This window comes from Drouetiella sp. (assembly GCF_059504425.1).
Genome location: NZ_JCACIN010000025.1, coordinates 115,209 through 230,551 on the forward strand (window position 1 = coordinate 115,209; position 115,343 = coordinate 230,551).

Here is a 115,343-nt window from a genome sequence, read left to right on the forward strand (position 1 = left end):
ATTGAGGACTTGGTTACGGTTTGTCGGGAAATGTATGAGGCGATCAAAGAAACGGATTCCACCATCACTGTGGTTTCACCCAGTTTCCTTTATCCAGGGGGTGCTGCTCAGTCTGGAGATGCCGATCGCTACATTGATGACTACGTTCGTAGATTCGGGGAGTTAGGCGGTTTCAACTGGTGTGATGTGCTGGCTTTGCATTACTACTTGAGCGACGCAACGCTAGCCGTTACGCCTAAAGGCTCAATTCCAGATAATATCCTGATCATCAATAACTCAACCTGGAATGTCTACAAAATGTACGGTGACATTTGGATCACTGAAGCTGGAACTTTAGGGGGCGCAAACAATTACTACAGTGCCGATCGCGCCCTCTCTCAGACTATCCAGAACGCCTTATTTGCATTCATCAATGGCGCAAGCCAGTATGATTTCTACAATTGGGTTGACGACAGCATGTCTACCGACGTAGCGGCGCGGATGCAGTCTTCGACCAAGCTCAAATACGGCTGGGCGCAGCTCATGCACGACTTGGATGGGTTGAAGCTTGTTTCTCGTCACGGCAACAACTTTGATGATTTGCAAGTTGTTAAGCTCGTAAACAGTTCCGGACAGAATTCCTACTTGGCATGGACAAATGGAAAGCCCTTCGTCATGAACAGCAGCGCTTTGACAGGGGTTACGAAGATCAAAAAATTGAACGGCACTGTTACTATAATTAGTGACAATGCCGTTCCGGTGACTGCAATCCCTGTGTTGTTGACACCCTAGAAGTTGACACCCTAGAAATAGTTTGCAGCGTTGATTCCACCTAAATGACGATCGCCTGAGGCAAAGTCAGTTCCAGTGACATCTGCAACGATGTCTGAGATAGGATTAACTTTCAACACCAATCGGGATGGCGGGATTCGAACCCACGACCCCTTCGTCCCGAACGAAGTGCGCTACCAAGCTGCGCTACATCCCGTAATGACGTTCCTGACAAGTTTTCAATAAACTAGCGGAATGCCACTGAATTAGTCTAGCGGGTAATAGACGACTTTAGCAACTTTGGCTGAGGCTATAAAGTCTCGGCTGTTTCATGACTGAAATAATTGTTGAGAACAGCTTGCCGCCCTGCGATCGCATTGCCAGTGCCAATATAGACATCATGAGTAAGTAACGGCTATGGCTCTACTCTGATTTCATTCAGACTATGATTGCCAATTTGGAGAAAAGTCTGGGCGATACTCTAGCTGAAAAATGATTGGCGTTGTATTCGAATAGGGTAAAGACAGCTATGAAATAGCTCTGAATACGAAATGATTGGGGATGCATGCCAGAGCGATCGCCTTCGTTAAAGCGCCAATAGCTGTATCAAAGCTCAGGTAATTCAACGAGAAGCACTGTCTTAGAAGAACTTAGGCAAGCCGAATTTTGATAGAGTCGAAATTATGAAGATAGTAAGAATTAGTTGACGTTGTAAACTACAACACCTGGATTTTCTGGAAGCCTTTGATAAGTTGAAGCAGCTTAACTTACTAACACTCACTTGAGTATTCAAACTAAGCTGCTTTATGAAACAAGTGCTTCAGCAAACTATCAACCGATTAGGCTATCGAATTTCTAAAATTCGTCCCTCTATTGAGCTGTCTTATATTGATGTCTTGGATCTAGTTTTGCAGAACTACATGCAGCAGAAGCCAGATATTTTCTTTGTGCAAATTGGTGCTAATGACGGCAAAACTGCTGATCCTGTTACAGAGCTAATTCATAAGTATCGACTGCGTGGTCTACTGGTAGAACCTCAGCCTAATATATTCAAACAGTTGGTAAAACACTATAAAGATCATCCGCAGCTTGCTTTCGAGAACTCTTTAATTGCCGCACAAAATGGTACTGAAAATTTCTATGCTATCCGTGACGATGGACAATACAAGTTGCCGATGTGGTGTTATCAGATTGCTAGCTTAGATCGAGAGAAGATGCTGGAGTTATTGAGTAGTCAAAAACAAGATTTGCATCTACCTACTGATATTGAATCTTTGATTGAAACTATTCCCTTGCCGGCGCTGACCTTTCAGACACTGCTGGAAAAACATCATGTCAACCAGGTTGATTTACTGGTGATTGACACGATCGGCTACGACTTTGAGATCATTAAAATGATCCCATTTGATGCAATTAAACCTGCCATCATTAATTTTGAACATTCGCTGCTGTCTCTAGATGATCAAAAAGAATGTTTCGCATTTTTGGCAAAGTTAGGATACAGCTTAATTCAAGTTTCAGTGGATACGATCGCCTATCTCCATGCGCCAACCCGCAAGGCGTTCTACACCTTTTAGTTTTTAAGCAGCCCTAAGCCTTGAACCGAGGAATGGTCACATCCAGCTCAGTCACCTTACCGTTCTCGTCAATCGTACTCAAGGGAGGCAGCATTGCGGCAGCATTGCCCACCACCAGCGTCACAAGCTGATCGGGTTTGAGGTGACGTTGGGCGGCTTGCTGAACATCGGCGATCGTTGTGGTTTCGACGGCTTTTTGATAGCGAAAGATAAAGTCTGGCGGATAGCCATAATATTCGTAGCGCATGAACCGTCCCAGCGTTTGTGCAGGTGTGGCAAACCGGAAGATAAAGGCATTCAAAACAGACTCTTTAGCGTTGGTTAGTTCTGTCTCGGTAATGGGGCGATCGCGCACCTGCTCAATCTCCGCCAAGGTCGATTGGATGAAGGGCACGGTTGCCTCCGATCGCGTCTGCCCTCCAGCAACAAATGTCCCTGGAAAGTCAAATTCTGGCGACCAGAAGGCGTAGACACTGTAGGCTAGACCTTGGCGCGATCGGATACTGTTCACCAATCTGCCGCCCAAGCCATTCATTACCTCATTTAATACCGATAGCGCCGCATAGTCTGGGTCATCTAGCTTGCCGCCCAAGTGACCTATCTGAATACTGCTTTGAGTCAGCTGAGGTTGATCGACCAAGAACACGCCACCCAACTGTGCCTGAGCAGCAGAGGGGATAATCTGGGATACAAGGGTTTTATCTTCCCAGTCTTCTAGCTCAGCTTTGATCAGCGATCGCATTCTAACGCTATCAAAATCACCCACAATACCCAATAAGATATTGCTAGGCTGAAAGGATTGCTGATAGAAACTCATCACGTCATTGCGAGAAATCTTGTCTAGCGTGGCGTATTCTATGGTGCGAGCGTAGGGACTTTCGGCTCCATAGATCAACTTCTGAAACTCTCGTCCTGCAATTCCCTCAGGGTCATCGTTGCGACGGGCGATCGCTCCTTGAATTTGTGTTTTGGCTAGATCAATTTTCTCTTGAGGAAAAGCAGGCTGACGTAAAACTTCAGCAAACAACCCAAACACTGCTTCTAGATCTTCGCTCAGCGTTGTAAAACTCGCCGTTCCAGAAGTTGTGTCAATACCTGTCTCTATGGAAGCCGCTCGCTGCTCTAGAATCAGATTCAGCGCCTCTGCCGAATGGTCGCGCGTGCCACCGCTACGCATGACATTTCCCACAATGCCCGCTAGTCCAGTTTTATCGCTAGGTTCTAAGCGGTCGCCCGTACGCACCATCGCCGAGCCACCCACCAGCGGCAAATCATGATCCTCCAGCAAAAACACCTGAATGCCGTTGCTTAGGGTAAACCGCGTATAGTTCGGAATCTTAATTTCTGGGGCTGGGGGCAACTGCAAATCTGTGTAATGGCGGGGTGTTGCCAAAGCGGGCGATCGCCCCCAGCCCACCATTGCGATCGCCAACAGCACCATCAATCCATACTTCAACATCCGACCCAGCTTTCCACGACCCTGCATACAGTCAACTTCCAATTTTAATGACCTAGATAATCTGCAAATCTCAGAGGTATCGCTCTAACACCTGACTAGCAAACAACGTTACCCGTACCAATGCGCCCATTCGCTTTACCGTTGCTAAGCTGTGCCTTACCAACAGCCTTGGATTACCATAGCATTGTTGCAATACAGCCTAAGCCGCCATCCAACGCTGTGTAGATTAATTAGCGAGAGCATTGAGATTTATGGGCGCGATCGGATCAGGGATTCTCAGATGCCAGAGACTCACATCTGCTAAATTCCGTTAAATTCCGTGACTTTTGCCAATCACCCAATGTCGTCGAAAAAACCGCGATAGACTGGACTCCTCTATCTGCAAATAGATGGGGCGACCATGAGGACAAGTGCGCGGATTCCGGGTGTTTTGCCACTGATCCAGCAATGTCTGCATTTCCTCTAGGCTCAGCGGCGTACCGTTGCGAATGGCAGTACGACAGGCGATCGCCACCACTGCCGTGTCCAAATCTCCCCCCAAGCTCAGTTCCATCAAAGCCTCTGCACAGTCACTCCGCTGTGCCAAAGGCTCTGGGGCTAGCCGCACCGCCCAGAGTCGATCGCCAAAAGGTTCTACCGGAATCCCCAAGTGCTGAAGCTGCTCGATCTGCGCAGGCAAAAGCTGATTTAAGATCACCGGAGGCTCTAGCGGAACCAGCTGCCAGCGATCGCGCAATTGCTCATACAGCACCCGCTCATGGGCGATGTGTTGCTCGATCAGCCACATGCCTTCAGGATGCTCTGCCAAGATATACATCTGGTGAACTTGGGTGAGGGCTTTGAGCGGAATCAGAGGAGCGATCGCTGCATCTGGGTCGAAGCCAGCATTGCGACTCGAATCTCCATACGTTCCTGCTGCTTCTGCCGCTCGAATCACTTGCCCAAGGCGGCTGTTGTACGCAGACTCTGAAACGCTGCCGGGGTTAAGGCGCAGCGCAGCATCAATCGCCGTTTCAATCTGCGTTTTCCAGTGATCCAATTGATGTAAATAAATTTCGGCTTTTGCCGGATGACGGTTCCAATCAATTTGGCTGGGTGGCAACCGCAGATGCACGAAACAAACGGGATGACGATCGCGGGGCAAAGTCCGGCGTAGCGAGGCGAAAATCACCTGCTCTAGCTCAGGAATTTTGACCACGCGCCCGTTGACCGCCACCTTCACCCAGTCGGGGCGATGACGATGGCAGCGATCGGGCAAACCCAGCAACAGGTATGTTGAATTGCTATGCCGCAGTTCTTGCAAATCGCTCGGCTGTACATCCCGTAGGAGTTGCGGCAAAATATGCTGAGCCGAAGTGCCGGATAGTAGCGTAAACCAAGGGCGGGTTTCATGGGCGGCTGAAGCGATCGCCGCTTGCTCAATTTGCCAGGTGACATGGGGATGACACAGAGCAAGCTGCTGAACCACCAACTGAATAGCGCGGAGCTGCTGAGCCGCAGGAGGCATACCCTGACGGCGCGGCATCCAGTTGGCAAATAGGTGAGATACGGTAATGATGCTGCCGGGAGCGATCGCCACTGCCTCTATGTGAATGGGGTCGCCCTGACTGCTGTACCGAATACGCCAACCTTCATTAACAGTTCCCCAACGGCTGCAAATTTCCAGATCAGCCAATTGAGCCAGACTATGAAGCGCTTCGCCCCGAAACCCCAGGCTATTAACTCTCCATAGGTCGGCGCTATTACGAATTTTGCTGGTGCTGTGGGGCAATGCTGCCTGCTCCAAATCATGGCGCTCCATGCCTCGCCCGTTGTCCGCCACCCGGATTCGCCATTGCTCCGCCCAGACCGAAATAGTAATTCGGGTGGCTCCCGCATCTAAGGCATTTTCGGCTAGCTCCCGCACGACAGCAGCCAGAGAGTCGATCACCTCTCCGGCTGCAATTAAGTGAACGACTTCTTCAGATAGGGTTTGAATCCCTGAAAGAACGCTTGCATCCATACCCATCAGTGTAGTGAATTTGTGCCGATCGGGTGATGCAAAGTGAGTCATTCGGGCGATCGATGGAGTATTGAGCGATCGCCCAACTAGGTGCTGCTGAAGGACGAAGTGCCATTTTGTCCAAAATTCTACGCTAAGGACAGATGTAAATCAGAGATACCGCCATGAGTAAGGAATTTGAAACCTCTTTCTATGCGGTCGAAGTAGAAAACGCCCTAGAACTCTCGACCGCTCAAATCTCCATCCAACCGAGCGATCGTTCCTCGATTCAAGAGGCTCCTATCCCAGAAAGTCCTATCTCCCAATCCTCAATCCCTAATCCCAGATGCGCTAGTTCGCAAAGGTGTCTGGCTCACTGTTGGCACACCGATCAGGAGTGGGAGCAAGGGCAGCGATGTCTGGTCGCCTGTTGGCAAAACGGCTACTCACAGGCTGAAATCTCTCTGTATCAGGTACCTCACATCATGTCTAATGACATGTCTAGTGAAATATCGAATTAGGTGCGATCGCACCTAATTACAGCCCTTTTCAATTGTGTACATCACAATTATTTTTTAGGAGCCTCACTCAGCGGAACCAGTGCCATAATTCTCATCCCACTGAAATGGTCTAGCAGGGCAATAATATATTTGGGCGGCTGGATGCTAGTAGCGAACTGGGGTGAGAGAAACATTACCTCATCTAGTTGGCTGGATGATCCTGGCAGACCACGTTCACAAAGGGCGCAACAGGAATGCGACTATACACTTCCACATTCTCTTCTTGAGCCTGACGCAAATCATACTGGGTTTGAAGATTTAGCCAGAACTGAGCGCTGTTGTTAAAGTATTTGGACAAGCGCAGAGCTGTGTCTGCGGTAATGCTCCGCTTTCCAGCCAAAATCTCACCGATACGGGTTTGAGCTACGCCCACATCTTTGCTGAGTCTGTAGGGCGTAATGTCTAGCGGTTCCAGAAAGTCTAGTTTGAGGATTTCGCCAGGATGGATATTTGGTAAGCGGTTGCTGTCCATGGCACGTTATTTACTTTGTCAGTGGTAGTCCACTATTTCTACCTGATCGGCATTTCCCTCATTTGTCCAGATGAAGCAAATTCTCCACTGGTCATTAATTCGGATGCTGTACTGCTTTTCTCGATCGTCCTCTAACTTCTTCAGCCGATTACCCGGTGGAACGCGCAGGTCGTTAATGGATACTGCCGCGTCTAGCATAAGAAGTTTTCGTAGAGCAACTGTCTGAATATCGGGTGGGTAGTGGGGAGACCTAAAGCCTTCGAAAATGAGCTTAGTTTCTTGAGATTTGAAACTTACGATCACGATAAATGCTAACGTATGGCGATAGTACTGTCAAGCAAGAGTATATTTGATTTTTTATTATGTGTCCTCTAGCTCAAAGGCGGCAATGACGTGGCTGACGTTGACGCTGGCGCGAGTGCGCGAAGTGGGCGCAATGATCACCTCTTGCTGAATGGTGTCTCTCCGCAGCAGATCGGTGTCTAGCAGCGTCACATCCATCCAAATACTGCCATCTGCCGCCTGATACACTTCGTCAATGCATTGAATTCCTAGAATCTTATTGCTGGTCGTGAGCAGCCCAAAATACCAGGAGTCACTCATCATGCGCACGATAAACCAGCCAGGGAGAAGCTTGCGGGCAGCTTCAATTCGGGCAAACAGCTCTTGTTCTTCAGGCTCTAGCCCTGCTGAAGCCAAATCTTGATCGACTAACAATTCTTCTACGGTGCCCAGGCTATCGTCTTCCTGCTGGCTATCTTCCGGATTGCTCCCCTGATTAGTGTCCATAGTAACCTTCATAAATCTTCAGCCGGATTTGATATTACCACCGGAAGGATCTCCCTCGAACAGCGCTCCAGCATTATGATAGAGATAGTTAAGAAACGTGAACAACCGTGACAACTGAGATCTCACCTGCTCTGGAAATGCCTCTGCCGATCGAAATTCTCACCTGGACTTGGCAAGATCATCGCATTGCCTATACGGTGCAGGGCGAGGGTAAGCCACTGATTTTGATTCATGGGTTTGGTGCGTCGATCGGTCATTGGCGACAAAATATTCCGGTTTTGGCTGCTGCCGGGTACCGGGTGTTTGCCCTGGATTTGCTGGGGTTTGGCGCATCTGAGAAAGCCCTGCTGGAGTACAGCGTTGAGCTTTGGCAGGAGTTGCTCAAGGATTTCTGGAGTGCCCATGTCCAAGAGCCTGCGGTGTTTGTGGGAAATTCGATCGGCGGACTGCTAACGCTGATGCTGCTGGCGGACGCGCCCCAAATGGCGGCGGGTGGAGTATTGTTAAACCCGGCAGGTGGGCTAAACCATCGCCCAGAGGAGCTGAATCCGCCGCTGCGGCTAGTGATGGGTGCCTTCACAAAGCTGGTGAGTTCTGAGCTGGTGGGAGGGTTTTTGTTTAACCAGATTCGCCGTAAGCCCCGTCTGCGGAACACGCTGCGGCAGGTTTACCATGACCAGACCGCCATCACCGACGAACTGATTGATATTCTTTATCAGCCTTCCTGCGATCCGGGGGCACAAAAAGTCTTTGCCTCGATTCTCACGGCTCCTCCAGGTCCTCGACCCGAAGAGCTTCTGCCACGTATTGCTCAGCCTTTGCTAGTGCTGTGGGGCGAGGCTGATCCCTGGACCCCGATCGCCGGATCAAAAGCATACCAGGCGGCTGGCGAACATCAGTCCATTAAGTTTGTGCCCATTCCCAACACCGGGCACTGCCCCCATGATGAGCGTCCGGCTGTTGTCAATGCAGAAATTTTGCAGTGGTTGCAAGAGGCTCAAGGGGGCTTATGGGATTACCCGTCGTAATTTTGCCGGGATACCTTGCCAGCGCCAGTCCCTACCAGGAAATGGAGGCGGGTCTGAAGACGCTGGGGTTTGCTGCCTACACGGTTCCTCTGCGGCGGCGAGATTGGTTGCCGACTCTGGGTGGGCGATCGATGGTGCCAATTTTGCAGCAGCTTGACCAGACGGTGCAGCGCGTCAGAGCGGAAACGGGGAGCGATCGCATTAACTTGGTCGGTCACTCGGCAGGCGGCTGGATTTGCCGAATTTACCTAGGCGAAACCTCCTACGACGTTCATCCCGGCGATGCGGACAAGGTGCGTCTCTGGAAAGCTTTCTCGCAGGTGCAGACCCTGACGACGCTAGGAACGCCCCATGTGAGCCAGGAGCGCTGGACAAAGCGCAATTTGGATTTTGTCAAAAATAGCTGCCTTCCGCATCCTGAAGTGCGCCATATTTGTGTTGCCGGAAAATCAATCTATGGCAAACGGCAGCTTGGCAATTGGTTTGCCTACAGTAGCTATGAACTCACCTGCGGGCGGGGTGACTGCTGGGGCGATGGCATTACGCCGATCGCATCTGCCCATCTGGAGGGCGCAGAAAACCTGACCTTAGAAAACGTGCTGCATTCTCCGCGATCGGGAAAACTCTGGTACGGATCGGCTGAGCCGCTAAAGGTTTGGGCGGCACATCTGGCGTAATCTCTCCTCTCTTCGTTATGGCTGTCGCCAGTTTGCTGGGGGCATTTTGGGTGGTTGCTATGCTTACCGCTGGCAAACGGAGAGGTGATGATAGTCATGAAGTTGAGGCGATCGGTTACATTAACGAAAGACGAATTACATCTAGCCCCGCCCATGCTAATTGAACTTTTGCCTTTCCAATTTAAAATTGACATCACCACATTGGCAGGCATCGGGCTGTGGGCACTGGCGCTGTACCTGGGCTTTTCCCCCGTTAGCGAATGGGTGATAGAGCAGTTGACGCGCTGGATGAATTTTATGGAGCGATCGCTCTACTTCTCTACGCAGGAGTATGAGCGTTCCCGCAAAGCCAGTGAATCGCTCAACGATCTGTTTGCTTCACTGCTGAGCATCATTCCCTTTCTGGTCGTGGGCGGATTGTGCAACTGGGGCGTTGATGCAGGGCTGGGACATAGCTGGACAATTAGCATGGGCATTATTGCCTGTATTAGCTGTGGTGTCTACGACCTGGGTCGGCGAGATGGGCAGTCGGCAGATTGAAGGGGATGTTTTTTGTTGAAGAGGGGCGCAGAGCGCCCCTCTTCAACAAAAAATCATCTTAGAGAGCGCAGTGCCATTGCTTCACCATTACCAAGCAGTTGCGTCGATCGACACGAGTATAGCTAAAGCCATCTGCCAGCTGTTCCAGCAATTTCAAGCCGCGCCCACCCGTTGAGGCTGTGTCTACTTTTTCGGGCAAACTCTTCACTTTTTGCAGCAAATCGAACGGTTCGCCGTAGTCCCAAATGCGGATTTCAAGCTGCTGATCTAGTAATTGCAGCTCAATATCGATCGGCAGATCGATCGCCTTGCTTTGATGGGCGTGACGCACCGCATTGGTAAATCCCTCTGCCAGAAGCGTCTGGCACTGCATAAAGGTTGTTTCTGGCAGCGATGACTGAGTAAACGCATCAAACCAGGTCAGGATCTGAACCAGTTCACTCAAATCGGTTTTCGCTCGAAAACTGCTTTTTGGCATTGTGGAGAACGGTCACAACGGAAGATAGGGAACGCGGCGGGATGTTAGCTGAACGTTGAGAGCGTGGCTTAATCTGAGTATGAATTTTTTGAAAGGCAGAGTACCCAGATCACTGTATCGTTTTGGGCATGATATTTCCAGAGGTGCTTTGAGCGCATCAAGCCTTAGCTCTTGAAGTCTCAGAATTATCATGGTTTAGAAATGGTTCAGATACTAATTGTTGACGATGACCCCGTCATCCGGATGATTTTAAGGAAAACGCTGCAAGCTCAAGGTTATCAGGTTGCGGTCGCAGAGAGCGGCGAGGAATGCATCCTGCAAGCGAAAGCCCTGCGTCCAGCGCTGATCATTTGCGATTGGCTGATGGCAGGCATTACGGGTCTAGAAGTCTGCCGTCAAATCAAAGCTGACCCAGACTTATCCAGTATTTTCTTCATCCTGCTTACCTCTCGATCGGGGGTCGTAGATCGGGTCATAGGGCTAGATGCAGGAGCTGATGATTTTTTGCCCAAGCCCATTGAAGTGCATGAGCTACAGGCAAGAGTGCGATCGGGACTACGGCTCCACCAGTCGGCACAAGATCTTCAGCAGCTAGTCCAAGATCTGCAAACGCAAAAGCAGCTTCTAGAAACCGAACTTGCCGAAGCCTCCGCCTATGTGCGATCGCTCTTGCCCCATCCCCTCACTGGAAAAGTCTCCACCACCTATCGGTTTTTACCCTCTAGCCAGCTGGGCGGCGATTGTTTTGACTATTTTTGGCTCGATCCCGATTTCCTAGCCATTTACCTGCTCGATGTTTCAGGACATGGACTAGGCTCAGCACTGCTCTCGGTGACTGTGCAAAATATGCTGCGATCGCAGTCTCTCCCCAGCGCCAATTTTTATCAGCCCAGCAATGTGTTGCGATCGCTCAACGAAATCTTTGATATGGATGAGCATCACAGCCGCTATTTCACCATTTGGTATGGAGTGTACAACCAACAGAAACGGCAGTTAGTTTATGCGAGTGCCGGACATCCTCCAGCGGTTTTGATGTCGGCGCAAGTCTCGTCATCTGCCGATATTCAGCTCCTCAAAACGCGGGGAATGCCGATCGGCATGTTAACGGAGAGCAAGTATCCCAGCGACTTCTGTGAAGTTCGCCCGGACGACACGCTCTACCTCTTTAGCGACGGTATTTATGAGGTGGCGCAATCAGATGAAGTGCCCTGGAACTTAAATGAATTTATTCAGCTCCTCAGCCAGATGCATGGTTCGCAGCCCGATCCGCTCGATCCCATTATTCAAGCCATGCAGTCTTTCAGCGGCAAAGGCAGCTTTGAGGATGATTGCTCTCTGTTGCAGGTGAAATTTGGCTAGAGTGAAAAGGCGCTAATAGATCGCAAATGAAAAATAAATATTGCTAAATTCCTCCGTTTTCGAGACTTGACCTTATAATCACAGCGTGCTTTTCGCAAATGCAAGGTTCAGTCAGGATTTTATGAAACTATCTAAGAAATGCAATGCCGTAACCGCTTTAGCGTTGCTAGCTTTTGCCGTTACTCCATCAGCCGCCTTAACCTCAAACGTAGTCCTGGCTCAAGCTGCATTCCCCATTCCAGCACCTCTGCCCCAAGGCACAACGGTAAAGATTGACGGATCTACCAGCATGAAGTCCATTAACCAGGCGCTGAGCGATCGCTTCAAAACTCAGTTTCCGGGTACGCAGGTAAATTCCGGCTACGGCGGCAGTGAGGCGTCGCTCCAGGCGGTCTTGGACGGCAAAATAGATTTGGCGGCGATCGGTCGTCCGCTGACGGCAGAAGAACTGGCGAAAGGCTTGGTTGCCGTCCCGGTTGCCCGCAGCAAGATTGCCATTTTTGTGGGAGCCAACAATCCTTTTACTCAAGGCTTGACGGGCGAACAGTTTGCCAGCATCTTTAGAGGCGAAGCTGTGGAGTGGTCGCAGGTGGGCGGAATCGATTTGCCGATTCGTTTGATCGATCGCCCCGATGCCAGCGACACCCGCCGCGCTTTGTCCAGCTATCCTGTCTTTCAAGCCGCTCCCTTCCAGACGGGCGCAAACGCTCTCAAAGTGGCAGAAGATAGTACAGAAGCCGTGATTCAGCAGTTGGGCAATGATGGCATCAGCTATGGCATTGTCGAGCAGGTGAGCAACAACCCGGCTGTGCGCGTTCTTCCCCTCTACGGAACCTTGCCCAACGATCCACGCTACCCTTTCTCACAGCCGTTTTCCTACGTCTACAAGGGCGCTAATCCTAGCCCAGCCGTCCAGGGTTTCTTGGGCATTGCTACTGCGCCCGATAGTCAGGCAGCCGTAGAGGCAGCCAGAATCGCTGCGGTCACGGCGGGAGCGATCGCAACGGCGGCAAGTCCAGCGGCGGCTCCAACAGCTCCTCCTCAGCTCAATGCTCCTAGCCCAGCAGTTTCGCCGGGAGCAGCATTACCCAGTGCAGCCTCGCCAGGAACAGCCTCGCCGAGCGCAGTTGCCTCAAGTCCCAGCGCAAGCGCTTCACCGGGTAATCTAATCGCTGACGTTGAAGGTGACGGTCTATTATCGCGCTGGTGGTGGCTGCTCCCAGCCTTAGGAGGATTAGGGCTTTTGGCATGGCTACTGCGCGATCGACCACCCGCTGACGAAATCAGCAGTGGAATTAGAGTGGAGCCAGGATCGAGGGAACCGATCGCACCTGCCACTGTTATTCCTGCTGCATCTATTCCTGCTGCATCAGAAGACACGTTTGCACCTGTACTACCAGTATCTTCAGCAGTGTCTAGCGTCCCTGACAGCCGCATTGTTCTTACCCCGCGCAACTGCAAATCTGCTTATGCTTACTGGGAAGTGCCCGAAGCCCATAAAACCTTGCTCAAGCAACAGGGTGGACAAGAGCTGACGCTGCGGCTTTACGATGTCACCGATATTGATGCCTACTACCAAACTCCCCATAGCACCCAGGAGTTTGCTTGCTCAGAAGCATCTCCAGATCTGCATGTGCCCATTCCTGTGGACGATCGAGACTATATTGCTGAAATTGGATACATGACGGCTGAGCAACGCTGGCTGCCCTTAGCGCGATCGCCCCATGTGCGGGTTCCGGTCTGCATTCCTTCAGATCAGAAACTCAGTTCGCCTACCGAGACTCCCCTCAGTTTCGAGGCTCCGCCTGTGGATGCGGTTGCACCCGTCGTTCTTAACACAGCTCCGGCCGATGCCCCTCTAGTTGACGCTCCTTCAAGAGAAACCGCTCATTCAAGAGAATCCATTCCTTCAAGAGAAGTCGTTGCGGCAGATCCTCCCCCGTCTAACATTTCAGCTGCCTCAGAAAGTCGGCTACTTCTGGTTCCCCGCAGTGCAGACGAAATCTACGTCTACTGGGAAGTTTCGGAAGAGCGTAAGCAGGAGTTGCGGCAGCAGGGCGGACATCGTCTGGTGTTGCGAATTTACGATATTACGGGCGTAGACTTGAGCGATCAGCCACCCAAAGGCTTACAGCAGTTTGAATGCAGTGAAACCGCTAACGATCGCCATGTTAGCGTTCCCTCCTATGGTGATTACATTGCGACGTTAGGCTATCTCACCGAAGAAGGAAGATGGCTCCCCGTAGCGCGATCGACCCCTGTACGCATCCGCTCTGCCAATGCTCCCACGAATGCTCCTACCCCCCGACAAACTCCGCACGATCGTTAAGCTATAAAAATAATGCCTATGCCAATTGCTTTACTCAGTAGTGCGAATCTTTAGTTCTTCAGGTATGGCAACCGCCAAGGCGGTTAGGATGGGGACGTTTTGGGTGGGACGCTGCGCGCCCCACCCAAAACGTCCTAAGCAAACTGGTGATATAGCCCTACGTAATTGAGTTAGGACGGGTTATTTTTTGAGAGCCGCGCGGAGCGCGGCTCTCAAAAAATAACCCATTGGATCTAAGCGCGTAGTTCTATAGCTATAAGAGAGGGGCGATCCATATCGCCCCTCTCTAGCATTTAAAGCATCATGACTTGAAGCTCTATGTACTCTGTATTCAGATTACTGAATATACAGATTGCGACTATCCAAATTACCGAGATGGATAATTACCGAGATGGATTCAGAAAGCGAGTTGCAAATTTCATGACATCGCCCAAATCAGTATCTCCATCTCGATCGCTATCTAGGAAAGCACTGAGCAGAGGATTGCCGCCACCACCCGGTACACCTGGCTTGTTGGCTCCCAGGTTCAAAAAGCCCAGCACCACAGGAATCAACATAGGCAGCATAGACTGCACCATGGTTGGATTTAACCCCGTTTTTTGCGCCACAGCCTGCGCTACTTGCTGCTGCATTTGAGCCGGGATCAAGGACTGGAGCGCCGCGCCCATGCCGCCCCCCATGCCGCCCCCCATGCCGCCCCCCATAGCTGCCGTTGCTGCCTGACCCAGCATTCCTCCCAGAGGATTGCCTCCAGCAGTCTGACCCAGCATCCCTCCCAGAGGATTGCCGCCCCCTGCGAGCTGACCCAGCATTCCTGCAAGCTGCGAACTCCCCATCTCCGAACTCTGCTGCTGCAAAACCGGACGGAGTGCGCCTCCCAAAGCTGAGATCACATTTTGCGTTGTACCCGCATCTAATCCAGTTTGCTGGCTAACCTGCTGAACTGAACTCAAAAGCGATCCCAATTGCCCTACACTGGCTTGCTGGTTGGGATTATTAACAGCGCTCAATACATCAAAGAAAAGTCCCATTTTTTTGCACCTTAGCTTGATAAAAGCTGGATAGTCTTTTCGGAGATATCTGCAACTCGATCGGCAGATTTAGAAGACTCATCTTTTACAGATCAGCCCCTCGTTAATGAATACCTCTAAATCAGAGGTTTTTACACTGATTTAATGGTTTTTTATCAAGCGGGGCTGATTTTTTATCAAGTGCAGGTCAAAACCCTCGTGGCGATCGCCTCCGTGCAGCCGTAGAATCTGCCATCAGCCAAGCGGCAACAATGCCACCTACAAAGCCAAACAGGTGCCCCTGCCAGGAAATGCCTAGCTGTCCTGGTAAAACGCCCCAGATTAAGCCTCCGTAAGCCAAACCCACGATAACGGAGAATAGAATAGAAACGAAGCTGCGCTCGAAGTAGCCGCGAGAGATCAAAAATCCCAGGTAGCCAAAAATTACGCCACTTGCCCCAATATGAACGGTGTTTGCGGGTGCAATAAGCCAGGTGCCCAGCCCACCAATTAGCATGGCGATCGCCGTCACCCCAAAGAAATCGCTGGTGCGCCGCAGCATCATAAACCAGCCCAGCGTCACGAAAGGCACGGTATTGGCAATCAAATGGGCAAAGTTGCCATGCAAAAAGGGTGCAAACAAAATCCCTCGCAACCCCATCACACTCCGAGGAATGATGCCAAAGCTGTTAAGCGCTCCACCCAAGAAAAAATCGACGATTTCGATCGCCCACATCAAGCCCACGGCGAAGACTAGGATGGCTACCTGAGCTTTGACTTCGCCCACCAAACCCCGAACTTCACGGTTTCTCCCAACTTCACGATTGCTCATGTAGGCACCAACTCACCCGGACGCAAGCGTACCCATTTACCGATCTCTTCCTTAAAGCTCAGACAGCCTACCACGTCATATTCTTTCTCGATTGCGTCATCTAAGACCCGAATATTGGCGTTAATTTCGGGTGCTGTCGCTTCAAAATCAGGAGACTCGGTTAGATGCCGCTGTAGATGAAGCTCTTCTACTGCGTGATAGGTCGTGCAGCGATCGACGTAGTGGCAATTGATGCAAATACACATGGGCAAACCCCTCGCTTTTGCTACTCCATACCCAATTCTAGAATATCCAATAATATTCTTGGGAAAACCTTTATGGCTATCGCCAGTTTGCTTAGGATATTTAGGGTGGGGCGCTTCGCGCCCCACCCTAAATATCCCCGCCCTAACCGCCTTGGCGGTTGCTATATCTCTTCTTGAAGGCTCTTTTCGAGTCCGGTTAGGATCGCGTACAAAAAAAGCCCAACAGGTTTTAGAAGGGTTGCAGGTTAATTTGCGATCGTTGGAAGAAGCTTACGAGGGCTGCGATCGCCTCGCGTTGATTAGAAAGCATTGACCTACAGCGGGGCAGATTCCTCCACGCTATAAGTCCCAAAGCTGGTGACAAGACTCGAACTTGCGACCGGCGGTTTACAAAACCGCTGCTCTACCAACTGAGCTACACCAGCAATTCGGATCTCAATATAACAAACTTTCAGCCGTTTCTATGCAATTCACAGCGCTTTGCGCTTAGTTAATTGTGGGTTATTTTTGTAGAAGCCGCGCAGAGCAAGGCTTCTACAAAAATAACTGTGGTTTATGCAATTGAAAATTGCTGTAAATCATGCCTCGACCAGCCACTATTGAGAAACCTGCGTTGGCGTAGCGACAGCAGCAGCGACAGCAGCTCCCAGCGGATCAACAGCAGTCCAGCCTTCTGTAGAAGGAAGCAACGTTTCAAAATGCAGGTGTGGCCCAGTAGAGCTGCCGGTACTGCCGACTAACCCTAAAACACTGCCCTGCTCTACGCGATCGCCCGGTCTGACGGCGATCGCTGACAGGTGAGCGTAAAGATTTTGCTGTCCTACAGAACTCGCTTCTACAATCACAGCCAGTCCGTAGCCCCCCATATCTCCAGCCGCGACCACACGACCTGCTAAGGCAGATAGTACCGGAGTGCCAAAGGGCGCACCTAAGTCAATCCCGCTATGAAAGCGGCGATCGCCCCCAATCGGGTGAGTTCGCCAGCCAAATCCAGAAGTCAGGGGAACAGGGATAGGCAACGGAAAGACCATGTCCCTCGCCAGTTGATTACTTTCAGAAGAGACGGTGATGCTGTCGGTCTGCAATCCGCCGCAGTTTGCCGCGATCGTTCTCCAATAGCCTGAAGTTGGGCTAGAAGTTGGGCTAGAAGTTGGGCTAGAAGCAGGGCTAACCGTCTGATTCACGGCAACAGATTTGTTAGGTGCGCCGACGCTAATTTTGGTTGCTTGTCTAGAGAGCTTAATTAACTGCGGCAAAGAGGATAGCTGAGATTGGGCATCATATACATCGGCTACATCGGCTTTGTCCGGAAGCCTGATAGCAGACGGGCTAGCACTGTACATCCAGCTCTCAAGGATAGATTGCAGCGTCGGTATTCCCGAAGGTAGAACCATTCCCAGGTCTTTTACGGTTATCTCAGCTTTTACCTTAGCCGCATTTACCCCAGTCGCATTGACCAGCCGATCGCCTCCAGTTGAGGCAATGCCAGCCGCCGGGGCGTTTGATAGGCTAACCTGCTGAGGATTTTTTTGAGGCTGAACCCCAAGAGGAATCGCCGCAACACGGCTGACCTTAACGGTTTGCATAGGAATGGGCTGTACTTGCTTTGCAGTCGGCTTGACGACATGAGTTGCCAACACCTCATCAGCCGATAGCCGCGCCGCAACTTGTTGACCAATCGGCAAAAAGGACGAGCTGCGTTTGGGCTGTGCTGCAACGAGTTTGCTAGATGTATCTCTCTTCGCAGGGACACCAGCCGCAGGGACACCAGCCGCAGGGACACCAGCCGCAGGGATACCAGCCGTAGCGCTGGAGGAATTCAGGCAGCGATCGCTCAAGTAGGGCTGAAGCAGTTCTGGCGTTGAAGGCACAGTCAGGTATCCGCCTTCAGGGTAGCTGCCAGCGATCGGCGTCGCGATCGGCGTCACGACGACTGCATCTTCTGGCGAATTAACCAGACTGGCGGTATTGACGATCGTTTGTACGGTTGCGGGCTGTCCAGGAACAAGTTGTCCAGCTGCCTCAGCCACTTTAGATCCAGACTGCTCAGGCGCAGAAACCGCAAGTTTCTCAATTTCTGCCAGCGTTGCAGCTTGTATTTCAAGAGACAGAGCCGGATGCTGAATAACCTGCCGCGCGTCTGCAAATTCACCCAGCTGAGCATAGTAAAGGGCAAGCGCCACCAGATTTTGCTGAAGCTGTGCTTCTTTGGAAAGGCGATCGCGGTTTACCAGGGCTGCCAATCGCTCTGAAACGGCTTGTCTAGAGGCGGCAAGGCGATCGGATGCTGCGGTGCCTTCCAGATTTTGCCTAACCTTATTTGCAGTTTCAGCAGTTTTCTCAGTGGGAATAGGTTGAGTTTCTGCATTTGAGGCAGTTTCAGGTGCGGCAGTTTCAGGTACGGCAGCTTCAGGTACGGCGGTTTTGGGCATGACAATTTCAGATGCAACAGCCTCAGAAATATCGGCTGCGGGTGCCAGACCTTCGGGTGCAGAGTCACTGGGCTTAGGAGAAGCAATTGTTTCTGGCGTGGCAACTTCGACAGCCGCCTCCGAACCAGTTGACATGCCGGGGCTTTGGATATCAACGGATGGGCTAGGGGAACTTGGGGGGTTAGATGCGCCGAAGATGGGCAGCATATAAACTTCAAGCACGGTTGAAGTCATAAGGACAGTCATTAGAGACTGACCGATAGATTTTTGAAAATGCTTCATCGGAACCTAAAGAACGACACGGCGTTGATCCGGCTAAACTTCTGAGACAAAATGTAAGGCAAAAGAATTTCCTTAAGCCCTATAACTTGAAAGATTGAAAAGATGGCGATTGATTAACCTGGTCTCTCAGGGCTGGGTAATTAGATGGAAATATCGCTTAAATCTTGCCATGAGATGATCCTCATGACCAGTGTTTTTACGGGGCTTCATCGACACTTAATTGGCTAAGCTTGCTTAATCTGCTATTCCACAGAGATAGCCAGTCAATCCGGATAAGCCAAGGTAACGCTGGAAATCTTTCCGCAAAGTGATGACTTGGACAGCATTCTGTAAAAATTCGTTAAAGCTCAGAAAATCTCCTCAGAACTTTCCGGTTCACAGCTCTGACTTTACTTAATCGGGGTATGAATTTTTTGAAAGGGTCGCTCAGCGACCCTTTCAAAAAATTCATACCTGAAATCAGCAGCGCTACAGCTTTTACCAGCGGGGTGATTGCGCGATCAATTGGGTGGCTTCCTGAGCCGCCAGCGCTTCTGAAAACAAAAAACCTTGACCAAAGTTACATCCTAGCGCTCGGAGTTGAGCCAACTGCTGACTGGTTTCAATGCCCTCCCCGGTAACATTCATACCCATTGTCTGGGCAATGTTGATGATCAGGGGAATGAGATCCGTAGTTTCTAAGTTGCTATCCATACGTTGAACAAAAGAGCGATCGATTTTTAGCGTATCAATCGGGAAAGCGTGCAAATAGCTCAAGGAAGAATACCCGGTGCCAAAATCATCAATGCTGAGCTGAATTTTTCTGGCTCGAAGCTGCTGCAAAACGTTGACTGCCGATCGGGCATTATCCATCAGCGCACTTTCCGTAATTTCTAGCTTCAAATATTGAGGATCGAGCTGGGTTTCTAGCAAGATTTGGTCTATCTCTTGCACTAAGTCAGGTTGGGTAAACTGACGGGCTGAAATATTGACACTCATGGACAGATGGGCATCAGGATAGTCTTTTTGCCATCGGTAGAGCTGCTGACAGGCTGCTTTCAATGCCCAGTTGCCGATCGCATAGATTAGCCCCACCTCTTCAGCCGTTGGGATAAATGCCCCCGGCATCACCAATCCTCGCTGAGGGTGCTGCCAGCGAATTAGCGCCTCAAACCCAACTATTTTGCCGCTTGTCAAATCAATAATGGGCTGGTAGTAACAGACAAATTCGTTGTGCTGAAGGGCGCGGCGCAGATCGGTTTCTAGCTGCAAAAGCTCTAGAGTGGCGGCATGCATGGCGGGTGCAAACACCTGATACTGAGCTTTGCCCGAAGCCTTGGCGCGATACATGGCGGTATCGGCATCTCGGAGCAAATGCTCTGGTCTGCTATAGCTAGAATCGCCGATCGCAACGCCAATACTGGCATTGATAAAAACTTCATGATGCTCTAACTGAAATGGATGGGTCAAAGCCTCCAAAATTTGGTCGGCAAGCTGAGCCTGAAGCTTAGAAATGTGAAGCGGGAAGCTATTGGAGCGATCGATCAAGATGGCAAACTCGTCACCGCCGAGTCGAGCCAGCGTATCCCTTGGAGACAGCAGCGTTGCCAAACGGCGACCAATGGCAATGAGCAGCTCATCTCCGGCAAGATGGCCGAGAGAATCGTTGACGAGCTTGAAGCGATCGCAGTCTAAAAACAGCACGGCGATCTGCCCTCCAGCGTCATCTTTAATTCGCTTTAACGCGGTTTCCAAGCGCTGCATAAATAGCGATCGGTTGGGGAGCTGCGTCAGGGCATCGTGGAGCGCCATCCGCATCAACTGAGTCTGTAAAAGCTGTCGTTCATTAATTTCTTGCTTCAGCTCCTGGTTAGCCAGTTCTAGCTGATGCGTCCGTTCCTGCACGCGCTGCTCTAGCTCGGCAGTCAGCTTTTGGTTCTTTAACTTGACTGACCTTAAGGTAATCTGCTGTTTTACCCGCGCCAAAACTTCCTCAAGCTGAAAAGGCTTGGTGATATAGTCTGCGCCGCCTACGCTAAAGGCTTTGGCTTTGTCGTTGCCTTCGCTGAGGGCGCTGAGAAAAATAACAGGGATCTGATTGGTTTGCGGGTTAGCTTTCAGATGTTGGCAGACTTCATAGCCGTTCATTTCTGGCATCATGATGTCTAGCAAGATCAAATCAGGCTGCACCGTTTGAGCTGCCATCAAAGCAATTTTCCCATTAATGGCTTTGCGCACTCCATAGCCCTGACGGATCAAAATAGTAGAGAGCAGACGCAGATTTTCGGGTGTGTCATCCACAATGAGAATATCTTCTTTGGGCGACCGCTCTTGTTGAGCAAAATGATGTTGGTGATCGAGGTACTGAGACATCTGAATCTAAGAAGCATCCAAAAAGCGGGGACGAGAAGCACCTGATAGAGCACAGTATTCCCAGGAAGGGAGCGCTTTACTCAGCGATTTTACTCAACGATTTTACTCAGCAGGTCTGTCAGCAGGTCTGTCAGCAGGTCTGTGCATGGGTTCGGTGAGAGCGACAATTTGGTCAAAGCGGAAGCTTTCAGTGAGATCAGTCAGAACGATCGCCAGATCAAGGTGCTCTTCAGGAATTTGATCGATCAAATCAAAAATGAGGCGATCGCTACATTGAGAAGCAGCGTATCGCAACTGATTCACCCAGCCAGAAGACATCCCTTGCAAGGCGGTCGGATTCACAGCTGGCTGGTCGAGCATAAGCGATGAATAGCGCTGCCCATTGCGGCCTGACAAACCCAGTGATGCTAGACTTTCAGACTTCTGTTGAGTTTCTGATTCATAGAGGAATTCCACCCCTAGATATTGACTCAATTTCAGCATCAACTCCTCTCTTTGGAAGGGCTTGCTCACAAAATCATCACAACCCGCTGCAAAAGCTGCCTGCCGCTGTTCTTCAAAAGCACTTGCCGTTAGGGCAATAATGATCGTATCTTGCCCTCTGGCAGAAGCCTTAATGCGTTGAGTCGCCTCATAGCCATTCATAATCGGCATCTGGATATCCATCCAGATCAGATGCGGCTGCCACTCTTGCCAAATCGCCACAGCTTCTTGCCCGTTGTGGGCTTCCTGCACTTCAAACCCCAGCGTCCTCAGCAACTTGACAAGCAGCAAACAATTGGTGAGGCTGTCTTCTACAACCAAAATTCGATAGAGAGGCTGATGGGTGGCTAAGCCTAGGATCTTTGGTTCGGTCGTCTGATAGGCGATCGCAGATGGCTCATGCCCCAACTCAACCTGAATCTCAAAGCTAAATAAGCTTCCCTCCCCCAATCGACTGCTAACCTTGATCTCGCCGCCCATAATCTGCACAAACTTTTGGCTGATGGGTAGCCCTAGCCCGCTACCCTCTGCCGATTGCAGCCCTGTCTTTGTCTGCTCAAAAGGTCTGAACAGCTTATCTAGCTCATCGGCAGCAATTCCAGAACCCGTGTCTTCAACCTCGAAGAAGAGGGTTCGGGAAGGGGCGATCGAGAATTCTCTCTCTTCCTGCCCTGGCTCATGCTGCCTAGGCTGCCCTAGCCTAACGCGCAGGATAATACTGCCCTGATGGGTAAACTTGACGGCATTGCCCAAAAGATTGATCAAAACCTGACGGAGCTTACTTTCATCGGCATTAATGAATTTCGGAACATTGGAGGCGCGATCGATTACGAGTGCCAGGGCTTTGGCTTTAACCCGTAGCAGCAGCATTTCCTCTAGGCTATCCAGCAGCCGATAGAAATTAAAGCTGCTCTTGTGCAGGGTAGTACGCCCTGCCTCAATTTTTGACATTTCTAAGATGTCATTAATTAGCCCCAGCAGATGGGCACCGCTCCGGCTAATGATGTCTAAGTATTGGCTATGCTCCAGGCTAAGAGAGTCATCGTGATGCATCAGTTGAGCAAAGCCCAAAATGGCGTTAAGCGGCGTACGCAACTCGTGACTCATGTTAGCCAAAAACTCAGTCTTGGCGCGATTAGCAGCATCGGCGGTTTCTTTCGCCGTTTTTAGCTCTTCGGCCTGCTGTTGGGTACGGGCAAATAGCTCTGCCTGCTGCACCGCAACGCCGAGCTGAGTACCAATCTGAGTCATCATGCGATTGTCTGCGGCTTCCCACTGGCGAGGTTCAGAGTTTTGGTAGCTTGCCAGTAGCCCCCACAGCTTGTTGCCACAGAAGATTGGAACGGCAATGTAAGCTCTCGCCTGAAAGGATTTCAAGCGTTGCAGGTAGCAGTCTTGAAATCCAGCCTTGTCGATATCAGGTACACAAAGATAGGGAGTACCTTTGCTAAAGCTGCCGCCTTGGGTTTCCTGAAGATAAGTATCTTGACTCAGCGTGGCGTAGGTGCCCAAGTTTTTGATGGCACAGCTCCTGCCTCCCGACAAATTTTCTGACAGGTGCATCTGCTGGAGGTGCTGTTGAATCAAAGGTACCCAGAGCGGTGCAACAGACTCAGCCACAAATTCGCCGCTCCAATCGGCATGGAAGCGATAAATCACCACCCGATCGCAGTTGAGGGCGCGGCGTAGCTCCTGGGTGGTAGTAGCAAAAATAGTGTCTAGATCCAGGGTTTGGCGCATCTGCTGAATCACGCGGGCGATCGCCTGCTCCCGTTCCACCGTTTTTTGCAGAGCCGTCTCTGCCTGCTTTTGGTCGGTAATATCGCTAAGAGTGCAGACAATACGCTCAACGCTACCGTCTAGCGCGAACTGGGGATCAGCATTGACCAAGAGCCAGTATCGGCGAGTCTGATAAGGCTCTATGCCAATCACAGCATCGTGAATAGGGCGACGCAGGGCGATCGCTTGCTGTACGGGCAGATCCGCGATCGCAAACGGCGCACCATTTTCTTGCAAAAGCTGCCAACCTACACCAAAGACGGGATGCATCTGCTTTTCATCAGAAGAGTTGAGTAGCCGGATTGCTGCCCGATTGCGAATTAGGATTTCGGCACGGTTATTGAGCAGCAAAACGCCAACCTGCATTTCTCGAATCAGCATCCTAAAACGCTTTTCGCTTTCTTGCAGCACCTGCTCTCGCAGCAGATGAACCGCAATGTAGCGATCGAATAGCGACACAGTCAGCGCCAGCATCAGAATCGCGATCGTACCGATGCCGATCGTGATGGCCAGCTGAGAAGGGTTGAGAAACGCGGTGCTGTCTGTGGAGTTGGGCAGGAGGATAGAGTCGGGCAGGAGGGCAGACTGATTTACCTTAGCGGTTTCTTCGACTAGCTCACTCCCCATTTCAGGCGGCACAAAATGTGTTGCTGCCATGCCAAGAAGGTGCGTGCTGCCCGTTGCCAATCCCATCATCAGCGCACTGCTCAGCCTCTGACGCATTAGCTTTCTAGCGCTCTCTTTGAGAGGACAAGCAAGACGCACCGCCACGAAGGAGAACGCTATAGCTGTGATGACCGAGAGGGCAACCCACACAATGTTGTACTGGATACGAACGGGCATCTGCATGGCTGTCAGACTTGCATAGTGCATCCAGGCGATCGCCCCTCCCAGACAGACCGAACTGCTAACAAACCGGAGCTGCCTCAAGCTGGACTGTCTCAAGCTAGACTGCCTCAAGCTGGATTGCCTCAATAGCCCTAAAGCAATTCCAGAAACCGCAATGCTGTGAATGAGCGACAACAGAATTTCCCAGGTTTTATAGATCACCCCTTGAGGCAGATCAAACGCCATCATGGCAATGAAATGCGCTAGCCAGATGCCAGTACCCATAGCGATCGCCCCTCCCAGCAGCCACAGCCAGCGCCTTCGGCGTTCGGTGGGAACATGCCCACGAGCTGCTAAATCTAATGCTGTGTAGGATGCAACAATCGAGAGCGCCAGCGAGAGTGCTACTAGGCTCAAGCTGTAAGCGTCAGGGAGCGTGCTAAAGGCGCCAATGAGGAATGCCGTTGTGGAGTTTGTAAGGGTCACGCGATTTTGGAATGCGGCTAGGCTTGAAGGTAAGGCGCTTAAAAGAGGCAAAAAAGGCGCACAGCGGCATAGATTGGGCTAGATTGAGCTGGGCTAATACCAATTTAAGACCCAAACAGGGCAGATGATTTTCGAGAGCCGCGCGGAGCGCGGCTCTCGAAAATCATCTGCCGCCTCATTTTAAAGTGGCATAACTTGGGCTGGTATAACTTGGGCTAGCTTGGGCTGGGCTAGCTTGGGCTAAAAAGCGTGAAGGTTAAATTTCTACGACTAAAATAGCGCCCGTCGGCTGATTTTCTTCTACGAAGATTTTTCCGCCATGAGCTTCGATCGCCATTTTGCAAAAGGCAAGCCCCAGACCCATTTGGGCAACTCCATTAACACAGTCCCCCACCTCATATTTGTCAAAGATAGACTGGCGTAGCTCTGCTTTTATGCCCTTGCCCTGATCGGCTACTTCTATTCGCACTCGCTGGGTTGAGGAGAAGCTAATTCTCAGCGTCACCTGGCTGCCGTAGGACGAAAACTTGATGGCATTAGACAGCAGATTATCCAAGACGCGCCGGAGCAAAGCCTCATCGACATAAACAGACTGGTGATGAGAAGGAAAATCGCTAATGAGATCAATCTGCTTAGCGAGGGCGATCGCTCGAAAATCGGCGAGGGACTGCTGCGCCAGCTCACAGAGATCCACAGACGATCGCTCTAGCACTAGCCTGTCTGCCTCTAGCTTTGCCATCAGCAACAGGCTGTCAATCATCGACTGAAGCTGTTGCCCTGCCTGAAGAATTTGCTCAACCTTATGCTGCTGCATTCCCTGTAGCTCGGTGCGCTTGAGAATGGCACAGGACAATATGATGCTGGTTAGCGGATTACGCAGATCGTGAATCACCATGTCGGACATATCTTGCCGGAGCTGAAGCGAGGCTTGCAGCGCGTCATGCTGTTTTTTGATTCGCAGCATCGATCGCACCCTTGCCCTTAGCTCTAGCGGGTTGACGGGTTTATCAATAAAATCATCTGCGCCCGTCTCTAGGCAGCGCGCCAAGACCACCTTGGAGCTGAGCGCCGTCACCATAATCACTGGAATATGCTGAGCTGAGCTAGTTTTAATCCAGCGGCAGACTTCAATGCCATCCATATCAGGCATCATTACATCGAGCAAAATCAAGTCGAGTAGGACAGTTTCTATGCGTTTAATCGCTGCTGCGCCACTTGATGCATAGTGCAGCTCATAGTTTTCGCCAAACAGGATGCCTTCAATAACATCAAATCCACTAGGCTCATCATCTACGACTAAAATGGAGTTTTTTTTGTCCACAAGCTCTGATTACCTATACGTTTTTACGCTTTAGTTTTTGCGTTAATTATGCTCTTTTATCCTATGCCTTCACATCCAAGCACTTTCAGGCATGGCTTAATCGGAGGATGAATTTTTATGTGAGAGGGGCACTTTTGAACAACAGGCTTGTACTCTCAGGGTGCCCACTTCGATAGCAAAACAGAGCTGTTTAATCTTGTGTTGGGGCGGGATTCAAATCTGCTGGCAATGGCTCAAGGTATTACTGAATTAAGATAGCGCTGGCTCAAGGTAGCGCTGGATTAGCTCAACAAGCTGCTTTAACCGAACTGGCTTAACTAAATAATCATTTGCGCCTGCCAAATGACACTTTTCTTGCTCTCCTGGTAAAGCCAAACTGGTCAAGGCAATGATGGGAACCTGCTTAAGATGCGATCGAATTTGGCGAATGGCTTCTAGCCCGTCTATTTCCGCCGCCTGACTATCTGCCGCGCCCAACATTTGCACATCAATTAGAACCAGATGCGGCGACTGAGCGATCGCCTTTTGCACCGCTTCGGCACTGTCATGGGCGAGGATCATTTGAAACCCTCGCATCTGTAAATAGTCTGTCAAAGTGGCGACCCCGTCCAAATCATCCTCCGCAAGCAGAATGCGAGGCTCAGTCACCAGAATGAGCTGAGGTTCTGGCAAATCTTCCAAGCAAACGGCTCCACTCCAGGATGACGGACTTTGGGGAGTTTTCCAGGGTAGCGTTACCCGAAAGCAGCTTCCTCGACCGACTTCGCTGGATACCGTGATCTGTCCACCGTGCAGCTCGACGATTTGTTTAACCAAGACAAGACCTAATCCTGTGCCTTCGTAGTGCCGCGAGAGGCTGCTATCAAGCTGCACAAATGTCTGAAACAGCTTGCTAATATCTTCAGGAGCAATGCCAATTCCAGTATCAGTAATGCTGAAACTTAGACTGTTTTGAGTAGGATCTCCCTCAACCTCTAGGGTGACACGCCCCCCTTCAGGCGTAAATTTTACGGCATTGCTCAACAGATTCAGCAAGACTTGCCGCATTCGACGCTCGTCAACCTGAAGGGTACCCAAGTCTTCAGTGAGGCAAACTAACGAGATATTTTTTTGGTGAGCCTGCTGTTGGATCATCGTCAGGCTGACCTCGCACAAGCTGTGGATAGAGGTTTCAGCTATCAGCAGGTCTAACATGCCTGCCTCAATTTTTGCCAGATCTAGCACATCGTTGATCAGCGCTAGAAGATGCTTGCCACTGCTTTGAATAATGATTAGAAACTGACGCTGTTTGTCGGTGAGGGTCCCAAAAGCTCCTTCCTGCATCACCTCCGACAAACCCAAAATAGAATTGAGGGGGGTGCGCAATTCGTGGCTCATGTTGGCTAAAAATTCATCTTTGAGGCGGGTGGCGCGGGCGAGTTCGGCATTGGTTTGGGCAAGCTGTGCGTTGGTGTGATAGAGCTGGGCTTCGGCGGCTTTGCGATCGCTGATATCCATCCAGGAGCCGATTCGCTCTAACGGATTGCCCCATTCATCCTGCACTAGCTTGGTTTGGTCATAGAGCCAGCGATAGCTGCCGTTTTTGTGGCGAAACCGATATTCGCAGGTGGCATAGCCCTGGTGAAGCATTTCTTGCTCAGCCGTCGTGAAGACGCTGCGATCGTCTGGGTGAATGCCCTTGAGCCAAAAATCGTTCTCCAGACACTCTTGCGACTCGTAGCCAAGGATCTGCATCACGTTGGTGCTAATAAAAGTCAGAGTTTGAGGTTGGTTTGGCGCACCGGGCGTTGCCGCATAGATAATGCCAGGGCTGGAAGACAGCAGGTGATGCAGCCGCTCTTGGGTGATAAAGAGCTGTTCTTGGACAGCCAGCAGCTTGTGTTCGGTCTGCTTGCGATCGTTGATATTTTCGACCATGCCCATCAGGTAGATCGGCTCGCCCTTAGCATCGCGGATGAGAGCACAAGTCAGGTTGCCCCACAGCAGCTCGCCATTTTTGCGGATGTAGCGTTTCTGCATTTTGAAATCGACAATTTCACCCGTCACAAGCCGCTGAACCTGTTGCAGATCGGCATCAATGTCGTCAGGATGCGTAATGGTTTCAACCGTTAGATCTGCAATCTCATCATCGCCATAGCCAAATAAGGTGCTGTGTGCCGCATTGTAATGGACATGGCGATGGGTGTGGATATCCACTAGACCAATGGCGAGCGGCGCATTTTCAAAAATTGCTCTGAGTCGAGTTTCGCTTTCACGAAGGGAGGCTTCTGCCCGCTTCAAGTCAGTAATATGGCGCACTACGACCAATACCGATTGCACCCTGCCTTCTGAGTCAAATTCAGGAATGAATCGGGCTAAGTCTGCCTGTTTGCCAATCAGGAGATCAATCTCGTACTCTAGGGCTTGTTCTACTGACGTTGCCAAGGTGCGTTCGATTGTCTCTGTCCAGCAAGTGGTTAACAACTCTGGAAAACCCAGTTCGCTGGGCGTTTTGCCGATAAACTCTGCTGCCAGAATGCCTGTTTCTTGCTCCATTCTCGGATTGACGTAACGGTAGCGATTTTGACGATCGAACCGAATGATCAGGTCAGGCGAGTTTTCGACTAAAGTCCGAAATTCTTGCTCACGTTGGCGCAAGGCTTCATCGATCGCCTTTTTTTGAGTAACATCTCGAAACGCCACTATACCGCCCGCAATCTGTTCAGTCTGGTCATAGAAAGGACGGATGGTGGTATCGATCCAAACGCCTTCCGGCTTTTGAGAATTGCGGATAAAAATCTCTACGTTGTCTGCCGCTTCGCCTCGGATAGCGCGGATCAATGGCAGCTGATCGAATGGGCAAAGCGTGAGCCGATCGCTGATATAAACGCCATAATGCGCCACCCATGCTTCGGGCGGGATGGCTTCAGCCCCGATTCCCAAGATTCTTTCAGCTGCCGGGTTAAACACCAAGAACCGCCCCTCTAAATCCGCCACAATTAAGCCGTCACCCACGTTATCCAGGACGGCTTGCAGGAGTCGGGCTTGCTTTTGCAGCTCTGTTTGAAACTGGGCAAGCTCCTGAGTGCGTTGAGCGACTCTGGTTTTAAGTTCCTGATTGATTTGGTCGAGAACTGTAGTCGATCGCTGGCGCTCTAGCTCGGTCGCGGCACGGGCTGCAAAAATTCTCATCAGCGCCTCGGTACGGGCAATATCGGCAATGGGCTTAGTGTCTAAAATGCACAAAACGCCGATCGGAATGCCAGCAGTATTGTACATAGCTACGCCCAGATAGCTCTCGGCTTCTGCTCGTTCTAAAATTTCGACATTTGGGAAAACTGCCCGAACCTGCCTGGAGCAGACATAGATGCCCTGATCTATTGACTGAACGCAGGGAGGAACCTTTGGCAAGCTGTAGCTGACTTTGGGCTGAAATTGGTCATCTGACCACCAAGCCAACATATCCAGGGTTTGTGCATCTTTCAGCTCGGCAATGCCCACATGGTAGACCCCTAATGCCGATACCAAACTCTGTACCAGCATCAAGAAAAAGTCTTCTCCGGTGACAAAGGCTGTTCCCTGCAAAATAGTTTTGAGAGCCGCTTCTGTGCGTTTGCGATCGCTGATATTTACCCCAATACCCAAGACTCCGTACTCTTGGCGATCGGGCAACCAGATGGGCTGTTTCTGCCATTGCAGCCACTCAATGCCTTGATGCTGGCCGCTATCCACCTGCTCTTCAGCGATGAACATACCCTGCTGATGGTCAATCACCCACTGATTTTGCTGGCGAAATAGCGCAGCTCTTTCGGGGTCGGAGCAGAAATCTTCTAGCGCTTTGGCCAAGAGTTCTTCTATCGGCAGGTTATGGAAGTCGGCAATAGCCTGGTTTGCCAACACATACTTTCCCTTTGCATCTTTAACAAAGAGCAGGTTGGGATTAGTATCAATCACCTGACGCAAAAATTCTTGCTGCTGCTGAAGTTGGGCTTGGCTGGCGGCGAGAGCAAGTTCTATTTGCTTGCGATCGGTAATGTCAATGATTAGCCCCATGACCTGTACCCATTCGCCTGCCTGATTGCGCACCCCGCGACCTCTGCTACCGAGCCAGTGCAAACTGCCATCAGAATATACTGCTCGATACTCCACATTAATATCAGAAGCGGTTGCTAAAGAGCGGGTCATTGACTGCTCAACCCCCTCGATATCCTCCGGGTAAACGCAGTCGCGCCATGCTTTATAGACAGGTTGATAGGTGCCAGAAACGAGTCCTAGCAGCCGCTCAGCATTTTTATCTAATGCCACTCTGCCGCTGGTAATGTCCCAAATCCAGCTCCCCACGTTGGTGTAGTCCAGCGTGAGCTGAAGTCGCGCCTCCGGCTGCAAAAGCTCTTCAGGCGGGTTGGGCAGCAGTAGTTCGGGGGGCAAATGGGTAGGCGGAGAACAGTCGTCATGGCTTGCCTTCTGCGATCGAATCACGAGCATTGTGCCATCTGCGTGAATCATCTTGAGCCAGAAGCAGCAATCGGTCAAACGAATTTCCTGGTGAATTTCATGACATTCAGAGAATGCTTTAGAATTAACGCCCAACGCAGAGGATTGGGCAGCGCTCAGAATCCGATCGATCGCCAGCTGAGGTAGGCGATCGAATGCAGGATTGCACCACTCAATCTGCCCCTGAGGATTGACCCAGGCGATCGCATCCTGAATATGTGCCAAAGCCAATTTCATTTGATTGAAAGCAGCTTGATTGAAAGCTGGGCTGAGGATCGTCTGAAGTGGATGCAGCCCAGAAGGTTCAGCAGTATCGTGCATAGTCGCAGGGTCGTCAGTCGCAGAGTCGGTCGCAGAGTCGGTCGCAGGGTCAGCCATTTTAATCTATGGTTTTAAGCTGTTTTGAGCAGTCATAGCCGTATCCATACTTTGCTTATGATTCAATGGCGCATGATTCAATGACGCATGATTGAATGACGCATTAAAGTGTGCCACCCAAAATGTCTCTGTCCTAACACCTATGAGTGCAGTCTTCTATAAAGCGAACAGTTAACAAGTCCATAGCAACTTAAACTCAATATAGAGCAGCTTTGCTTTTCGTGATTCCATGCCTTCAGTGCCTCTCATTGATTTAATTGCGGCAGCTCAATCGGGCGATCGTCTCATTAGCTTTCCCACAGATACTCTACCTGCCTTGGCAGTGCGCCCCGACCGCGCTAGCCTGATTTTTGCGGCAAAACAGCGGAGCTTGACAAAGCCCCTGATTTTGATGGGCGCAGAAGCGACCGACCTTTGGCAATATGTGCAGGGCAGCAGGGCAGACCGAGCAATTTGGCAGCAAATCGCCGATCGCTACTGGCCTGGAGCGCTAACGCTGGTGTTACCCGCTAGCGATCGTTTGCCGCCCGAAATGAACCCCACCGATCCGACCACCCTAGGACTCAGAGTTCCCTGCTGTGCGATCGCTTGCCACATTTTGGCTCAAACTCAGCCACTAGCGACAACGAGCGTCAATCGATCGGGAGAACCACCGCTGCAAACCGTAGCAGAAATTAATGCCCAGTTCCCTGAAGTTTTGACTCTACTGCCCCAAGATATCCCCGATGGAGATTCCAATCAGACTTTTCTCAATAAGTCGTCGAGTTTTTCTCAGGGACAACCCTCAACCGTTGTGAAGTGGACGGGCGAGGGCTGGACGGTATTAAGGCAAGGTCAGGTCAAATTTGAAGCTTGACAGGAGGATGGGCTAAGGAGCGCCAGCGCTAATTTTTTGAAGGGCTGCTCAGCAGAAAAGCCCCGCCTGAACGAGACTTTTCTACTGAGATCTAAATGAAACTGTATTTCAAAGTTAGATTCTAAAAATTAAATCTTAGGAATTCAGCTGATTTCCGCGTTTGTACTGGAAGTAGGCAGCTACAAACAGACCCGCTAGGGTAATAGGCACTAGACCCAACACAATCCCTACAAGTAAAGGCTCAACCACAGTGCATCTCCTTATTTGTCCCTAAGATCTTATCAAATTTACCGACCTACCCGTTGCTTAACGGTTTTTATTCTTTTATCATAATTCTCGATCGCCTTCTACTTCGTGTCTGATCTCTAGAAAAATTGGAAGAAGTTCTCTAGAATAATGAGTAGACAAGAGCTTTGGCGATCGATGATACGAGAAATTCTGGAGGCGAGCGCGCAGAAATGCTGCTACACCTCTTAGAAAGATTAAAATATGATGGGTTACAACGTTAAGTAAGTTAAATTCTTGGTCTGTCTTGTATCTCTAATCCCCTCCTACTTTGACTAAAGCGCTCTTGAACAATCAGGTTTCAGAAACTGGTGTTTTCCAAAGGGCTGCCCTAACGGTGATGGCAGTCGCGTTGGCGATCGCCCTAACTTGGGCAGTCACGCATCAGTTTTGGCGCGTCGATCCCTATACTCAAAGCGTCCTGTCGCTGAAGGGCGATTCATTGCAGGGACAAATTATTTTTCAGCTCAACTGCGCTGGGTGTCATGGTGTCAGCGCCGATGGTTTGGTGGGGCCAGATTTGCACCATGTGTCTTCTCGCAAGTCGCGCACTCGAATTATCCATCAGGTCATCAGCGGCGAAACGCCTCCAATGCCCCAATTTCAGCCAGGTACTCAGGCAATGGCAGACCTGCTGGAGTATTTGGAAGGACTGTAATAGAGTCTTGTGGGCTTACAGCAATGTTCAATTGCGTAAACCATAGTTATTTTTTAGAAGCCGCACTCCGCGCGGCTTCTAAAAATAACCCACACTCAACTAAGCGCAAAGCGCTGTAAAGTTGCGGGCTTGGGGAACTTGAGGCTTTTTCTGACGGTCTATTGGGATATAGTCCGAAACTGATTGATGCTTCTACCGCTTCTGACTTCTGGTTTTAACAAACTAGACCCTGGAGAAGTCGGTGAAAATCAACGGTTTTGTGCAGAGGGTGTAGTTTCAGCTGTGCATCCTCGATCGCCGCATTTCTTAAAAGAGGATTTTCCCATGACTCATGTTCGCTCCTGGCAGTCAGGTGCTGCTTTGCTAACCGCGCTAATGTTCACGGCAGGCGCAGCAGCTCCGCTCATCATTCAAGCTCCGGTTCAGGCTCAGGCTGTCACCTTCTCCGATGTCTCGTCTGACTACTGGGCAAAAGGATTTATTCAAGAACTCGCCAATCGCGGCGTTCTCAGCGGTTTTCCAGATGGCAGCTTCCGCCCCAATCAGCCTGTGACTCGCGCCCAGTTTGCCGCAATGGTGCGTCAGGCGTTCCGTAAATCTCCGATTCGTCCGGCGGTTAGCTTCACAGATGTGCCAGAAACCTACTGGGCGATCGGCGCAGTGCGCGAGGCATACACCACGGGCTTTATGTCTGGGTTCCCAGAGGGCAACTTTTTGCCGGATGCCAATATTTCGCGATCGCAAGTCTTAGTTTCTCTGGCAAATGGCATGGGCTACGCCGCTAATGGCTCTGTCAACAATACACTGCAAGTCTATAGCGATGGCAATGCCATTCAAGACTGGGCACGCCCCAGCATTGCTGCTGCCACCGAAAAACAGATCGTGGTCAACTATCCCAACGTGCAGACCCTCAACCCCAACCGGGATGCCACCCGTGCTGAAGTTGCTGCCGTCATCTATCAGGCGTTAGTTAGCGCTGGAAGAGTTAGCGCTATTGCTTCGCCTTATGTGGTGAGCCAAAGCACGGTGGGCAACCCTGCCAATGGTGGCAATGGCGGCAGCGGTCAGGCAGCCGTTCAAATTCCGGCAGGAACCACAATTCCCATGCGCTATGAATCCGCAGAAAAAATTCTGGTGTCTCTCGACGAACCTGATCCCGTTCCAGTGACGCTGACGACGGCGCGAGATGTGGTGTCGTCTAACGGCAGAGTGCTAATTCCTGCCAACAGTCGAGTCTCTGGCGAACTGCGTGTGGTGGATGGCGGGGCGCAGTTCTATGCCCAGGAGATTGTGCTACCCGATCGCACGCGGGTGGCATTGAGCGCCACTTCGTCGATTGTTCGCACTACCGAGCAAGTGCGCAAGAGCGCGAATTTGCTGGAAGTCTTAGCAGGTAGCGTCCTGGGTGCAGGAGCTGCTGCCGGGGTGTCGGCTGTGACCGGCGATCGCACCATTACTCCTGAAGAAGTTCTGGGCGGAGCGGGTGCCGGGGCGCTGGGCGGCTTGTATCTGGGTCGCAACGAAATTACGCTAATTTCCATTAGCCCGAATACTGATCTGGATGTAACTTTAGATTCACCGCTGGTGATTCGCTAGAGCGTCAGGAGTAAGGTGTGAGGAAATCGGGGGAGCGATCGCTCCCCTACAAAAATGAGTTCTGGTTAGATTTATAGCTGCCGCCAGTTTGCTCAGAGGACGTTTGAAAAGTGGTCGGCTGTGATTTTAAGCACCTGTTGATCCCTCTGCCCCCCTTAAAAAGGGAGAAATGAATTCAAAGTCCCCCTTTTTTCTAGCGCAGCGGCGCGATAGCGCGGGGATTGAGGGGGATCTGAAACGTTTCGCTATCCATAGTTGGACTTTTCAATCATTCTCTTAGGACAGGGACATTTAGGGTGGGAGATCTGGAGTTCAGTCTACGTAAGCCCTGCATAAAAGTTGAGCCGATCAGCTAAACCGACCTGAGTTAAGCTGATCGGCTTAATCTAATTTAATTCTAATTTTAATTTTCCTGGGATCAGAGTAAATACAATATACGGGCGACTGAAAGATGTCATTCATCCTGTATTTATTCTGTGAGGAGTACTTTGATGCTGAGGTTAGGTATTAGACAGGGAGCTAGAGCATTTCTGGCGCTGGCGACATCGGTGAGTTTACTAATTTTGGGCAGTGGAGCGATCGCCAACGAGAACGCTAGCATGGTCAAGATCTCAAATCTCCCTCAGATCGTCGCGAACTCTAGCTTTATCAGCCCGCTGGTTGAGCTGTTTGGCGACGTAGGAATCGGTTCACAAAGCTTTATTGCTGGAAATACAGTAGTTCGAGCCGATCCGGGAACTCAGATTTGCATTGGCAACGAGACAAATTTGCAAGACAACATTTTGTTTTTAGCGTCACAGGAAACGGCTGCTCCTGCGGCTCCCTGCGGCTCGGTTTCTAGCAGCACTGGCAATAGAGTTAGCATTGCCCACCAAGCTGTGGTCAAAAACTCGCGCATTGGCAACTTTACCTTTGTTGGTTTCAATGCTCACCTCAATAATGTGGTGCTAGAGGATGGAGCGTTTGTTTTGCACGGTGCCCAGGTGGAAAACGTCACGATTGGCAAAGATAAGCTGGTGCCCATTGGAGCCGTCATCACGACTCAAGCCGAAGCTGATGCTCTGCCTTCCAAAACACATGACAATGCTGAGTTTCAAGATGAGGTCTTGGAAGTTAACGAAGAATTTGCTGAGAGCTATGGCAAGCTGTACGATAGCGCTGGCTATGAAGCCGTGACAGGGGTTAGCCGTTCGCCCGTGACTTCCTGGAATGTCACTTCGGTGAGTCCTAGCTTGGGAGAAAATGTCCAGCTAGGAGAGTTTGTCCGCATTGTGGGAGATGTGCAGCTAGGAAAAGATAGCCGAGTGGGTCAGCGCACCTCTATTCGGGCCGACGAAGGCTCACCGATCGTGATTGGTGAGAATGCCCGCATTGAAGATCGGGTTACTTTTCATGCGCTGAAAGGAAGCGACATTCGGATTGGCGAAGATCTGAGAACCGCTGACAATATTGTGTTTCACGGTCCGCTGAAAGTGGGTGACGACTTGAATATTGGGGATGATGCTATCCTCTTCAGATCTACGGTGGGCAATAATGTCTCCATTGGTACTAGGGCGATCGTGGTTGGAGTCACTCTGCGCGACGGGACTCAAGTTCCGCCCAATGCCCACATCATTACTCAAGAACTGGCAGATAAACTTGAGGTTGTGCAGTAAGCGATCGCCAAGTCTGCGCAGCCGCAGAGTCAACCCCAATGCAGCGACTTTATTGACTTCATTCGTCACACCAATTTAAGACCCAAACAGGGCAGATGATTTTTGAGAGCCGCGCGGAGCGCGGCTCTCAAAAATCATTCATTGGATCTAAGCGCGTAGCGCTGTATTGCTGTATGAGCAATTTGGGCTTTTGGATAGGTTCTTAGAACAAGAACGATCGCACTTTAACCCTCACGTTCCGACCTCAGAACACCATCTTCCAGGGTCAGAACAGGAACGATCGCCCTTCAACCCTCACGTTCCGACCTCAGAACACCATCTTCCAGGGTCAGAACAGGAACGATCGCGCTTTTTGCTCGAAGTCTCTTATTTGTGACAAGAACGATCGCACTTTTTGCCCAAAGGGTGCTTTTCTCTCCTGCAACTCTTGCATTGCAGACTGAACTTTTTGAAGATTTTCACGGACAAAGCGGTAGGCTTCTTGAAATCGGGCGAGGCGATCGGCAGCGGGGATTGAAGAACCAGACATCGGAAATCCTGGGAGAAGCTGAGGGATTACAGCCTATCATCGCGTAATTTTGGTGCGATCGCTTCCCGCTAAGCCTCACTTCCCGATATCAGGCATTTTTAAAGCTACAGGTCAAAATGCCGACGAAAGCGGGGATCAAGGTGATGCTTTTTGCGGGAGTTGCAGGAACGGCAGAGGGTTTGAAAATTGCTGATGTCGTCAGCTCCGCCTTTAGCAAGCGGAATAATATGATCGATCGTCAGTTCGCCCTCTGTCGCCGTGCAGCCACAGCCTTTGCATTGAAAGCTGTCTCGCTCTAAAACATATTTTCGTACTTCAGGTGGAATCCGAATGCGTCGTAATTTTGCCATAGTGTTGTGATGGATTTACCGATAGGAAGCGATCGGTCAACTTGCCTCATTCAACATTTGCCGAATGTCGTCAAGCGGCGATTCTACTTGAGCATTGCTTACGGGTAAGTAGGGAATCTCTGGTTCATCAGGCAAAAACTCTACTAAGACAGTGAATTTGATTTTCCCTTTCTTCCAATCTCCTGAGCCGAGGCTTAAAACTTCACAATTAGTACCTTCAGTAAACCATTGATGCAGTGCAGGAACTTTCCACTTAGTTAAGTGTTTATTTAAGCCATCGAGCACTCCAAAACTGATCGCATCCTGAACAGCTGATCTAAAGCTATCAACTTTAAGGATGTCATTCCCGAAAGCAATAACATCTTTATCATTCAGTTCGTTCAAAGCTTCTAAAGCATCTCGCATCTTTAATTCCTTAACCTATTCATATCATTGATAGAATTTTGTAGGATATGTTAGGCGTTAGCTGTAACGCATCAAAGCTTACAAGTGATGCGTTACGCTGCGCTAACGGCATTCTACGCAGAATTTCACGCTAGTAAATCTACAATCCTTGCTATCTAAACTTCGACAAACTCGATCGCCTCAATTACTTCAGCCTCGATCGCTTCTTCTTCTGACTCAGCAACTGGGCTGACTTCAACGGGCACGATCGCCAAATCATTCTTGCTAATTTCGGGTAGCTTTTTGCGATCGAGCTGCATCATTTCTAGACAGGCATTAATCCCGGCGATCGCTTGATTGTAGATGGCAATCTTTTGTTCAATTTCAGCCTGGTTACGCTGGTTGCTGCGGATTTTCTCTTCGGCTTCTTTGTCCAGAACTTGCGCCAAATAGGCTCGCGCCTGATCATACTGTTGCAGAATCACGTCGGCTTGATCGGCGGCATTTTGCAGCAGGTGCACGTTGAGCGTTTGGTTGATGGTTTGCCGGAACGTCCGCAGCACCGTTTCCTTCACCTTTTGCTCAAAGTCCAGCTTCAAAAGCTGACGAATGGCGGGTTCGGCTTCCACCATGTTCTGGTAATCATAGCCGCGACAGGCTTGCTGCAAGGTCTGGCGGAGCTGCCACATTGAGGAAGTGCCCTCAGTGTAGAACTCAGGACGTTCGCGCACATAGCGATCGCACTCTGTCCGGGCTTCATTCACCAGCGCGTCAGAGACTTTTTGCTGGAGGCGAATTAGGCTAGCCTCAATGCCACCATCGTTGCCCAACAGGCGATAGAGGTTGCGGTAGTAGTCTTGCTGATGGACGCGATCGTTCAACGCCTGAAAAAAGGTGGCAATGACTTCCTGTGAGGCATCCACCAGCACTTCCTCTAGTCCGTCTGCCAGATAGTAAAAGGCTTCCGCCAAAATGCCCAGCAGGGGAACAACCGAATGGCGCTTGTGGCTTGCCTGGGCGCGTTTGTGAACCTCACCCACCGAAAAAGTGTTGAGCAACTCATCCAACCGGAGAACCATACGGGTTTTCAGCCTCGAAAAGCTGTTTTCCAAAGCTAGGTTGCCGTCGCTGGCGACCGCTTCGTTGACGGTTTGCTCAATATCCTGCCGAAAGCGATCGCCCACCTGCTTTAGCTCCTTACTGAGCTGGCGCAATTCCTGCTCTTTGATTGCGTTAATGTCTTGGGGCTGACTGCCCAAATGCTGCCATGCCTCCACGTAGGACTTTTTCAGGCTAATGCTCAAAGGCTGCAAATCATCGGCAAGATTGGACAGCAGCAGCGGGCGCTTCTCTGTGGTCAGGTAGCGGGTGATTGCCGTGCGAAATTCCTCAATGCCGCTGTCTTTAATCAGTTGCTCAATCAGCGGTGAACCCGTTTCGCTGAGAATGCGCACATAGTTTTCATTCGGCGACTCGTAGCTTTTGACATCAATGCGGAAGCGATCGGCAGGTAGCTTACCCGAACTAGCGCAGTAGCGGTTAAACTCGCTGACGAACTGCGGCGTTTCTTCCTGTCCTTCGGTTTGTCTCTCGACCTGACTTGCAGCAAAGAGCGTGTCTAGCCCAAAGCGATCGCCCCGTCCGGCAACCTTGAGCTGACTGCCAAAAAATCCCAGCAGACCGCTAGTTTTGTAAACTCGGCTGGAATCCCGAAACTGCTCTTGCAGCAAACGCTCTAGCCGCTGGCGAAGCTGAGTGTTGTACCAAGTTTCGTCAATGCGATTGAAGACATAGAAGACGCGATCGCGGATGCCGGGATTGGATTTGGTTTTCTCCAGCAGCTCAGTTTCCTCGGTAGTCATGTCGCCTGCTGCTGCGGGCTTAAGGACGCAGACAACAGCAGAGGTGTCTGGATTCTCGATCTTGGCGTAGGTTAGCTCAGCATCTTTTTTGACGGGCGCATCAATTCCCGGCGTATCCACCAAGACATTGCCGTCTCGGAGCAGCTCATGATGGCAGTAGTATTCCACCCGCTTCAGCACGGCGCTATTGGCTCCCCGGCGGGCATAGCTGGCAGCTTCCTGAAGGTTGCGGAAGTTGAACCGCTCCATGGAGAAAGTGTTGTTGTTGACGGTGTGAATATGTTCGCGATTGGCAACAAAGCCCTCCAGCAGAAATCTTAAGGCGCTAGCTTGTTTGGCGCGATCGGACTTACTCTCGCCTCCTTCCTGCTCAATAATCACCTGACAAGCCTGAGCCACTAAATCAATTACTTCTTGGCGATTAATGTTATCTCGTACCGTCAGCCCCAGCCGTTCGCAGAGCAGAGTTGCCTGTTGCCGAATTTCGGCTTCGCTGAGGAAGGTCAACACCACTCGCTCTTGATCTAGCTCTGCGTAAGCAATCTGGCACTCAGTTCCAGTAGCGTGCCCCTCGGCGCTGTAGAGTAATTCTCGCTCCAGCAAGGCGTTAATCAGCATCGACTTTCCGGCGCTAAAAGCCCCGGCAAAGACAATCTCGAAGGTCGGCGCGATCGCTTTCCGCAAGGAATTTTGAATGGCGGTCGTGTCCTGCGATCGCAACAAAGGCTCTTGCTGCTGAAGTTCTAGAAGGCTATTCACCTGCTCTTGAAGATTTTGGCACTGTGGAAAGGCTTGTGACATAGGTAAAGCGAGTTAATTCAGCAAAGGGGAATCTTAGAGGGCAATGGCTCGCCGCTAAAGACACGCTCTGAGGCGCGAGCAGAGCAAACCTAACCTAGCTTAGGAATCCCTATTTTGGGAGATGAAACGCACTCACCATAGATAATGTTCTAGGCTTGCACTAAACACTGGGGAGATGCGATCTATGTGGCGGGTAATTATTCAATGTTCTGCCGAAAGCTGGCGTCACCATGCCGAAGCCTTTAAGGCGATCGCCGCAAAATATCCCGGCACCCCAATTGCCTCCAAAAAAATGAAAGGCGACGAGCGTCGCATCATGGAATATCAGCTGGAGAACGTAGGCGATGCTGAAGAATTCATAGATGAATGCCTTACTCTAGAAGGCTTCACTGCTACCTTCGAGTCTCTTTAGCGCTAACAAAACTTATGCCTTGCGCGACTCAGGGCTGATTTATGTCGCTATGCGCTTAAGTCCAATGGGTTATTTTTTGAGGGCTACGCTCCGCGCAGCTCTCAAAAAATAGCTTGTTCTAACTCAATCTACTCAAGTGGAGCGAATCAAGTGGAGCGAACCTTTGACGCAGATGTGAGTACAGAGATGTGAGTACATAAATATGAAGCCCAAGCTTACAGAGCCTAGGATCAAGCCGTAGACATCTCAAGCCACAGCATCGTCACACAAATTTTTATAGTTTTGGTTACAATTTTGCTCCTGACAACTTACCATAGCGATTGCCTTCCCTCTGCATCCCAATTCTTCCGAACAATCACCCGCCGATTTACGTCTTTGAACCTCACGTTGCCTCCCCTAGTGCCCCATGATTCAAGTCGAACACCTCAGCAAAACCTACGGCTCTACATCTGCCATTCAGGATGTCACCTTTGAGGTCGAGAAAGGAGAAATCCTGGGATTCCTGGGTCCCAACGGTGCCGGAAAGACAACCACCATGCGAATTCTGACAGGATATCTACCCGCCACCAGCGGCACCGCCAAAATTGCTGGATTTGACGTGCATGAGGATTCGCTGGCTGTCCGAAAAAGAATTGGCTACCTGCCCGAAACGCCGCCGCTCTACCCCGAAATGACAGTCGAAGATTTTCTTCACTTCGTGGCGCGAATTAAAGGCGTGTCGGCAGGCGATCGCCCCCTCCGAGTCACCCTGGCGCTAAAGCGCTGCAACCTGCTAGACAAGCGAAAAGTCTTGATTCGTAAGCTGTCTAAGGGCTTTCGGCAACGGGTTGGCATTGCTCAGGCAATTGTCCACGACCCTCCGGCGATCATTTTGGATGAACCGACGGTGGGGCTAGACCCACGCCAGATTATTGATGTGCGCAACTTAATCAAGAGCTTGGCGGGCGAACACACCATTATTCTCTCGACCCATATTCTGCCGGAGGTCAGCATGACCTGTAGCCGCGTCGCCATCATCAATCGCGGTCAGGTCGTTGCCACCAATACCCCCGATCAGCTGATGGCGCAGCTCAACAGCGGCTTGGGCTACGAGCTAGAGGTAGAAGGCAATGCCGAGGCGCTGGCGCAGCACCTGCGAAACTTAGCGGGCATTCAATCCGTTCAGGTTTCTGGCGCTGACTTGTCTGACGGATTGCCTGAGAATCGGCGGAAGCTATCGATCGCCCTCTCATCTAGCAGTGACGATCTGGGACGACAGATTGCCGCTACGGTAGTCAGGGGCGGTTTGGGTCTGTATGAAATGAAGCGATCGCGAGTCAGCCTGGAAGATGTGTTTCTGGATCTAACAACCGAAGAAAAACCGCTGGAAGTGGAGCCTGAAGCCGAGCCACCGTCATCTGAGCTTTCTGGAGGAGAAGACTAATGGGCATCATTGCCGCCAACATCATCGCCATCTATCGCCGCGAACTGCAAAGCTACTTTTCTTCTCCAGCCTCCTACGTGATTGCCGGGACTTTCTGGCTGCTCAGCGGACTCTGCCTGTTCTTCATCTTGCTGAGTCCTAGTAGCCTCATCTCTCAGGTGGCGGCACGCGATCAGATGGGCATTACCACCCCTCCTGTAGATGTGGCATACGAATTTTTGAACGTGTTCCTGGGAGCCGTGGGCAACATCGCTCTCTTTGTGCTGCCCATGCTGTCGATGGGTCTTTACACCGAGGAGCGCAAGCGCGGCACCCTGGAACTGTTGGCGACTTCGCCGATCACCAATTGGGCGGTGGCAGTAGGCAAACTGCTGGGGGTGCTGACGTTTTTTATCGCCATGATCTTGCCCTTGCTGATCTATGAGGCGATTGTCCTGGGAGCCTCGAATCCGCCAATTCAGCCGACCACGATGCTGTTAGGGCATGGCGGTCTGGTGCTGATGGCGGGCGCAATCCTGTCGCTAGGAATGTTCTTATCCTCCATTACCAGCAGTACAGGGCTAGCGGCAATGCTGACCTATGCTCTCAACTTTTTCCTTTGGGTGGTTGATTATATCGCTCAGGGGGTGGGTGGCTCCATTGGCGCTGCTCTCAGCCATCTGGCGCTGCTCAAGAATTTTACAAACTTCACCCAAGGTATTTTCGACACCAGCAGCATTGTTTTGTTTCTCAGCTACGTGGTTTTGGGGCTGTTTTTGACGGCTCAATCCATCGAAGCCTTTAGATTCCAGCGATCGTAAGCCGTTTAGCGAAAGCGTCTGTCCTTTAACAGCCTCATGAAAAAAGTCCAAACCTTTAACTGGAAATTACTCAAATATCTCTTCTGGTTCGGGCCAGTGCTGATCGTCATGGGGCTAACCTCCGGATCGATCGCAGGCTGGGGAGTCGTGCCCACGGCGCTGATCGTGGCAGGTTTGGCGGTAACGGCGGTCTGGCTGTTTCTCGAAAGCTCAGCACATCCCGGATTTTGGAGAGCGCGATCGACCCAGGTGGGCACCAATGCGCTGTTGGCAACGCTGGCAATGCTGGCGATCGTCGGCATGGTCAACGTGCTGGCAGTCCGCTACCCTGGACGAATTGACCTAACTGAAAACCGGATTTTTACCCTCGCGCCGCAGTCTCAGGAAGTGGTGCAGAGCCTGACGCAGCCTGTCAAAGTCTGGGTGTTTTCGCCGAATGCCAATCCGGTCGATCGCGAACTGTTGGAAAACTACCGCCGCCGTAGCTCTCAGTTTAGCTACGAATTTGTTGATCCCCAGGCAAAACCTGGCGTCGCCAAAACTTTTAACGTCCAGTCAATTGGCGAAGTGTATCTGGAGACAGGCGGCAATCGGCGGTTTGTCCAGTCGATCGCCAGCGGAGAAGCCCTGTCTGAGCGCAGGCTAACCAACGGACTGGCGCAGCTCAGCTCTACCCAGCAACAAAAAATCTACTTCCTTCAGGGACATGGCGAACGCATTCCTGAAGCGACGGGTAAGGGCGGCATGTCTGCGGCGACGGGCAAACTTAAGGAAGTCAGCTATGTGCCGCTCTCCCTCAACTTGGTTGAAAATCCTAAAGTCCCTGATGATGCCTCGGTGGTCGTGGTGGCTGGGGCACAGCGTCCACTCTTAGACAAAGAGCTGGAGGCATTGCGCACCTACGCTTCTGGCAAAGGTGGATTGCTGCTGCTGGTCGATCCCCAGACCGATCCTAATCTTGACACGCTTCTAAGCGACTGGGGCATCAGGGTGAGCGATCGCCTCGTGATCGATCCGGCAGGACAGGCTTCAGGTCTAGGCCCCGGCGTAACAATCGTCAATCAATATGGCGATCATCCGATCACGCGCGGCTTCGGCAAAGGTATTTCGTTTTATCCGTTAGCACGTCCGCTGGAAACCTCCAAGATTGCAGGAATAGATGGCGCAACGCTTCTCTATACGAGCGATCGCACCACCGCTCAGCAAATCGACGAAACGGGCGAACTTAAATTTGACTCCGCCACCGATCCCAAAGGTCCTTTCAGTATCGGCATGGCGCTGACGCGATCGACTCAGCCTACCCCCACTCCCTCACCTTCCCCATCCCCCACTCCCTCACCTTCCCCATCCCCCACTCCCTCACCTTCCCCATCCCCCGCTTCCCCTCAATCCCAGTTTCGCCTGGTCGTTATCGGCAACTCCAGTTTCGCCACTGACGGACTGTTCGAGCAGCAGCTCAATGGCGACTTGTTTCTCAATGCCACCACCTGGTTAAGTCAGCGCGACGACGAGGTGCTATCCATTCGTCCCAGAGAAGTGACCAATCGGCGGGTTGTCCTCTCGCCTGAGCAGGTAATTTCAGTGGCGTTGATTTCCATGCTGTTGCTTCCCTTGGTTGGCTTTGGTACCGCGACAGCAGTTTGGTGGAAGCGGAGATAAACTTTATGAAACTCAAACCCTCAACCCTGCTTCTCATCCTGACAGCCCTGCTTTTAGGCGGCGTAGTGCTGCTGGTACAAACTCAGCCACCTCCCTCCCAAACCCAGGCCGACGAACCGCAAAACCTGTTTGCCTTCCAGGAGAGCCAAGTGCAATCCCTAACTTTGAAAACGCTGCTGCGATCGCTCAAATTTGAGCGCGATTCCAGCGGCAAGTGGCAGATGCTAGAACCTGAGAAGGCGATCGCCAGCGATCCCAGCCTTTCTTTTCTGCTCAATCTGGTGGCAACGGGCAAAAGCCAGCGATCGTTTACCGCTCCGGCAGGCGATCGTGAGCAATACAGCTTCCATCAGCCCCTTGCCACGATCGATGTCACCCTTGCCAACAAAGAAACCCATCAGCTGATCCTGGGCGGTTATGACTTCAACCGTACCAACCTCTACGCCCTAGTCGATCCACCGACCGACCCCAAAGCAGACCTAAAGGTGCTGCTGGTTTCCCCCAATTTTGACAATGCTGTCAACCGCTCTGTAGACGACTGGAAGCAGACTGAGTCGAAGCCATCCCCCTCTTCCCCTACCCCCAGCATTTCCCCTAGCTCATCTCCTAGCTCCCCTAGCTCATCTCCTAGCTCCCCTAGCCCATCTCCTAGCTCCCCTAGCCCATCTGGCGAATCGCCTGAACCCGAAGAAATTCCTGAAATTAAACTCAGCCCTTCATCTGCTCCAGAAAGTTCGGTCACGCCCCAAGCCAGTCCCTAACAAATAGCGCTGCGATCGCCCATCCTCCTACTTCTACCCCACTCCCCGTCATGCCGATCGCCAATTCCACCGATTCTACCGATCCCACTGCGACATTATTGATCTCCTGCCCCGATCAGAAAGGATTAGTCGCCAAAATTGCTAGCTTTATCTATTCCAATGGCGGCAACATCATCCATGCCGATCAGCATACCGATCGCCTAGCCAATCTATTTCTCACGCGGATTGAATGGCAGCTAGCAGGATTCAACCTGCCCCGCGAACTAATTGCACCTGCCTTCAGCGCGATCGCCCAGCCTTTAGAAGCCCAGTGGCGGCTGCGATTTTCTGATGACATTCCTCGGATTGCCGTTTGGGTCAGTCGTCAGGATCACTGCTTGTTTGACCTGATCTGGCGGCAGCGTGCCGGAGAATTCGCCGCAGAGATTCCGCTCATCATCAGCAACCATCCTAATTTGGGGGCGATCGCCGATCAGTTTGGCATCGACTATCACCACATTCCCATCACCGCCGATACTAAGCCTGAGCAGGAAGCCAAACAGCTTGAGATCTTGCAGCATTACAGCATCGATCTGGTGGTTTTAGCAAAATACATGCAGGTCTTGAGCAGCAGTTTCGTCGCCCAATTTCCCCAGGTAATCAACATTCATCACTCCTTTCTGCCCGCTTTTGCTGGAGCAAATCCCTATCAGCGGGCATATGAGCGAGGCGTGAAAATCATTGGGGCGACAGCGCACTACGTCACACAAGATCTAGACGAAGGCCCAATCATTGAGCAAGATGTGGTGCAGGTTAGCCATCGCGATCAAGTCGCAGATTTGATCCGCAAAGGCAAAGACCTAGAGCGGGTCGTATTAGCAAGAGCCGTGCGGTTGCATTTGCAAAATCGCGTTTTGGTCTATGGCAATCGCACGGTTGTATTTGCATAATATATGCCCAAAATGTCTCGATAAGGGCTACTGAATGCGGGTAGGATTGACCCTCGTCCCCAGATCCATTTCATAGAGAGAAGGAGCTAGCTCCTCATATTTTCTTTTCCAGGAAGAGGGCTAGGTTGAGGGTGAATTTTACGATTCATGCCTCAATTTAGCAATGCTGCCTCATCCATCAGTCTTGTTATATAGATTAAGCTACACACCAATCTTCCTTTGGGCATTCGGTAACTCAAGCATCCCCTCTCCAGCGCCAGACGAAAGAATGTTCATAGATTTCTATAGTTAATTGTATTGGGATATGTGGTTTTTCTTAAATTTCCTCTGTTGGGTTCAGAGAGTTTAGTCTCATTCACTCTCTGTTGTAAGGGACTTATGAACCAGAAGATGCCGAGAAAAGCTTCGTTGTATTGGCTGGTACAGGAAGGACGGCAATCGCTTTAGATAGTGAGAACTTTGCTAGACCGTCATTACAACAGATATTTCAGCGTTGCTAATTTCATACCTATGGCAGTTAGCCTACCGTTCTACAGCAAAGGATTGAAAAAATTAGGGGTGTAACCAGCTAGAGTTGCACTCCATATATTGGTTAGATCCTGTACTAGACGCGATCGTTTATGTTGCTGGGTATCCCACTTGCGAAATCATTGTGGATGATATAGGTCGTATTCTCGATCTCATGCGAAAACTCTCATCGGTCTCTAGTGGATATTTTGCTTACCCTCATTGGAGTAGATGATCAGTACATGAAAATACCCAAGCTTGAGAGTGATCTTAACAATCTGTACGAACCGATCGAACGTTACGAAAAATCACTAGGTGATTACAGCGATAAAACCACTCCTAGTTTTCTAAATCAACTCGATTCTCATCCAGCGGCAAAGCGAGAGGCGATCGCTGGAGTTAGCGCCCTAGCGCTGCTAGCAATCCAAGCCTCAAACGGTACAAAGTCCTAGTTCAATTCACGTCAGGAGCTAAAAACGGTGGAAATAATTTCTAGCAACAGCGACGAGCAGCAGCCCGCAAGCATTGGCGAGACTGAGCGTTGGGGTTCGCTAATTACAGGCGGCGCAATGGTGTTGATGGGACTGCGAGATCGGTCTTTGCGCGGTGCGTTGGTGGCATTGGCGGGTGGTGGGCTGGCTTATCACGGCGCAAAGGGAGAGAAATGTTTACAGGACAAAGTCGCGGAGGCAGCCAATTTGAGTCAGAGCATTCGCGTGGAAAAGTCGGTGACGATCGCCAACAAATCGCCCGAAGAACTTTATCGCTTCTGGCGTAGTTTCGAGAACTTGCCCACCTTCATGAAGCACCTAAAATCAGTCACGGTGATTGATGAAAAGCGATCGCATTGGGTAGCCACTGCACCTTTGGATGCCAGCATAGAATGGGATGCTGAAATCATCAACGATCAGGAGAATCAGCTCATTTCTTGGGCATCAGTAGCCGGAGCAGATGTCGACAATTCTGGCTTCGTGCGATTCAAGTCTGCACCTCAAGGGAGAGGGACTGAGGTCAAAGTGGTGATTGAATACAATCCGCCCGGTGGTGCAGTCACAGCAGCAGTTGCCAAGCTGTTTGGCGAAGAGCCAGAACAGCAAGTCGGAGATGATTTGCGCTACTTCAAAATGCTGATGGAAACAGGCGAGATTGCGACAACCGAAGGCCAGTCAAGCGGTCGAAAGTAAAAGAGCAAATTGGTTAAATCTCCGCTTCATTAATTTGCCCTCACATCTATCTATTCACATCCTTAGGCTATTCACATCCTCAGGCTATTTACATACTCAGGAAATTTTATCCTATGAAAGCAGTTTGCTGGCAAGGTACTAACAAGGTAACAGTTGAGACTGTCCCCGATCCAAAACTCATCAATCCGCGTGATGCAATCGTCAAAATCACGTCAACCGCAATTTGCGGCTCTGATTTACACCTATACAATGGCTTCAATCCCACCATGAAACAGGGAGATATCCTGGGTCATGAATTTATGGGGGAAATCGTTGAGCTAGGCAGTGCCTTCAAGAATGGTAATATTCATGACAAGGGCAAGGCTCTTGCAGTTGGCGATCGCGTAGTCGTTCCATTCACTATCTCCTGCGGTGGTTGCTTCTTCTGCAACCGCGATCTGTGGTCGCTGTGCGATAACTCTAACCCTAACGCCTGGATGGTGGAAAAGGTCATGGGTCATTCCCCATCGGGTCTTTTTGGCTACTCTCATCTGACGGGAGGCTATGCGGGCGGTCAAGCTGAGTATGCTCGTGTTCCTTTTGCAGATGTGGGTTTATTCAAGATTCCAAGTGACTTGACTGACGAACAGGTTTTGTTTCTAACCGACATATTCCCAACCGGGTATATGGCAGCAGAAAACTGTAACATTCAGCCAGGAGATACGGTGGCAATTTGGGGTTGTGGCCCCGTCGGGCAATTTGCAATCAGAAGTGCTTTTCTGCTCGGTGCGGAGCGCGTGATTGCGATCGATCGCGTTCCTGAACGTCTTCAAATGGCAAAGGAAGGGGGTGCGGAGATCTTGAACTTTGAAGAGATCGAAGTTGGCGAAGCCCTGAAAGAAATGACGGGAGGACGGGGTCCCGATTCTGCGATGGATGCAGTTGGAATGGAAGCCCACGGTATGGGGCTAGAAGGCTTTTATGATAAGGCAATGCAGGCAGTCCGAATGGAAACCGATCGTCCTAATGTTTTGCGTCAGGCGATCGTGGCTTGTCGTAAAGGTGGCACAGTGTCAGTACCCGGTGTTTACACGGGTTTCGTAGACAAGATGCCTATGGGTGCTTTCATGAACAAGGGTCTAACGATGAAAACGGGTCAGACTCACGTTCATCGCTATCTCCAGCCCTTAACTGAACGGATTCAAAAGGGTGAAATTGACCCGTCATTCCTAGTGACTCATACCCTACCGATCGAGCAAGCACCGCACGGCTACGAAATCTTCAAGCACAAGAAAGAAAGCTGTATCAAAATCGTTCTCAAACCTTGAGCAGATGATATCGCTCTACAGCGGTTAGGACAGGAGCATTTTTGTGGGGCGCGTCTCCACAAAAATGCCATAAGCCCTGATCACTGATGCGATCGCCCCTAGATTTGGGAAGTCTAAGGGCTAGTCGCATTTCAATAGAAGCTGTTATGGTCAGAAACCTAGGAAATACCTTTCAGACGGCGAAGCCTTTTCCAGTTAGTGAAACTCGTCGGACTATCAAGGCAGCTTTGACCTCACAAGATCAAATTGATATTTGGAAAATTAGCCCTAAAGTCAGAAGCAGCTTGGATGTAACGCTCAACGGCATTCGTAAAAAAGCCAATGCCGACATTGACCTCATAGATGCAGCAGGGCGGCTAATCAAATTCTCGAACCTGCGCGGTAACAAAACCGACACGTTGAGTAAAATTCCTCTAGAGGCAGGCACTTTTTATTTACGGGTTAAGCTTCAACGGCAGAGTCGCGATACGCGCTATGCGCTTACCGTGTCGGCAACTCCCTCAAATGACTTATTTGGCAACTCTTTCGAGACTGCGACTCAGCTCACCTCCGCAACAGGTGATGGAAAAGATTTTGTCGGCAATAGCGATCCCGACGACTTCCTAAAATTTGGGGCGCTGGTTGCGGGTCGATTTAACTTCAATTTAACGGGTAGTAACGATGCCAGTCTTGAACTTTATGACAACAGCCGCAACTTGATTGCTGTTTCCAACAGCGCGGGCACACTCAACGAAACCCTAAATCAACAGTTGACTGGCATTGCAGGCTCTACCTACTATGTGCGAATCGCTCAAGCGTCCGGAAAAGAGGCTAGCTACAGCTTCAACTATTCTTTTGCATCAGATGCGGTTACCAGAACGGCATCTGGGCTGCAATACATTGATCTGGCAACCGGAACCGGAGCCACGCCCCAAACGGGTCAAACAGTGACGGTAAACTATACCGGGATCTTGCTGAACGGCACCAAGTTTGATAGCTCCCGCGATCGCAATCTCCCCTTTTCATTCCCGATTGGCGAAGGGCGCGTCATTAAAGGCTGGGATGAAGGGCTAAGCACCATGAAAGTGGGCGGTCGTCGTCAGCTTATTGTCCCGGCAAATTTGGCTTACGGCTCCAGCGGCAATAGCGTAATTCCGGCAAATGCAACGCTAATTTTCGATGTTGAGGTCATTGGCATTAGCGGTTAACTGCTGAGTAGAATCATGAGCTGCTAGATCTTTGGATGATCTCTGCGTCTTCGGCAAACACCAAACCAAGACAAGCGCCACAAGGTTTCTGACAATACTGCTCAAACGCATTGCAGACATGACAACCGCCAAGCTGGTTAGAACAGAGACATTAGGGTGGGGCGCGGAGCGCCCCACCCTAATCTCCTAAGCAAACTGGCGACAGCTGTAGTTACGTGAAGAGCGGCAGAAGTGGCTGCATTTCGCCCAAAACTGTGGGAATAAGTTCAGATACCGTTGGATGAATGGGCACAGCCTCTTGCAATGTGCTGTAGGGCTGGTCAGCATTCATCGTATCGAGCAGTCCGTGAATTGCCTCATCGCCACCTATACCCAGGATTGCCGCACCGAGAATACGCTGAGTTTCCGCATCGACCACGATTTTTATAAAGCCCTGAGTCTCCCCCTTCTCGATCGCGCGACCAACTCGCGTCATCGGTCTTGTGCCCATGAGCAGCGGACGACCGGAAGCTCGCGCCTGCGCCTCTGTCATGCCAACGCGTCCCAGTGGCGGATCGATGTAGAGGGCATAGCCAGGGATGCGATCGCTCACCCGTTTTGCAGCACCGTCCAACAGATTAGCAGCGACGATCTCAAAATCGTTGTAAGCCGTATGGGTGAATGCACCCCGACCATTGCAGTCGCCCAATGCCCAAATACCAGGTACATTCGTGCGGAGCTGATCATCGACCGTGATGTAGCCATGTTCATCAGTTGCGACCCCAGCGCGATCGAGACCCAGATCGTCGGTATTAGGCTGTCGCCCGATCGCCAGCAAAACATGGCTACCGATCAGTTCGGGTTCCCCCTCAGCGCAGTTAGCACGCACAGCCACGCCGTCAGGATGGGGCGCAAAGGCAATGCACTCAGACCTTGTGCGAATCTGCACACCTTCGGCTTCAAGAATATCTCGGATGGCGGTAGATACATCCTCGTCTTCGCGGGCAACAAGGCGCGGACCTTTTTCAATTACCGTAACTGCTGCACCAAAGCGACGGTAAATTTGAGCAAACTCCAGCCCGATGTAGCTACCTCCTACCACTACTAAATGGCGTGGGAGACTATCCAGCGCCAGCATAGAAGTATTGGTCAAATAATCAATCTCTTGCAGACCGGGCATCTCAGGCACCCGCGCCCGTCCCCCAACATTGATGAAAATTTGCGGCGCGGTGAGGAGTTCGTCGCCGACCCGCAGCGTGTTCGCGTCCTCGAAGTAAGCCTGCCCTTGGAACACCGTTAACTGTTGCATACTGCGAAGCCAAGCCTCGACACCATTCCGAGAGTTTGCCGCAACAGCGTCAGCCCGCGCCTTCACTCGCTTCATGTCAACAGCGATCTCCCCCGCGATCGTCACGCCATAATCGGCGGCGCGGCGGGCAAGATGAGCGGCATAGGCACTAGCGACCAGCGTTTTGGTGGGTGTGCAGCCCGTATTGACACAGGTGCCGCCAAACAAATGTCTCTCAATCAGCGCTACCCTCATCCCTGCCGCAGTTAGCCGTCCCGCTAGCGGTGGGCCTGCCTGACCGGCACCAATAATCAGAGCATCAAAGGACTGACTCATCGCAACATCCCCACTACTACAACTGCGCTAATGATGGCGATGGCATCTTCGATCAGCGCCGCTGGCAGGTCACGCCCCAAAGCAGTGGCGAGCCGAGAACGTATTGCTGCCCCCCCCAACGTGCCAATCGCTGCACCGACAATGCCTGCCACTAACCCGCCTAAGAGCGCGCCACCATTGACCCCTACCATGGCTCCTGAGAGCGCACCACTGATAAGGCGAGCGCCAAACTGAACAGGTACTTTGCGGCTGGGTGTGGAAGGCAGCTGATCGGTCACAAATTCGCCCAAAGCCAGTACGGAGAGAATCCATGGCGTGAAGCGGTAGCCCATAAAAGCGAGCCAGCTCCCGTCAAGATTGAGGTAACCGAGATAGGCTGCCCAACTCATCGCAGCGGGCGCAGTCATGGTGCGCAGACCCGCAATAATGCCTATAACCAGAGCAAGAAGATAAACCATTGCACCCGTTTAGATTTGTGCTGTACCGCCATCGACAAACAACTCAATGCGTTCAAGCTAAGGAAGACTGCCCGTAACATATAGCGCTTCACTCGTGACTCAGGCTAAATCAGAAAACACGAAGAAAACGATGGCAGGGACGACGTAGCGCTACGCGCTTAGATCCAATGAGTTATTTTTTGAGAGCCGCGCGGAGCGCGGCTCTCAAAAAATAACTCATCCTAACTCAATTACGTAATGTCATATCCTGCGGCTGTCCGATGTGACCCAGTAGGGTTAGCGATCGTAACTCCTGGTACCTCTATGAGAAATCCTGAATTATTCCTTGTGTTCCTAGGCAATTAGGTGCCCCTTAGCCTACTCTCTAAAGTAGAACCCAAAAAATAGCTTCAAGTGGGCTTACTGGGGTTCAGTCTAGCCTTCACGAGAATGTATGCAGGTCATCCCCGACAAAGTTATCACGAATAAAGCTATTGCGAACAGGGGCATTACAAACAGGGCAACTACTGACGCTACAGGCACACCCGCCCTTGAGACTATCACCTTAGATGTGCATGGCATGAAGTGTGCAGGCTGCGTTAGAGCCGTAGAAAATAATCTGATGCAGCAACCGGGCGTAGTTGCCGCCACCGTCAATTTAGTGACTGAAGTGGCGATCGCCGATTGTCAACCCGGCATTGATCCGGCAATCCTGGCGCAGAAGTTGACTGAGGCAGGTTTTTCGAGTCAGCCCCGCCCTCTGTCTGGCGAAGCCCACAACGAGGACAGTGCGTTTAGCGATCGCCAGCAGCAAGAAACTCGGCAGCAGATTCGTAGAACAGCGATCGCCCTCTCCCTACTGGCGCTCTCCGCGATCGGGCATCTGGTGCATTTTGGCTGGCTAAATCTGCCGGGACTCGGCAACATCTGGTTTCATTGGGGGCTTGCCACCTTAGCGCTGCTGTTTCCTGGGCGATCCATCATTACAGATGGCTGGATGGGGCTGAGACGCAATGCCCCTAACATGAATACGCTGGTGGGCATGGGTACGCTTACCGCCTACGTTACTAGCTCCATTGCGCTGGTGTTTCCCAACCTAGGCTGGGAATGCTTCTTCGACGAACCCGTGATGCTAGTAGGATTCATTTTGCTAGGGCGAACCCTGGAGCAGCAGGCGCGTACTAAAGCCGCCCATGCCTTTCAATCTTTGCTGGCTCTGCAACCCACGATCGCACATCTCATTAGAGAAGCTCATCCGCTCGAAGACGGCAAGCCTCAGATTGCCACGATCGCCGATGCGATCGCCATTCCTGCCAGCCAGGTCAAGGTAGGTGAGCTACTGCGGGTGTTGCCTGGAGAAAAGATTCCTGCGGATGGTGAGATCTGGGCAGGGCAGACCATGGTGGATGAGTCCATGCTGACCGGGGAAGCTACGCCTGTCCTTAAGCAGGTAGGGGACGGGGTGAGCGCCGGGAGCCTCAATTTGTCTGGAGCGATCGCCCTCAAAACTACCCGTATCGGGAAAGATACTACGCTAGCGCAAATCATCGCCTTGGTCGAAACCGCCCAAACCCGCAAAGCTCCGATTCAGGGACTTGCCGACAAGGTTGCCGGATACTTTACCTACGGTGTTATGGCGATCGCCGCACTCACCTTTCTCTTCTGGTACTTCATCGGACTGCCGCTGTGGGGTGATCAGATTTGGGGCAAGATCTTGGGTAGTGCGGCAATGGGAATGAGCGAACACATGATGAGTGAGCACATGGCGATGCCCGCGATGCCGCCCTCGCCGCTATTGCTCAGCCTGAAGCTGGCGATCGCTGTCCTGGTAATTGCCTGTCCTTGCGCCTTGGGGCTGGCTACACCCACCGCAATTTTGGTGGGTTCGGGTCTGGGTGCCGAGCGTGGACTGCTGATTCGCGGGGGCGATGTGTTAGAGAACGTGCATCGGCTTCAGACGATCGTCTTCGACAAAACTGGAACGCTGACCATCGGGCATCCAGAAGTTACGGACTGCATCTCCCTACTGAAAAGTATGTCTGAGACAGATCTGCTCCAGATTGCCGCCTCTGTGGAGAGCGGCGCCCAGCATCCGCTGGCTTATGCTATTCAGGACTATGCCAAGCGTCTCAAACTGGAGCTGCGATCGGCAACAAATTTTCACACAGAGCCAGGATTGGGGGTTTCAGCGGAAGTTGAGGGTCAGCCTGTCGTGCTAGGCAATGCAGATTGGCTAATACGGCAGAGCATCCCGATGGAGAGCATGCAGATAAAGAGCATGCGGATAGAGAGCATCCAGATAGAGAACATTCCCAACTTCGAGGCAACGGACAAAACCCTGGTGTATGTGGGCATATCTGGACAGTTAGCCGGACTCATCACCGTACAGGACAAGCTGCGTCCAGAGGCACAACAAACGCTACAAGATTTACGGCAAATGGGGCTGCGGGTCATGCTGCTGACAGGCGATCGTCCTGAAGCAGCGGCAGCAATCGCGCAGTCCCTAGGTTTATCCCCTGAAGATATCCGCGCTAATGTCCGACCGGATGGCAAGAGTCGAGTCATTGCAGAGCTACAGGCGACTGGGCAATCTGTGGCCATGGTGGGCGATGGCATTAACGATGCACCTGCATTAGCTCAAGCAGATGTCGGTATTTCGCTGCATTCGGCAACTGATGTGGCGATCGAAGCGGCTGACATCGTGCTGATGCGCGATCAGTTGAGTGCTGTCGTGGAAGCGATTCGCCTCAGCCAAGCCACTTTTGACAAGATTCAGCAAAATCTGTTTTGGGCATTTGCTTACAATATTCTGGGAATTCCTGCGGCTGCGGGTCTGCTGCTACCCAGTTTGGGAATTGCTCTGAGTCCAGCCACAGCCGGAGCGTTTATGGCGTTTAGTTCCGTCAGCGTTGTCACCAATTCACTGCTGCTGCGCCGAGCGTTTGCTTGCCTTAGCGCTGAATCGATCGCCAAATCGGGAATCCTATAAACTTCATCCCAATTAAACAATGCCCAATTTTTATGAGGCAACTTATCATAAGCAGATTAAATACTGGCTTAAAGGGCGATCGCCAAGGGTAATGTTGTGACCATGGGCGTACTCAGACTGTTAACAAAATCAGATTATTTGCTGCGCGAAACGCTGCTGGGATTGCGACGGGGCGGCTGGATGAACTGGGCAGCCGTTAGCACTGTGACCGTGCTGCTGTTTCTATTTGGCGTGAGTTTGCAAGCTTCCTGGCAAATGGAGGGATTGCTCCATCAGTTCGGCAGTCAGCTCGAAATATCGGTGTATCTAGACACGGGTATTCAGGCAAAAGACTTAGAGCCGATGATGATCGCAATGCCCGATGTCACGGATGTCACAGCCATTTCTAAGGAAGAATCTTGGGCGAAGTTGATACGTGACATGGGCTTATCGGATATCAAGGGCGTGACTGAGCAGCTTGATGGCAATCCGTTGGTAGATGAATTGCGGGTAAAAGCCGCCACTTCCGAGGTTGTGCCCGCTTTAGCTGCAAAAATCAATCAGATGCCGGGAATTGACCATGTGCAGTATGTCGATGAAGCTGTGAAACGCATTGCGCAACTGAGCCAGGGACTTAGCTGGGTGAGTTTAGGCATGACAACACTGCTGAGCCTGACGGCGATCGCCGTTGTCACCACCACCATTCGCCTGATTGTTATGGCGCGGCGGCGCGAGATTGAGGTGATGCAGCTTGTAGGAGCCACGACGACCTGGATCTACCTGCCGTTCATTCTCCAGGGCTTGGTTTTAGGAGTAGTGGGAGCGATCGTTGCTTGGGGATTGATCGTAGCGCTTCAGAGATTTATTCAAGATCTGCTGGCGCAGCAGCCTGAATTTATTCAGTTTCTCACTGACAGCATGCAGCTTTCAGCCAGAGAAACCTTTCTGTTGCCCTCGGCTCTGCTAGGGTTGGGGCTATCGGTAGGGCTAATGGGGAGCTTATTTGCCGTACGCCGATTTACAACACGCTAGGAAATCCAGAATTCTGCTCTCTGCGTTAGACCTCTTGCAGATTAGACCTCTTGCCAGAGGTCTATTTATGAGAAAGCGCAGTTGAGGGAGAGCGCTTGTCTAAGGAGCTTGTCGTAGCTACGTTTACTGACCACATAGGCTCCAAAACGGGCGAGATGCGGGTTCATCATTTGGGCATCAAAGAGATGAAAATGGCGCGATCGCAGGTGTTCGACTAGCTTCACCATGGCGACCTTAGAACCTTCGGGAATGTTGAAAAACATGGATTCGCCGATGAAAGCGCCGCCGATGGCGATCCCCAAGATTCCTCCGGCAAGCTCGTCACCCTGCCAAGTCTCGAAGCTATGGGCATAGCCAGCCTGATGCAGCTCCCAGTACAGCTTTTTCAGCTCCTCAGAGATCCAGGTGACATCGCGATCGGCGCAGCCCTCGACCACGGCTCCAAAATCTCGGTTGATGGCAACTGTAAAGCGATTTTGATTGAGGACGCGCCGCAGAGAAGTGGGATAACGAAAGCGATCGTCTAGGGGAATGAGCGTCCGCTCCTGGCTAGAGTACCAGCCTAGATTTTCGCCATCGTCATCTGCCATCAAGAAGAAGCCCTGAGCGTAGCCATTGAGGATGGTAGGAATATCGTATTGCTGAGTCACGGAGCCGCTACATCCTCACCTAAATACCACGCAGAGGATAGTCAAAGACATCTTTGATTTTGCTCAGGTGAACGGGGTTTTGTCGTTCTTGGCGAGCTTCTAAAAGCTTTTTGGCAACGTCGCGGGCAATTGCTAGGGTTTCTGCGATCGTTCTTCCTTGAGCGACGAGTCCTGGAATATCGTCTGATGTAGCTAGGTAGCAACCTTCAGGGAGCTTTTCGATGTGAAGTGTGGCGATGTGTTCCATGATTGCTCTGGGCTTGCTAATGGATCGTGCTGATTTTATCGTAGCCTTCTGAGAGATTGGAACTGTTGAGCGATCGCAGAGCCACTGAAGCGTCATTACGATCATGGGTTCAATCTTTTCTTTAGCGCATCCCTTGCCGATTTTGCCATCGCATGATCGGGAAAGACCGTGAGGAAATCTTCTAAATCCTCGATCGCTACCTGAATTCGATCGCTAGGCGCACCCCGATCGATCGCATCTCGGTAGAAAAACCGGGCTTGCTCAATGTTGCCGATCGTCAAATAGTAGAGAGCAAGATTGAAAATGACTCTCCAATCTTCAGGTTTTTTGGAATATTCCTGTTGCGCCAGCCGAATTGCTTGCTTCAGATCGTTTTGCGCTTCAGGAATTTGATTGAGAGCCTGGTAGGAGAGCGCTCGTTCGTATAGATACCAGTCGTCTTCAGCATCTAGCTCGATCGCTCGGTTGAAGTCTAAGATTGCTTGTTGATATTGTTGAATCAATCGATAGACTCGCCCTCGGTTTAATATCGCCCAGGCATATTTGGGATTGAGTTCAATTGCTAGGTCAAAGTCTCTGAGCGCTTCTTGATATCGTTGCATTAGATGGTATGTTCGACCCCGATAGGCGAGCGCCCAATCCAGTTTAGGATTAAGTTCAATTGCTAGGTCAAAGTCTTTGAGCGCTTCTTCGTATCGCTTCATCGATCGGTATGTTTGACCTCGACTGGCGATCGACCAAGTGTATTTAGGATCAAGTTCAATTGCCATATCAAAGTCTTTGAGTGCTTCTTCATAGTGCTTCATTCGACGGTATGTTCGACCCCTAAGTGAGAACGCGCGGTTGTCTTTAGGGTTGAGTTCAATTGCCAGGTCAAAGTCTTTGAGCGCCTCCTCATACCGCCCCATTAGATGATACGTTCGCCCCCGATTTGCAATTGCTGAACCATACTTAGGATCAAGTTCAATCGCTAAGTCGAAGTCCTTGAGCGCTTCCTCATAATGCTCCATCAATTGGTAAGTGTTACCACGCCAAGCCAGCGTAATATGCTGCCACTGCGCTTCTATTTCAGGGCTTGCCAACAGTGCCGAAAATAGCTCAAGCGATGCTTTACAAGGCCCCTCATCATAGGCTTGCAAACCTTCAACCAATCGTTTGCCCCACTGCCGGATTTCGGACTTTTCGCTATCTCGCCCTGCCCGAAATATCTGGTTTGCCCACCGCTCAGCAAATTTGCGTTGCTCCTTCAGCGCTACCAAAAACTCATTCAGGGCGATCGACAAATATTTCTGGGGCGCTTGGCAAAGACGATGATACAGCAGGGTCAGCGTGTGCCGCTGCCAGTCTGCATCCTGGTGTAGGCTTGCCTCCGGTAGCTGCAACTGCGTTCGCAATGCCTCCGCCTCATCTGCCAGCCTGCCATGCCGCTCTGCCCATTCCTTCGGCGACTCCTGCCGCTTGTAGCGCAACATCTGCGATCGCACAATCTCGTGATACACCCACCCTTCCGATCGCGCCTCCACAAACGGCATTTGTTTCAGCCAGTCAAAGAGGGCGATCGCCTGCTCCTCTCCCGCCAGCACCGCCACCACATCCCGATTCAGGAGCAGAGGCAAGGCCCCATCCAACGCCAACTGTCGCCGCTGCGGGTCGGTTTCCCACTGCAAAAACCGCTGCACCGCCGAGCCGCTACAGTCGCCCACCTCAGCCGGATCAGTAGGACAATTGCTTGCCAATAGCGCCAGCAGCACGGGCAGGCGATCGGACAGCGAAAAAATCACCTCAATCACCCGCTCATCCGTGATGCCCTTCTGCCCCAAAAACTGCCGCGCCTCTGCCTCCGTAAACTGCCCCAACGGCATCTGTGCCGGATCATAGTCACTCCAATGCTGCGGGTCGAGTGGATTACGTCCGGCGATCGTCACAATCAAATTTTCTGGCGCAGCCCCATAGCGCCCCTCACACAGATCCCGCAGCCAGTCATCCAGCACATCTGCCGTGCGCTCATAGGTATCAAAAAACAGCGCGATTCCCCGTAGCTCGGCAACTTTGGCGATCGCCTCCAAAAACAGCGGCGTCAGCACCTCGACGGGTTCCTGCACCAGCCGCACCTCATCCTTATTGGTCAGCTTCTTCGCCACATAAGCCGACCACTCACTCACCTGCGTCGTCAGCCCATCCTCATCCACAAACGGCATCACCGCCCCGCTGCCCGGAATCTGCTTCGCCAGCCCCAAACCCGCCTTGGTGAGCGATCGCCCCAAAAACGCCGAAAATCCCTGGGGAGCCTCCGGATCGGCCTCTAGCTCCTGCTTTTTCTGGCGGTAGGTTTTGTAGCTTGCGCTAAACGCCAGCTTCACCCCCGGCTGCTCCAACTGCGCCACCAGCCGCCCCATGATTTCTGGCAGGCTGCGATCGTCCTCATTCACATAGGCAGTCACCCAGTTTGCCGCCGCCGCAATCTTGATAAATTCCTTACTCAGCGTCGTTTTACCTACGCCGCCCTGACCCCAAATATTAAAAATAAAGCGGCGGTTCTCCAGCGGCAGCCCCAAATTTTGCTGAAACCAGCTCATCTGAGCCTCGCGCCCTACGAAACTCGATCGCTGACGCTGCTTCAAACGATCCTGAAAACTCGGCTTGGGTGCATTCATCTAAACGCAGCAAAAACAGCTACGTTAAATCTAACGCCATTATGTTGAATTCTAGAATCCAAACGCCCGATCGCTCTACCTATGCAACGCGACCTCTCCCGCCCCTCCACAATCTCGTGCGGAGGGAGTGTGGGAGACGGGCACGTCCCCTGCTAGGGGTTTGGGGGAAACCTCCAAGGCTGTTCTAGGCTAGAAACTGTTCTAGGCTAAGATAGGCAAGACCTTTTATCTCAGATGAGCTATGACCCTAAAGACTGGAGAATCCCTTCAGAACAGCAAATACGTTGTTCAATCCGTCCTAGATCAAAGCGACTTCGGGATCACTTACAGTGCCAAACACACGCTACTCGACCAGCCTGTCCACCTACAAACCCTAAACGAAGTTGTGCAGCAACGCATCGACTTTGCCCAGCTCAAGCAGCAATTCCTCACCGAAGTCCGATCGATCTCCCAGCGATCGGATGCCCTACGAGTCCTAGACTGCTTCGAGGAAAACGCTCTGCCCTACGTTGTTCTACAGGCAACATCCAGGACACCTCACCTCAGCGATTGGCTAACGCTGCCACCAGAACCCCTCACGCCAAGCCCATCTAACTCTGAACTGCCCAAAGCCCTGAAGCCCGAAGCCTCAAAGCCGGAAGTCCCTGAATCCGAAGTCCCTAAGCCAGAAACAGTCACCGTTCCCATCAATACTGTCGTGCCGATCGCACCTGAACTCATGCGAGAGGCTGTGCTGCCACAAATAGATAGCGCTGCAAACAACGGCACCCCAGACAACGGCACCCCAGAGCGATCGCCTCAAAGCATTCAGCCTCGGCGTATTCCCGTACCTTTTCTCATGACTCTGGTTGTGGGTCTGGGTTTGGGTGCAGGCGCAGGATTTGCCCTACGTTTTCAGCCCACGGGAGCAACCGGACTCACCCCCAGCTTATTTGGTCAAGAGCAGACTTTTCCCGCTCAGGGTGACTGGCCTATTACCGAAATGCCTGACTCCCTGAGTGAAGAACCCAAGATAGAGGAACCGCTCTATCGCACAAACGTTCCTGATTACTCCAGCACTACTCCTGAGCCGCTTTACAGCCCCAGAACCGATTTCAATAGCCCACCGTCTGCCTCCTATCCATTGCCTGAGGTAACATCCGATCCCGCCCTCGACAATCTTCCAAGTCCTGAACCATCGGACAACTTTTCTAGCCCCGTACCCCAAGAACAGGCGATCGACTCTATTCCCAGTTCGCCATTGGACGAGTTTAATTCAATTCCCAACATCCAGCCTTCTGCGGCTCCCGCCAATCCAGCCCCCGCAGCTCCTATCGCTCCACGCAGCGCTCCAGAGTTTTTTCCCAGAACTGCTCCAGAGCGATCGCCTAAGGCATTCAAGCCGCCAGTCATAAGCCAGTAAACTTCATCAAAAGTCTACGCCGCGCTTCAAGTCAACTCCCTTCTCGGCATAGTGTTTGTGGCAATAGACCTCTGAATGAGCGCTAGCTAGATCGAAATAGTCTGGCGGATTTTTGCAGCGCCCCGTAATCACGATCTCAGTATCGCGGGGTTTGCGCAAGAGCGCCTGCACAATCGGCTCTTGGGGCAACAGCTCCAGATCGACCGTAGGGTTGAGTTCGTCTAGAATAATGGTCTTGTAGAGTCCCGAAGCGATCGCCGCCTTGGCAATCTCCCAGCCGCGCTCCGCCTCCACATAGTCCAGCTCTTGCTGCTGTCCTCGCCAGACGATCGCATCCCGACCGCAGCGCTGGTGATCCACTAGGTTGGGATAGCTCTGGTTGAGCGCCGCGATCGCCGCATCCTCGGTATAGCCGCCACCGCCCTTGAGCCACTGCAAAATCAGCACCCGGTGAGATTTGTCCTGACTAATCCCCTTGCCGATTGCCTGAAGCGCTTTGCCCAGGGCACTTGTAGATTTACCTTTGCCGTCCCCAGTGTAAATTTCGATACCTTCAATGCCGTGGGCTAAAGCATTGGGATGATCCTGCGGCTTCATTTCTGAGTGCAGATCGGCAATATCTAGCAGCCCATGGGGGGCACCTCGCCCCGTCGCGATAATCTCTAGCTCTTCCGGCTTGTGCGCCAGCGTTTTGACAACCTCCTCCACCGAGAGCAGCCCTAGGTCGAGAACAGGATTCAGTTCATCTAACACCACAACGGAGTACAGCCCAGAGGCGATCGCCCCTTTCGCCACATCCCAACCGCGCTGAGCTTCCAGGCGATCGAATTTGGTGATTTCATCTACGCCAAAATACTCGGCTCGCCCGGTGCGCACTTGGTCGATCAGGTGAGGAAAGCCACGTCGGAGTGCCTCGATCGCCGCATCCTCGTCGTATGTCCGTCCAGGCCCTTTGAGAAATCGTAATAACAAGATGCGAGTCTGGCTTCCGGTGTTGATGCCTAAGCCAATAGACCGCAAAACGACACCCAGAGCCGCTTGAGACTTGCCCTTGCCTACCCCGTCATAGACATGGATTTGCCCAACTAATCGCTCATTCCGGCTCTGAGCCGTGCGAATACCAATGCCAGTCCTTACCATAGGGTTTACGGGGTGGGTTTGAGGAAAGTTTATAGAAACCTAGAGAAGCGCTGAGCCTAGAATGCCCAGGAGTTGATCTTAGCGAAGGAATTCGCGAGGTGCTGACTATTTGACGTTTTTACGCCTTAATTTTTGTATAAAAACGCTATTCGTGGCGCACGGTCTCCAAAGAGCGGCATCTTTTATTCTATCTATAGTGTTATATCCGTCTAGCTTGACTAAAATTAGCGAGAGTCATCCTGACTCAGCCGCTTTTCAGCCATCGCCCCGACCTATTCAGGTTTTCGGTCAGGAGCTACCGTCATGTTTCCCGATTCTTTTCCCAATATTGTGCCGCTACGGGCGATCGTGCTCCAAAGCCTATTTTTGCTGATGGCGATCGCCATTGAGGCAACGGTCATCCACCGACAGCTCAAAATGGCTCCTAAACCCAGCATTTACTACGCTGCTGCCATTAACCTCCTCTGTGTCGTGCTGGGCTGGCTGGCGCTATTCATTTTTTTGGACATAGCCGATATTCTGCCTCCAGGAATTCAGGTGCCGCTGATCAGCTTCATCTTTTTTGATCAATGGTCAAGCGAGACGGCAACATTGCTGATTGTGGCTTGCTTCATTATTTTCTTTGTCAGCATTGGGATCAAGCTTCTAGGTCTGTTGGGGCTAAGGCTCTTATTAGAATTTGATAAGAAGCCGGATGAGAAAAAGCCGGACGAGAAAAAGCTGGATGAACCGCCGCCATTGGCACTAGAAGAAACGGCTCCAGAGGCTAAACCGAGTATCTTCCGAGAGTTGCGACAAGAACCCAATCCCTTCCGGTCTGAAATTGCGACGATCCTATTTGCCAATGCCTGGAGCTATAGCGCTATTCTGCTAACTCTGATGATTCGACAAGCCCTCCTGATAGCCCCCTTATAATCCTCGTTAGATTAAGTAACCGTTGGACTAAGTAACCGTCGTGGTCTTCATCAAAAGAGTCTTAGAACAGATCCAAAAGCAGTTGGAGGGCATCAAGCCTTTCTCATGGCAGGTTGCCCTACTGCTTAGTCTATTTTCCTGGTTTACCTATTTGCTGATTCGAGATCCAGCCGTACGACAGTTTGTGTCGCTGTTTGGCTGGTTTTTTCTCATTATCGGCACCGAATGGGCGCTGATCAAAGCGGAGTTTGTGGTTCCAGGCTTAAAGCTGAAAATTAAGTATGGCCCTTGGATTACGGGAGCGATCGCTAGCTGTGCCCTGTGGAGCAATCGCATCATCATTCAAGATGCTCAGGGTGCATTTGAGTGGTGGCCTTTGCTGTCGGTTGGGTTCGCGGCTTTTCCTAGATTTCTCAAAACGGGGCCATCTTTCAAACGACCCGATGCCGATGCCCGCCGCGATCTGGTGATTCTGACGCTGGTGGGGCTAGTAATGAGCTGCTGGTTCCGGTTTCATTTTCTGCTGCAAGATTTTCTGGTCAATTATCCTAGCCTTGCTGCCGACAATATAGATCGCAGTGCGTTTGTGGTGCGGATTAACCCTAACAGCGTGCCTGTCTCCAGCGGGGTTGCCGTGCTTGATGCTGCCGAAACGATCGTCCGAAGTGAACTCACCCAGCGATCGTGGGCTGATGGTCAGCGTTGGCTGAATAGTATGCCTACACAGGCGACTAATTTGGGCAGTCAGGCATTGATTTCGGCGTACCAGACTGCACCCAACCTCAAAGAAGCAAACCTTTGGCGATTCACGGCGCAGTTTTCCCCCAGCATCCCCACAAATCTGTTGCGAATGCAGACCATCTGGCTAGGCCCCAGTTCGCAGGTCGGCGGCTATAGATTGGAAAAAAATTGTTCCATTAGCGAAGCCCCTGTGCAGCAATTCGTTAACGGGCTGGCGGAAGCGACTGGAGCGACCACACCTCCGACTACACCCCTGACTCCCTATCGCATGGATTGTGGCGCGATCGAGTCCTCTCCGCCCGGTGTAAATGTCATAAGACCCGAACCGCTGATGCAGCAAACGGGTAATTTCTTTGAACGGCTGATGAATGCAGTTCTGACCTTAATAAAGGGATTTGTGGATCTTTTGGGCAGAATTTTGGGTATTGGTAGGCAGTAGTGTTGTAATGCGGAGATCTTGTAGTGAATTTGACTCGCATCCTGGTCGTTGCCTCCAATGTGTTTCGTGAGGTCATCCGCGATCGCGTTCTCTATTTGATTGGTTTTTTTGCGATCGCTTTAATTGGAGCATCGGTGCTGCTGCCGGAGGTGTCGGGCGGCAGTGGCGACAAGATTATTCTGGATTTAGGGCTTGCCGCCATTAGCCTTTTGGGGCTGGCGATCGCCATATTTATTGGTACTGGGCTGATCAGTAAAGAAATTGAGAAGCGCACGGTTTACGTGATGATTGCCAAACCCATCAGCCGTGCTGAGTTTATTATGGGTAAGCATTGGGGCTTGTCTGCGGTGCTGGTAGTGTTGGTGAGCGCCATGATGGTGATTTATCTGGGAGTTTTGACGTTCAGACAGGTGGCATACCCGCTGGATAGCTTGCTGTGGGCGGCGCTGTTTCAAATTTTGGAGCTATCGCTGATTGCTGCCGTGGCTCTGTTGTTTGGGGTGTTTACCAATTCTCTGCTGGCGATGCTGCTCACGGTGGCGGTGTATTTAACGGGGCACTTTAGCCGCGATTTGCTGTCTCTAGGCAAGCTAGCTAAGGATGCTAGTCTGCAAACGATCACGGAAACGCTGTATCTGATTCTGCCTGATTTGGCGCGGCTCGATCTGAAAAATCAGGCAGTCTACGGTATGTCGCTGTTGCCGTCGCCGCTAGAGCTGGTTGAGAATTTTGCCTATGGGGTGATTTATATTGCGCTGCTGCTGGCGATCGCCACCTTCATTTTCTCGCGGCGGCAGTTTTAGAAGATAGTTTTGCATAACAGGTTTGATGGGTTTGCTGCTAAGGGCAGACAGTGGCAAAATGATCCAATTGACTCAACTTGCTGGATCTAGAAATACCCATGATCATGAACTCTTCTCTCCAATCTGCTTTTCAAAAAAAGAATGCTCTGAAGGTAATTAGCGGCTTGATGAACTTTGATGCCGATCGCGTTGCGGCTGTGGTGAAGGCTGCTGATCAGGGTGGGGCAACTTTTGTCGATATTGCCGCACAAGCTGACCTGGTTCGCATGGCAAAGCAGTTGACCCATCTGCCAATTTGCGTGTCTGCGGTAGAGCCTGAGAAGTTTGTGACTGCCGTGGCTGCGGGTGCAGATTTAATTGAAATTGGTAATTTTGATGCGCTCTATGCTCAGGGCATTCGCTTTGAGGCAGCGGAGGTGCTGGAGCTAACGCGCAAAACGCGATCGCTGCTGCCCAATATCACGCTTTCGGTGACGGTGCCCCACACTTTGCCTCTGGATCAGCAGGTGCAGTTGGCGGAGGCTTTGGTGAAGGCTGGAGCCGATATTATTCAAACGGAGGGCGGTATGAGCAGTCAGCCTGTCCATGCCGGGACGCTGGGGCTGCTTGAAAAAGCTGCGCCGACTTTGGCGGCGGCTTATGAGATTTCGCGGGGGGTGAGGGTGCCTGTAATCTGTGCTTCGGGGTTGTCGAGCGTGACGGCTCCTTTGGCGATCGCGTCTGGGGCTTCGGGGATTGGGGTAGGCTCTGCAATTAATCAGCTCAATAGCGAGGTGGCGATGGTTGCAGTTGTACGGAGTTTGGTGGAGGCGATGGCTAGTCGAGTGAATGTGGGGATTTTTTAGGGTATAGCGCTACGCGCTTAGATCCAAATGAGTTATTTTTTGAGAGCCGCGCAGAGCGCGGCTCTCAAAAAATAACTCGTCCTAACTCAATTATGTAGGGCTATATAACGCGTTTGGGGAACTAACAGCCTTGGGGGTTTCCCCCAAACCCCCTGCTGGGGACGGGCACGTCCCCCACACCCCCTCCGCATAAGGTTGGGGATGGGCGGTAGGGATCGCTTCGCATGGGTGGAGCGGATCGTGGGTTTGTGGAGTAGCTTACGGGGCTACGGCGGTTCTGAGGCGGTTGATTAGCTCGTAGAAGGGTTGCCAGTTGTTTTCTATGGCGATCGCTTCCCAAACGGCTTCGATCTCTGGGCGGATCAGGACGGTGGTAGGGTTATGTTGGGCGAGGTGAAGGGCGATCGCTTCTAGGTCTGTTTCAGGTAGGCTGAGCAAGATTTGATGGTAGAACGATCGCCACTGCTCGAAGATGTTAATGGCGGCGTCTGACGGCTCAAGGGTGGGGTCGAGGGCTTCGCTGAGAATGTTTTGGGCAGATTGCCGCCAAGGCGGGGAAAACTGCTGCCGCAGGGTGGCAAAAAAGTCGTGATAGCTGACTTTGCTTTCCCAGAGAAGCTGGAGGGTGAGCCGCAGGAGGCGATCGCTGACTTCATCTGAAAGCTGATCTGGCTCAAATCCTAATCGATAGAGCATCCGCTGACGATAGGCGGCAAGATAGTGGGCTTCAAATTGCGTGAGGGCTGCCTCCATTTCAAAGGGGTCAATTAAGCCTTTGAGGGGAACTTGCAGCATCTGTAGATTCCAGGCGCAGGCGGAGGGCTGGTTTCCGTAACAGTATCGTCCGTAATGGTCAAAATAGGCGGCAGTGAATTTGGGATCGTATTGGGTGATGAAGGCGTAAGGTCCATAGTCGAAACTTTCGCCTGTAATTGCCATGTTGTCGGTGTTCAGCACGGCGTGGCAGAAGCCGACTGACATCCACTGCGCGGTTAGCTCGGCGACGCGCTGGACTAGCTCGGCATAGAATTGGGCGTAGCGATCGTCTCCCTGCAAGTGCGGGTAATAGTACGCAATCACATGATCTAGCAGGGTTTGGGTCAAATCTTTTCTGCCGAGGAAATGCAGCCGCTCGAAGGTGCCAAACCGGATGTGCGATCGTGAGAACCTCACCATGACGGACGATCGGGTAGGAGAGGGTTCGTCACCGCGCCAGAGCGGTTCTCCTGTCTCGATCAGGCTGAGGCAGCGGGAGGTTCTTACGCCTAGGGTATGCAAAGCTTCTGCGGCTAGCACTTCGCGCACGCCGCCTTTTAGGGTCAGCCTTCCGTCGCCACCTCTGGAGTAGGGTGTAGTGCCTGAGCCTTTGGTACCTAGGTCATAAAGTTCGCCATCTCGCCCTCGGAGCTGTCCGTACAAAAAGCCTCTGCCGTCCCCTAACCGGGGGTTGTAGTCGCCGAACTGGTAGCCATGGTAGCGCATAGCTAGCAAGTTCCTTGGCGGCTGGCGATCGCTAAATTTCCCAAAGGCTTCCAGGAAATCCTCGTCGCTGACGGCTACTGGGTCTAGACCCATTTGAGGCAGCAGTTTATCGTTGCGAAAGCGCAGGAGATACTGGGGGAACTCAGCCGCCGCCACGATATCGGCATAATCTTCGCCTAGCTGCTCGAAGGCAGGTTCGTAGGGCAGGGTAAGGAAAGGGTTGGGCGATCGCATGAAATCAGATAGGGGCTTATAGAATTCCAATCCATTTCAAGTCTAGGGGCGATCGGGTCTTCTGGGGACTGTCGCTCTGCGGAAAGCTCGAATCGTATCGAAAATCAACTACGGCTATTGCCAGTTTGCTTAGGACGGGAACATTTAGGATGGGGCGCTTCGCGCCCCATCCTAAATGTTCCCGTCCTAAGCAAACTGGCGGTTGCGATAGAAATAGGACTTACGCAGTTTTGCTGTGTGTGGTAGGCGTAGCCTACCACACACAGCAAAACTGCACTACAGCTAAAGGGCTTGCGTAAGTCCTAAGAAAGTAAAAATGGGAGAGCTGTTGAACAACTCTCCCAACCATCAGGGTGCATCTACATAACACAGTATGACATGGGATAGGTGAGGGGCGTAACCCCCTACGAAAGTTTTTTTGAACATTAGTTGGCAGAATGAGGTCGAAATCCTGTTAGTAGCGCTCTAACAATAGCTTCACTTCTTCCTCTAAAGTCTTTTCCTGCAAGGCTTTCCACTCCATTTTGCGTACCGCTAAAAAGGCTTGCGATAAATCTGCGCCCAAAGCCTCTAGCAAAGTTTTGTTGCACGACAAATGCTCGATCGCCACTCCCAGGTTCTCTGGCAAGCGATCAATGCTCCGTTGTTGCCGCTCTGCCTCGGATAAATGCCCTGGATCGATCGCCATTGGCTCACCGGGATCAAGCCCCTGCCGAATGCCGTCTAGCCCTGCGGCGATCGTTGCCCCTAGCGCCAGATAGGGATTTGCCGAAGCGTCCACGGTTTTCAGCTCAATATGAGTCGGGCTAGGAAGCTCAGGATTGCTGGGCACTCGCACTGCCGCTTCGCGATTATCCAGGCCCCAGCAGCGGTAGGCTCCGCTCCAAAAATGCGGCTGTAGCCGACGGTAGGAATTGACGCTGGGGGTCGTCAGCGCCATGAGGGCAGGCAAGTGGTGCAAAATGCCGCCTACAAAGGCACGGGCGATCGCCGATAGTTCACCTGTCTCGCTTGGCATCAGGTTTTCTCCCTGTCGCCATAGGCTCAGGTGCAGATGACAGCCGCTACCTGCCTGGTCGGCAAAAATCTTGGGCAGAAAAGAGGCGCGTAAACCATGACGCAATGCCACGCCTCGCACAGTCTCTCGAAACACGATCTGCCAGTCGGCAGACTGCAAAGCCTGGGTATAGCGGATGGCAATCTCATGCTGCCCTCCACCCGACTCCGGGTAATAGCGCTCGACCGGAATGCCTTGAGCCAAAAGCGCTTCAGCAATATCATCAATGACGGCAAGGTTCAAATCCATTGCCAATGTCGAGGCAAATACAGTCTCATCCACAGGAACGATCGCCCCCCGATCGCTTGTCTGCTGCAACAGATAGAATTCGTTTTCAAAAGCCGCCAAGACCTGCAATCCTTCACTTTCCGCTTTGGCAATCATCCGCTTGAGGAAACCTCGCGGACAGAGCGCCCAAGACTCGCCGTTTCGCACCATATCGCCCATGACTCTGGCATGACCAAGGGCGTAGGGCAGAGCATTGTAGGTTGTCCAGTCGGGCACGAGCCAAGCTTCGCCCACAGGACTTAAGCCGCTGTCGGGAGCCACTGCATCATACATGACAGGAATTGCCTGTTGCGCGATCGCAATGCTGATGCCCCGATGCTGATGCTCTGCCAAAAAGCCTGTGTGAAAAGCTTTGCCGCGAATCACGTTCGCATTGTCGCACCATAACACCCGTACAAATCGAATATTCTGCTGCTCAAGGGTTTGCCGGAGTTCGCGGTTCATCAAAGTTTTTCTAACCCAACGCTAATAGATCTCTTGCAAATTAGGATTTTGAGATTGGATGGGGTGGGGGCTGTGCCCCCACCCCATCCAATTTGCAAGAGGTTTAATGTTTGTTCCACTTATCTCTCAGCGCGCTGTCTAACTTTTCTCTCAAGGTAGCGTCACCAGACGGTTCAGGGACGGCAGGTAGCTCTGATGCGGCTCCATCGGTCTGGCCATATGAGGCATCAGGGATAGGCTGGGTTTCCACTTGAATGGGGCTACTGTCCGATAGCCCTACCTCAGCCGAGCGATCGGGCTGATTGACCTCTACCTGATCCATCTCTACCTGATTGATCTCTATCTGATCCATCTCTACCTGATTTATCTCTGGCTGATTCGTTTCCAGCAGAGACGCATCTGGAGAAAAGGTATTAGAAACCGAAGGCTCTGTGCTGGGGGTGGGCACAGCAGAATCACTGGCGGGAGTCCAAGGGGCAGGGGTGGCAAAATAGCGCTGCACCATGGTGGAAACCACAGCAGTTGCCGTAATTGAAAGAATTCCCATAAAAGCCCGAACCAGCAAATTTCCCGAACCAGAAGAATTAGAGTGTTGTGCCATAGGAGTTGCGATCGATGAACTAATCGTTAAAAGAGGCTGGCTCCAGATTGCCGAGTCATGGCGCTCTAGATGCATCCAGCCCACTAGACACCTCAGTCGCGCCTGTTGTTGCCTAAACTGAAAAATTGCCTAAATCAAAGAATTGCCTAGTGAAGAATGACTTGAACTAAAGGCTAGCTGATATCTTCCTTTAAGGAGTCTGCCATTGGGACACTTTTCCTAGGACACTTTTCCCAGGACACTTTTCCCAGGACACTTTCCCAGGACAGATTGCCCAGACTATCTCAGATGTTCTGTGAACAAATTGTTACAACCTGCTTGTTACAATAGGAATCAACTAGGGAAACCTATAGCTGGCGATAAGGAACGTAAGCAATGTATCTCACCTGGCTAGACAATAATTCTTGGCTAATTGAGATAGGAGAACAGCGCATTCTTCTAGATCCTTGGCTAGTTGGCTCCCTCGTTTTCGGCAATATGCCCTGGCTATTCAAAAGCACTCATACTCAGCCGTCCCCCATTCCTGAAAACATTGACCTGATTCTCCTATCCCAGGGGCTAGAAGATCATGCTCACACGCCAACGCTGCAACAGCTCGATCGCTCCATTCCAGTTGTGGCTTCTCCTAATGCTGCTAAAGTGGCTCAAAAATTAGGGTACAGCCAGATCACAGCCTTGGCGCATGGTGAGAGTTACGCTTCAAACAACCGGATGGGCGATCGCCTCACTATTCAGGCAGTGCCAGGTGCACCCATTGGACCGCTTTTGGTGGAGAATGGCTACCTGCTCACATTGGCTAGCGGCACCAGTCTTTACTACGAGCCTCATGGGTTTCATTCAGCCACCCTGCAAGCTGTAGGTTCTGTGGATGTGATCATTACGCCACTGATTAGTCTAGAAATTCCTCTCTTAGGTTCTGTGATTCAGGGCAGCAAGACGGCGCTTCAGGTAATTGAGTGGCTGAAGCCTCAGGTTGTTGTGCCAACCGCAGCTGGAGGCAACGTGCAGTCTGAAGGATTGCTAACCTCGGTATTACAGGAAAAGGGAAGCATTGAAGCGCTGCGAGCAACCCTAGCGGATCGCCAGATCGCAACCCAAATCATGACTCCAAAACCGGGCGATCGCTTTCAGCCGATCGCAGTTCCTAGAAAAGTCGCTTTTTCCTGACCTTGCAGCCTTAGTAAATTCGTCAAGGTGAAGCTCGTTAAAATTTTGTTAGAAAAATTAGTTAGCCTGGAAGACCTGATAGTTTTTAAAGCCTAAGCAATTCAGCATCTGCCCTACCCTGCTTTTTTACAGTAACTTTGCTCTTTCGTAGCGTGTTTCTAGCTTACTCTTCTAAAAATCCTCCTGATTATAGAGAGATTGCCTTTTGTACCCCATCACCCAGGTTTATCAGGATTTATTGATTTATTTCTGCCTCACTGATAGCTCAGCGAGGTTGTTAGCATGTTATTTCAAGTTGCTGCCAAAGGTTGGGCACACTGAGAACATGACTCGCCCATTGCCTTACCAACCGTGGCACGCTGGCTACGCTGCATAACTTGCTCATTTCATCATCGGACAGACCCTGCATGCTTTCTTCTTTTCAAGATGAATCGCCTAATCTTGAGGAAACCCCCAGAGTGAAGGGTCTTGAGACCTGCGAATCCAATGTGGCGGCGATGACTACCAGCGCCCAGCATCTGATCCTAGATTCCTTCTTTGCGGCTGCTTCAGCGGTTTCCGCTGGGCTGTGCATTTACGACGCTCAGCTGCGGTTTGTTCGCATCAATAAAGCTCTGGCAGAAATCTATGGTTTGCCTGTGGAGGCGTACCCTGGTAAAACCATGCAGGAGGTGATCCCTGAATTTTCTACGGCTTTGGAGCCGATCTGTCGGCGGGTGCTAGACAGGGGCGAACCCATTGCCAATGTGGAAGTTCATGGAGAAAGTAAGTCTCAGCCCGGTATCGCTCGCTACTGGATGACCTCTTGCTTTCCGGTGCCGCTACCCCAAGGACAGGGTGTGGGCGTAATTGCCTTAGACAATACTGCCCGAAAACAGGTTGAAGAAGCCCTGCGCATGCAGCAATCAAGGCTCTATCAAGAAATTCAGCGCCTAAATGATGACTTGGAAAGCGAGGTGGAGGCGCGCACCGCTCAGCTTCAGCTTGCCTTTGAATTTGAGGCAACCCTGAAGCGAATTACCGATCGCGTTCGAGATAGTCTAGACGAAGATCTGATCCTGCAAGCCGCCGTGCGTGAACTTGCTACCGTCATTGGCGTGAGCGGCTGCAATGCCTCGCTTTACGATATTGAGCAGGGCACCTCGACGATCTGCTATGAGTACACCCACTCCATGTCGCCCTATCAGGGACGGGTGTCCAAGTTCTCCACGGTTCCAGAGCTTTACGACCAGATTCTCAAAGGGCAGTATTTTCAATTCTGTACCCTGGTGCCCAACCCAGAGCGGGGATTGGTAGCAACGCTGACCTGTCCTATGCGAGACGATCAAGGTGTAATTGGCGATTTGTGGCTGATTAATCACAAAGACTATTGCTTTAGCGATCAGGACATTCGTTTGGTAGAGCAGGTTGCAAACCAATGCGCGATCGCTATTCGCCAAGCCCGTCTCTACGAAGCTTCTCAGTCGCAGGTTAAGGAGCTGGAGTATCTCAACCAGCTCAAAGACGACTTTCTCAGCACGGTTTCTCACGAGCTTCGCACGCCGCTTTCCAACATGAAAATGGCGATTCATATGTTGCGCAACGCGCCTCCTTCCGCCCGCCGCGATCGCTACATGGAAATCTTGGAGGCAGAATGCACCCGCGAAACTGAGCTGATTAACGATTTGCTTGATCTTCAGCGGCTTGAGAATGACTGCTACACGATCGCCTTCGAAACTATTGATCTACCGACTTGGCTGCCCAATATGGTTGCCCCATTTCGGTCGCGGGCGCAAAATCGCCAGCAAACCCTTGAACTTAATCTGCCTGAGCATATTGCAACTGTGGTGAGCGATCGCAAGAGCTTAGAGCGGATTTTGGCAGAGCTGCTCAATAACGCCTGCAAATACACGGCTCCTGGGGGTGCGATCGCGCTCAGGGTGGAGTCCAATTTGGACAACAGAGGCGGATTAGTCATTTCTCAGCCGACGATTACCTTCAAAGTCAGCAATCAGGCGCAGGTTCCGGACACAGAACTGTTGCGTATGTTTGAAAAGTTTTATCGCATTCCCAAGAGCGACCCCTGGCAGCAGGGCGGCACCGGGTTGGGGCTAGCCTTGATCAAAAAGCTGGTGGAGACTCTGCGAGGAGACATAGAGGCTTCCAGCGGCAAAGGCTGGACAACCCTAACGGTAGAGTTGCCGACTTTAGCGAAAGTTGATTAGTGGTTAGTCAAGTAATTAGTTGGCGGGTGGATGGGTAGATGGGTAGATGACGGCTTCCATCTACTCATCCACTCGTCTACATCAACACTTCAACTAATAATTGACATCATACCCACGATCGCCAATCTGCCTCAGGGCCGCCTCTAAATCTTCCGTCAGGCGTTGGGCGTTTTGCTTAACCGATCCCTGCCTGTAGGCGCTGACCTCCAGCGGTTCCCCGATCGTGATATTCACCTTACAGCCCAACCGGGGAAAAGGTTGATCGTACTCTAGATGGATGGGCACCACCTTAATACCTAGACCGGGCTTACTGGACTCAGCTTGTAGCGCAAGGCGCGCCAAACCGGGCTTGAGAGAACGTAACTGCTGATCCCGAAAGATATTGCCCTCTGGATAGATCACCAGCATCTCTTGATTTTGCAGCACCTCTACGCCGTAGCGGAGACTCGCGATCGCCGGATGGCAGGGATTGACCGGAAAGCCGCCCAAACGCCGAATCAGCCAGCCCTGCAACCCCGTCATTTCGTTTGCCGACACCATGAATCGTAGATCGCGCCCAGTGACAAACCGCCCCACGGCATAGGGAACCAGCAGAGAATCCCAGCGGGCGCGATGTGTTGGCGCCAGAATTACAGCGCCCTCTCGCGGCAAATTTTCTTGACCCATTAATCGCATCCGAAAATAAGTGGGTAGCAGCAGCGCACCCAAAACATAGGCAATTGGCGTCAGCCAGGATGAAATTCGGGAGTTAATGGTAATAATTGGCTCGGTAGCTGGAGAGTGATTTGTAGATTGAAGCTGAGCTGCCGCAGTCACCCGATCCGGCTCAATCAGCGACTCGGTCAGCAACTTGGACTGAGCACTGGACTGAGAACTCGACTGAGCAAGAAACTTAGTCAATGGAACGAATGGGCGCGATCGCACTAGGGCAGACAGTGGGTGACTCTTCCAGGGACTCAGCGAAACCATAAAATACTTACTAGGAATCAATTAACTACAGCATTAGATGAGGGTGGCTAGGCTTACACTCTGCCCGTCTAGCGTTTCACCCTCGACATCTACTCATACAACATAGGAGATTTGGGAGCGCTGTTGCTTAGAAAAAGGACAGTTCTAGTGCTGTCTATAGCAACCGCCAAGGCGATTAGGACGGGGACATTTTGGGTGGGGCGCGCAGCGCCCCACCCAAAATGTCTTAAGCAAACTGGCGACAGCTCTGTTCAGCAGCCTACCGCCGTTGGGCAAACCAGGTCTGCAACTGCTGACGACAGGTAGATTCCAAAATCCCTCCTAGCACCCCAAGGCGGTGATTCGAGACAGGACTATCCGGCAGATTAATTACGGTGCGAATGGCTCCAGTTTTGGGATCATCTGCACCATAAACCAGCAAGCCTATCCGCCCATGAACGATCGCCCCGCTACACATCGGGCAAGGCTCTAGCGTCACATAGAGCGTACATCGCTCTAGATGCCAGGTCGCTAACGCCTGTCCGGCTCGTCGCAGAGCAATGATCTCGGCATGAGCCGTGGGATCGTGATCTCGCTCCCGACGATTTTCTCCCTCAGCGATCTTTTCGCCTTGACTGTCCACCACCACGGCTCCGACTGGCACTTCACCCGCTTGACCTGCCGACTCCGCTAGGGCGATCGCTCGACTCATCCAGTGGTAGTGCCGCAAATACTCTGGGTCATCAATCCAAGGGGGCGGGATATTGAAACTCATACGGCTAGATTAGCTTTCCGTCAGCCTTGGCTTTCCATTAGCCTTGCGTCTAGCTGTCCAGCGCGATCGAGCGCATACAGATCGTCGCAGCCGCCAATGTACTGATGGTTGATAAAGATTTGGGGAACCGATCGCTTTCCGTTGGCGCGTTCTGCCATCTGGGTACGGGCGGCATCGTCGCCGTCAATCTTATATTCTGTGAACTGAACTCCTTTCCAACGCAGCAAAATTTTTGCCCGAATGCAGTAGGGACAAGTTTGCCAGGTATAAATTTCGACGATCGCCTTAATAGCTTCAGGATGGCGATTAAACCAGGCGTTAAAAGTGTTTAACATAGCTTCTCAAAAAGTGGGTCAGAATAGGGTTTCAAAGCTCTTGAGCTACTGGCTGGCTTCTGGATTGGGTAGACTTGCCGCACTCTGACCTGGAGAAAAAGTCTTTTCCTCTACTGCGCCTGCTGCACCCATGGGCTGCGGCTGTCCGCCATTGTAAGCCACCATAACGCCCCCGGCATTGCCTGCTCGAATCCGCACCTGATTGTTGGCAGCCCAAGTACGCTCTGTGCCTTCAGGTAAAACCTCAGCTAGTTTGACTTCACCATCCACCTCAACTTCAATCCAGGATTGAGCCGTCAGTTTCATGTCAATCTGGACAGGTTTATCGGGCTGGGCAGGTTTATCGGGTTGAGATCCGGTGAGGGGCTGAGCCAAACTGCTAGATAGCCCGATCGCCGCTTTGTTTGGACTGCCAATCGAAGGCTGCTGCGCCGTCTGAACTTGTCCACCCATGCGCGAATTGGGTGAAGAGGTAGTGCCCGGAGCCGATCGCCCCACAATAAAAGACAGCAGACTCACCGATGCCATAATCAGCGCCACATAGGCAACATAGAGATGAAGTGGTCGCAATTGAGCCGCAGGGCTATCTTTCCACGAGTCTTGTTGGGGAAGACGCAATATCCTTTCAGTTGGGAAAGCATCTGCACAATCTGTGCCATCTAGCCCCAAACTGTCGGCATATCGCTTAATAAAGCCTTGAACATAGACGGGTTCAGGTAGCTGATGAATCTCGCCCGATTCGATCGCCCGCAGCAGCCGAGGTTGGATCAAAGTTTTGGCAGAGACTTCATCAAGAGACAAAGCCTGATCTTCTCGCACTTGACGCAGATAGGCTCCAATTTGCATCAAGCGATGCACTTGCTCCTGTTGGGTGAGGATTGTTTCTCTAGTCATGATGAGTCGCCTTTACTTTCTCGCGCTTGCCAGTCTCTGGAGCCTGCTTCTCTAGAGCCTGCTTCTCTGGAACTTGAAGACCCGGAGCTTGAAGACCTGGAGCCTGAAGACCAGAGGAAACTTGCTGACGCAGATACTCTACTTCTGCCGCCATCAAGGAACGATATTGACCGCTCGGCAATTGTCCCAGATTTATTGCCCCGATCGCCACTCGATGTAGCCGAACAACAGGATGACCTAGCTGCTCAGCCACCCGACGAATCTGGCGATTTCGCCCTTCCCGCAGCACTACCTCTAAGTTAGTGTGTTTTGAGGCGATTCGTAAGTCTGGATAACCACCCTGCCTAGAATCCAAAACCTTCACCTCAGCCGGGAGCGTCAGCCGCCCCTCTAGCCAAATTCCCTGCCGCCATTGTTGCAACACCTCTGGCGAAGGTGAACCTTCTACCTGCACTTGGTAGACCTTATGAATCTGATGGCGGGGATGGGTAAAGCCCGCAGTTACCTCACCATCGTTGGTCAACAGCAACGCCCCTGTGGACATGACATCTAGCCGTCCTACGGGATGAATGCCTGTGTCCTGCCGCAGCGAGTTAGGCAGCAGGTCGAGCACGGTCGATCGCCCCTCCGGATCATCACAGGTCGAAACGACTCCAATGGGCTTGTTCACCAATAGGTAGAGGCGTTGCGGACGATCGCTCATCTGCACCCGCTGACCATCTACCTCAATCTGGTCAATGGCTGGATCGGCTTTTTCACCCAACTGCGCGATCGCCCCATTCAGCCGCACTCGCCCCGCCAAAATCATCTGCTCAGCCTGACGGCGCGAGGCAATCCCCCACTGAGATAGGATTTTTTGCAGTCGTTCAGCCATAGGATTAGCCACTCGTGTTAGCCACTCGTTCATCAGCTACGGTTCGTCGGATGTTCAACAGATGAGGCAGACATTTGTTGCGGCAGACGCACCTGTAGCCATGCGCCTCCTGTCTCCGGATGATTGCTGGCTCGAATCGAGCCTTGATGGACTTCCACAATCTGTTGAGCGATCGCTAGCCCTAGCCCATTGCCTCCCTGAATCTGCGCGTCAAGCCCGTTGGGCGAATTCACCCATGCGCTCTTTGAGGAGGGAACGGTGAAGCCAACCCCAGAAGGCTGGCTTACAGAAGGCTGGGTAGCAGAAGATGAGACAGCAAGCCTTGCCCTAGAAGGATCTGCCCGATAGAATCGCTCAAACACATGGGGTAAATCTTTCTCTGGAAAACCTGACCCGTAGTCGATCACATCTAAGTGAACTGAGGCGTAGGACTCAGGAATCTTTGAATGACTGGCGTTCTGATGACTGGCGTTCAGAGAATTTTGAGGAGGCTGCAAGCTAACCGTGATCCGAATCGGGTGGTGAAAAGGACTGTACTTAATACTGTTGTCCAGGAGATTGACCAAAAGACGGTGAAATCGAGACTGATCGATCAGAATGATCAGGCGATCGGGACCTGAATACTCTAAAGTCAGATCCCTCTTGCGAGCCAGAGGTTCCAGACTATTCCAGACAGAGTGGATCAATTCTACCAAATCGGTGGGCTTCAGCTTCAGAGGAGAGGATGATCCACGCTCAATGCGGCTCAGATCTAGCAGATCTTCCACTAGGTTGCTTAGACGTACAGTTTCGTTGATGAGGCGATCGACCCAACCTTTGAGCGGTGGCTCCAAGCGCGATTGCAGCGTTTCAGCCACCAGCCGAATTGAAGTGAGCGGAGTCTTTAGCTCATGCGCCAGATCAGAAGCCCAGCGATCGTGCTGCTGCATGATGCTCATTGCTTCCTGGCGATTTTCCAGAAAAATGCCAGTCTGGTTTTCTCGGAGCGGTATTCCATAGCCGCGCAGGGCATAAGTTCTCTGAGTGGCAATGTTGAGCGGATCGGCGCTCACCGGATAAAAGATCCACTCACTTTGGCAGGGTTTACCCGTATTGCGGGTCTGCTCGATGAGGTCGTCTAGCTCATAAGAACGCACCAGCTCCAGGAGAAGCCTAGGCTGAGTTGGGTAGGTTTCTGGCTTGATGCCCAACAGGATTTGAGCCTGCTGATTGCACCAAATAAACCGATTTTCATCATCCACCTGCAAATAGCCTACGGGCGCAACCTGGACGATTTGCCGATAGGTTTCAAGCTGTTGCTCAAGCTGCTGCTGCACCTTCTGCTGATGACCGATCGCCAACGCCAGCTGAGCGGTAGAAGAGAATGGCAAGTCACTGACATTTGGCTTGAACTTACGAGCCAGATTATCCAATCGGGCATGGAAACGCGATCGCTGCCACCAGAGCAACGATAATCCAATGCCTAATCCTGAGAAAAATTCAAGGACTGCCACGAGCGGAAACCTTCGAGGGACTAGCGCTGCGCCATGCAACCAGCACTCCCCCTTACTCTACAGCAACTCAATCTGAACGGTCAGTATTGCCTAACGCAATCCGTTAGCCCCTATTAGCCCTTGCTAGCCCCTATTAGCCCTGATTAACCAAAGCGGTATCCAAACCCCCTGACAGTCAGCAGATACTCCGGACGGCTAGGATCGCTTTCCAATTTTTCGCGTAGCCAGCGGATATGGACATCCACTGTCTTGCTGTCGCCCATAAAATCAGGTCCCCAAATTCGCTCAATCAGCTGCTCTCTCGACCAAACTCGTCGAGGATGAGACATGAAAAGCTCCAAGATCCGGAACTCTTTGGGCGAAAGGTTAATCTCCTCATTGCGCACCGTTACCCGACATTCCTGCGGATACAGCATGATGTCCTGGAAACGCAAGGTCGATTCTTGGGTCTGAAGCTGCGTATGGCGATGGCGGCGCATCAAAGCGCGGCACCGGGCAACCAGTTCTCGCATCCCAAAGGGCTTGGTTAGGTAGTCATCTGCTCCCACCTCCAGACCTACCACGCGATCGGTTTCACTACCTTTAGCGCTCAGCATCAAAATGGGAACGCTATTGCCTTCATGCCGCACTAAACGGCACAGATCTAACCCGTTGACGTAGGGCAGCATTAAATCAAGAATGATCAGATCGAAAGGGATAACGTCTAAAGGATATCCAGATTCAGCAGACTTGCAGACCAAGTTCAGCCCTTTACGTCCATCTTCAGCCGTCACCACTTCGTAGCCTTCTTCGGCCAGCGCCAGAGCGATCGTCTCTCGAATCAGTTCTTCATCCTCAACCACTAGAACGCGTCCTAGCTTCACGTCTCTCTGAAGTTTTATCGCGTCTGGTGTGAGTGTTAGTGCCATAGGAATTGACCGTGTCTCAGCGCTTCACGGATATCTTATCAGAAGGGAATTGGCTAACTTCGTGAAAAAAATAAGAAATTCTAATTATTTATGTTCGCGCTGATACGGAATCAGAGATTTATGTAGGTAGCGATACAGAATAATGGATCTATGTGAGCTTCATCTGTTCAAGAATTATTCTTCTGGCTCCGGTCAACGCTGTTTAATGCCCACAGCAGCGATCGATCCCCAAGCTGTCTAGCAACAGATCGCTAACGGCATTGGCAACAGCAAACTCGCTATAGAAGCTTTTTGAAAAGTCGAAGCCTTGCATCTCAACGATCAGCGCCAGTACCAGGGAAGATAAGTCGTTTTCGCCTTCCATCCGCTGCCGGACAAACACCTGAGCGGCGCGCTCGGCGATCGTCTGGTTAATAGATTCTGGAGGAAATTCTTCGTCGAGCCAGCGCTGTAGAGCAGTCCTCAGCCACTTGCCCTCTTGTTGAGGATCACGGACAGGAGGCAAGGTAATTGCCTGGATGGGTTCAGCCATGAAACCTATCTCCATCAGAGGTTTTTGGATCGATCGCCTGTAGGCTTATCCGCCAATCTGTATCTGCCCACATTGCTTCTTTTAGAATATCGTTAGACTGCTCAATGTTGCCTCTCTCAATCATTGCCTTTCCTGAGGTTTCCTCTTGTAACAAGCCACAAAAATTCATCTCTAGAATCATCAACGCTGAAATGATTAACAGGTCATGAAATTAAGCTTGGGTTTTAAGCTTAGGGGTAGTCCTTACCTGAATACCACTATCAAATCCTTACTCTTCAAGGACTACCCTAGTCTGCTCTCTCTTTACTCACCGAGTGACCGATGCTTTGCCCAAAATTTCTTCTAGCGCTTGTTTGAGGGTTGGATATTGATACTGGAACCCAGAGGCTTGAGCGCGTTTGGGCACAACTTCCTGCCCTTCCAAAACCACTTTGGCGGCTTCTCCCAGCAGAGCTTCTAGCGCAAAGTCGGGTACGGGTAGCCACGAAGGACGATTCAATAGTTGCCCCATGGTCTGACATAGCTCACCCATCCGTACCGGGTTGGGAGCCGTGGCATTGTAGACTCCTGCCATTTCTGGCTGACTAGGAGCTGGCTGAGTCAGAGCAGCCACGATCAGGTTCACCAGATCTTCACGGTGAATCCAAGAAAACCACTGGCGACCTTTGCCCAAAGGCCCTCCGGCAAACAGACGAAAGGGGATGAGCATCTTGGCGATCGCCCCCCCCATGCCCAAGACAATTCCGGTTCGCAAAATCACTAATCGGGTGTCAGAGTCTTTCACCTTTTCAGCTTCGGTTTCCCAGTCTACGCAGACCTGTGCCAAGAAATCCTCACCGGGAGGGCTAGTCTCATCGAAGGTAGCGGTTTCGCTGGTGCCGTAGTAGCCGATTGCCGAAGAGTTGACGAGCACTGAGGGTTTGGGGTTAGCTTGAGCGATCGCTTCCACAATGCGTTGGGTGCCCAAGGTGCGGCTTTCCAGAATTTCTCGCTTACGTTCGGGTGTCCAGCGGCTCTCGGCGATCGGCGCTCCTGCCAGATTCACCACGCCATCGCAGCCAGAAATTTGCTGCTGCCAGTCGCCTGATTGCAGCGGCGAGTAGGCAATCACTTCCACCTTGGGAAATGCGGCAGTGGGGAAAGCCCGTCTAGCGCGATCGGCATCTCGGCTCAGTACCAGAACCTCGTGCCCTGCTTGCTGGAGGCGATCGACCAGACGACTGCCCACAAATCCTGTTGCCCCTGTGACTGCTACTTTCATACTTGCTCGATGCGAGAGATTCAACGTACTAGGTATCAGTATAGAGTTCTCTACGATTCATCCGGTGCCAGCTCATCCGGTGCCAGCTCTTTGAACAACTGACTGAGAACCACATTAGAGAACAGAAAGCCCTCTGGATCAGTTAGCTTCAGGGCTTGGTCGGAAACCTCAACCCAGCCTCGCAGTTGAAAAGGCTGCAAACAGGTCAGAACTTGCTGGAGCGATCGCTCCCCAAATGCCGCTAATTTCTCTAACCTCAGCCCCTCAGATAATCTCAAGCCCAGCATCAGCGTATCTAGAAGTCTTTCGGTAGGCTCTGTGATCGGACAATCGATCGCGCCGTTGTCCACATAATCCTGCACCCACTCAGCATAAGCCTGACGAGTGCGCGGTCGGGTAAAGCGCTGGTGCCCCACATAGCTAGCCGCCGCCATGCCAAAGCCATAGTACGATCGGTTCTGCCAATAAACCCGGTTGTGGCGGCATTCGTAGCCCGGTTTGGCGTAGTTAGAAATTTCGTAATGTCCGTAACCTGCGCCTGCAAGCTTCTGTCGTGCCACGCGATACATTTGGGCGGTCATTTCGTCGCTGGGCAAAGGCTGAACTCCCGGCTGGTAGCGGCGATCGAAGGTGGTACCTGGCTCGATCGTCAGATCGTAGATGGAGAGGTGCGTCGGAGAAAGGGCGATCGCTTGTTCCAAAGAGTCTTGCCAGGAGTCTAGAGTGAGATGGGGCAGTCCTGAGATCAAGTCCAGGCTGAAGTTGGTTAGATTCACCTGATGGATCATCTCAACGGCTGCATAGATATCTGCTGCCGTGTGGGTGCGTCCACAGCTTTGCAGCAGCTCCGTCTGAAAGGACTGTACCCCCAAGCTGACGCGATTGATCCCGGCACGACGGTACCCTTTCAGCCGATCGAGATCGAAAGTATTGGGATCAATTTCCATCGAAATCTCGGCATCGGCAGCAATACCAAACTGGCGATCGAGCGTTTGCAGAATCTGCTCAAGCTGCTCTGCCGTCAACAACGAGGGAGTGCCGCCGCCCAAAAAGACGGTTTGCAGAGGTTCTGAATGGCTGCGGGTTGCTCGGATTTCCTGGCAGAGGATTGCAACGTAATGGGCGATCGTCCCAAATTCGACTTGTCCCTGCTGCCATTGAGGAGGGCGATCGCCTACCACGGCAATAGGAAAGTCGCAGTAGTAGCACCTTCGCCGACAAAAAGGGATGTGCACATATGCCGCCGTTGGACTCTCTGTTAGAGCAGCATTAGAAGCTGCATTCAGCGCTGTAGCGAGGGTATTCATCTAAGCACTCATCTAAAAACTGAGTCAACATATAGAAATGCTGCCAGATAACGGATATCAAGGCAGAACGATATAATGAACCTGTATAAATCTAGGAACTGAGCCTACCTTCAGGCATTGCTTGGTCTGGCGACCCGCCTGTCTAGCCAATAGTCTGATAACAGTCAAAAGTGAATTCTTTGAAAAGGTCTTGCCCCATCAAAGATTAATCCGCTCCCAGATCTGAAGTACACCCAGACCCAGAGGGATTGGAACCATGATCGACGCAATTATAATTCTTTCATTCATCATAGCAGGGGCAGGAATCGGCTTTTACGGCGTTGACTTGCTGCCACCCGACACGCTGAAGCAGGTCAATAGCTTGGAAGGCTTGAGCTTTGCAACAGGCGGCTTTGGGGCGCTGTTTGGTTTGCTTCTAGGGCTGGTGGCTCAAACAACCTATCGGCGGGTTGAGCGGCAGGTTCGGGATATGCCTGTAGATATGCTTCTGAGTCGATCGGTGGGTCTGGTTTTGGGTCTACTGGTGGCAAATTTGATGCTGGCTCCCATTTTTCTGCTGCCAATTCCGAGCGAGTTTGCCTTCATCAAGCCGCTGACTGCCGTTTTGGGAAGTCTCATGTTCGCTATCTCTGGGGTCAACCTTGCCGATGTTCACGGGCGGACGCTGCTGCGGATGCTGAATCCCAACAGCGTCGAAACCATGCTGGTGGCTGAAGGCACTCTAAAATCTGCTACGGCAAAGATCTTAGACACGAGCTGTATTATCGACGGGCGAATTGAAGACCTGCTCAGCACCGGGTTTTTGGAGGGTCAAATCCTAGTGCCCCAGTTTGTTTTGCAGGAGTTACAGCGGATTGCTGACTCCTCAAATGACCAAAAGCGTGTGCGCGGACGGCGTGGGCTAGATATTCTCAATCGAGTTCAGGAAACGTTTCCCGATCGCATTATGATTCATCCGGCAGACTACGAAGACGTGCCGACAGTCGATGCCAAGCTGGTTCGCCTAGCGCAAGACATTAACGGTTCGCTGCTAACGAATGACTATAACCTCAACAAAGTTGCCAGTTTCCAAAAGGTGTTTGTGCTGAACATCAATGACCTAGCCCAAGCGATGCGACCTGCCTATCTGCCGGGAGACACCATTGATCTGAAGATCGTTAAGCAAGGGAAGGAGCCGGAGCAGGGCGTAGGGTACTTAAATGACGGCACAATGGTAGTCGTGGAGGAAGGCGGTAGCTACATGGGTGATGAGGTTTGCGTGATTGTGACTGGTGCGTTGCAGACCTCAGCAGGACGCATGATCTTTGCCCGTCCAGAAGCTTCGGTCATGGCGTAGCGCAACAGCCTAGGGAGATACCTATGGTACGTACCCCTCGATCGAAGCTTTGTTCGCAATGCAGTCAAGAAGCTGCGGTGCTGTATCGATCGCAAATTGATACCTCTTGGCAATGGCGCTTCATCTGTGTCGCCTGTTTCCCTCAAGTCAGTCAGAACAATCCCTGCTATCGCTACGGCGGCACCTGGAAAGCTGAGAAAAAGCGATAGGCACGTTGATTTCGTCGTCCCCCAACTGTGTTAAAATCCGTATCAATTATGAACTCGTGTTGGAGAGGTTACCCCATTCATGGAAGCGGCGCTGTTAGCAAAACTACCCGAAGCTTACGCCATTTTTAATCCCCTGGTGGATGTTCTGCCTGTGATTCCTGTCTTTTTTCTTCTGCTTGCTTTTGTTTGGCAGGCTTCTGTCGGTTTTAGATAAGAAAGTTTTTAGCTTATATCTGTTTTAGTGAAAGGGGCGATCGCCCCTTTTTTTTGTCTAGCTATCTTATGTGGCGATCGCTAAAGCGGTTGGGATGGGGACATTTTGGGTGGGATGCGAAGCGCTCCACCCAAAATGTTCTGGGCAAACTGGCGACAGCTGTACCAACTTAAACGGGTCATGAGGCAGATATCTTTTGAGAGCTTTAAAGCGCTATCGGCAGCTAGGCAGCTTGCAGCTCATCCAGTCGGGCAAGCACTTCAGCGCTGTGAATTGCAGGACGAACTCCTAGAAAGCGCTCTCGCATCATCCCGTCTGGATCAATGAGATAGGTGTGCCGCAGGGCAGAATAGCCTAGCCAAGAGCCATAGGCTTTGCTGACTTTGCCATCCACATCCGCAAGTAGGGGAAACTTCAACCCTTCTGAATCACAGAATTCGGCATGAGAATCAATATCGTCAACGCTAATGCCTAAAATCTGAGCATTCTTCGCCAGGTATTGGGGTAAATCCCGCTGAAATCGCTGGGCTTCCAGCGTGCATCCCGGCGTAAAGTCTTTGGGATAGAAATAGACCACAACCCACTGCCCTCGATAGTCTGCCAGAGAAATTTCGCCATCTCCAGAATTAGTGGGTAGCGTGAACTCAGGTGCGGGTTGGTTCAGTGGCGGCTGTTCGCCTCCCATAGCGATCGCCTCTGCTCCGCTACCGAAGGCGGTGAGCAAGATTAGGCAAAGTATCCAGAAGAAGCTGAGAGTGCGACGCAAAATAATCATGGGGGAAGATGTTGAAGGAGTAACCATTAGTTTTAATATAAGTTTACAAAGGTTTAGTGACTTGTTCTAGGTCAAAAACTAAGCCGGAACTATTTTGATTTTTGGGCTACGTCCAAAATCTAAACTTTCACCTACGAGCGCTGACGGTTGAACCACTCACTCAGGAGACGACAATGTTAGAGCTTCATCAATTTGAACTATCTCATTACTGCGAGAAGATTCGCCTGATTTTGGACTACAAGGGATTGCCTTACCGCAAAATAGAAGTGACTCCCGGCATTGGGCAAATTGATTTGTTTCGTCTCTCAGGACAGCGTCAGGTGCCCGTTCTTAAAGATGGTGCTGAAGTGATTGCTGACTCCACCGCGATCGCCCTCTATCTCGATCGCAAATACCCTGAGCGCCCCATTATTCCCACAGAACCCAAGCAACGTGCCCTCTGCCTGTTGATGGAAGAGTGGGCAGATGAGTCGATCGGGCTAAACGGTCGTAAGGCAATGCTAGGCGCATTTAGTCAAGATCCAGCTTTCCGTTCGGCGCTGCTGCCCTCCTCGGCTCCTAGCTTTTTGAAAACGATCGTTGAATCAGTTCCAGGCGAGGCTCTGAGCATTTTGGGTGCAGGGGCAGGATTGGGCGCTGATGCGGTGAAGGCGGCACGCAAAGCAATGCAGCAAAATTTGGAGTCGCTCAACACGCTGCTGACAGACAGCCCTTACCTGATCACTGACCATCCGACTCTGGCGGATTTTGCGGTCGCAGGGCTAACAATGTACGTTAAGTTTCCGGCAGGGCTATATCTAGACATCCCGGTAGCGCTGAAGGGCAAGGGCGTACCGGGGCTAGCAGACAATCCGCTCTACGGCAACTTCTGGGGCTGGCGCGATCGCCTTTACAGCGACTACCGCAAGCTGTCTCCTTCGACGAGTGCCCCTTCTAGTAGCCCAACCTCTATCAACATTGATTGAAGTATCAATGCCTTAAATACAACTCGACGGCAAAGGCTGAAGCTTTCCTCATAAGAGAACTTCAGCCTTTGCTGCATTTGAGAACCACCTTTAAAAGCCGATGGGGAGATTTGAACTCCCGACCGCTCGATTACGAATCGAGTGCTCTACCACTGAGCCACATCGGCAAGCGTTACTAAACTGCGTAACCAGCCACCCATTATAGCAGTCGCGATCGCTAGTCGAGTAGTTGAAATGCGTAAAAATTGCGCTGCTCATTTAGAAGTTGCCAAGGGATTAACTTAATGGCTTACCCAAGATCATCAGAGCTTTGTCAATCTTCCGAATAAATCGACTAAACGGATTAGCCGAGCGAATCTCAATCAGCAACGCCTTCAGGTAAATCACTTCATCAGGGGATAGCATCATTGTTGGATAACTCCAGAATAGTTTTTTGCAGCTATACGGAGTTTTCCGTCAATAGGCAAGATCCGATTGGCATCTTTTCTCATGGGATGATGAAGACGGAAATGTCCAAAATGTTCTGAGATGACTGCTAAGCCGCGTAAGGACGAAATTAGAGTAAACGTCCAGCCCGAAATAACCAGGCTACTCAAGACAATTGCAGGCATTAAAGATACTTCTCTCAACGCCTTGGTCAATCTGGCGATCGAGAGGTTTATTGAAGACGAGGATACACAAGAACTTATCAAGCGATTTAATCTCGATCGCCTTGAAGATCTGGATGAATGACCAGCTCTACCAAATTTAGTTTAGAAGTCTAGTTTGACTTATCCCGATCAATCTTCTCATTGACTATCTCCAGAACCTTTTGGGCAATCCTCTGGTCAACGGCTTCAGTAAAGTGCCCATCGCCTACGAAGTTGCTTCCATCGGTTGCAGGGGCAATCTCGTGGGTGCTGACGAAGGGAATCTGATTTTGCTCTAGCGTGGGCTGCAATAGCCGATAGAGGTGGTCATCATAGCCACGATCGTTGAACAACAAAACGATCGGCAACTTGCCATCTTGCTTAGCCGTAGTCGCAAACTCCTGAACCATCTTCTCCAAAACAGGCACCTGCTCCCACTCAGGGTTAAATCCAGATGGCGTATGAATTTGGCTGGTGATATTGTCTTGATGAGACTTTGCCAAAGCCCGTCGCAGCATCCGAACGATCGCCGAAGCATCCAGCCAGCTTTTTTCAAATGTGAAGGAACTAAAAAATTGGTCATGTTCTTGGAGCTGCGCTACAAATGCATCCCGTTTAGGACGATCGCCCATCGCAACCCGTAGATCAGCCAGAGATTTAATTTGGGGCTGCACTGTCTCTAAGCGTTCCTGTTCAATTTTGTACTTCGGGAACGTATAGGGTGCAGGCACCTCGGCTCCCCAAGTCATCCCGGTCATGGCTCCCATGCCTTTGACGCTAGAGGCAAGGATGCCTAACATTACGACATTTGCTTGATGATTTCTGCGATCGGTTTCGTAGGCAGCAAATGAGAAGCTAGGAGGTGCAGAAGGTCCAGCAATAATACGCAGCGTCAATTTAGAATCTAGCTTCTCCATTGCCTCTCCTGTCCGAGCAGCAAACGACATGCCGTAGATGGCGACCAGCAAATCTTCTCCTGGAGCGGGCTTCACGGCTTGTCCTTCTCCCAGACGAGAATCGAGCCATCCGGGTCTAGCAATCGGAGCACTTGTTTCGTCTGTAGCTCCAAGCTGGCGAGTGACTTTGCCCTCAATCGATCGCCCATAGTCAAAATACAGATTCATGGCTCCAGGTGACGTGTTGAGCGGATCGGTAGGATAGGGAAACAGCAAATTGATTGCCACATCCAAAGCGGCTAGCGTTAAAACAAATCCCAATCCTGCTGTAGCAACCCCTCGGACTCTCTTGCTGTACAGAGCTTTAGTGAAAACATTGGGCATAGAAGCTTCAGAATTGGAAGTAGATAAATTGGGCTGGCGCATTGCTTGTCCCCATCAAGATCAGCAGAGTTAAAATTGCGTAGAAAGCGCCGCGTAGCAGGGCAGGGTACTGGCGGTAAAAATGCACCCTATTGACGCTGTATTCAGCAAATTCGTAAATAATCAGAACTGCCAATCCCAGTAGCCCCGAAAGGTTAGGTTTCGGCATCGTTAGCGAAAAGTTACCAAAATCTGTAAACAGAATTTGAGTGAATGACACAATCTGCTCTAGAGAATTGGCGCGAAACAGCAGCCACCCATAACAGGTCAGCCCAAAGAAGATCAAGGTAGCTGCCGTCGAACTCAAGAATTTTTTGAGATTAAATGCAGGCTTTTCAGACTGAGAAGATTTTCTGGGATCGCGAATGCCTAAGACTCGATAAATACAGAGTAATGCGCCCTGATAGAACCCCCACAGAACATAGTTCCAAGCCGCTCCATGCCAGAGACCGCCTAGCACCATGGTGGTCATGAGGTTGCGATAGGTATTTAAGTTGCCTTTACGATTTCCCCCCAAGGAAATATACAAATAATCTCTTAACCAAGTGGATAAACTAATGTGCCAGCGCTGCCAGAACTCACTCGGCGTTCTTGAGAAATAGGGCAGATTGAAGTTAACAACTAGCTCGACTCCAAACAGCTTAGAAACGCCCCTGGCAATATCCGTATATCCTGAAAAGTCGCAGTAGATTTGAAAGGTAAACAGCAGCGTTGCCGCCACTACATCGATCCAGGAAACTGTGCCCGTCGAGTTATAGACCGCGTTTACCGAACCCGCCAGACCATCCGCGATCGCCACCTTCTTAAACAGTCCGAACAGAATTAGATACAGTCCCCGCAGGGTCTGATCAAAGGTAATTGTCCGCGGCAGAATAAATTGCGGCATGAGGTCTGTCGCCCTAACAATCGGACCTGCAACCAGATGCGGGAAAAAGCAGACCGAGAGAGCAAAATCAGAGAATTTCTGGGCAGGCTCTAGCTCTCTGCGATACACATCGAGCGTGTAGCTCATAGTCTGAAACGTGTAGAACGAGATGCCTACTGGAAGCAGAATATTCAGCGTCGTGAAATCTGCTGGCAAACCAACAGATTGCAGCAAATCCACCGCGCTTCCTACAAAGAAATTGAAGTATTTGAAGAAGGCAAGAATCAGCAGGTCGATCGTGATACTTAGCCCTAGGCAAACATTCTTGCGCCGTCGTTCGGGCAAAGCGATGAGCTTAGGGTAGAAAAAATTGGCGATCGCCACAGCCCCGATCGATCCCCAAAATACCAACCATCCTGTCCCAACCGGAGGCAGCAAGCGGCTCCAGTCCACTATCATTACCCAGGGATTGAGGGAGAAACGAATGGCTTCCCATTGAACCGTGACACAGAAAAATGCAGATAGGATGACTACCCAAGAGGGCAGCCGTCTTTGGGTAGCCGTTAATTCACCTTGTCCGATGATCAGAGCCGAACAAAAATCCAGGGAGGTAATTAAAAGAATTAAAAATAGGAACTGCTTGTCCCACCAACCATAAAAAATATAGCTGGACACCAACAGCATCAGGTTTTGCCCCCGAAAAGGTAAAACCCGATATAAGGTATAGACGGTAACCAGAAACACTAGAAATTCTATGGAATTAAATAGCATCTATGATTCCTATGATCTTCAAAGCGGTAAGTTTCACACAATATATAGCAGGTTTCTTGTGAAAGTCTTGATTAGATTCAAACAAGACTTTGAGATCTTCACACAAACTACACAAGCCTAGTAAAGACATTGCCATAGCTCTACTTAAGCCATAGCTGTCGCCAGTCTGTTTTTAGTGGGGCGCGAAGCGCTCCACTAAAATGTCCCCGTCCTAACCGCCTTGGCGGTTACTGTAGATATCACAAGGCCGATTTCACAGACCGCCTAACAGCAAAGCAATAGGTTGAAATCAGAACCTAGCTGCTTTAATTTTTGGCGGTGGTATTTAGGTAAGGATTTTTGTTGCGTAGGCGTTGCTCACGCGACGAAAATCCTTGCTCATTAAAGTTGCTGGATTAAAAGAGCGAACAGCAAGGTGCTCATCTTTCAATTGAATTAATTGTCTGCATGGACTCTATATTTTCTTTAACAGCCGGATTGACAAGCCCAACTCGGCTCAGTGCGCTAGCAACCTTGCGTGAGAAGACGTTGAGATTCATCTCTTGTTCTGCAAGCTGCCGTGCTTTAGCGCCCATTTGATGAGCCGCTTCAGGATGATTGATAAGATACCCCAAGGCTTCTTGCCAGCCGTTTACATCACCTGTGTCAACCCATAAGCCGATACCTTCAGCTTCAATATCTACGACATAGCGGCTCAGATTGTTGCGGGTCATAACGACAGGTTTTCCCATCGCCATTGCCTCAAGCAAGTTAGTTAATCCAACAGCATTCTTGGGCTTATTGCGCTTATCTGCAAGTGGAATAGCTACGGCATATGCCTTGCGATACCTCTCCAATACTGCTCTCCAAGGCAGAACTTCGTTGTAAAACACTGCGTTGGCTGGAAGCGTTAAATCCCTTCTGACTTCTTGATAGGCATGGCCACAGATCTGCAATTCACAGTTCAAAGTCTCGATCGCAGCCAGCAACGTTGGGTAGTCTCTGTAGGTCTTCCCCGCCGATAAGATAATAGGCTTGCTGTGAGATTCATTCGCTGCTTCTCCAATTGGATAGAACGGCAAATCTCCACCCCATTCAGCAACAGAAATTTTGGCTGGATTAATATTAAAGTCTTGAATTAAGTCATCTTTCAGCTTTTGGCTCAAGCAAATGATTTGATCATTACCATCTACACACAACTGCGTAAATATATTGCCCCAAAAGCTAGGATTCATTGACTGATAGGCAATAGCAACCACAGGCGTTCTGAGAATTCTAAGCTTTCTCAAAGCTGCTAACAGGGGTGTAGTAAGATGATGCGCCGAATAGATAGCATCAATCTGTGATGTAGAGCAAGTCAAAATGGTTCTTAGCTGCTGATCAAGATCACCCAAAATCTTGATCCCTTTGCTGAGATTTTTCAGGGGCTTGTACTTTTCAAAGGGGAGTATTTCTACGTCAATTCCATGTTTACTTAGAGTTGTTGCCCCCCACAAATGTTCTGCTCGCGCCTGTTCTCCCTCTTTTTTCCAGCTAGCGTGAATTCCTGAAATGTCTTGGTTGCTCAGTATCAATACTTTCATTTTCTGTAATCCTAAATATTGTGTTCAAGCTCTCTAAGTTCGCTAAGATTATTAAATCTTGATTGAATCTTATTCACAGGGTTATAACCCGTCAGCAAAAAATGAGATTCTGAAGTAGAAAGTATTTCAACCTGGCACTGTCAATAAAACTGTTACGAATAAACGTCTACTTCAGAAAAAAAGTTAAGAACGCCTCGCTAAAGAGTTTTTGCTCATTTCGCAGATACTCAAGCTGACATGCGGGGAAACAGTCCAGCTCTTTACTGATAGAAAATGTTTTCAATGCTCAACTACAGTGGTTCACTCTTGATTCCATATGATTAATTTTGTGAAGGCTATGTCTTCACAAAACACCTATGTCTTCAACCATCAAACCCGTTTAAATCTCGGCAACCCTGAAGTGAAAAGTGTATTCTAACCCTGGGGGTGTTAGAAACCTTAGTCCCAATCTTATACGGTGCTTCAAATTGAATTGTATAAATTATGTAAATATTGTATGTAGATATTGTTTTTTTACTATTCTGAAAAGAAACACATGAGAGCTACTTTTTTATGGCGATGCTATTAAGAGATTCCCGTCTTGAAGTTTAAAAACTTATATCTTAAGGAGTTTTTACATTCGTAAATCTATCTACCTCGCATCTATTTCCCATCATCTAATCAGTAATTTATAGCTGTCGCCAGTTTGCTTGGGACATTTTTAGTGGGGCGCTTCGTGCCCCACTAAAAATGTCTCCGTCCCAGCCGCCTTGGCAGTTGCTATACTATTCACAGACTTTTCCCGCCTGCGTTGCTTTTCCTGCACACGCCATTAGGGGTTAAAAGAGTTGAGTCAGAGAATCGCCTGAAGTAACACAAAATTTCAGCCTCAATTCATAGGCAAATCAACCAACATGATCTGAATTGTTTCACCTGTAGCTTTAAAGGTTTCACCCACAGGTAAGACTGCCAGACTATTAGTTTGTGCCAGGTTAATTAGATTTCCAGAGCTGGAAGATCCACCTGCCAAGTGAAACTCGTATGATCCATCCACGAGATAGGTTTGTCCCCATAGATAACTTTCTCGCTTGCCATCCGATAGCAAATCTTGCTGCGATCGTCCCTTCACAAATAGGGGTCGCCAGGAGCTTGATAGACCAGAGAGCTTGCGCAAAGCAGGCAGGACAAACCGCCAAAAGGTCACTAAAGCCGAAACCGGATTGCCAGGAAGCCCAAAGTAGAGTGCTGAAGGTAATTCTGCCGTTGCCAATTCCGTCCTTGCAAATGTGGCGACTGTCAGCGGTTTTCCCGGTTTCACGGCAACAGCTCGAATATGAATTTCTGCGCCCAGCTCTGCCAGAATGCGATCGACATAATCATAGTCTCCGACCGAAACGCCTCCTGACGAGATCACCAGATCTGCTAGAGCGATGGCTTGGGCGATCGCTTCCTTTAATTCCTCTGGTCGATCGGGCACAATGCCTAAACAAATTGGCTCTGCCCCAGCATTGGCAACCAGAGCCGCTAGAGCATATTGATTGGAGTCAACAATTTGTCCAGGCTGGAGCGATTGATCGGGCGATACTAACTCGTTACCCGTCGATAAAATTGCCACACGAGGACGGCGAAAGACGGGAACCTGCATACATTGTGCTGTTGCCAAAACCGCCATTTCAGGAGCTGACAGACGAATGCCCAGCGGCAGCAGCGGGTTTCCAGCCTGATAGAATTCGCCCTGATGACGGACAAAAGCATTGGGTTTGGGCGCAGTCGTGAGCGTGACGCGATCGCCCTCTCGCCGCGTATCCTCCTGAATGACGATCGTGTCAGCTCCCGCAGGCATCATGGAGCCTGTGAGAATCCGAGCTGCTTGACCGGACTGGACTATTTTCTGCGGCTGATATCCAGCAGGAATTTCCTCAATGATTTCCAGCGTCACGGGCTGTTGAGGGTCACAATCTTTTACGTCAGCATAGCGAACGGCATAGCCATCCATCGCCGAATTGTCCCAATGCGGCACATCTGAAGCGCCGCTGACCGCCGCTGCCAAAATCCGCCCGTTAGCGAACTCTAGAGCGATCGTTTCACTATCTCGCTGTGGGTCAAGAGGTTGAACTAGGTCTAAGATTAAGGCTTCTGCTTGTTGGGCGGGCAGCATCGCGGCTTTACCAGAGAAGAGAACTTTACAGGAAAAAGGAATAATGAGAGAGGCTCCTTTCATCCTATGATGACTTCGCTAAACACCAGCGCCTAATATGATCCGACCGCCCGACTCCCTGCAAACTCCCCACAGCGGCTATCACTGGGAAGGCTCAGACCGCCGCTTCTTTGAAGGCTGGTACTGTCGTGTGACTTTGCCCGATTGCGGAGAGACTTTTGCTTTCATGTATTCCATTGAAGATCCGATTGGTGGCGCAGCCCACAGCGGCGGCGCAGCGCAGATTTTAGGCATTAACGATGAATATTTCTGCCGCACCTTTCCCGATGTGCAGCATTTTTGGGCATGGCATAACGCCTTGGGACTGGGACACTGGCGGAAAAGCGCCAAATTGCAGACTAAGCTACCGCCCAGATATTTAGAGCCTGAAGAATTCGATCGCCTGGTGTTAGAAGACCAAATCTCAGACGGCTACCAGGCAACTGCCACTTGGCATCAAGGCAAGCTAACCGATCCAGGGTCGGGGCAGACGGTTCGCTGGCAATATCAAATTCAGCCTAGGTATGGCTGGGGCAATCGGACAGGTGTGCAGCAATCTACAGCAGGCGTTCTGTCACAGCTCCAGATTTTTGAACCAGGCTGGCAGATTTTGATGGCGCATGGTCTAGCCACAGGCTGGATTGAGTGGCAGGGTCAGCGTTATAGCTTTTGCAATGCCCCTGCCTATGGCGAGAAAAACTGGGGAGGAGCCTTTCCACAAAAATGGTTCTGGCTAAACTGCAACGTGTTTGAGGGTCAGTCTGATCTAGCCCTGACAGCGGGTGGCGGTAAAAGAAGCGTATTGGGTTGGATGGAGTCAGTAGCGATGATTGGCATTCACTATGGCGGCAAATTTTATGAATTTGTACCGTGGAATGCCCAAGTGAGCTGGGAGATCCATCCTTGGGGATACTGGCGGATGCATGCCAGAAATGCCCAGTATGAAATTGAGCTAATCGGCACGACTCATCATCCCGGAACGCCCCTACGAGCGCCCACTGCGGCAGGTTTAACATTTTGCTGCCGAGATACGATGAAAGGAAATTTAACGATGACGTTACGAGAGAGGCAGGGGCAGTCTGTGGTTGTACAAGCTGAGAGCCATCTTTGCGGGCTAGAGGTAGGAGGATCACCTTGGAAAGAGCCTTGGCGATCGCAGTCCTAAAGCTTGCCCTGAGCTAGCGACGCGCCATAGCACTAACTCTTATGAGGGGCTGAGTTAGAGTATAGTCAAAGAATTAAACAGGCTTAGAGGCTGTTGGCTGATCGGGGGCTGGGCAACGGAGCGATCGCTTCAACAAAGTTGGTCAGATAGCGCTGGGTTAATAATGCTAAGAATATGGCACTGGCTCGGTACTTTAGACAAGGTCTCTGGAATTGCGTAGGCGAATTAACTGCCGCCGCATCTGTGGAGAAGCTTCCATGTCGGATAATTCCTGCGTTTTCACGTCAGCGTCCATGGGTTCCATGTACTCGTCCGCACCGTAGGAAAAAGCGTCCAGCAGTAGCTCTAGAAGCTGTTCGCGGGTGCGAATCACCTGCTTCTCTTCAATGAGCCTGAACTTAAGATGGATCTCACAATCGTAAACAGCGAACTCAGGATTAACGGCTTGGCGATCGAGGTTGGAATTCATATCAGGATGTAGCAGGAGAAGGTGGATACCAGGAGATCTATGCTCAATGACTTCGGGTAAGGTTATTTTGCCTTGCCGGAGTTTATTGAATGTAGCCATCAATTTCTGAAGGATCGTTCGCGCTTTTAAAAGATCTATCGCTAAAACTATCATTCCCCGAAAACTAACCAAATCCGCTAGTTAGCTGAATTAAGAAATAGATAGTTAAATCCTTCAGTTATCTATAGATAGCACTACTGAAGAAGCCTCAATAGTGTTTTGTTTAAAGTCTCTGTAAGGAGTTGAAGATACCTTTACAGAGGCTTCAAACCATCTACCTGCTTGATTTGTTGTTCATTATTGAACCGCAGTTCTACTGAATCTTCTATTTCTTCAAGTCGTTATCAGTAGTTAATCTAGCTTCAAGCTGGGTTGGTTTCTTAGGTCTAAACTACGCAATTTCACATCTTATTTGTACATGAGAAACTCAGAGGATACAGGGCTGATTTCAACGAATAGAAATATAGAAAGCCTCTGATCCTTACGGCAAGCGAGTATCAAGTTTTATGAGAAAATGATTCAAGCTTAGTGCATTACAACCCTGTGATATTTGTTATACCGGGGTAGAAGCTGAAAAGAAACCGATCGCCTACGTTTGAATGTAATGAATGTAACGGTGTGTCTCTGTATAAACTCGTCTTTAACGAGCATCTTAAATGCTTGATGAAATCCAGTTAAAATACTGAGATGGAGTGCTGTTTTTTTACGTTCAAATAATGTGTTAAGCGATGTATTCAGTGAAAAAGGAAGTCAACAGACTTGGGGAGCAAAGAAAAAAATTCTTTCTGTGTTGCCTCTAAAAGTAAGCTTCATTTCTTAGGAGGCTGAAGCACCTAATTTTCCATAGTTGTACTGAGTCAGGATCAATTTATTAATACCAACTCTGTCAAATTGAGCATTATTTTGAAAGTCTAGTGAGTAGTGAATACCTGATAGCTTGTGAAGTCAGAGATTTATAGAAGCGATCGCTCCTCTCAGTAGAATCCGCCTACTCCAGTAGTTTTTCGCAGACTTTGTGTAAATCTAAATCCAGGCGGTAAAGTCTCGCACAAAGGTTTCGAGGGATAACAGGTGAATTCGGTCACTCTGACGCGCCACTTCGCGATCGGCTTCGGTGTTGTAGCCCCAATCTGCTAGATAGAGTTTGACGGCAGCTAAGTCTGGCTGAGGTGCTATATTGTGTAAGGTTTTCAGCCGATCTTCTACAAACCAAACCGTGACGGATTCATCTAATTCTTGGGTAAATTTTTGAATCAGGGCACGTAGGGTATCTGCCTTCGGCTGCTTTGCCTCTTTACCAAAAATTCGTGATTCTGGAATCTCGATTTGCTGCTGCTGGAGCAACTGCCGTACAAAGCGCTGTTCCTTGGTAGTGATAATAAACAGCTGTGTTTCACTCTGTATGACCTGCCGCAGACGATCGACAACACCAGGATAAAAGCGTTGCTGCGCCAGCCAATCCTCGGCATCGGCATTAATCCAGGCATCTCGCACTCCATCAAGCTGTGCGGCAATCTCGCCAGGAGTCAGGGCTAGCTTCTGCAACTGCTGTTGGGCAATAGTTGCCCAGTGGGCGAATAGCTCAGCTTCTGGGATGTCTTCGAGCAGCGATCGTACTAAGAGCGGCATTTCCCAGCCTGTCTCAATCACAGGGCGCAGATGATAAAATCGCTCAGCCAATCCTGGAGGCGGAACGTCATCTACAGGTTTCCAGATCTGGCAATAGGTCAGCCATGAGGTTTGAAAATATTCAATCAAGCCGTCGCATACAACTCCATCAAAATCTAATGCCAGAAGGGTGGGCAGGTTCGGCATGGCAGGTTTCCTCAACGGCTAATTTTTTGGCTAGTTCTCTTGGCTAATTCTCTTGGCTAATGCGGGGGCAGAATCAGGTAGCAGTCCTACTCAAAGCTGCACATTCTTAACCGTGCCATAAATGTGGGCAAAGTCTGGTTATCCACACTACAGCCCCCCCGACCAGAGCCAAACCCGCCATTTTGCAGTGCTTTCCACCAGGGCACCGTCCAGAACCAGAGCGCTGGTAAATGTCCTTGGGGTGCCTCTAGGCTAAAGTTGAGCTGATTGTAATATTTAAGAAACTCTAGGTGATCGGTCCACCACTCCATTTTTCTAGCAAAATCTAGCACCTGATCTTGGACAACGCGGGAAGGCAGGTTATTGGTAAAGCTCGTCCGAGATCGCTTGGGAATGGGATAGGCTTGCCACTGTGCTGTAAAGCCAAACTTGCCGCCGCTATAGTAGCTCCAGAGGCGATCGATCGTATGTAAATCAAGGCAAGGAAGCTGGGTAAGAGCATCGGCATTGAGCCAGCCAGCCGCAGCGCGATCGGCTGCTTTGAGCATGACGACAAGGGTTTCTCGATCGGCATCTAGCCATTTTTGCTGCTTCAACAAATCCCGCAGAGTCGTGTAATCTATGCCTTTTTCAGAGCGGAGGTTTATGGGTTCAGCATCGACGGATTTTGCTAGAGCTGCGATCGGTGGCGCGGTCGGCGGTAGCTCAGGCGGAATCTCTTGCCTAGAGATGAAAGAGGCTGATTCCGTAGGAGTTGCCGTAGGAGCCATCTGAGCATAGGCAATGCCACCGGGCACGATCAGAGTGGGGGGAGAATCTATGGGTTCAGGCTGATCTAGACCCTGTGCTAAATTTAGCGAGCTTGAAGGCGTTGGAAGCTGAGTCAAATGTCGGGAGAGCACCTGATCTTCAATGACCGCAATATCGCTGCCTTGAAGTTTCAAGGAATGCTGGAGCCTGACCAGGCGATCTTGAACAGATTGACTAAACGGTAGTCCGAGAGCGATCGCTTGAGTAAATTCTTGCTCGTATCGCTTGAGCTGCGCCTGATAGTCTTGCGCCTCAGGCTCTAAATTCGGTTGAGGTTCAACAGGGCGAGCTTCGCGGGGCGGTTGAGTGGGATTGGCGACTATATCATGAGTCAGTGCGGCACTGGAAGCGCTATTTGCCTGGAGTGAAGAGACACGCTCACCCGATCGATCCGCAGAACCCGCTTGCGCCAGAAGTTCCAGTACGCGCCGTTCGATCGCTTCAGCTTCAGCAGAGGTCAGCTTGAGCTGAGTCTGCTGTCGTTGCAAGATAGAGCGATTGACCGCAGCAATCTCGCCATTGCGAGCATATTGCTTGACAAAAATCGCGTAGGATCGAGCGGTTTCAGGCGTGATCATAACTAACAGACCGATCGCGGAGGTAACTTCTCGCATCCTACGCTAGATCCAAGCTTCCGTAAACTGTTCCGATCGCGTTTTGCTCTGTCTTGCATCGGTCTGGTAGTGACAAATCTGGGCATAATTTTTTGGAAATCCGCGCTCTCTTCAAAAAAATCACACACATAGCGCTACGCGCTTAGATCCAATGAGTTATTTTTTGAGAGCCGCACGGAGCGCGGCTCTCAAAAAATAACTCGTCCTAACTCAATCATGTAATGCTATACCACTAGCAAGGTTCATCTATTCCCAATCTTCAATATCTTGGGTTTCAGCCTCGATCAAGCCCTGCCTCAGATCTGCCCAGACCATCTGTTCGGCAGATAAATCTTGAACCAATTTGCCTTGGCGCAAATGCAGAACATGGGTACAAAACTGCTGCGCTAGCTCAAGCTGATGGTTCACCATGAAAATTGTCATCTGCTGAGTTTGCGCCGTCTGAATCAGAGTTTCAATTAGATGATGACTGCGTCCGGCATCCAGAGCTGAGGTTGGTTCATCCAGTAAAAGCACCTTGGGCTGAATTACCAGGGCACGAGCGATCGCCACTAATTGCCGTTGCCCTACAGAAAGCTGTACTTCGGTGCGATCGAGCCACTCGTGAGGAATATGAAGCTGCTCAGTCCAGGTGCTGATCCGCTGCTGAGCCTCTGATTTCGGCATTCCCCGTAGCGATAGAGGATATGCCAACGCCTGCCGTACCGTCATGCCCAACAGCTTCGATTCCTGGGAGACTAACGTGATTTGCTGGCGCAGTGGAATCACCGGAATTTGACGAATGTCCTGCCCTTCAAAAAAAATCTGTCCCTGACTGGCTTCACTGAGACGATTGAGCAGCCGCAGCAAAGAGGTCTTTCCGGCTCCAGATGCGCCTACAACGGCAACGCGATCGCCCTGAAATACCTTACAGGAGATATCTTGCAGTAGCCGCTGGGCACCTGCGTTGAGGCTGACGCGATCGAGCAGGAGTTGGGGAGAGGGCATTGAGTGAACAGTGAGGGAGCGGAGATTCTAGAGGGCGACAAGTCCTAGCGAAAGGGCTGTCCAGATTGTCCAAGTGTCGATCGCTAATAAAAATAGCGTCAAGACCAGCAGAATTAGATACATCCAGGGTTGAGACAGCGGCTTGACATCGGTAGTATCGATGCCCGTTTTGGCTTCAACCTGTTGCACGAGCCTAGCAAATCCGGCTACCCGCATCGGCAAGAGATAACCCTGTCCCGACTGGCTGAGGAAATAATAGACAATGCCGCCCTGCCCTGTAGAACGAGGCTTGAGAGCCGTGATTTCAGCCCAAGGTAGCGACCAGCCTTTGCGCCAGAATTGCGGTACCCAGTTGGGATAAGTGACTCGAATTTCCTCATCGTCCAGAATTACCCGCTCGCAAAGAACGGCATAAAGGGCGATCGCTCCTAGCGCCAAACCCACTGACAGCCAGAGAGGAGGCACCGGAGCCTGAGTGACCTTTGCCAAAAAGGGTAAGGGCAGCGTTAGAGCCACATACAGCAGCAGCAGCGTCAGCCGAATCAGTGGAGAGAGCCGGAAGATCTGGGGTGAGATAGGAGCAGACACGGAAAGATTGGCAGGTTGGAAAGACACAGAGGGCGCTTGATTAAATTGATTAAGGGGCTTCTACTAGGGTAAATGCTTTCCAGCAAATGCTCTGACCAGCAAATGCTCTGACCAGCAAATGTTCTGACCAGCAAATGCTCTGACCAGCAAATGTTCTAAGGCAGGTACTTTTGCACCACCAGCCAACCTGTAAACGTCACGAATGAAAAGCCTAGAAAAAGCGCGACATTCAGTCCCACATGCAGCGGTCTTGCCCAAGGGCGTTTGGGGCTAATTTGGCTGGCGCTCCAGGCGGAGGCGATTGTCAAACTCACTACCGCCAGACCTGCGGGTAAATGCGCCGAATGTCCTAGGTTGCCATAGTAGCCGATCGTGCCCATCAGACCTACTGCCAGCAGTAGCAGCACTAGACCTACCATTGTGCCGCCAATGCCGTAGTGTAAAGGTCGCAGCCATCGAGGACGAGGCTGCCCCTGCACCCGTGTCAAAGACATCCATCCGCCCGTCGCTATCAGCAAAACATAGGCAGTCAAGGATAGACCCATTGACCAGGCTGCAATCCGCCAGAGCCAAAGAAAGGAAGGAAGATTCACAGGAGAATGAAGTAAGTTATGCCTTTATTCTCCCTCTTCTTCCGGCAAAATTCGTAGCCGAATGGTACGTGAAAAACTGCCATCTGGATCGCCAAGGCTAATCTCTACCGTTTCGTTGGTGAGCGGAGTGAGGTGAGAGAGGAGCGATCGCAAATTTGGCGTACTCACACCACTATCTAGATAAACTCGCTCAGATAGAGTATTCATACGCTTCCAGGTCGTGTAGAGCTTGGCGATCATCTGCTCTAGCTGGGCGGCTTGGCTCACGAGTTCGGCAGTGCTGTTGAGACAGCCGATGCGTAAAGCCTCCTCTAGGGCAGACTCCAGATCGAGCGATTCATGGGCAAGAGACTGTACCTGACCCGCAGCGTTGAGGTATTTCGCCAGATAGCGTGCCTCAGCCGTCACCTGCTTAACGGTATCTACATCAGGATTTTCTGCTACCTCTGCCCGCAGAAAAGTCTGATGCGATTCGGGAAGCTTCTCCATTTCACGGACAAGCGGGGTCAGGTATCGAGCTGGAATGGTGCTGTTGGCTGCCTTCTCTTTGATTTCGATCGGCAATAAATCTGACGTAACCGCCGTCCATTCATCCACCAACTGCCGCACTTCGCGTTGAGTGACTCGCGGACTAGCGTTGTTTTCCCTCAGGCGATCGCTCACCATTTGCTGCACTTCTGGAGCCGCCTGAGCCGTGGCAATGAAGGCGCGCTTGCTAAAGTGGCTAACTTCTTCGGAGTCTAAGATGCCGTCCTCTAGTAATTGATCGGCGCTGGTTGCCAGCTCAATTAGTGAATATGCCTGAGTTTTGCTGATTTCTCGGTCTTTTAGCCAATTGAGAAAGCCAATGCCGTGATCGCTGCCGCGCTTCTCACGATCGCGTACTGCCCGCAAAATCCGTCCGCGCCAGATATCTGTCTGTAGGTCAAAGCGATCGCACACCTGCCATGCGGTTTCTACCTGCTGCTGAAACTCATGCTCCGAAATCTGGTCATCTTCAGGATCAGGCACCTGGAAATCTAGCACGGCATTTGTGCCTAAGTCTTTAGAAAAATTGGGCAGAAGCACATCGGAACGGGTGTTAAAACTGCCATCTGAAAACTGGACTGCGTGAACCATTCAATGCTTTGGAGTAACAGCCGACATATTATGCCATGCTCTCTGGCGATCGAGTTGGCAAAGTTTGTAGCTTAAAGTTCGTGGCTCACGGCAAGACGATCGCGTTACTTAGCAGCGTTTCGTTAAACATCCTACAGACTGGAGATTTTGGGATTAGGTTTGGTGGGGGCGCAGCCCCCACCAAACCTAATTTGCAGGAGGTCTATTAGCTAGCTAAATAGGCTCGGACATTTGCTTTGCGACGACGAAGATGATCTAACGCCTGACGCTCTAGCTGACGAACCCGCTCACGGCTGATGTTCATCCGCTGACCCACCTTGGCAAGAGATAGCTCATTACCATCTGCTAAGCCAAACCTTAAGACCAGAACCTCTCGTTGTTGAGGCGTTAGCTCAGCCAACATACTCTCTAGATCTTGACGGAGAGACTCTTGAGTTGCATAGGTTTCTGGAGAAGCATTTTCGTCTTCCAACAGATCCTGTAGCTCAGTGTCCTGATTATCCCCAATTCGCAGCTCCAAAGAGACGGGCTGCCGTGCCATCATGAGATACTCACGAATTTGGCTTGGCTCTAACTCAAGCGCCTCTCCAATCTCTGCTGGATTAGGACTTCGTCCAAGCTGTTGGGTTAGCTCTCGCTGAACTCTCTTAATTTTGTTAAGCTTTTCAGTGATGTGAATGGGTAAACGAATCGTGCGAGCTTGCTGAGCGATCGCTCTCGTAATTGCCTGCCGAATCCACCAGTAGGCATAGGTCGAGAATTTGTAGCCCCGCACCGGATCAAACTTCTCAACACCGCGTTCCAGACCTAGAGTACCTTCCTGAATCAGATCTAGAAACTCTAGATTTCGCTTCTGGTACTTTTTGGCGATCGCAACCACTAGCCGCAGGTTTGCAGAGATCATCTTTTGCTTGGCTCGCTGCCCCAAACGCAACGCTTGAGTCAAATCAGCTTCGCTCATTTGCACTTCAGATGCCCACTCTGCATGAGCTGGTTCACGGTCTAGCTTTTCAGCAAGCTTATCCTTAGCTTCTAAAAGCGCCATCAACTGCTGAACCTGCTTACCAAAAACAATTTCTTGCTCATGGGTCAACAAAGGTACACGACCGATTTCATGAAGATAGGTGCGCACCATATCTGCGGTAAATGCTGGCTTGCTGGCTTTGCCCTTGGTGGTTTGAATATCGATGTTTACAGTTGGCATAGAGCGACAGAGAACTCCTTATAATCAGGACTAATGGGAATACGGTGCCCCGGAAACCTTAGTTTCCTAGAAACAAAAATAGTTAGGCGGTTAACGGTTTAAGGTTTACAAAACTAGATCAGCGCCATGGCTGTGAAGCGAGAAGATTGTGGGAGAGCAGTAGGGTGAAATCTGAGGCGATAAATGCTTGCGCAGGTTAATGTTTGCTAAGTGCGTCTTGAAATTTTTTAGCTGCTTGAGGCTCTCTAGCTGCAACCTCGGAAGCAATTTCTAGTAGGAACAATCCTTTGTGGCAAATGTTCACTAGGCTGAGTCTGCTGAACCGTGGAATACGTCCATCAAGTACGTTTACCAAAGCGGTGAGCTAGGAGATCCTGGAGTGATGACGATCGTTCCTGAAACTGGCAAACCAAAAGATGTACTAGCAATATCGTAGATGAGGTGTATGAAAGCCGGAATCGTTACCAGTTTGAATTGCTTACAATTGTATTACAATTTTAAGGTTCCGTAAAGAGGTCAGCTCTCATCCGATCGGCTGAACTTGTGTAAGATTTTCTTTGCTGCTTCATAGAGTGCTTCATTAAACCAGTCGCAAATTTAGAAACGAATTTAGGAGAAAGAGGCGCATCCTTTCCCCGTTCTAATATGATGCAAGATTATCTTGAGGCAGAAGTACGGGAAACCTAGAGGGATAACCGAACTGTAATATTTCTACTAAAACCCTAAATCCGCTTTGGCGGCTTCAGCGGCTCGAAATAGCGGCTCGTTGGGCATTTCCTCCCAAGCGCGATCGCCAATTTCGGCATAGAAAGTCTCGTCGTAGGGGCGGGTGCGAACCACGACAGGCATCGGCACCGCGTGACCCAGAATGAGAGCCTGCTGCTTAGAATCGAGCTTTGCTAGAACCGATCGCAATGCCTGACCGCCTGAAACGCCTGTGAAAATAGCGTCGATGTCTTTTTCGTCGTTTAGCAGCGCCGTAATCCGCGTACCGACCTGAGACATTACCTCGTTATCAATGCCAGATGGACGTTGATCAACGACGAGGAGTGTAACGAAGTATTTGCGCATTTCACGGGCGATCGTGCCAAAAATAGTTTGACGGACGGTGCTGGGATCAAGGAAGCGGTGAGCTTCTTCGATGGTGATGACGAGCTGATGGGGGCGATCGCTGGGGTTTTTCGTCTGTAAAAACTTCTCAGCTTTGTGGACATAGCTGGCGTGAATCCGACGGGCAATGACGTTGGTTGCCAACATATAGGACAGCATATTGGACTGAGAGCCAAACTCGATCACCACATGCTTTCCGGCTTCTAAAGACTCCAGAATCTGTCCGACGTAGTTTTTGGGGCAAGTGTTCCGCAGATACTTCAAGTCGTCTAAGCGAGTCAGCTTGCGCTGGAGCGCCATGATGGAAGACTTGCTCCCCATCTTCACCTCACAGAATTCCTGAATCTCCTCATTGCTCATGGACATCAGGCGGGTAATCCAGGTTTTGCCAAACTCGTTCCGGAGGATGATCGCATTTTCTAGACTAGCTTCCGAGAGGTTGAGTTCGCCTCGCACCAGCGCCAGATCCTCTACGTCAATTTGGTCATAGCTGATGTAAAGCTCCTGGGCATCCCGCACGCCGCGCCGCTTGGTGGATTCGGGATCGAGGGTGTAGACCTGGACGCGATCGGGAAATAACTGCCGCAAGCCTTTGACGGTGCTAAATTGCTTGCCTTCTCGCGCTGCCTCCCAGCCGTATTCTGAGTGCATATCAAAGATCAGGTTGACGGCAGCACGCTTGCGAATAATGCCGGAGAGCAGCAGTCGAGTTAAGAATGATTTGCCCGTACCCGACTTGCCAAATATGCCGTTGCTGCGCTCGACGAAGCGATCGAGATCAATGCAAATGGGGACATCCATGTCGATCGGCTGACCGATGGCAAAGTTGCGGCGATTGGGGTCATCCTCCCAGCCAAAGACGGCACGAAAGTCTCGATGGGCAGCGTCATACACCTGGCTAAAGTGGCTAGGAATGGTTTTGACGGGCTGCAATTCTACGTCGTTGGTCTGCGCTTCGTAAGAGCCAAGCTTTCCAGCAGCTTTCTTGGTTTTATTTTTATCTGAGGTTTTCCCCGAATCTGGGCGATCGCGATTAGCAGGCGTAAACATCAGCATTGGGGTCAGGTTGATGGTGCCATAGGTTCCCGTTCCGGCAAGCACCTCCTGCAAAAATAGGTTGCTGGGATCAGGCGGATTGGAAAGGATACGCGGACTAGAAGTGCCCAATGCCACATCCGTTAACATGCAGAAGAAGCGCGATCGCACCCCTTGCACCACCAAAAATTTGCCAACCCGCATGTCTTCTACCAGAACATCCGCATGAAGTCGCACCTCTAATCCCTGGCTGAGGGAACCTTGAATGACGGAACCTAGCGGCTGCTCTGGATTCATGCCTGAATGTATATGCCTAGATAAAAATTAGTGAATCTGCGAGTTAATACGCCTGTCCTATTATGAGTTAATACGTTCGTTCTATCAATTGATACAGACGTTCTATTCACAAACTTATGCCATCTGAGCTAGCTGCTATTCTCTGTAGCGTTGCTTGGCAAAGATTTGAGCTATGGCTCCAATAGCGGCAGTACGGAGTTGGCGAAAATGGCAGCTTGGGTGCGATCGCGCAACTCCAGCCGTCCCAAGAGATTTGTAACGTGATTTTTGACGGTGCCCTCAGAAATGTAGAGCGCTTTGGCAATTTCTCGATTGCTTGCGCCTTGGGCAATCAGCTTCAAGACTTCACGTTCGCGAGGGGTGAGTTCGGCAAATCCGGGTGGCAGGTCGGGCGGCAGGCTAGGCGGCAGGTTGGGCGGCAGATCGGCAGCAGCAGCCTCCGGGGGTTTAGCAATCAGCCGCTGCAAGATGCCCGGTGCAAACTGAGTGTAGCCTTTGTGAACCGTGCGAATTGCGTTCGCCAGCTCTTCGGTAGGCGTGTCTTTGAGCAAATATCCCACTGCTCCCTGCTGGAGGGCTGCGGCAACATATTCGTCTTCATCAAATGTGGTGAGCATTAGAATTTTTACGGCGGGGAACTGCTGGGCGATCGCCGTTGTCGCTGCAACGCCATCCATCACAGGCATTCGCACATCCATCAGCACCACATCCGGCTGCAACGCCTCAACCTGCTGAACGGCAACCTGTCCATTTTCGGCATCGCCGACGATCTGCAAGTCCGGCTCTAGTTGCAGCAATGCCTTTAGCCCCTGCCGGATAATGCTTTGATCATCAACCAGTAAGACTCGAATCATAGGGGTTTTCAGCCAGAAAATTGAAGGAGGGGAATCTGAACTGTGATGCAACAGCCTTGACCCAGCTGACTATCAATTTGCATTTGTCCGCCTAGAGCGATCGTCCGTTCTCGCATTCCTTGCAGTCCAAATCCGGTTTGGTTTTCAGCAATTTGGAAGCCGTCGCCATTGTCTTGAATCGTGAGATGCAGATGAGGCGCGATCGCCTCTAGGCTGATATTCACCTCAGAGGCATTAGCATACTTGCGGATATTGGTAAGCGCCTCCTGAACGATGCGACATATGGCGCTACTGACTTCATAGGGCAGCGACAGAGCTTGAATCTGGCAATGGGGCTGAATGCCCGTGGTGCGATAAAAGTCCTCGGCTAGGGTGGCGATCGCCTCCAGTAGAGGCATCCCCTGAAGGGGATCAGAGCGCATGGCAGACACCGATCGCCGCACTTCTTGCAGAGCCGTTGAGCCAAGTTGCTTGGCATCGCGCAAAAAGCTATGCGCCTGATCTGGATTGGAGTCCCAGAGCTTCAAAGCGCCCTCCATTTGCAGATTGAGTCCGGTCAGTGCGTGACCCAGAGAGTCGTGAATCTCACGGGCGATCCGGGCGCGCTCTTGTGCCATTGCCAGATTTTCGACCCGCAGGGCATATTGGCGGAGCTGGTCATTGGCGATCGTCAGCTTTTCCCGACTTTGACGCTCGTTGATCAAGGCATTTACTAGCAGCAAGATTAATACCAGAACTAGACCTAGCAGCAAGACAAAATTGAACAGCAGGGGACGACTGGGAACTTGCCAGCGCAGAGGGGCTTGAATTTCGACACGCCGCATAAACCGAGTCACCATCAGCAGAAACAGACTGAAGGCAATGCCCATGACCACCAGCCGCCCCGGCATTCTAAAAATTAGGCAACTCCGAATCATTAGCACCACATAGAGAAACGGAAATATGCGTGGATTTTTGCCCGCCGCGGCTGCCAGCACGATTAACCCAATCTCTAGAGCGGTGTAGGCAATTTTGTAAGCTGTTTGTGGGCTAGCTTTCTGAGAGGACGAGTAGCTAGGCAACTGTAGCCCCATCAGCCCAAATCCCAGCAAGCTCAGAAAATTAAGCAACGGAAATCGCTCGCCTAAGCGAGGTACTGAACCCGGCAGAAATTCCCCCAGCAGAGCGATCGCTAGCAGCCCCCACTCTAAATACAGCAGAAACGGAAACGGATGCTTCTGGATGAACCGGGGGCGATGCATAGATTAGCTAGAGAAGTCCCGGAACTTTCTGATAGAGATGGGCGATCGGGCAATGGAAATCAAGGCTAGAAAAACTTATCTCCTCACCTGCAAGATAGGTTTGCCCTATCCAGTCCCCTACAGAACTGAGTCGATAGCACTCCACCTGCATTTGAATCTGGTCTACCAGAACATACTCCTTCAAAGTTGGGCAAGTTTGGTAGTCGGCAAATTTTTCACCGCGATCGAATGCTGCCGTAGAGCTTGACAGGATTTCAATCACGAATGAGGGGTAAAGAATAAAGTCTTCATTGCCGTTGAGTTCTCGCTCGTCACAAGTCACTGCAACATCTGGATAGTAGTAACAATCTGTCGCCTCTAGTCTCACCTTGATGTCGGAAGTGAAGACTAAGCAAGGAGTCGCTGAAAGATGATTTCCTAAAAGCATGACAAGGTTACTCGCTAGAACCAGGTGAGGTTTCTTGGCTCCCATCATGGCATAAACATGACCCTGCCGATACTCATGCTTAATCGGGCTGACCCGCTCTCCTACTAGATACTCTTCTGCGGAAATATGGAATTTTTTCTGACCCGCAACCATAGATACCTCAGTAAATGGAGAAGGAGCTGAGAAGGAGCTTAAAACCTTTACGTCGATTATAGTCGGCTGTCTCAAAGCGGCGAACATGACCAAAGTCATGGGTAAGGTCATGACGATTTGTTCAGGTAGTTCAGGCGCGAAATTTCTACGATCGGACTATCGAAAGCTAAACGCTAAAGCGGTTTTCAAGTTCACATCATTCTAGGAAACTACCCGACATGAAATTTAGTCTCAAAAAAGTTCTGGTGGGTGGCGCTCTTGTAGGGGCGATCGCGCTTCTTCCCCTCATCGCTAATGCCCAAAACCAGCCCCAAAGTGGAGAAGGCAAAATGCCCAGACTCCATCAGGCAATGCGCCAGCTTAACCTCAGTGACGATCAACAAGCGCAAATCCAACAGATTCGTGAAGCTGCCCGGACTCAGATGCAGGGTATCCTCACGGCTGAGCAAAAGCAGCAGTTGCAGGGGGCGATCGCTCAGGGCACTCCTCTACCTAAAGCCCTAGATGCCCTCAATCTAACCGAAGCTCAGCGCACTCAGGGACGGGAGATTATGCAGACTTCCCGTGAGCAAATGCAGGGTATCCTCACGGCTGAGCAGCAGCAGCAAGTTCAGGAATTTCGCCAGTCTCGTCAGGGAAGGCGGGGGGCAATGGGTCGCATTCCTCGCGAGATTGCCCAACGGCTGAACCTGACCGAAGATCAGCAGGCAAAGCTCAAGCAAATTCGCGAAAGCACTCGCACTCAGATGGAGAATGTGCTGACGGCGGAACAAAAGCAGCAGTTGCAGACGGCGATCGCCCAAGGTGAAGATAAATCTGCCGCCCTCAGGGCGCTCAACTTGACGGAGGCTCAGCGCACTCAAAAACGCGAGATCTTCGAGTCTGCCTACGAGCAAGCCAAGGCTGTTTTGACGGCGGAGCAACAGCAGCAAGTCCAGGAATTTATGAGTTCTCGTCGATCGGCAATGTTCCAGTAGCGGGTTTCAGTGGGGAGTTCCCGATCGGCACCTCAAGACAGGGGAACATTAGCGAGTCATCCGAAATCGTTCACCCATCTAACTATAGAACAAGTGTTAGGACGGGGAAGTTTTTGTGGGTGCGCGGAGCGCACCCACAAAAACTTCCTAAGAGGATCTTTGAAAAGTCCAATTATTTAGTAGCGAAACGTTTTAAATCCCCCTCAATCCCCGCGCTATAGCGCCGCTGCGCTAGAAAAAAGGGGGACTTTGAGTTCGTTTCCCCCTTTTTTAAGGGGGCAAGGGGGGATCAAGAGGTGCCTAAAATCACAGCCGACCACTCTTTAAACATCTTCTAAGAGTAATGGCTATAGAACAAACTGCAAGGAAATCAAAATCATGGCGAAGGCAAAATCCATTGTTTCCCAAGAACAAAGACAGAACATCAAAACGTTGCTGACCGATGTCAAAAATAGTGTTGAGAACGCACCCTCAGACACAACAGTCACGCAGCTCAAGGCTGACGTAAAAGCGGCACTGAGCGATCGCAAGCTCACCCAGTCTGAATTTAAGACGATCGCCAATGACGTGCTGAATGTGGTCAGCAGTGCTGGAGTCACTGCCGAGGAAGCCCGCACAATCTTCTACGATCTACAAGACATTGCAGAAGCCTCGCGCTTTCCTAAAACCAATGACGACTTGACCGGGACGACCGGAAATGACGTTCTTTGGGGCGGGCTGGGACGCGATCGCCTCAAGGCAGCAGGCTCAGATGATGCAGGGAAAGGTGAAATTGATGTCCTTTGTGGCGGCGGCGGTAAAGACACCTTTGTGCTGGGAGATGCGGCTACAGGCTTCTATAATGACGGCACATCAGGCACTCTGGGACTTCAGGACTACGCCACGATTCTGGATTTCAACAAAAAGCAGGACACCATTCAGCTTCATGGCAGTGCTGCTGGCTACACCATGGGCGCTTTGCCCTCAGAGCTTTCGGTGAAAGGTACAGGCATTTACCAAACAACCGGAAGCTCCCGTGAGCTAGTGGGTGTAGTCGTGGGAGTTAGCCTCACCGACCTTAGCACGGGTTTTACGTTCGTTTAATCAACCTTTTGCACAGGCTGTGGCAATGAAAACAACCTGTGCAAAGCTCCATAACACTGAATTCCGAAAAGGTGACCATGCAATCTTCTTACCCAGCTACCCAGCCCAATCCTAAAATTGCCCGATTTCTCAACGCGATCGATCGCCTTTCTGATGCGCTAGGAGTTAGCGTACCGCCCATTGTAGATATTCAGGTGCTGCGATCGCTTCCCCTCGGCACTTTCGGTCGAGCCTGGGGAGATTCCCTCGATCGCCACAATCTGCAACCTTTCACGACAGGGCCTCGCCGCAAACAGCTTCATGATGGCGTGCATGTCTTGACGGGTTACGGCACAGATGCGATCGGTGAAGCCGAAGTTCAGGCTTTTCTTTTGGGAGCCAAGTTTCGTTTGGCTCACGTTATTTTGGGATTAGGGCTTTTGCGCCAGGTAAAACAGCAATCAGGTCTTTCTAATGGGATGAAGCTAAGGCTACGAGCAGCCTATCGGCGGGGTCGGCGTTCTCAATTCGATGCAGACAGGTGGCAACCTGAGCTGATGTGGAGCTTGCCGTTGGGTGAAGTGCGATCGCGGTTAGGCATTGATTGAAAACCTAACGCTAATCGTGATCTTGATCGGGACTAAAGTCCTGTTTTCATGGAACTAAAGTCCCGTTCTCATGGGACTAAAGCCCTATTTGAGATCAGGACGATCGCCTCATGTGCTTTCAGAGCAGAATTTTTAGGATTGAACCGTTGGAGCTAAATCGAGCTTCTAGCGAGTCTACCTAAGGAGATTTCCTCAAATGAAACTCAAGTTCAATGCCATTCTGCTTTGTGTCACTGGCGTGGTTATTTGCCTGTCTTTCCCAGCTCAAGCACAGTTCCAAGGGCCTCCAGAAAGAATGCCTTCAATGCCACAGGGCATGCCTCAAGAGCAGATGCCGCGGCGCTCTATAGATCAGAGCAATCTCAGCGAGGAGCAGCAAGAAAAACTGCGTGAGATTCAAGAAAGCGTCCAAGAGGAGATATCAGACCTGCTGACAGATGACCAGAATGAGCAGCTAGAGAGGGCGATCGCATCCGGCAAAAATCCGCAAGAGGCGCTGCGATCGCTCGATCTGGACGAAGATCAGCAAACTGAAGTCAGAGAGCTTTTACAAAATGCTCAGGAGGAGATGCACGCTGTTTTGACGGAACAGTAGCCCTTTTCCTCCTACCGTATCAGGAGTCATTCATGCAGCTTGAAGGAGACTCACCATGTCAAAAAAATCGCAGAACGGTAAAAACAGCAAAAAGACCCAGAGCAGCTCCATCACAGATGAGCAAAAGCAAATCTTTGAGACATTAGTGAGCGATGTCAGCAGTAGTTTTGAGGATTCCGCCTCAGACACGAGTGTAGGCCAGCTTAAAACAGATGTTGAATCTGCCTTGAGCGATCAAACCGTGACCCGCTCTGAGCTTAAGACGATTGTCAAAGATATCTTCACGGTTCTAGACAGCGATGAAATTAACGATGAGGAAGCCCGTACCATCTTTGATGACTTACAAGAAGTTATCGCAGTTTCTACTAGCTCCCAATCAAATGATGAGCTGACTGGGACTGATGGAGATGACATTTTGTCAGGAGGAACCGGAAACGATCGCCTCACCGGGACAAGCTCTACCCAGGCAGGAAAGGATGAGATCGACCTGCTAATCGGCGGTAGTGGCAAAGATACATTCGTTTTGGGCAACGCCTCTAAAACTTTCTATGACGATGGCAAGAGCGACACCCAAGGCTCAGCGGACTATGCCGCAATTTTGGATTTCAACCCAAAAAAAGACACGATTCAACTCAAGGGTAGTTCAAGCAGCTACTCGGTGGGTGCTTTACCAGACAACCTCAACATTACGGGAACCGGAATCTACTATCAGAGCAGCGGCTCTGAATCTGAGCTGATTGGGGTGGTGGTTGACGTCACCCTTAGTGACTTAAGTAAAGGTTTCACCTTTGCCTAAAAATCTTTAATCCGGCGTTGCTGATTTTATGGGCAAGTTTTTTTGAAGGAGGGCGCAGAGCGCCCTCCTTCAAAAAAACTTGCCCAGATTATCCAGATTGCGTCCATTTACAGTAGCTTATAGAACAGTGCAATGATTCTGCTGCTGTTATGTCTGCGATCACCCCTAAGCCTCCACTGTTCAATGCTTCCAGTCGTTCCCCTTGGTTCTGGATAGGCATGGCTGGGATTTTTCTATTCTCCCTTGCCCTACGATTTTGGGGGCTGAGCCGCTTCAATACCCTGGTGTTTGATGAAATTTACTACGCCAGATTTGCCAGCCACTTTCTCAAGGGCGAAATTATTTTCACCGGGCATCCCCCCCTTAGCACTTACATCATTGAGTTTGGCATTTGGCTAGGCGAAAAAATGCCCTGGGGCGATCGCACCCTCAAGAATGGATTGGCGGGTTTGCTGATTTCTCCCTTCAGCTACCGCTGGCTGAATGCTCTGACCGGATCGGTTTTGCCGCTGGTGATGGCGGCGATCGCCTATCAGCTCAGCTATCGTCGCAGCTACGCTTTGATTGCCGGACTACTGCTCTCCATGGATGGGCTGTTTTTGGTGGAATCGCGCTATGCTCTCAACAACGTCTACCTGCTGCTGTTTGGACTATTGGGGCAGCTCTTTTTTCTGATCGCACTCCGTGCCCAGGGCTGGCAAAGATGGCTCTGGCTTGGCTTAGCCGGAATTGGCTTTGGGGCTTCTGCGGCGATCAAGTGGAACGGACTCGGATTTTTGTTGGGAGCCATTTTGATTTGGTCAGCGGGCTGGATTTTGCAGTGGGTGAGGCTGAAATCCGCTAAAGGTGAAGAGGGCGATCGTCTCCCCACAAATTTCTTTAGTAGTCAAACCCCCTTTCAAAACCTGACTCAGCTTCATCTAGGACATGCCTTTGTCTGTTTTGCCGCAATTCCGCTGCTGGTTTACTACCTGTGCTGGCTGCCCTACATGCAGATCGATCCTTCAGGAGACAGCTTTTGGACGTTGCAGGTCAAAACCTACGACTACCACAAGCGAGTTGGAGGCGTGAGTGCTCATCCTTACTGCTCTCTATGGTTTACCTGGCCGCTGATGCTGCGTCCGATCGCCTATTTTTACAGAACATCCAACAGCGTCAACGAGCTGCCATCTGTTGTGGGGCCACCCTTGCCGCAAGCTGCGGGGAGCGTCATCTATGACGTTCATGCCATGGGTAATCCTTTTCTGTGGTGGTTTTCCACAGCAGCGATCGTTCTCTTGTTTGGGCTGTTCGCGCATCAAACTTGGCAATGGCTGGCACGTTGGGTTAGTGAAACATCTCTGACCGCTAAATCTGGGGCTGAGTCCAGTCCCGGATTCAGTACATCTGCAGCTGGAAATCCTTCGGGTCTGAATACCCAGAGCTGGCTCGTCCTTTACCTGGCGCTCAACTGGTCAGCCAATTTGCTGCCTTGGCTAGAAGTGACGCGCTGCGCCTTCTTGTATCACTACATGGAATCGTTAGTGTTTGCGTTGCTAGGCTTAGCGCTGGTGGTCGATCGCTGGCTGCATAGTCCACTTCGTGCCCGCAGAAGGCTAGGCTTTGGTATTCTTGCCCTGATTTTTATCGCCTTCATTTTCTGGATGCCTATTTATCTGGGGTTGCCGCTTTCCCCGATCGAAATTCAGATGCGCCGCTGGCTGCCGTCCTGGATTTAAGGCGGCATTCTCGTCTTTCTGTGTTTTCATTTTCTTATAAAGACCGCCCGGTATACAGGCTCTCCGCGCAATAGCGTCGATTGCTCCCGCTCTGTAGGCACGGCTAGGGGATTGATCTCTAGCCACTCAGAGTCTTTGCGCACAGAGTCTTGGCGAGCGAAGGCAGGATGCTCCTGAAAGCGATCGCACATTTCTATCTCTACGTCCTTCACGTCAGACTGTAGAAAAACCATTCCACCGGGCGCTAGATGGAGTGATAGCTCTTCGACTAGCTCAGGCTGTACTACCCGCCGCTTTTGGTGACGCTTCTTAAACCAGGGATCGGGAAACTGGATGCTGATTCTATGCAGAGATCTTTCAGGGAGAGCGGAGAGAAGCGATCGCAGTGAATTATTGACGTTGCAAAAGATGTAGTAAAGATTCGTGAATCCCGCCTCTTGCGACCGGAGATTGGCTTCCAAAACGAGCGGCTCTCGAATCTCTAGCCCCAAATAGTTCCAGTCAGGCTGCTCTTGAGCCATCTTGAGCAGAAAAACTCCCTTGCCGCAGCCAATATCTAAATGCAGTGGCAGCGATAAATCTGCATAAACTTTTGTCCAATCTGGCGGAGCTGCCGACTGTTTGTACTTCTGACTGAGTGGGTTAACATGCTGCCGCACACGAACGATCGCCAATTGGGACTCCTCTCTGCTAGAACCTACCAGAGTAAACACACTTTACTGCTTATTACAAATCAAGTTGCAAATCAAGGTGTAGCGTAGGAGATATGGGCATTCTTACCCCAGATATTCTTACTTTGCTTTTACCTTTTCCCCATGACACTCAATTTTCGGTTCGCTATCCTCAGCGATCCCCATATTGCTCTTCCCCATACCATCTGGGATCATCCTAGCCGCTTCCACTTGGTTGAGTTTAGTATGCAGGCGCTAGAAGTTGTTCTGCGAGAGCTGGAAACACTCCATCTCGATTTCTTGCTAATCCCTGGCGATCTGACTCAGCATGGAGAGCCAGAGAATCATGCTTGGCTAGCGGATCGCCTGACTCAGCTTCCCTATCCAGTCTGTGTCATTCCTGGAAATCATGATGTCGTAGAACAGTTTCCTACCGATCGATCGATCGGGTTGGCAGACTTCCCGCTTTACTATAAAAAGTTTGGCTATGGGGAAGGCGATCGTCCTTACTACAGCCGAGAAGTTTTGCCGGGGGTACATATCATTGGTCTTAACTCCAACGGCTTCGATAGTTGGGGCAAGCAGATGCCTACAGGATATCTAGATCCAGAGCAGCTTTCCTGGCTCAGGCATACGCTCTCTCGGCTGCAAGGGATTGTGTTTGTTATGGTGCATCATAACGTCATCGAGCATCTGCCCGACCAGTCTCATAGTCCGCTAGGTCAGCGATACATGCTTGAAAATGCGGCTCCCCTATTGCAGATGATGCAAGAATTTGAGGCTAACGTCGTATTTACAGGGCATTTGCATATTCAGGACGTTGCACAGCATGAAGCGTTGGGGCATCAGA

Annotated in this window: 105 protein-coding genes and 3 tRNA genes (2 of these 108 cut by a window edge); 47 read left to right on the plus strand and 61 right to left on the minus strand. The window is 51.0% G+C overall.

From position 1 onward, the window contains the following. On the plus strand, positions 1-771 hold the 3' portion of the coding sequence (locus tag AC5JMP_RS06095) for a hypothetical protein (RefSeq protein ID WP_495850550.1). Its footprint begins 885 nt before the window's first position; the window shows 771 of its 1,656 coding nt (coding positions 886-1,656); its start codon lies off the left edge, out of view; it ends in the stop codon at positions 769-771. Positions 772-893: 122 nt separating this feature from the next. Here AC5JMP_RS06095 and AC5JMP_RS06100 read toward each other — a convergent pair. Then, positions 894-967: transfer RNA gene (locus AC5JMP_RS06100), tRNA-Pro, on the minus strand. 589 nt (positions 968-1,556) lie between these two features. Here AC5JMP_RS06100 and AC5JMP_RS06105 point away from each other — a divergent pair. Beyond that, positions 1,557-2,327 (plus strand): FkbM family methyltransferase, encoded by a 771-nt coding sequence (locus AC5JMP_RS06105; protein WP_495850551.1) that lies wholly within the window; start codon positions 1,557-1,559, stop codon positions 2,325-2,327. Between the two features lie 13 nt (positions 2,328-2,340). Here AC5JMP_RS06105 and AC5JMP_RS06110 read toward each other — a convergent pair whose 3' ends face one another. Both AC5JMP_RS06110 and mutL read right to left on the minus strand, forming a co-directional pair. Next, entirely contained in the window at positions 2,341-3,813 is a 1,473-nt protein-coding gene (locus AC5JMP_RS06110; protein WP_495850552.1) for a M16 family metallopeptidase, read from the minus strand. 283 nt (positions 3,814-4,096) lie between these two features. After that, positions 4,097-5,788: a DNA mismatch repair endonuclease MutL gene (mutL, locus tag AC5JMP_RS06115; RefSeq protein ID WP_495850755.1), complete on the minus strand. Its 1,692-nt coding sequence runs from the start codon at positions 5,786-5,788 to the stop codon at positions 4,097-4,099. 164 nt (positions 5,789-5,952) lie between these two features. On the opposite strand from mutL, the gene AC5JMP_RS06120 reads away from it, so the two are divergent. Then, on the plus strand, positions 5,953-6,288 hold the full coding sequence (locus AC5JMP_RS06120; RefSeq protein ID WP_495850553.1) for a hypothetical protein: 336 nt from the start codon (positions 5,953-5,955) through the stop codon (positions 6,286-6,288). A 181-nt stretch (positions 6,289-6,469) separates the two neighbouring features. Here AC5JMP_RS06120 and AC5JMP_RS06125 read toward each other — a convergent pair whose 3' ends face one another. Genes AC5JMP_RS06125 through AC5JMP_RS06135 form a run of 3 tightly spaced genes read right to left on the minus strand, consistent with a single transcriptional unit; the run spans position 6,470 to position 7,588 of the window. Then, a complete protein-coding gene (locus AC5JMP_RS06125) occupies positions 6,470-6,799 on the minus strand; it encodes a HigA family addiction module antitoxin (RefSeq protein ID WP_495850554.1) in 330 nt (109 codons plus the stop codon). An 18-nt stretch (positions 6,800-6,817) separates the two neighbouring features. Then, the gene (locus tag AC5JMP_RS06130) at positions 6,818-7,102 is read right to left on the minus strand and encodes a type II toxin-antitoxin system RelE/ParE family toxin (protein WP_495850555.1); all 285 of its coding nucleotides are present in this window, start codon (positions 7,100-7,102) and stop codon (positions 6,818-6,820) included. A 57-nt stretch (positions 7,103-7,159) separates the two neighbouring features. Then, complete coding sequence (locus AC5JMP_RS06135) at positions 7,160-7,588, minus strand: hypothetical protein (RefSeq protein WP_495850556.1); 429 nt, start codon at positions 7,586-7,588, stop codon at positions 7,160-7,162. Positions 7,589-7,725: 137 nt separating this feature from the next. Here AC5JMP_RS06135 and AC5JMP_RS06140 point away from each other — a divergent pair, with 137 nt between their 5' ends. The 4 genes from AC5JMP_RS06140 to AC5JMP_RS06155 are packed head-to-tail and all read left to right on the plus strand — an operon-like array spanning position 7,726 to position 9,833. Next, positions 7,726-8,616 (plus strand): alpha/beta fold hydrolase, encoded by an 891-nt coding sequence (locus AC5JMP_RS06140; protein WP_495850756.1) that lies wholly within the window; start codon positions 7,726-7,728, stop codon positions 8,614-8,616. After that, entirely contained in the window at positions 8,598-9,293 is a 696-nt protein-coding gene (locus AC5JMP_RS06145) for an esterase/lipase family protein (protein WP_495850557.1), read from the plus strand. The genes AC5JMP_RS06140 and AC5JMP_RS06145 overlap by 19 nt, the downstream gene beginning before the upstream one ends. A gap of 17 nt (positions 9,294-9,310) precedes the next feature. After that, on the plus strand, positions 9,311-9,457 hold the full coding sequence (locus AC5JMP_RS06150; protein WP_495850558.1) for a hypothetical protein: 147 nt from the start codon (positions 9,311-9,313) through the stop codon (positions 9,455-9,457). Beyond that, the gene (locus tag AC5JMP_RS06155; protein WP_495850559.1) at positions 9,447-9,833 is read left to right on the plus strand and encodes a hypothetical protein; all 387 of its coding nucleotides are present in this window, start codon (positions 9,447-9,449) and stop codon (positions 9,831-9,833) included. Before AC5JMP_RS06150 ends, AC5JMP_RS06155 begins: the two co-directional genes overlap by 11 nt. Before the next feature lie 58 nt (positions 9,834-9,891). Here the strand turns inward: AC5JMP_RS06155 and AC5JMP_RS06160 are convergent, their stop codons facing one another. Next, positions 9,892-10,311: an ATP-binding protein gene (locus AC5JMP_RS06160; protein WP_495850560.1), complete on the minus strand. Its 420-nt coding sequence runs from the start codon at positions 10,309-10,311 to the stop codon at positions 9,892-9,894. Positions 10,312-10,512: 201 nt separating this feature from the next. Here AC5JMP_RS06160 and AC5JMP_RS06165 point away from each other — a divergent pair, with 201 nt between their 5' ends. Next, entirely contained in the window at positions 10,513-11,670 is a 1,158-nt protein-coding gene (locus AC5JMP_RS06165; RefSeq protein WP_495850561.1) for a PP2C family protein-serine/threonine phosphatase, read from the plus strand. 121 nt (positions 11,671-11,791) lie between these two features. Beyond that, positions 11,792-13,999 (plus strand): DUF4912 domain-containing protein, encoded by a 2,208-nt coding sequence (locus AC5JMP_RS06170; protein WP_495850562.1) that lies wholly within the window; start codon positions 11,792-11,794, stop codon positions 13,997-13,999. Positions 14,000-14,382: 383 nt separating this feature from the next. On the opposite strand, the gene AC5JMP_RS06175 is transcribed toward AC5JMP_RS06170, so the two are convergent. The 3 genes from AC5JMP_RS06175 to AC5JMP_RS06185 form a co-directional block, all read right to left on the minus strand. Beyond that, a complete protein-coding gene (locus AC5JMP_RS06175) occupies positions 14,383-15,030 on the minus strand; it encodes a DUF937 domain-containing protein (RefSeq protein WP_495850563.1) in 648 nt (215 codons plus the stop codon). A 187-nt stretch (positions 15,031-15,217) separates the two neighbouring features. After that, on the minus strand, positions 15,218-15,841 hold the full coding sequence (locus AC5JMP_RS06180) for a rhomboid family intramembrane serine protease (protein ID WP_495850564.1): 624 nt from the start codon (positions 15,839-15,841) through the stop codon (positions 15,218-15,220). Next, entirely contained in the window at positions 15,838-16,086 is a 249-nt protein-coding gene (locus AC5JMP_RS06185; RefSeq protein WP_495850565.1) for a Ycf34 family protein, read from the minus strand. The genes AC5JMP_RS06180 and AC5JMP_RS06185 overlap by 4 nt, the downstream gene beginning before the upstream one ends. Before the next feature lie 58 nt (positions 16,087-16,144). Here AC5JMP_RS06185 and AC5JMP_RS06190 point away from each other — a divergent pair, with 58 nt between their 5' ends. Beyond that, positions 16,145-16,399: a hypothetical protein gene (locus AC5JMP_RS06190; RefSeq protein WP_495850566.1), complete on the plus strand. Its 255-nt coding sequence runs from the start codon at positions 16,145-16,147 to the stop codon at positions 16,397-16,399. 39 nt (positions 16,400-16,438) lie between these two features. On the opposite strand, the gene AC5JMP_RS06195 is transcribed toward AC5JMP_RS06190, so the two are convergent. The 6 genes from AC5JMP_RS06195 to AC5JMP_RS06220 all read right to left on the minus strand — a co-directional run bounded on the left by AC5JMP_RS06195 (position 16,439) and on the right by AC5JMP_RS06220 (position 30,900). Further along, positions 16,439-16,511: transfer RNA gene (locus tag AC5JMP_RS06195), tRNA-Thr, on the minus strand. 171 nt (positions 16,512-16,682) lie between these two features. Beyond that, positions 16,683-18,800 (minus strand): peptidoglycan DD-metalloendopeptidase family protein, encoded by a 2,118-nt coding sequence (locus AC5JMP_RS06200; RefSeq protein WP_495850567.1) that lies wholly within the window; start codon positions 18,798-18,800, stop codon positions 16,683-16,685. A 477-nt stretch (positions 18,801-19,277) separates the two neighbouring features. Further along, entirely contained in the window at positions 19,278-21,152 is a 1,875-nt protein-coding gene (locus AC5JMP_RS06205) for a two-component system response regulator (RefSeq protein WP_495850568.1), read from the minus strand. Positions 21,153-21,254: 102 nt separating this feature from the next. Beyond that, positions 21,255-24,728, minus strand: coding sequence for an MHYT domain-containing protein (locus AC5JMP_RS06210; protein ID WP_495850569.1), 3,474 nt, complete (start codon positions 24,726-24,728; stop codon positions 21,255-21,257). A gap of 256 nt (positions 24,729-24,984) precedes the next feature. Further along, positions 24,985-26,049 carry a hybrid sensor histidine kinase/response regulator gene (locus AC5JMP_RS06215; protein ID WP_495850570.1) on the minus strand — a complete coding sequence of 355 codons (1,065 nt, stop codon included), beginning with the start codon at positions 26,047-26,049 and terminating at the stop codon, positions 24,985-24,987. Positions 26,050-26,298: 249 nt separating this feature from the next. Beyond that, entirely contained in the window at positions 26,299-30,900 is a 4,602-nt protein-coding gene (locus AC5JMP_RS06220; RefSeq protein ID WP_495850571.1) for a hybrid sensor histidine kinase/response regulator, read from the minus strand. A 229-nt stretch (positions 30,901-31,129) separates the two neighbouring features. On the opposite strand from AC5JMP_RS06220, the gene AC5JMP_RS06225 reads away from it, so the two are divergent. Next, complete coding sequence (locus AC5JMP_RS06225) at positions 31,130-31,756, plus strand: L-threonylcarbamoyladenylate synthase (protein ID WP_495850572.1); 627 nt, start codon at positions 31,130-31,132, stop codon at positions 31,754-31,756. Positions 31,757-31,891: 135 nt separating this feature from the next. Here AC5JMP_RS06225 and petG read toward each other — a convergent pair whose 3' ends face one another. Then, positions 31,892-32,005, minus strand: a complete 114-nt coding sequence (petG, locus tag AC5JMP_RS06230) for a cytochrome b6-f complex subunit V (protein WP_495850573.1) — start codon at positions 32,003-32,005, stop codon at positions 31,892-31,894. Positions 32,006-32,327: 322 nt separating this feature from the next. Here petG and AC5JMP_RS06235 point away from each other — a divergent pair, with 322 nt between their 5' ends. The 3 genes from AC5JMP_RS06235 (at position 32,328) to AC5JMP_RS06245 (ending at position 35,950) form a co-directional block, all read left to right on the plus strand. Continuing rightward, on the plus strand, positions 32,328-32,699 hold the full coding sequence (locus AC5JMP_RS06235; RefSeq protein ID WP_495850757.1) for a c-type cytochrome: 372 nt from the start codon (positions 32,328-32,330) through the stop codon (positions 32,697-32,699). Between the two features lie 324 nt (positions 32,700-33,023). Beyond that, a complete protein-coding gene (locus AC5JMP_RS06240; protein WP_495850574.1) occupies positions 33,024-34,295 on the plus strand; it encodes an S-layer homology domain-containing protein in 1,272 nt (423 codons plus the stop codon). A 491-nt stretch (positions 34,296-34,786) separates the two neighbouring features. Then, positions 34,787-35,950: an LbetaH domain-containing protein gene (locus tag AC5JMP_RS06245; protein WP_495850575.1), complete on the plus strand. Its 1,164-nt coding sequence runs from the start codon at positions 34,787-34,789 to the stop codon at positions 35,948-35,950. Positions 35,951-36,278: 328 nt separating this feature from the next. Here the strand turns inward: AC5JMP_RS06245 and AC5JMP_RS06250 are convergent, their stop codons facing one another. The 4 genes from AC5JMP_RS06250 to AC5JMP_RS06265 form a co-directional block, all read right to left on the minus strand. Further along, positions 36,279-36,479 carry a hypothetical protein gene (locus tag AC5JMP_RS06250; RefSeq protein ID WP_495850576.1) on the minus strand — a complete coding sequence of 67 codons (201 nt, stop codon included), beginning with the start codon at positions 36,477-36,479 and terminating at the stop codon, positions 36,279-36,281. A gap of 104 nt (positions 36,480-36,583) precedes the next feature. Further along, the gene (locus AC5JMP_RS06255) at positions 36,584-36,829 is read right to left on the minus strand and encodes an HNH endonuclease (protein ID WP_495850577.1); all 246 of its coding nucleotides are present in this window, start codon (positions 36,827-36,829) and stop codon (positions 36,584-36,586) included. Positions 36,830-36,865: 36 nt separating this feature from the next. Beyond that, positions 36,866-37,234, minus strand: a complete 369-nt coding sequence (locus AC5JMP_RS06260; protein WP_495850578.1) for a KGK domain-containing protein — start codon at positions 37,232-37,234, stop codon at positions 36,866-36,868. A 155-nt stretch (positions 37,235-37,389) separates the two neighbouring features. Beyond that, on the minus strand, positions 37,390-39,876 hold the full coding sequence (locus AC5JMP_RS06265; RefSeq protein WP_495850579.1) for a dynamin family protein: 2,487 nt from the start codon (positions 39,874-39,876) through the stop codon (positions 37,390-37,392). 184 nt (positions 39,877-40,060) lie between these two features. Between AC5JMP_RS06265 and AC5JMP_RS06270 the strand changes: the two genes are divergently transcribed. The 10 genes from AC5JMP_RS06270 (at position 40,061) to AC5JMP_RS06315 (ending at position 50,045) form a co-directional block, all read left to right on the plus strand. Then, a complete protein-coding gene (locus AC5JMP_RS06270; RefSeq protein WP_495850580.1) occupies positions 40,061-40,288 on the plus strand; it encodes a hypothetical protein in 228 nt (75 codons plus the stop codon). Between the two features lie 406 nt (positions 40,289-40,694). Then, positions 40,695-41,711 (plus strand): ABC transporter ATP-binding protein, encoded by a 1,017-nt coding sequence (locus tag AC5JMP_RS06275; RefSeq protein WP_495850581.1) that lies wholly within the window; start codon positions 40,695-40,697, stop codon positions 41,709-41,711. After that, positions 41,711-42,511, plus strand: a complete 801-nt coding sequence (locus AC5JMP_RS06280) for an ABC transporter permease (RefSeq protein ID WP_495850582.1) — start codon at positions 41,711-41,713, stop codon at positions 42,509-42,511. Before AC5JMP_RS06275 ends, AC5JMP_RS06280 begins: the two co-directional genes overlap by 1 nt. 36 nt (positions 42,512-42,547) lie before the next feature. Continuing rightward, positions 42,548-44,170, plus strand: coding sequence for a GldG family protein (locus AC5JMP_RS06285; RefSeq protein ID WP_495850583.1), 1,623 nt, complete (start codon positions 42,548-42,550; stop codon positions 44,168-44,170). A 5-nt stretch (positions 44,171-44,175) separates the two neighbouring features. After that, positions 44,176-44,931: a DUF4340 domain-containing protein gene (locus tag AC5JMP_RS06290; protein ID WP_495850584.1), complete on the plus strand. Its 756-nt coding sequence runs from the start codon at positions 44,176-44,178 to the stop codon at positions 44,929-44,931. A gap of 50 nt (positions 44,932-44,981) precedes the next feature. Then, positions 44,982-45,860: a formyltetrahydrofolate deformylase gene (gene purU / locus AC5JMP_RS06295; protein WP_495850585.1), complete on the plus strand. Its 879-nt coding sequence runs from the start codon at positions 44,982-44,984 to the stop codon at positions 45,858-45,860. A gap of 749 nt (positions 45,861-46,609) precedes the next feature. Next, positions 46,610-46,819 carry a hypothetical protein gene (locus tag AC5JMP_RS06300; protein ID WP_495850586.1) on the plus strand — a complete coding sequence of 70 codons (210 nt, stop codon included), beginning with the start codon at positions 46,610-46,612 and terminating at the stop codon, positions 46,817-46,819. Between the two features lie 33 nt (positions 46,820-46,852). After that, positions 46,853-47,551 (plus strand): SRPBCC family protein, encoded by a 699-nt coding sequence (locus tag AC5JMP_RS06305; RefSeq protein WP_495850758.1) that lies wholly within the window; start codon positions 46,853-46,855, stop codon positions 47,549-47,551. A 113-nt stretch (positions 47,552-47,664) separates the two neighbouring features. After that, the gene (locus tag AC5JMP_RS06310; protein ID WP_495850587.1) at positions 47,665-48,858 is read left to right on the plus strand and encodes a zinc-dependent alcohol dehydrogenase; all 1,194 of its coding nucleotides are present in this window, start codon (positions 47,665-47,667) and stop codon (positions 48,856-48,858) included. Positions 48,859-49,556: 698 nt separating this feature from the next. Further along, positions 49,557-50,045 (plus strand): FKBP-type peptidyl-prolyl cis-trans isomerase, encoded by a 489-nt coding sequence (locus tag AC5JMP_RS06315; protein ID WP_495850759.1) that lies wholly within the window; start codon positions 49,557-49,559, stop codon positions 50,043-50,045. Positions 50,046-50,256: 211 nt separating this feature from the next. On the opposite strand, the gene AC5JMP_RS06320 is transcribed toward AC5JMP_RS06315, so the two are convergent. Both AC5JMP_RS06320 and AC5JMP_RS06325 read right to left on the minus strand, forming a co-directional pair. Then, positions 50,257-51,648, minus strand: coding sequence for an FAD-containing oxidoreductase (locus AC5JMP_RS06320; protein ID WP_495850588.1), 1,392 nt, complete (start codon positions 51,646-51,648; stop codon positions 50,257-50,259). Next, positions 51,645-52,106, minus strand: a complete 462-nt coding sequence (locus tag AC5JMP_RS06325; RefSeq protein WP_495850589.1) for a DUF4126 domain-containing protein — start codon at positions 52,104-52,106, stop codon at positions 51,645-51,647. The genes AC5JMP_RS06320 and AC5JMP_RS06325 overlap by 4 nt, the downstream gene beginning before the upstream one ends. 433 nt (positions 52,107-52,539) lie before the next feature. Between AC5JMP_RS06325 and AC5JMP_RS06330 the strand changes: the two genes are divergently transcribed. Both AC5JMP_RS06330 and AC5JMP_RS06335 read left to right on the plus strand, forming a co-directional pair. After that, a complete protein-coding gene (locus AC5JMP_RS06330; protein WP_495850590.1) occupies positions 52,540-55,074 on the plus strand; it encodes a heavy metal translocating P-type ATPase in 2,535 nt (844 codons plus the stop codon). Positions 55,075-55,176: 102 nt separating this feature from the next. Then, positions 55,177-56,085 (plus strand): cell division protein FtsX, encoded by a 909-nt coding sequence (locus tag AC5JMP_RS06335; protein ID WP_495850591.1) that lies wholly within the window; start codon positions 55,177-55,179, stop codon positions 56,083-56,085. Between the two features lie 65 nt (positions 56,086-56,150). Here the strand turns inward: AC5JMP_RS06335 and aat are convergent, their stop codons facing one another. From aat to AC5JMP_RS06350, 3 genes are all read right to left on the minus strand, one after another. Then, positions 56,151-56,735, minus strand: a complete 585-nt coding sequence (gene aat, locus AC5JMP_RS06340; protein WP_495850592.1) for a leucyl/phenylalanyl-tRNA--protein transferase — start codon at positions 56,733-56,735, stop codon at positions 56,151-56,153. Between the two features lie 19 nt (positions 56,736-56,754). Next, complete coding sequence (locus tag AC5JMP_RS06345; protein WP_495850593.1) at positions 56,755-56,982, minus strand: type II toxin-antitoxin system HicB family antitoxin; 228 nt, start codon at positions 56,980-56,982, stop codon at positions 56,755-56,757. A gap of 101 nt (positions 56,983-57,083) precedes the next feature. Beyond that, on the minus strand, positions 57,084-59,636 hold the full coding sequence (locus tag AC5JMP_RS06350; protein ID WP_495850594.1) for a tetratricopeptide repeat protein: 2,553 nt from the start codon (positions 59,634-59,636) through the stop codon (positions 57,084-57,086). A gap of 241 nt (positions 59,637-59,877) precedes the next feature. On the opposite strand from AC5JMP_RS06350, the gene AC5JMP_RS06355 reads away from it, so the two are divergent. Continuing rightward, positions 59,878-61,038, plus strand: coding sequence for a hypothetical protein (locus AC5JMP_RS06355; protein WP_495850595.1), 1,161 nt, complete (start codon positions 59,878-59,880; stop codon positions 61,036-61,038). Positions 61,039-61,044: 6 nt separating this feature from the next. Here the strand turns inward: AC5JMP_RS06355 and AC5JMP_RS06360 are convergent, their stop codons facing one another. Then, a complete protein-coding gene (locus AC5JMP_RS06360) occupies positions 61,045-62,178 on the minus strand; it encodes a cob(I)yrinic acid a,c-diamide adenosyltransferase (protein ID WP_495850596.1) in 1,134 nt (377 codons plus the stop codon). A gap of 303 nt (positions 62,179-62,481) precedes the next feature. On the opposite strand from AC5JMP_RS06360, the gene fraC reads away from it, so the two are divergent. From fraC to AC5JMP_RS06380, 4 genes are all read left to right on the plus strand, one after another. After that, complete coding sequence (fraC, locus tag AC5JMP_RS06365) at positions 62,482-63,093, plus strand: filament integrity protein FraC (RefSeq protein ID WP_495850597.1); 612 nt, start codon at positions 62,482-62,484, stop codon at positions 63,091-63,093. 40 nt (positions 63,094-63,133) lie between these two features. Next, positions 63,134-64,273 (plus strand): DUF5357 family protein, encoded by a 1,140-nt coding sequence (locus AC5JMP_RS06370; protein ID WP_495850598.1) that lies wholly within the window; start codon positions 63,134-63,136, stop codon positions 64,271-64,273. 23 nt (positions 64,274-64,296) lie between these two features. Then, positions 64,297-65,076, plus strand: a complete 780-nt coding sequence (locus tag AC5JMP_RS06375; protein ID WP_495850599.1) for an ABC transporter permease — start codon at positions 64,297-64,299, stop codon at positions 65,074-65,076. Positions 65,077-65,174: 98 nt separating this feature from the next. Then, positions 65,175-65,921: a DUF561 domain-containing protein gene (locus AC5JMP_RS06380; RefSeq protein ID WP_495850600.1), complete on the plus strand. Its 747-nt coding sequence runs from the start codon at positions 65,175-65,177 to the stop codon at positions 65,919-65,921. 258 nt (positions 65,922-66,179) lie between these two features. On the opposite strand, the gene AC5JMP_RS06385 is transcribed toward AC5JMP_RS06380, so the two are convergent. The 3 genes from AC5JMP_RS06385 to AC5JMP_RS06395 form a co-directional block, all read right to left on the minus strand. Beyond that, positions 66,180-67,637 carry a protein adenylyltransferase SelO gene (locus tag AC5JMP_RS06385; protein ID WP_495850760.1) on the minus strand — a complete coding sequence of 486 codons (1,458 nt, stop codon included), beginning with the start codon at positions 67,635-67,637 and terminating at the stop codon, positions 66,180-66,182. A gap of 454 nt (positions 67,638-68,091) precedes the next feature. Next, positions 68,092-69,426 carry a glutamine synthetase family protein gene (locus tag AC5JMP_RS06390; protein ID WP_495850601.1) on the minus strand — a complete coding sequence of 445 codons (1,335 nt, stop codon included), beginning with the start codon at positions 69,424-69,426 and terminating at the stop codon, positions 68,092-68,094. A gap of 103 nt (positions 69,427-69,529) precedes the next feature. Continuing rightward, positions 69,530-70,027: a hypothetical protein gene (locus AC5JMP_RS06395; protein WP_495850602.1), complete on the minus strand. Its 498-nt coding sequence runs from the start codon at positions 70,025-70,027 to the stop codon at positions 69,530-69,532. A gap of 375 nt (positions 70,028-70,402) precedes the next feature. Here AC5JMP_RS06395 and AC5JMP_RS06400 point away from each other — a divergent pair, with 375 nt between their 5' ends. Both AC5JMP_RS06400 and AC5JMP_RS06405 read left to right on the plus strand, forming a co-directional pair. Beyond that, positions 70,403-71,194 carry an MBL fold metallo-hydrolase gene (locus AC5JMP_RS06400; protein ID WP_495850603.1) on the plus strand — a complete coding sequence of 264 codons (792 nt, stop codon included), beginning with the start codon at positions 70,403-70,405 and terminating at the stop codon, positions 71,192-71,194. A 407-nt stretch (positions 71,195-71,601) separates the two neighbouring features. Further along, positions 71,602-73,398, plus strand: a complete 1,797-nt coding sequence (locus tag AC5JMP_RS06405; RefSeq protein ID WP_495850604.1) for a sensor histidine kinase — start codon at positions 71,602-71,604, stop codon at positions 73,396-73,398. A gap of 93 nt (positions 73,399-73,491) precedes the next feature. Here AC5JMP_RS06405 and AC5JMP_RS06410 read toward each other — a convergent pair whose 3' ends face one another. From AC5JMP_RS06410 to hemW, 11 genes are all read right to left on the minus strand, one after another. Continuing rightward, positions 73,492-74,367, minus strand: coding sequence for a lysophospholipid acyltransferase family protein (locus AC5JMP_RS06410; protein WP_495850605.1), 876 nt, complete (start codon positions 74,365-74,367; stop codon positions 73,492-73,494). 259 nt (positions 74,368-74,626) lie between these two features. Further along, positions 74,627-75,121 (minus strand): tRNA adenosine(34) deaminase TadA, encoded by a 495-nt coding sequence (gene tadA, locus AC5JMP_RS06415; protein ID WP_495850606.1) that lies wholly within the window; start codon positions 75,119-75,121, stop codon positions 74,627-74,629. Positions 75,122-75,141: 20 nt separating this feature from the next. After that, on the minus strand, positions 75,142-75,456 hold the full coding sequence (grxC, locus tag AC5JMP_RS06420; protein WP_495850607.1) for a glutaredoxin 3: 315 nt from the start codon (positions 75,454-75,456) through the stop codon (positions 75,142-75,144). Between the two features lie 45 nt (positions 75,457-75,501). Next, a complete protein-coding gene (locus tag AC5JMP_RS06425; RefSeq protein ID WP_495850608.1) occupies positions 75,502-76,350 on the minus strand; it encodes a helix-turn-helix domain-containing protein in 849 nt (282 codons plus the stop codon). Then, a complete protein-coding gene (locus AC5JMP_RS06430; protein WP_495850609.1) occupies positions 76,343-77,224 on the minus strand; it encodes a pseudouridine synthase in 882 nt (293 codons plus the stop codon). The genes AC5JMP_RS06425 and AC5JMP_RS06430 overlap by 8 nt, the downstream gene beginning before the upstream one ends. Positions 77,225-77,256: 32 nt before the next feature. Beyond that, positions 77,257-78,717, minus strand: coding sequence for an ATP-binding protein (locus AC5JMP_RS06435; RefSeq protein ID WP_495850610.1), 1,461 nt, complete (start codon positions 78,715-78,717; stop codon positions 77,257-77,259). Between the two features lie 143 nt (positions 78,718-78,860). Further along, positions 78,861-79,625, minus strand: a complete 765-nt coding sequence (locus AC5JMP_RS06440) for a response regulator transcription factor (RefSeq protein ID WP_495850611.1) — start codon at positions 79,623-79,625, stop codon at positions 78,861-78,863. 202 nt (positions 79,626-79,827) lie between these two features. Further along, the gene (locus tag AC5JMP_RS06445) at positions 79,828-80,157 is read right to left on the minus strand and encodes a DUF8822 family protein (protein ID WP_495850612.1); all 330 of its coding nucleotides are present in this window, start codon (positions 80,155-80,157) and stop codon (positions 79,828-79,830) included. Next, a complete protein-coding gene (locus AC5JMP_RS06450) occupies positions 80,150-80,338 on the minus strand; it encodes a hypothetical protein (RefSeq protein ID WP_495850613.1) in 189 nt (62 codons plus the stop codon). The genes AC5JMP_RS06445 and AC5JMP_RS06450 overlap by 8 nt, the downstream gene beginning before the upstream one ends. 126 nt (positions 80,339-80,464) lie before the next feature. After that, positions 80,465-81,418 carry a thylakoid membrane protein ThyD gene (gene thyD, locus AC5JMP_RS06455; RefSeq protein ID WP_495850614.1) on the minus strand — a complete coding sequence of 318 codons (954 nt, stop codon included), beginning with the start codon at positions 81,416-81,418 and terminating at the stop codon, positions 80,465-80,467. A 50-nt stretch (positions 81,419-81,468) separates the two neighbouring features. Then, positions 81,469-82,725, minus strand: a complete 1,257-nt coding sequence (hemW, locus tag AC5JMP_RS06460) for a radical SAM family heme chaperone HemW (protein WP_495850615.1) — start codon at positions 82,723-82,725, stop codon at positions 81,469-81,471. Between the two features lie 256 nt (positions 82,726-82,981). Between hemW and AC5JMP_RS06465 the strand changes: the two genes are divergently transcribed. From AC5JMP_RS06465 to AC5JMP_RS06475, 3 genes are all read left to right on the plus strand, one after another. After that, positions 82,982-84,061 (plus strand): PIN/TRAM domain-containing protein, encoded by a 1,080-nt coding sequence (locus AC5JMP_RS06465; RefSeq protein WP_495850616.1) that lies wholly within the window; start codon positions 82,982-82,984, stop codon positions 84,059-84,061. A gap of 23 nt (positions 84,062-84,084) precedes the next feature. Further along, positions 84,085-84,270 (plus strand): DUF8622 domain-containing protein, encoded by a 186-nt coding sequence (locus AC5JMP_RS06470; protein WP_495850617.1) that lies wholly within the window; start codon positions 84,085-84,087, stop codon positions 84,268-84,270. Between the two features lie 79 nt (positions 84,271-84,349). Beyond that, positions 84,350-84,484, plus strand: a complete 135-nt coding sequence (locus tag AC5JMP_RS06475; RefSeq protein WP_495850618.1) for a photosystem II reaction center protein K — start codon at positions 84,350-84,352, stop codon at positions 84,482-84,484. 223 nt (positions 84,485-84,707) lie between these two features. Here the strand turns inward: AC5JMP_RS06475 and AC5JMP_RS06480 are convergent, their stop codons facing one another. After that, positions 84,708-85,286: a peroxiredoxin gene (locus tag AC5JMP_RS06480; protein ID WP_495850619.1), complete on the minus strand. Its 579-nt coding sequence runs from the start codon at positions 85,284-85,286 to the stop codon at positions 84,708-84,710. A 146-nt stretch (positions 85,287-85,432) separates the two neighbouring features. On the opposite strand from AC5JMP_RS06480, the gene AC5JMP_RS06485 reads away from it, so the two are divergent. Further along, entirely contained in the window at positions 85,433-86,224 is a 792-nt protein-coding gene (locus tag AC5JMP_RS06485; protein WP_495850620.1) for a glutathione S-transferase family protein, read from the plus strand. Between the two features lie 95 nt (positions 86,225-86,319). On the opposite strand, the gene AC5JMP_RS06490 is transcribed toward AC5JMP_RS06485, so the two are convergent. Both AC5JMP_RS06490 and AC5JMP_RS06495 read right to left on the minus strand, forming a co-directional pair. Next, positions 86,320-86,391 (minus strand) — tRNA-Thr (locus AC5JMP_RS06490). A gap of 109 nt (positions 86,392-86,500) precedes the next feature. Then, on the minus strand, positions 86,501-86,632 hold the full coding sequence (locus tag AC5JMP_RS06495; protein ID WP_495850621.1) for a hypothetical protein: 132 nt from the start codon (positions 86,630-86,632) through the stop codon (positions 86,501-86,503). A gap of 120 nt (positions 86,633-86,752) precedes the next feature. On the opposite strand from AC5JMP_RS06495, the gene AC5JMP_RS06500 reads away from it, so the two are divergent. Then, complete coding sequence (locus tag AC5JMP_RS06500; RefSeq protein ID WP_495850622.1) at positions 86,753-86,956, plus strand: hypothetical protein; 204 nt, start codon at positions 86,753-86,755, stop codon at positions 86,954-86,956. A gap of 28 nt (positions 86,957-86,984) precedes the next feature. Here AC5JMP_RS06500 and AC5JMP_RS06505 read toward each other — a convergent pair whose 3' ends face one another. The 4 genes from AC5JMP_RS06505 to AC5JMP_RS06520 all read right to left on the minus strand — a co-directional run bounded on the left by AC5JMP_RS06505 (position 86,985) and on the right by AC5JMP_RS06520 (position 93,507). Then, positions 86,985-88,175 carry a hypothetical protein gene (locus AC5JMP_RS06505; RefSeq protein WP_495850623.1) on the minus strand — a complete coding sequence of 397 codons (1,191 nt, stop codon included), beginning with the start codon at positions 88,173-88,175 and terminating at the stop codon, positions 86,985-86,987. Next, positions 88,141-89,808, minus strand: a complete 1,668-nt coding sequence (locus AC5JMP_RS06510) for an MBOAT family O-acyltransferase (RefSeq protein ID WP_495850624.1) — start codon at positions 89,806-89,808, stop codon at positions 88,141-88,143. Before AC5JMP_RS06510 ends, AC5JMP_RS06505 begins: the two co-directional genes overlap by 35 nt. Positions 89,809-90,227: 419 nt before the next feature. Further along, positions 90,228-91,370 (minus strand): glycosyltransferase family 4 protein, encoded by a 1,143-nt coding sequence (locus AC5JMP_RS06515; protein WP_495850625.1) that lies wholly within the window; start codon positions 91,368-91,370, stop codon positions 90,228-90,230. Positions 91,371-92,238: 868 nt separating this feature from the next. After that, positions 92,239-93,507, minus strand: coding sequence for a molybdopterin molybdotransferase MoeA (locus tag AC5JMP_RS06520; RefSeq protein WP_495850761.1), 1,269 nt, complete (start codon positions 93,505-93,507; stop codon positions 92,239-92,241). Positions 93,508-93,604: 97 nt separating this feature from the next. On the opposite strand from AC5JMP_RS06520, the gene AC5JMP_RS06525 reads away from it, so the two are divergent. Then, positions 93,605-94,711 (plus strand): tocopherol cyclase family protein, encoded by a 1,107-nt coding sequence (locus AC5JMP_RS06525; protein ID WP_495850626.1) that lies wholly within the window; start codon positions 93,605-93,607, stop codon positions 94,709-94,711. A 193-nt stretch (positions 94,712-94,904) separates the two neighbouring features. Here the strand turns inward: AC5JMP_RS06525 and AC5JMP_RS06530 are convergent, their stop codons facing one another. The 7 genes from AC5JMP_RS06530 to AC5JMP_RS06560 form a co-directional block, all read right to left on the minus strand. After that, positions 94,905-95,180, minus strand: coding sequence for an Npun_R1517 family heterocyst differentiation transcriptional regulator (locus tag AC5JMP_RS06530; RefSeq protein ID WP_495850762.1), 276 nt, complete (start codon positions 95,178-95,180; stop codon positions 94,905-94,907). A gap of 1,062 nt (positions 95,181-96,242) precedes the next feature. Next, positions 96,243-97,034: an HAD family hydrolase gene (locus tag AC5JMP_RS06535; protein WP_495850627.1), complete on the minus strand. Its 792-nt coding sequence runs from the start codon at positions 97,032-97,034 to the stop codon at positions 96,243-96,245. Between the two features lie 86 nt (positions 97,035-97,120). Further along, a complete protein-coding gene (locus AC5JMP_RS06540; RefSeq protein WP_495850628.1) occupies positions 97,121-98,458 on the minus strand; it encodes a GUN4 domain-containing protein in 1,338 nt (445 codons plus the stop codon). A 246-nt stretch (positions 98,459-98,704) separates the two neighbouring features. Then, complete coding sequence (locus AC5JMP_RS06545) at positions 98,705-99,445, minus strand: ABC transporter ATP-binding protein (RefSeq protein ID WP_495850629.1); 741 nt, start codon at positions 99,443-99,445, stop codon at positions 98,705-98,707. A 27-nt stretch (positions 99,446-99,472) separates the two neighbouring features. Further along, positions 99,473-100,033 carry a hypothetical protein gene (locus tag AC5JMP_RS06550; RefSeq protein WP_495850630.1) on the minus strand — a complete coding sequence of 187 codons (561 nt, stop codon included), beginning with the start codon at positions 100,031-100,033 and terminating at the stop codon, positions 99,473-99,475. 155 nt (positions 100,034-100,188) lie between these two features. Next, positions 100,189-100,626: a DUF4079 domain-containing protein gene (locus AC5JMP_RS06555; protein ID WP_495850631.1), complete on the minus strand. Its 438-nt coding sequence runs from the start codon at positions 100,624-100,626 to the stop codon at positions 100,189-100,191. 24 nt (positions 100,627-100,650) lie between these two features. Then, the gene (locus tag AC5JMP_RS06560; protein WP_495850632.1) at positions 100,651-101,745 is read right to left on the minus strand and encodes a hypothetical protein; all 1,095 of its coding nucleotides are present in this window, start codon (positions 101,743-101,745) and stop codon (positions 100,651-100,653) included. A gap of 35 nt (positions 101,746-101,780) precedes the next feature. Here AC5JMP_RS06560 and AC5JMP_RS06565 point away from each other — a divergent pair, with 35 nt between their 5' ends. Further along, positions 101,781-101,954 (plus strand): hypothetical protein, encoded by a 174-nt coding sequence (locus AC5JMP_RS06565; protein ID WP_495850633.1) that lies wholly within the window; start codon positions 101,781-101,783, stop codon positions 101,952-101,954. Here the strand turns inward: AC5JMP_RS06565 and AC5JMP_RS06570 are convergent. From AC5JMP_RS06570 to AC5JMP_RS06590, 5 genes are all read right to left on the minus strand, one after another. After that, positions 101,951-102,949 carry an RNA polymerase sigma factor, RpoD/SigA family gene (locus AC5JMP_RS06570; RefSeq protein WP_495850634.1) on the minus strand — a complete coding sequence of 333 codons (999 nt, stop codon included), beginning with the start codon at positions 102,947-102,949 and terminating at the stop codon, positions 101,951-101,953. The two genes, AC5JMP_RS06565 and AC5JMP_RS06570, sit on opposite strands and share 4 nt — an antisense overlap. A gap of 714 nt (positions 102,950-103,663) precedes the next feature. Beyond that, complete coding sequence (locus AC5JMP_RS06575) at positions 103,664-105,391, minus strand: helicase HerA domain-containing protein (protein WP_495850635.1); 1,728 nt, start codon at positions 105,389-105,391, stop codon at positions 103,664-103,666. Positions 105,392-105,561: 170 nt separating this feature from the next. Further along, positions 105,562-106,245, minus strand: a complete 684-nt coding sequence (locus AC5JMP_RS06580) for a response regulator (protein WP_495850636.1) — start codon at positions 106,243-106,245, stop codon at positions 105,562-105,564. Between the two features lie 8 nt (positions 106,246-106,253). Next, positions 106,254-107,486 (minus strand): sensor histidine kinase, encoded by a 1,233-nt coding sequence (locus AC5JMP_RS06585; protein ID WP_495850637.1) that lies wholly within the window; start codon positions 107,484-107,486, stop codon positions 106,254-106,256. Positions 107,487-107,493: 7 nt separating this feature from the next. Continuing rightward, positions 107,494-108,066 carry a Uma2 family endonuclease gene (locus AC5JMP_RS06590; protein WP_495850763.1) on the minus strand — a complete coding sequence of 191 codons (573 nt, stop codon included), beginning with the start codon at positions 108,064-108,066 and terminating at the stop codon, positions 107,494-107,496. Positions 108,067-108,284: 218 nt separating this feature from the next. Between AC5JMP_RS06590 and AC5JMP_RS06595 the strand changes: the two genes are divergently transcribed. The 6 genes from AC5JMP_RS06595 (at position 108,285) to AC5JMP_RS06620 (ending at position 113,822) form a co-directional block, all read left to right on the plus strand. Continuing rightward, entirely contained in the window at positions 108,285-109,043 is a 759-nt protein-coding gene (locus tag AC5JMP_RS06595; RefSeq protein WP_495850638.1) for a Spy/CpxP family protein refolding chaperone, read from the plus strand. A gap of 378 nt (positions 109,044-109,421) precedes the next feature. After that, positions 109,422-110,126, plus strand: a complete 705-nt coding sequence (locus tag AC5JMP_RS06600) for a hypothetical protein (RefSeq protein ID WP_495850639.1) — start codon at positions 109,422-109,424, stop codon at positions 110,124-110,126. A 77-nt stretch (positions 110,127-110,203) separates the two neighbouring features. Then, positions 110,204-110,713, plus strand: a complete 510-nt coding sequence (locus AC5JMP_RS06605; protein WP_495850640.1) for a hypothetical protein — start codon at positions 110,204-110,206, stop codon at positions 110,711-110,713. 196 nt (positions 110,714-110,909) lie between these two features. Next, positions 110,910-111,308, plus strand: coding sequence for a Spy/CpxP family protein refolding chaperone (locus AC5JMP_RS06610; RefSeq protein WP_495850641.1), 399 nt, complete (start codon positions 110,910-110,912; stop codon positions 111,306-111,308). A gap of 55 nt (positions 111,309-111,363) precedes the next feature. Continuing rightward, positions 111,364-112,104 carry a hypothetical protein gene (locus AC5JMP_RS06615; RefSeq protein ID WP_495850642.1) on the plus strand — a complete coding sequence of 247 codons (741 nt, stop codon included), beginning with the start codon at positions 111,364-111,366 and terminating at the stop codon, positions 112,102-112,104. A gap of 149 nt (positions 112,105-112,253) precedes the next feature. Next, positions 112,254-113,822 carry a dolichyl-phosphate-mannose--protein mannosyltransferase gene (locus AC5JMP_RS06620; RefSeq protein WP_495850643.1) on the plus strand — a complete coding sequence of 523 codons (1,569 nt, stop codon included), beginning with the start codon at positions 112,254-112,256 and terminating at the stop codon, positions 113,820-113,822. 26 nt (positions 113,823-113,848) lie between these two features. Here AC5JMP_RS06620 and trmB read toward each other — a convergent pair whose 3' ends face one another. Next, positions 113,849-114,496 carry a tRNA (guanosine(46)-N7)-methyltransferase TrmB gene (trmB, locus tag AC5JMP_RS06625; RefSeq protein ID WP_495850764.1) on the minus strand — a complete coding sequence of 216 codons (648 nt, stop codon included), beginning with the start codon at positions 114,494-114,496 and terminating at the stop codon, positions 113,849-113,851. A gap of 141 nt (positions 114,497-114,637) precedes the next feature. Between trmB and AC5JMP_RS06630 the strand changes: the two genes are divergently transcribed. Beyond that, positions 114,638-115,343, plus strand: partial view of a metallophosphoesterase family protein gene (locus AC5JMP_RS06630; protein WP_495850644.1) — the 5' portion only. 446 nt of this gene lie beyond the right edge of the window; the window shows 706 of its 1,152 coding nt (coding positions 1-706); it begins with the start codon at positions 114,638-114,640; its stop codon lies beyond the right edge, outside the window.

Bases quoted from the DNA above. Each gene is read 5' to 3' on its own strand.
- AC5JMP_RS06405 (WP_495850604.1), top strand. From the start codon at position 71,602: ATGCTTTCTTCTTTTCAAGATGAATCGCCTAATCTTGAGGAAACCCCC.
- AC5JMP_RS06470 (WP_495850617.1), top strand. From the start codon at position 84,085: ATGGTACGTACCCCTCGATCGAAGCTTTGTTCGCAATGCAGTCAAGAA.
- AC5JMP_RS06105 (WP_495850551.1), top strand. From the start codon at position 1,557: ATGAAACAAGTGCTTCAGCAAACTATCAACCGATTAGGCTATCGAATT.
- AC5JMP_RS06285 (WP_495850583.1), top strand. From the start codon at position 42,548: ATGAAAAAAGTCCAAACCTTTAACTGGAAATTACTCAAATATCTCTTC.
- AC5JMP_RS06495 (WP_495850621.1), bottom strand. From the start codon at position 86,632: ATGATGCTATCCCCTGATGAAGTGATTTACCTGAAGGCGTTGCTGATT.
- AC5JMP_RS06520 (WP_495850761.1), bottom strand. From the start codon at position 93,507: ATGCTGCCCGCCCAACAAGCAGAAGCCTTAATCTTAGACCTAGTTCAA.
- AC5JMP_RS06245 (WP_495850575.1), top strand. From the start codon at position 34,787: ATGCTGAGGTTAGGTATTAGACAGGGAGCTAGAGCATTTCTGGCGCTG.
- AC5JMP_RS06220 (WP_495850571.1), bottom strand. From the start codon at position 30,900: ATGGCTGACCCTGCGACCGACTCTGCGACCGACTCTGCGACTGACGAC.
- AC5JMP_RS06515 (WP_495850625.1), bottom strand. From the start codon at position 91,370: ATGAAAGTATTGATACTGAGCAACCAAGACATTTCAGGAATTCACGCT.
- tadA (WP_495850606.1), bottom strand. From the start codon at position 75,121: ATGAGTTTCAATATCCCGCCCCCTTGGATTGATGACCCAGAGTATTTG.
- AC5JMP_RS06335 (WP_495850591.1), top strand. From the start codon at position 55,177: ATGGGCGTACTCAGACTGTTAACAAAATCAGATTATTTGCTGCGCGAA.
- AC5JMP_RS06430 (WP_495850609.1), bottom strand. From the start codon at position 77,224: ATGGCTGAACGACTGCAAAAAATCCTATCTCAGTGGGGGATTGCCTCG.
- AC5JMP_RS06325 (WP_495850589.1), bottom strand. From the start codon at position 52,106: ATGGTTTATCTTCTTGCTCTGGTTATAGGCATTATTGCGGGTCTGCGC.
- AC5JMP_RS06620 (WP_495850643.1), top strand. From the start codon at position 112,254: ATGTCTGCGATCACCCCTAAGCCTCCACTGTTCAATGCTTCCAGTCGT.
- AC5JMP_RS06475 (WP_495850618.1), top strand. From the start codon at position 84,350: ATGGAAGCGGCGCTGTTAGCAAAACTACCCGAAGCTTACGCCATTTTT.
- AC5JMP_RS06240 (WP_495850574.1), top strand. From the start codon at position 33,024: ATGACTCATGTTCGCTCCTGGCAGTCAGGTGCTGCTTTGCTAACCGCG.
- AC5JMP_RS06320 (WP_495850588.1), bottom strand. From the start codon at position 51,648: ATGAGTCAGTCCTTTGATGCTCTGATTATTGGTGCCGGTCAGGCAGGC.
- AC5JMP_RS06225 (WP_495850572.1), top strand. From the start codon at position 31,130: ATGCCTTCAGTGCCTCTCATTGATTTAATTGCGGCAGCTCAATCGGGC.
- AC5JMP_RS06390 (WP_495850601.1), bottom strand. From the start codon at position 69,426: ATGAACCGCGAACTCCGGCAAACCCTTGAGCAGCAGAATATTCGATTT.
- AC5JMP_RS06565 (WP_495850633.1), top strand. From the start codon at position 101,781: ATGCTCTCTGGCGATCGAGTTGGCAAAGTTTGTAGCTTAAAGTTCGTG.
- fraC (WP_495850597.1), top strand. From the start codon at position 62,482: ATGTTTCCCGATTCTTTTCCCAATATTGTGCCGCTACGGGCGATCGTG.
- AC5JMP_RS06600 (WP_495850639.1), top strand. From the start codon at position 109,422: ATGGCGAAGGCAAAATCCATTGTTTCCCAAGAACAAAGACAGAACATC.
- AC5JMP_RS06535 (WP_495850627.1), bottom strand. From the start codon at position 97,034: ATGCCGAACCTGCCCACCCTTCTGGCATTAGATTTTGATGGAGTTGTA.
- purU (WP_495850585.1), top strand. From the start codon at position 44,982: ATGCCGATCGCCAATTCCACCGATTCTACCGATCCCACTGCGACATTA.
- AC5JMP_RS06275 (WP_495850581.1), top strand. From the start codon at position 40,695: ATGATTCAAGTCGAACACCTCAGCAAAACCTACGGCTCTACATCTGCC.
- AC5JMP_RS06200 (WP_495850567.1), bottom strand. From the start codon at position 18,800: ATGAAGCATTTTCAAAAATCTATCGGTCAGTCTCTAATGACTGTCCTT.
- AC5JMP_RS06505 (WP_495850623.1), bottom strand. From the start codon at position 88,175: ATGCGCCAGCCCAATTTATCTACTTCCAATTCTGAAGCTTCTATGCCC.
- AC5JMP_RS06150 (WP_495850558.1), top strand. From the start codon at position 9,311: ATGGCTGTCGCCAGTTTGCTGGGGGCATTTTGGGTGGTTGCTATGCTT.
- AC5JMP_RS06380 (WP_495850600.1), top strand. From the start codon at position 65,175: ATGATCATGAACTCTTCTCTCCAATCTGCTTTTCAAAAAAAGAATGCT.
- mutL (WP_495850755.1), bottom strand. From the start codon at position 5,788: ATGGATGCAAGCGTTCTTTCAGGGATTCAAACCCTATCTGAAGAAGTC.
- AC5JMP_RS06385 (WP_495850760.1), bottom strand. From the start codon at position 67,637: ATGCGATCGCCCAACCCTTTCCTTACCCTGCCCTACGAACCTGCCTTC.
- AC5JMP_RS06410 (WP_495850605.1), bottom strand. From the start codon at position 74,367: ATGGTTTCGCTGAGTCCCTGGAAGAGTCACCCACTGTCTGCCCTAGTG.
- AC5JMP_RS06205 (WP_495850568.1), bottom strand. From the start codon at position 21,152: ATGTCTCAGTACCTCGATCACCAACATCATTTTGCTCAACAAGAGCGG.
- AC5JMP_RS06140 (WP_495850756.1), top strand. From the start codon at position 7,726: ATGCCTCTGCCGATCGAAATTCTCACCTGGACTTGGCAAGATCATCGC.
- AC5JMP_RS06585 (WP_495850637.1), bottom strand. From the start codon at position 107,486: ATGCATCGCCCCCGGTTCATCCAGAAGCATCCGTTTCCGTTTCTGCTG.
- AC5JMP_RS06610 (WP_495850641.1), top strand. From the start codon at position 110,910: ATGAAACTCAAGTTCAATGCCATTCTGCTTTGTGTCACTGGCGTGGTT.
- AC5JMP_RS06590 (WP_495850763.1), bottom strand. From the start codon at position 108,066: ATGGTTGCGGGTCAGAAAAAATTCCATATTTCCGCAGAAGAGTATCTA.
- thyD (WP_495850614.1), bottom strand. From the start codon at position 81,418: ATGAAAGTAGCAGTCACAGGGGCAACAGGATTTGTGGGCAGTCGTCTG.
- AC5JMP_RS06125 (WP_495850554.1), bottom strand. From the start codon at position 6,799: ATGGACAGCAACCGCTTACCAAATATCCATCCTGGCGAAATCCTCAAA.
- AC5JMP_RS06280 (WP_495850582.1), top strand. From the start codon at position 41,711: ATGGGCATCATTGCCGCCAACATCATCGCCATCTATCGCCGCGAACTG.
- AC5JMP_RS06160 (WP_495850560.1), bottom strand. From the start codon at position 10,311: ATGCCAAAAAGCAGTTTTCGAGCGAAAACCGATTTGAGTGAACTGGTT.
- AC5JMP_RS06560 (WP_495850632.1), bottom strand. From the start codon at position 101,745: ATGGTTCACGCAGTCCAGTTTTCAGATGGCAGTTTTAACACCCGTTCC.
- AC5JMP_RS06350 (WP_495850594.1), bottom strand. From the start codon at position 59,636: ATGAATGCACCCAAGCCGAGTTTTCAGGATCGTTTGAAGCAGCGTCAG.
- AC5JMP_RS06300 (WP_495850586.1), top strand. From the start codon at position 46,610: ATGAAAATACCCAAGCTTGAGAGTGATCTTAACAATCTGTACGAACCG.
- AC5JMP_RS06250 (WP_495850576.1), bottom strand. From the start codon at position 36,479: ATGTCTGGTTCTTCAATCCCCGCTGCCGATCGCCTCGCCCGATTTCAA.
- AC5JMP_RS06605 (WP_495850640.1), top strand. From the start codon at position 110,204: ATGCAATCTTCTTACCCAGCTACCCAGCCCAATCCTAAAATTGCCCGA.
- AC5JMP_RS06500 (WP_495850622.1), top strand. From the start codon at position 86,753: ATGACTGCTAAGCCGCGTAAGGACGAAATTAGAGTAAACGTCCAGCCC.
- AC5JMP_RS06580 (WP_495850636.1), bottom strand. From the start codon at position 106,245: ATGATTCGAGTCTTACTGGTTGATGATCAAAGCATTATCCGGCAGGGG.
- AC5JMP_RS06270 (WP_495850580.1), top strand. From the start codon at position 40,061: ATGTGGCGGGTAATTATTCAATGTTCTGCCGAAAGCTGGCGTCACCAT.
- AC5JMP_RS06135 (WP_495850556.1), bottom strand. From the start codon at position 7,588: ATGGACACTAATCAGGGGAGCAATCCGGAAGATAGCCAGCAGGAAGAC.
- AC5JMP_RS06185 (WP_495850565.1), bottom strand. From the start codon at position 16,086: ATGTGTATTTGCATCAATTGCCACTACGTCGATCGCTGCACGACCTAT.
- AC5JMP_RS06155 (WP_495850559.1), top strand. From the start codon at position 9,447: ATGCTAATTGAACTTTTGCCTTTCCAATTTAAAATTGACATCACCACA.
- AC5JMP_RS06485 (WP_495850620.1), top strand. From the start codon at position 85,433: ATGTTAGAGCTTCATCAATTTGAACTATCTCATTACTGCGAGAAGATT.
- AC5JMP_RS06255 (WP_495850577.1), bottom strand. From the start codon at position 36,829: ATGGCAAAATTACGACGCATTCGGATTCCACCTGAAGTACGAAAATAT.
- AC5JMP_RS06330 (WP_495850590.1), top strand. From the start codon at position 52,540: ATGCAGGTCATCCCCGACAAAGTTATCACGAATAAAGCTATTGCGAAC.
- AC5JMP_RS06510 (WP_495850624.1), bottom strand. From the start codon at position 89,808: ATGCTATTTAATTCCATAGAATTTCTAGTGTTTCTGGTTACCGTCTAT.
- AC5JMP_RS06395 (WP_495850602.1), bottom strand. From the start codon at position 70,027: ATGGCACAACACTCTAATTCTTCTGGTTCGGGAAATTTGCTGGTTCGG.
- AC5JMP_RS06525 (WP_495850626.1), top strand. From the start codon at position 93,605: ATGATCCGACCGCCCGACTCCCTGCAAACTCCCCACAGCGGCTATCAC.
- AC5JMP_RS06450 (WP_495850613.1), bottom strand. From the start codon at position 80,338: ATGATTCTAGAGATGAATTTTTGTGGCTTGTTACAAGAGGAAACCTCA.
- AC5JMP_RS06310 (WP_495850587.1), top strand. From the start codon at position 47,665: ATGAAAGCAGTTTGCTGGCAAGGTACTAACAAGGTAACAGTTGAGACT.
- AC5JMP_RS06175 (WP_495850563.1), bottom strand. From the start codon at position 15,030: ATGGGACTTTTCTTTGATGTATTGAGCGCTGTTAATAATCCCAACCAG.
- AC5JMP_RS06595 (WP_495850638.1), top strand. From the start codon at position 108,285: ATGAAATTTAGTCTCAAAAAAGTTCTGGTGGGTGGCGCTCTTGTAGGG.
- AC5JMP_RS06575 (WP_495850635.1), bottom strand. From the start codon at position 105,391: ATGAATCCAGAGCAGCCGCTAGGTTCCGTCATTCAAGGTTCCCTCAGC.
- AC5JMP_RS06445 (WP_495850612.1), bottom strand. From the start codon at position 80,157: ATGGCTGAACCCATCCAGGCAATTACCTTGCCTCCTGTCCGTGATCCT.
- AC5JMP_RS06570 (WP_495850634.1), bottom strand. From the start codon at position 102,949: ATGCCAACTGTAAACATCGATATTCAAACCACCAAGGGCAAAGCCAGC.
- AC5JMP_RS06290 (WP_495850584.1), top strand. From the start codon at position 44,176: ATGAAACTCAAACCCTCAACCCTGCTTCTCATCCTGACAGCCCTGCTT.
- AC5JMP_RS06110 (WP_495850552.1), bottom strand. From the start codon at position 3,813: ATGCAGGGTCGTGGAAAGCTGGGTCGGATGTTGAAGTATGGATTGATG.
- AC5JMP_RS06440 (WP_495850611.1), bottom strand. From the start codon at position 79,625: ATGGCACTAACACTCACACCAGACGCGATAAAACTTCAGAGAGACGTG.
- AC5JMP_RS06465 (WP_495850616.1), top strand. From the start codon at position 82,982: ATGATCGACGCAATTATAATTCTTTCATTCATCATAGCAGGGGCAGGA.
- AC5JMP_RS06120 (WP_495850553.1), top strand. From the start codon at position 5,953: ATGAGTAAGGAATTTGAAACCTCTTTCTATGCGGTCGAAGTAGAAAAC.
- grxC (WP_495850607.1), bottom strand. From the start codon at position 75,456: ATGTTAAACACTTTTAACGCCTGGTTTAATCGCCATCCTGAAGCTATT.
- AC5JMP_RS06260 (WP_495850578.1), bottom strand. From the start codon at position 37,234: ATGCGAGATGCTTTAGAAGCTTTGAACGAACTGAATGATAAAGATGTT.
- AC5JMP_RS06355 (WP_495850595.1), top strand. From the start codon at position 59,878: ATGACCCTAAAGACTGGAGAATCCCTTCAGAACAGCAAATACGTTGTT.
- AC5JMP_RS06180 (WP_495850564.1), bottom strand. From the start codon at position 15,841: ATGAGCAATCGTGAAGTTGGGAGAAACCGTGAAGTTCGGGGTTTGGTG.
- AC5JMP_RS06145 (WP_495850557.1), top strand. From the start codon at position 8,598: ATGGGATTACCCGTCGTAATTTTGCCGGGATACCTTGCCAGCGCCAGT.
- AC5JMP_RS06170 (WP_495850562.1), top strand. From the start codon at position 11,792: ATGAAACTATCTAAGAAATGCAATGCCGTAACCGCTTTAGCGTTGCTA.
- AC5JMP_RS06345 (WP_495850593.1), bottom strand. From the start codon at position 56,982: ATGGAACACATCGCCACACTTCACATCGAAAAGCTCCCTGAAGGTTGC.
- AC5JMP_RS06165 (WP_495850561.1), top strand. From the start codon at position 10,513: ATGGTTCAGATACTAATTGTTGACGATGACCCCGTCATCCGGATGATT.
- AC5JMP_RS06425 (WP_495850608.1), bottom strand. From the start codon at position 76,350: ATGACTAGAGAAACAATCCTCACCCAACAGGAGCAAGTGCATCGCTTG.
- AC5JMP_RS06615 (WP_495850642.1), top strand. From the start codon at position 111,364: ATGTCAAAAAAATCGCAGAACGGTAAAAACAGCAAAAAGACCCAGAGC.
- AC5JMP_RS06400 (WP_495850603.1), top strand. From the start codon at position 70,403: ATGTATCTCACCTGGCTAGACAATAATTCTTGGCTAATTGAGATAGGA.
- AC5JMP_RS06530 (WP_495850762.1), bottom strand. From the start codon at position 95,180: ATGAATTCCAACCTCGATCGCCAAGCCGTTAATCCTGAGTTCGCTGTT.
- hemW (WP_495850615.1), bottom strand. From the start codon at position 82,725: ATGAATACCCTCGCTACAGCGCTGAATGCAGCTTCTAATGCTGCTCTA.
- AC5JMP_RS06545 (WP_495850629.1), bottom strand. From the start codon at position 99,445: ATGCCCTCTCCCCAACTCCTGCTCGATCGCGTCAGCCTCAACGCAGGT.
- AC5JMP_RS06265 (WP_495850579.1), bottom strand. From the start codon at position 39,876: ATGTCACAAGCCTTTCCACAGTGCCAAAATCTTCAAGAGCAGGTGAAT.
- AC5JMP_RS06480 (WP_495850619.1), bottom strand. From the start codon at position 85,286: ATGGTTACTCCTTCAACATCTTCCCCCATGATTATTTTGCGTCGCACT.
- AC5JMP_RS06360 (WP_495850596.1), bottom strand. From the start codon at position 62,178: ATGGTAAGGACTGGCATTGGTATTCGCACGGCTCAGAGCCGGAATGAG.
- AC5JMP_RS06540 (WP_495850628.1), bottom strand. From the start codon at position 98,458: ATGCGAGAAGTTACCTCCGCGATCGGTCTGTTAGTTATGATCACGCCT.